This is a genomic window from Pseudomonas fluorescens (genome assembly GCF_000967965.1).
Taxonomy (GTDB): Bacteria; Pseudomonadota; Gammaproteobacteria; order Pseudomonadales; family Pseudomonadaceae; genus Aquipseudomonas; species Aquipseudomonas grandcourensis.
This window is the reverse complement of sequence record NZ_LACC01000005.1, coordinates 48,676-162,445: the sequence shown is the minus strand read 5'-3', so window position 1 is coordinate 162,445 and position 113,770 is coordinate 48,676. Positions and strand designations below refer to the sequence as shown.

The 113,770-nt window shown below is 60.5% G+C and carries 108 protein-coding genes and 2 pseudogenes (1 of these 110 cut by a window edge); 63 read left to right on the top strand and 47 right to left on the bottom strand.

Annotation, left to right across the window (positions count from 1 at the left end; all coding sequences use genetic code 11):
* The 7 genes from VC35_RS04225 to VC35_RS04195 all read left to right on the top strand — a co-directional run.
* A protein-coding gene (locus VC35_RS04225; protein WP_046037955.1) for an aldehyde dehydrogenase family protein crosses the window boundary here: on the top strand, window positions 1-1,310 show its 3' portion. The gene continues 82 nt to the left of window position 1, outside the view; 1,310 of the gene's 1,392 nt are visible here — the last part of the coding sequence; its start codon lies off the left edge, out of view; the stop codon is at window positions 1,308-1,310.
* A gap of 3 nt (window positions 1,311-1,313) precedes the next feature.
* Window positions 1,314-2,474, top strand: coding sequence for an iron-containing alcohol dehydrogenase (locus tag VC35_RS04220; RefSeq protein ID WP_046037953.1), 1,161 nt, complete (start codon window positions 1,314-1,316; stop codon window positions 2,472-2,474).
* 134 nt (window positions 2,475-2,608) lie between these two features.
* On the top strand, window positions 2,609-4,162 hold the full coding sequence (locus tag VC35_RS04215; protein ID WP_046037952.1) for an amino acid permease: 1,554 nt from the start codon (window positions 2,609-2,611) through the stop codon (window positions 4,160-4,162).
* A 250-nt stretch (window positions 4,163-4,412) separates the two neighbouring features.
* Window positions 4,413-4,703, top strand: coding sequence for a DUF7693 family protein (locus VC35_RS04210; RefSeq protein ID WP_046037951.1), 291 nt, complete (start codon window positions 4,413-4,415; stop codon window positions 4,701-4,703).
* Between the two features lie 81 nt (window positions 4,704-4,784).
* Window positions 4,785-5,357: a chorismate mutase gene (locus tag VC35_RS04205; protein ID WP_046037950.1), complete on the top strand. Its 573-nt coding sequence runs from the start codon at window positions 4,785-4,787 to the stop codon at window positions 5,355-5,357.
* A gap of 6 nt (window positions 5,358-5,363) precedes the next feature.
* Complete coding sequence (locus VC35_RS04200; protein WP_046037949.1) at window positions 5,364-6,098, top strand: SGNH/GDSL hydrolase family protein; 735 nt, start codon at window positions 5,364-5,366, stop codon at window positions 6,096-6,098.
* 2 nt (window positions 6,099-6,100) lie between these two features.
* Window positions 6,101-6,529 carry a nuclear transport factor 2 family protein gene (locus tag VC35_RS04195; protein WP_046037947.1) on the top strand — a complete coding sequence of 143 codons (429 nt, stop codon included), beginning with the start codon at window positions 6,101-6,103 and terminating at the stop codon, window positions 6,527-6,529.
* A 137-nt stretch (window positions 6,530-6,666) separates the two neighbouring features.
* Here VC35_RS04195 and VC35_RS04190 read toward each other — a convergent pair whose 3' ends face one another.
* The 4 genes from VC35_RS04190 to VC35_RS04175 are packed head-to-tail and all read right to left on the bottom strand — an operon-like array spanning window position 6,667 to window position 10,907.
* Entirely contained in the window at window positions 6,667-7,791 is a 1,125-nt protein-coding gene (locus VC35_RS04190) for an agmatine deiminase family protein (protein WP_046037944.1), read from the bottom strand.
* 48 nt (window positions 7,792-7,839) lie between these two features.
* Entirely contained in the window at window positions 7,840-8,940 is a 1,101-nt protein-coding gene (locus tag VC35_RS04185; protein ID WP_046037941.1) for an extracellular solute-binding protein, read from the bottom strand.
* Between the two features lies 1 nt (window position 8,941).
* Window positions 8,942-9,850, bottom strand: a complete 909-nt coding sequence (gene aguB, locus VC35_RS04180; protein ID WP_046037935.1) for an N-carbamoylputrescine amidase — start codon at window positions 9,848-9,850, stop codon at window positions 8,942-8,944.
* Between the two features lie 4 nt (window positions 9,851-9,854).
* Window positions 9,855-10,907: an agmatine deiminase family protein gene (locus tag VC35_RS04175; RefSeq protein WP_046037932.1), complete on the bottom strand. Its 1,053-nt coding sequence runs from the start codon at window positions 10,905-10,907 to the stop codon at window positions 9,855-9,857.
* Window positions 10,908-11,041: 134 nt separating this feature from the next.
* Here VC35_RS04175 and VC35_RS04170 point away from each other — a divergent pair, with 134 nt between their 5' ends.
* The gene (locus VC35_RS04170) at window positions 11,042-11,917 is read left to right on the top strand and encodes a LysR substrate-binding domain-containing protein (protein ID WP_046037930.1); all 876 of its coding nucleotides are present in this window, start codon (window positions 11,042-11,044) and stop codon (window positions 11,915-11,917) included.
* Here the strand turns inward: VC35_RS04170 and VC35_RS04165 are convergent, their stop codons facing one another.
* The 4 genes from VC35_RS04165 to VC35_RS04150 all read right to left on the bottom strand — a co-directional run bounded on the left by VC35_RS04165 (window position 11,918) and on the right by VC35_RS04150 (window position 14,138).
* Complete coding sequence (locus tag VC35_RS04165) at window positions 11,918-12,307, bottom strand: c-type cytochrome (RefSeq protein WP_046037928.1); 390 nt, start codon at window positions 12,305-12,307, stop codon at window positions 11,918-11,920.
* 95 nt (window positions 12,308-12,402) lie between these two features.
* Complete coding sequence (locus tag VC35_RS04160) at window positions 12,403-12,798, bottom strand: DUF1801 domain-containing protein (protein WP_046037926.1); 396 nt, start codon at window positions 12,796-12,798, stop codon at window positions 12,403-12,405.
* 274 nt (window positions 12,799-13,072) lie between these two features.
* The gene (locus VC35_RS04155; RefSeq protein ID WP_046037924.1) at window positions 13,073-13,411 is read right to left on the bottom strand and encodes a hypothetical protein; all 339 of its coding nucleotides are present in this window, start codon (window positions 13,409-13,411) and stop codon (window positions 13,073-13,075) included.
* A gap of 67 nt (window positions 13,412-13,478) precedes the next feature.
* Window positions 13,479-14,138: a hypothetical protein gene (locus tag VC35_RS04150; protein ID WP_046037922.1), complete on the bottom strand. Its 660-nt coding sequence runs from the start codon at window positions 14,136-14,138 to the stop codon at window positions 13,479-13,481.
* A gap of 230 nt (window positions 14,139-14,368) precedes the next feature.
* Here VC35_RS04150 and VC35_RS04145 point away from each other — a divergent pair, with 230 nt between their 5' ends.
* Window positions 14,369-14,674, top strand: a complete 306-nt coding sequence (locus VC35_RS04145) for an NIPSNAP family protein (protein ID WP_046037921.1) — start codon at window positions 14,369-14,371, stop codon at window positions 14,672-14,674.
* A gap of 13 nt (window positions 14,675-14,687) precedes the next feature.
* Here the strand turns inward: VC35_RS04145 and VC35_RS04140 are convergent, their stop codons facing one another.
* From VC35_RS04140 to speB, 5 genes are all read right to left on the bottom strand, one after another.
* Window positions 14,688-15,146 carry a GNAT family N-acetyltransferase gene (locus VC35_RS04140; protein ID WP_046037920.1) on the bottom strand — a complete coding sequence of 153 codons (459 nt, stop codon included), beginning with the start codon at window positions 15,144-15,146 and terminating at the stop codon, window positions 14,688-14,690.
* A gap of 199 nt (window positions 15,147-15,345) precedes the next feature.
* Window positions 15,346-17,034 carry a choline dehydrogenase gene (betA, locus tag VC35_RS04135; protein ID WP_046037980.1) on the bottom strand — a complete coding sequence of 563 codons (1,689 nt, stop codon included), beginning with the start codon at window positions 17,032-17,034 and terminating at the stop codon, window positions 15,346-15,348.
* A 17-nt stretch (window positions 17,035-17,051) separates the two neighbouring features.
* Window positions 17,052-18,626, bottom strand: coding sequence for a purine-cytosine permease family protein (locus VC35_RS04130; protein WP_046037919.1), 1,575 nt, complete (start codon window positions 18,624-18,626; stop codon window positions 17,052-17,054).
* 185 nt (window positions 18,627-18,811) lie between these two features.
* Complete coding sequence (locus tag VC35_RS04125) at window positions 18,812-20,323, bottom strand: aldehyde dehydrogenase family protein (RefSeq protein ID WP_046037918.1); 1,512 nt, start codon at window positions 20,321-20,323, stop codon at window positions 18,812-18,814.
* A 53-nt stretch (window positions 20,324-20,376) separates the two neighbouring features.
* A complete protein-coding gene (speB, locus tag VC35_RS04120; protein ID WP_046037917.1) occupies window positions 20,377-21,378 on the bottom strand; it encodes an agmatinase in 1,002 nt (333 codons plus the stop codon).
* 151 nt (window positions 21,379-21,529) lie between these two features.
* Here speB and VC35_RS04115 point away from each other — a divergent pair, with 151 nt between their 5' ends.
* The 7 genes from VC35_RS04115 (at window position 21,530) to VC35_RS04085 (ending at window position 28,725) form a co-directional block, all read left to right on the top strand.
* Entirely contained in the window at window positions 21,530-22,444 is a 915-nt protein-coding gene (locus tag VC35_RS04115; protein ID WP_046037916.1) for a LysR family transcriptional regulator, read from the top strand.
* A 69-nt stretch (window positions 22,445-22,513) separates the two neighbouring features.
* Window positions 22,514-24,022, top strand: coding sequence for a sigma-54-dependent transcriptional regulator (locus VC35_RS04110; RefSeq protein ID WP_046037915.1), 1,509 nt, complete (start codon window positions 22,514-22,516; stop codon window positions 24,020-24,022).
* Window positions 24,023-24,408: 386 nt separating this feature from the next.
* Window positions 24,409-24,792, top strand: a complete 384-nt coding sequence (gcvH, locus tag VC35_RS04105) for a glycine cleavage system protein GcvH (RefSeq protein WP_046037912.1) — start codon at window positions 24,409-24,411, stop codon at window positions 24,790-24,792.
* 40 nt (window positions 24,793-24,832) lie between these two features.
* Window positions 24,833-26,089: a serine hydroxymethyltransferase gene (gene glyA / locus VC35_RS04100; RefSeq protein ID WP_046037911.1), complete on the top strand. Its 1,257-nt coding sequence runs from the start codon at window positions 24,833-24,835 to the stop codon at window positions 26,087-26,089.
* 141 nt (window positions 26,090-26,230) lie between these two features.
* Complete coding sequence (gene lipA / locus VC35_RS04095; protein WP_046037909.1) at window positions 26,231-27,220, top strand: lipoyl synthase; 990 nt, start codon at window positions 26,231-26,233, stop codon at window positions 27,218-27,220.
* 33 nt (window positions 27,221-27,253) lie between these two features.
* Window positions 27,254-28,012 (top strand): M15 family metallopeptidase, encoded by a 759-nt coding sequence (locus VC35_RS04090; protein WP_046037906.1) that lies wholly within the window; start codon window positions 27,254-27,256, stop codon window positions 28,010-28,012.
* Entirely contained in the window at window positions 28,009-28,725 is a 717-nt protein-coding gene (locus tag VC35_RS04085; protein WP_046037904.1) for a L,D-transpeptidase family protein, read from the top strand. The genes VC35_RS04090 and VC35_RS04085 overlap by 4 nt, the downstream gene beginning before the upstream one ends.
* A gap of 137 nt (window positions 28,726-28,862) precedes the next feature.
* On the opposite strand, the gene VC35_RS04080 is transcribed toward VC35_RS04085, so the two are convergent.
* The 7 genes from VC35_RS04080 to VC35_RS04050 all read right to left on the bottom strand — a co-directional run bounded on the left by VC35_RS04080 (window position 28,863) and on the right by VC35_RS04050 (window position 38,350).
* A complete protein-coding gene (locus VC35_RS04080) occupies window positions 28,863-30,251 on the bottom strand; it encodes a purine-cytosine permease family protein (RefSeq protein ID WP_046037902.1) in 1,389 nt (462 codons plus the stop codon).
* A gap of 45 nt (window positions 30,252-30,296) precedes the next feature.
* The gene (locus VC35_RS04075) at window positions 30,297-31,037 is read right to left on the bottom strand and encodes a TorF family putative porin (RefSeq protein WP_046037901.1); all 741 of its coding nucleotides are present in this window, start codon (window positions 31,035-31,037) and stop codon (window positions 30,297-30,299) included.
* A 108-nt stretch (window positions 31,038-31,145) separates the two neighbouring features.
* A complete protein-coding gene (locus tag VC35_RS04070; protein WP_046037900.1) occupies window positions 31,146-32,885 on the bottom strand; it encodes an amidohydrolase in 1,740 nt (579 codons plus the stop codon).
* 18 nt (window positions 32,886-32,903) lie between these two features.
* Window positions 32,904-34,700, bottom strand: coding sequence for an amidohydrolase (locus VC35_RS04065; RefSeq protein ID WP_046037898.1), 1,797 nt, complete (start codon window positions 34,698-34,700; stop codon window positions 32,904-32,906).
* 201 nt (window positions 34,701-34,901) lie between these two features.
* A complete protein-coding gene (locus tag VC35_RS04060; protein WP_046037896.1) occupies window positions 34,902-35,924 on the bottom strand; it encodes a helix-turn-helix transcriptional regulator in 1,023 nt (340 codons plus the stop codon).
* Between the two features lie 87 nt (window positions 35,925-36,011).
* Window positions 36,012-36,854, bottom strand: a complete 843-nt coding sequence (locus tag VC35_RS04055) for a nitrilase family protein (RefSeq protein ID WP_046037895.1) — start codon at window positions 36,852-36,854, stop codon at window positions 36,012-36,014.
* Window positions 36,851-38,350, bottom strand: a complete 1,500-nt coding sequence (locus VC35_RS04050; RefSeq protein WP_046037893.1) for a purine-cytosine permease family protein — start codon at window positions 38,348-38,350, stop codon at window positions 36,851-36,853. The genes VC35_RS04055 and VC35_RS04050 overlap by 4 nt, the downstream gene beginning before the upstream one ends.
* A 199-nt stretch (window positions 38,351-38,549) precedes the next feature.
* Here VC35_RS04050 and VC35_RS04045 point away from each other — a divergent pair, with 199 nt between their 5' ends.
* Entirely contained in the window at window positions 38,550-39,452 is a 903-nt protein-coding gene (locus tag VC35_RS04045; RefSeq protein ID WP_046037890.1) for a LysR family transcriptional regulator, read from the top strand.
* A gap of 176 nt (window positions 39,453-39,628) precedes the next feature.
* On the opposite strand, the gene VC35_RS04040 is transcribed toward VC35_RS04045, so the two are convergent.
* Window positions 39,629-40,162, bottom strand: coding sequence for a cysteine hydrolase family protein (locus VC35_RS04040; RefSeq protein ID WP_046037889.1), 534 nt, complete (start codon window positions 40,160-40,162; stop codon window positions 39,629-39,631).
* A 69-nt stretch (window positions 40,163-40,231) separates the two neighbouring features.
* A pseudogene (locus VC35_RS04035) lies at window positions 40,232-40,510 on the bottom strand (gamma-glutamyltransferase); the annotation flags it as partial.
* Window positions 40,511-40,669: 159 nt separating this feature from the next.
* Between VC35_RS04035 and VC35_RS04030 the strand changes: the two are divergent.
* A complete protein-coding gene (locus tag VC35_RS04030) occupies window positions 40,670-41,185 on the top strand; it encodes a methylated-DNA--[protein]-cysteine S-methyltransferase (RefSeq protein ID WP_046037887.1) in 516 nt (171 codons plus the stop codon).
* On the opposite strand, the gene VC35_RS04025 is transcribed toward VC35_RS04030, so the two are convergent.
* Complete coding sequence (locus VC35_RS04025; protein WP_046037885.1) at window positions 41,182-41,787, bottom strand: NUDIX domain-containing protein; 606 nt, start codon at window positions 41,785-41,787, stop codon at window positions 41,182-41,184. The genes VC35_RS04030 and VC35_RS04025 overlap by 4 nt on opposite strands.
* A 166-nt stretch (window positions 41,788-41,953) precedes the next feature.
* Here VC35_RS04025 and VC35_RS04020 point away from each other — a divergent pair, with 166 nt between their 5' ends.
* Window positions 41,954-42,379: a GNAT family N-acetyltransferase gene (locus VC35_RS04020; protein WP_046037883.1), complete on the top strand. Its 426-nt coding sequence runs from the start codon at window positions 41,954-41,956 to the stop codon at window positions 42,377-42,379.
* Between the two features lie 130 nt (window positions 42,380-42,509).
* Here the strand turns inward: VC35_RS04020 and VC35_RS04015 are convergent, their stop codons facing one another.
* On the bottom strand, window positions 42,510-42,860 hold the full coding sequence (locus tag VC35_RS04015) for a hypothetical protein (RefSeq protein WP_046037881.1): 351 nt from the start codon (window positions 42,858-42,860) through the stop codon (window positions 42,510-42,512).
* Window positions 42,861-43,008: 148 nt separating this feature from the next.
* Between VC35_RS04015 and VC35_RS04010 the strand changes: the two genes are divergently transcribed.
* The 9 genes from VC35_RS04010 to VC35_RS03970 all read left to right on the top strand — a co-directional run bounded on the left by VC35_RS04010 (window position 43,009) and on the right by VC35_RS03970 (window position 48,022).
* On the top strand, window positions 43,009-43,257 hold the full coding sequence (locus tag VC35_RS04010) for a hypothetical protein (RefSeq protein ID WP_008015571.1): 249 nt from the start codon (window positions 43,009-43,011) through the stop codon (window positions 43,255-43,257).
* Between the two features lie 20 nt (window positions 43,258-43,277).
* Window positions 43,278-43,607 carry a DUF6388 family protein gene (locus VC35_RS04005; RefSeq protein ID WP_046037878.1) on the top strand — a complete coding sequence of 110 codons (330 nt, stop codon included), beginning with the start codon at window positions 43,278-43,280 and terminating at the stop codon, window positions 43,605-43,607.
* A 25-nt stretch (window positions 43,608-43,632) separates the two neighbouring features.
* A complete protein-coding gene (locus tag VC35_RS04000) occupies window positions 43,633-44,337 on the top strand; it encodes a YoaK family protein (RefSeq protein WP_046037877.1) in 705 nt (234 codons plus the stop codon).
* Between the two features lie 212 nt (window positions 44,338-44,549).
* The gene (gene tusD / locus VC35_RS03995) at window positions 44,550-44,942 is read left to right on the top strand and encodes a sulfurtransferase complex subunit TusD (RefSeq protein ID WP_046037979.1); all 393 of its coding nucleotides are present in this window, start codon (window positions 44,550-44,552) and stop codon (window positions 44,940-44,942) included.
* 1 nt (window position 44,943) lies between these two features.
* Entirely contained in the window at window positions 44,944-45,306 is a 363-nt protein-coding gene (gene tusC, locus VC35_RS03990) for a sulfurtransferase complex subunit TusC (protein WP_046037876.1), read from the top strand.
* Complete coding sequence (tusB, locus tag VC35_RS03985) at window positions 45,306-45,599, top strand: sulfurtransferase complex subunit TusB (protein WP_046037875.1); 294 nt, start codon at window positions 45,306-45,308, stop codon at window positions 45,597-45,599. Before tusC ends, tusB begins: the two co-directional genes overlap by 1 nt.
* Window positions 45,596-45,931, top strand: coding sequence for a TusE/DsrC/DsvC family sulfur relay protein (locus VC35_RS03980; protein WP_046037873.1), 336 nt, complete (start codon window positions 45,596-45,598; stop codon window positions 45,929-45,931). Before tusB ends, VC35_RS03980 begins: the two co-directional genes overlap by 4 nt.
* Window positions 45,928-46,929 (top strand): glycosyl transferase family protein, encoded by a 1,002-nt coding sequence (locus VC35_RS03975; RefSeq protein ID WP_046037871.1) that lies wholly within the window; start codon window positions 45,928-45,930, stop codon window positions 46,927-46,929. The genes VC35_RS03980 and VC35_RS03975 overlap by 4 nt, the downstream gene beginning before the upstream one ends.
* Before the next feature lie 91 nt (window positions 46,930-47,020).
* Complete coding sequence (locus tag VC35_RS03970; protein WP_046037870.1) at window positions 47,021-48,022, top strand: glutathione S-transferase family protein; 1,002 nt, start codon at window positions 47,021-47,023, stop codon at window positions 48,020-48,022.
* Between the two features lie 117 nt (window positions 48,023-48,139).
* Here VC35_RS03970 and cysG read toward each other — a convergent pair whose 3' ends face one another.
* The 6 genes from cysG to VC35_RS03940 all read right to left on the bottom strand — a co-directional run bounded on the left by cysG (window position 48,140) and on the right by VC35_RS03940 (window position 55,741).
* Window positions 48,140-49,534: a siroheme synthase CysG gene (cysG, locus tag VC35_RS03965; RefSeq protein ID WP_046037869.1), complete on the bottom strand. Its 1,395-nt coding sequence runs from the start codon at window positions 49,532-49,534 to the stop codon at window positions 48,140-48,142.
* Window positions 49,535-50,815: a serine--tRNA ligase gene (serS, locus tag VC35_RS03960; protein WP_046037868.1), complete on the bottom strand. Its 1,281-nt coding sequence runs from the start codon at window positions 50,813-50,815 to the stop codon at window positions 49,535-49,537. It abuts the gene before it with no gap.
* 16 nt (window positions 50,816-50,831) lie between these two features.
* The gene (crcB, locus tag VC35_RS03955; RefSeq protein WP_008049383.1) at window positions 50,832-51,206 is read right to left on the bottom strand and encodes a fluoride efflux transporter CrcB; all 375 of its coding nucleotides are present in this window, start codon (window positions 51,204-51,206) and stop codon (window positions 50,832-50,834) included.
* Window positions 51,206-52,528, bottom strand: a complete 1,323-nt coding sequence (locus tag VC35_RS03950) for a replication-associated recombination protein A (RefSeq protein WP_046037867.1) — start codon at window positions 52,526-52,528, stop codon at window positions 51,206-51,208. The genes crcB and VC35_RS03950 overlap by 1 nt, the downstream gene beginning before the upstream one ends.
* A 111-nt stretch (window positions 52,529-52,639) precedes the next feature.
* Window positions 52,640-53,263: an outer membrane lipoprotein periplasmic chaperone LolA gene (gene lolA / locus VC35_RS03945; protein WP_008049385.1), complete on the bottom strand. Its 624-nt coding sequence runs from the start codon at window positions 53,261-53,263 to the stop codon at window positions 52,640-52,642.
* 66 nt (window positions 53,264-53,329) lie between these two features.
* Window positions 53,330-55,741: a DNA translocase FtsK gene (locus VC35_RS03940; protein WP_046037865.1), complete on the bottom strand. Its 2,412-nt coding sequence runs from the start codon at window positions 55,739-55,741 to the stop codon at window positions 53,330-53,332.
* A 306-nt stretch (window positions 55,742-56,047) separates the two neighbouring features.
* Here VC35_RS03940 and trxB point away from each other — a divergent pair, with 306 nt between their 5' ends.
* From trxB to infA, 4 genes are all read left to right on the top strand, one after another.
* Complete coding sequence (gene trxB, locus VC35_RS03935; RefSeq protein ID WP_046037864.1) at window positions 56,048-57,007, top strand: thioredoxin-disulfide reductase; 960 nt, start codon at window positions 56,048-56,050, stop codon at window positions 57,005-57,007.
* Window positions 57,008-57,069: 62 nt separating this feature from the next.
* Window positions 57,070-57,750 (top strand): leucyl/phenylalanyl-tRNA--protein transferase, encoded by a 681-nt coding sequence (gene aat, locus VC35_RS03930; RefSeq protein ID WP_046037978.1) that lies wholly within the window; start codon window positions 57,070-57,072, stop codon window positions 57,748-57,750.
* A gap of 57 nt (window positions 57,751-57,807) precedes the next feature.
* The gene (locus VC35_RS03925; RefSeq protein ID WP_046037862.1) at window positions 57,808-58,515 is read left to right on the top strand and encodes an arginyltransferase; all 708 of its coding nucleotides are present in this window, start codon (window positions 57,808-57,810) and stop codon (window positions 58,513-58,515) included.
* 111 nt (window positions 58,516-58,626) lie between these two features.
* Complete coding sequence (gene infA, locus VC35_RS03920; protein ID WP_002553999.1) at window positions 58,627-58,845, top strand: translation initiation factor IF-1; 219 nt, start codon at window positions 58,627-58,629, stop codon at window positions 58,843-58,845.
* 227 nt (window positions 58,846-59,072) lie between these two features.
* Here infA and clpA read toward each other — a convergent pair whose 3' ends face one another.
* Entirely contained in the window at window positions 59,073-61,343 is a 2,271-nt protein-coding gene (gene clpA, locus VC35_RS03915; RefSeq protein WP_046037860.1) for an ATP-dependent Clp protease ATP-binding subunit ClpA, read from the bottom strand.
* Window positions 61,344-61,373: 30 nt separating this feature from the next.
* Window positions 61,374-61,736, bottom strand: coding sequence for an ATP-dependent Clp protease adapter ClpS (clpS, locus tag VC35_RS03910; protein WP_046032480.1), 363 nt, complete (start codon window positions 61,734-61,736; stop codon window positions 61,374-61,376).
* Window positions 61,737-61,960: 224 nt separating this feature from the next.
* On the opposite strand from clpS, the gene cspD reads away from it, so the two are divergent.
* Window positions 61,961-62,227, top strand: coding sequence for a cold shock domain-containing protein CspD (gene cspD / locus VC35_RS03905; RefSeq protein WP_046037858.1), 267 nt, complete (start codon window positions 61,961-61,963; stop codon window positions 62,225-62,227).
* Window positions 62,228-62,307: 80 nt separating this feature from the next.
* Here the strand turns inward: cspD and icd are convergent, their stop codons facing one another.
* On the bottom strand, window positions 62,308-63,564 hold the full coding sequence (gene icd / locus VC35_RS03900) for an NADP-dependent isocitrate dehydrogenase (protein WP_046037857.1): 1,257 nt from the start codon (window positions 63,562-63,564) through the stop codon (window positions 62,308-62,310).
* Between icd and VC35_RS29425 the strand changes: the two genes are divergently transcribed.
* The 23 genes from VC35_RS29425 (at window position 63,563) to nuoN (ending at window position 90,288) form a co-directional block, all read left to right on the top strand.
* Window positions 63,563-63,730 carry a hypothetical protein gene (locus tag VC35_RS29425; protein WP_185754733.1) on the top strand — a complete coding sequence of 56 codons (168 nt, stop codon included), beginning with the start codon at window positions 63,563-63,565 and terminating at the stop codon, window positions 63,728-63,730. The genes icd and VC35_RS29425 overlap by 2 nt on opposite strands.
* A gap of 326 nt (window positions 63,731-64,056) precedes the next feature.
* Entirely contained in the window at window positions 64,057-66,282 is a 2,226-nt protein-coding gene (locus VC35_RS03890) for an NADP-dependent isocitrate dehydrogenase (protein ID WP_046037854.1), read from the top strand.
* A gap of 198 nt (window positions 66,283-66,480) precedes the next feature.
* Window positions 66,481-66,927 carry an NUDIX hydrolase gene (locus VC35_RS03885; RefSeq protein WP_046037853.1) on the top strand — a complete coding sequence of 149 codons (447 nt, stop codon included), beginning with the start codon at window positions 66,481-66,483 and terminating at the stop codon, window positions 66,925-66,927.
* Between the two features lie 59 nt (window positions 66,928-66,986).
* Window positions 66,987-68,120: a tRNA 2-thiouridine(34) synthase MnmA gene (gene mnmA, locus VC35_RS03880; protein ID WP_046037851.1), complete on the top strand. Its 1,134-nt coding sequence runs from the start codon at window positions 66,987-66,989 to the stop codon at window positions 68,118-68,120.
* A complete protein-coding gene (gene hflD, locus VC35_RS03875; RefSeq protein ID WP_046037849.1) occupies window positions 68,117-68,740 on the top strand; it encodes a high frequency lysogenization protein HflD in 624 nt (207 codons plus the stop codon). The genes mnmA and hflD overlap by 4 nt, the downstream gene beginning before the upstream one ends.
* A gap of 124 nt (window positions 68,741-68,864) precedes the next feature.
* Window positions 68,865-70,235 carry an adenylosuccinate lyase gene (purB, locus tag VC35_RS03870; protein ID WP_046037847.1) on the top strand — a complete coding sequence of 457 codons (1,371 nt, stop codon included), beginning with the start codon at window positions 68,865-68,867 and terminating at the stop codon, window positions 70,233-70,235.
* 86 nt (window positions 70,236-70,321) lie between these two features.
* A complete protein-coding gene (locus VC35_RS03865) occupies window positions 70,322-71,491 on the top strand; it encodes a ribosomal protein uL16 3-hydroxylase (protein WP_046037846.1) in 1,170 nt (389 codons plus the stop codon).
* Window positions 71,484-71,909, top strand: coding sequence for a GNAT family N-acetyltransferase (locus VC35_RS03860; protein WP_032829897.1), 426 nt, complete (start codon window positions 71,484-71,486; stop codon window positions 71,907-71,909). Before VC35_RS03865 ends, VC35_RS03860 begins: the two co-directional genes overlap by 8 nt.
* 236 nt (window positions 71,910-72,145) lie before the next feature.
* Window positions 72,146-72,907 (top strand): secretin N-terminal domain-containing protein, encoded by a 762-nt coding sequence (locus VC35_RS03855; protein ID WP_046037845.1) that lies wholly within the window; start codon window positions 72,146-72,148, stop codon window positions 72,905-72,907.
* Window positions 72,908-73,381: 474 nt separating this feature from the next.
* Window positions 73,382-74,707 (top strand): isocitrate lyase, encoded by a 1,326-nt coding sequence (aceA, locus tag VC35_RS03850; RefSeq protein WP_007970439.1) that lies wholly within the window; start codon window positions 73,382-73,384, stop codon window positions 74,705-74,707.
* A gap of 641 nt (window positions 74,708-75,348) precedes the next feature.
* Entirely contained in the window at window positions 75,349-75,762 is a 414-nt protein-coding gene (locus VC35_RS03845) for an NADH-quinone oxidoreductase subunit A (RefSeq protein ID WP_003223812.1), read from the top strand.
* A 10-nt stretch (window positions 75,763-75,772) separates the two neighbouring features.
* A complete protein-coding gene (locus tag VC35_RS03840) occupies window positions 75,773-76,447 on the top strand; it encodes a NuoB/complex I 20 kDa subunit family protein (RefSeq protein WP_046037844.1) in 675 nt (224 codons plus the stop codon).
* 73 nt (window positions 76,448-76,520) lie between these two features.
* Window positions 76,521-78,305, top strand: coding sequence for an NADH-quinone oxidoreductase subunit C/D (nuoC, locus tag VC35_RS03835; RefSeq protein WP_007981273.1), 1,785 nt, complete (start codon window positions 76,521-76,523; stop codon window positions 78,303-78,305).
* Between the two features lie 2 nt (window positions 78,306-78,307).
* Entirely contained in the window at window positions 78,308-78,805 is a 498-nt protein-coding gene (gene nuoE, locus VC35_RS03830; RefSeq protein ID WP_046037843.1) for an NADH-quinone oxidoreductase subunit NuoE, read from the top strand.
* Window positions 78,802-80,157 carry an NADH-quinone oxidoreductase subunit NuoF gene (gene nuoF, locus VC35_RS03825; RefSeq protein ID WP_046037841.1) on the top strand — a complete coding sequence of 452 codons (1,356 nt, stop codon included), beginning with the start codon at window positions 78,802-78,804 and terminating at the stop codon, window positions 80,155-80,157. The genes nuoE and nuoF overlap by 4 nt, the downstream gene beginning before the upstream one ends.
* Window positions 80,158-80,294: 137 nt before the next feature.
* Window positions 80,295-83,009, top strand: coding sequence for an NADH-quinone oxidoreductase subunit NuoG (gene nuoG, locus VC35_RS03820; protein WP_046037840.1), 2,715 nt, complete (start codon window positions 80,295-80,297; stop codon window positions 83,007-83,009).
* Window positions 83,006-84,013 (top strand): NADH-quinone oxidoreductase subunit NuoH, encoded by a 1,008-nt coding sequence (gene nuoH / locus VC35_RS03815; RefSeq protein ID WP_046037838.1) that lies wholly within the window; start codon window positions 83,006-83,008, stop codon window positions 84,011-84,013. The genes nuoG and nuoH overlap by 4 nt, the downstream gene beginning before the upstream one ends.
* Window positions 84,014-84,025: 12 nt before the next feature.
* Window positions 84,026-84,571 (top strand): NADH-quinone oxidoreductase subunit NuoI, encoded by a 546-nt coding sequence (nuoI, locus tag VC35_RS03810; protein ID WP_185754732.1) that lies wholly within the window; start codon window positions 84,026-84,028, stop codon window positions 84,569-84,571.
* 9 nt (window positions 84,572-84,580) lie between these two features.
* Complete coding sequence (nuoJ, locus tag VC35_RS03805) at window positions 84,581-85,084, top strand: NADH-quinone oxidoreductase subunit J (protein WP_046037836.1); 504 nt, start codon at window positions 84,581-84,583, stop codon at window positions 85,082-85,084.
* A 2-nt stretch (window positions 85,085-85,086) separates the two neighbouring features.
* Complete coding sequence (gene nuoK / locus VC35_RS03800; protein ID WP_007946416.1) at window positions 85,087-85,395, top strand: NADH-quinone oxidoreductase subunit NuoK; 309 nt, start codon at window positions 85,087-85,089, stop codon at window positions 85,393-85,395.
* Window positions 85,392-87,245: an NADH-quinone oxidoreductase subunit L gene (gene nuoL, locus VC35_RS03795; protein WP_046037835.1), complete on the top strand. Its 1,854-nt coding sequence runs from the start codon at window positions 85,392-85,394 to the stop codon at window positions 87,243-87,245. Before nuoK ends, nuoL begins: the two co-directional genes overlap by 4 nt.
* A gap of 39 nt (window positions 87,246-87,284) precedes the next feature.
* Complete coding sequence (nuoM, locus tag VC35_RS03790; RefSeq protein WP_046037834.1) at window positions 87,285-88,817, top strand: NADH-quinone oxidoreductase subunit M; 1,533 nt, start codon at window positions 87,285-87,287, stop codon at window positions 88,815-88,817.
* A 7-nt stretch (window positions 88,818-88,824) separates the two neighbouring features.
* Window positions 88,825-90,288: an NADH-quinone oxidoreductase subunit NuoN gene (gene nuoN / locus VC35_RS03785; RefSeq protein ID WP_046037832.1), complete on the top strand. Its 1,464-nt coding sequence runs from the start codon at window positions 88,825-88,827 to the stop codon at window positions 90,286-90,288.
* Between the two features lie 183 nt (window positions 90,289-90,471).
* Here nuoN and VC35_RS30205 read toward each other — a convergent pair.
* Window positions 90,472-90,652 (bottom strand): annotated as a pseudogene (locus tag VC35_RS30205) (carbohydrate ABC transporter substrate-binding protein); the annotation flags it as partial.
* A 255-nt stretch (window positions 90,653-90,907) separates the two neighbouring features.
* On the opposite strand from VC35_RS30205, the gene VC35_RS03780 reads away from it, so the two are divergent.
* The 4 genes from VC35_RS03780 to VC35_RS28600 all read left to right on the top strand — a co-directional run bounded on the left by VC35_RS03780 (window position 90,908) and on the right by VC35_RS28600 (window position 93,666).
* Window positions 90,908-91,606, top strand: coding sequence for a glutamine amidotransferase (locus tag VC35_RS03780; RefSeq protein WP_046037831.1), 699 nt, complete (start codon window positions 90,908-90,910; stop codon window positions 91,604-91,606).
* A gap of 35 nt (window positions 91,607-91,641) precedes the next feature.
* Window positions 91,642-92,553 carry a diiron oxygenase gene (locus tag VC35_RS03775; protein ID WP_046037830.1) on the top strand — a complete coding sequence of 304 codons (912 nt, stop codon included), beginning with the start codon at window positions 91,642-91,644 and terminating at the stop codon, window positions 92,551-92,553.
* Between the two features lie 77 nt (window positions 92,554-92,630).
* Window positions 92,631-93,053, top strand: coding sequence for an FAD-binding oxidoreductase (locus VC35_RS28605; RefSeq protein ID WP_080925249.1), 423 nt, complete (start codon window positions 92,631-92,633; stop codon window positions 93,051-93,053).
* Window positions 93,010-93,666, top strand: a complete 657-nt coding sequence (locus VC35_RS28600; RefSeq protein WP_080925248.1) for an iron-sulfur cluster-binding domain-containing protein — start codon at window positions 93,010-93,012, stop codon at window positions 93,664-93,666. The genes VC35_RS28605 and VC35_RS28600 overlap by 44 nt, the downstream gene beginning before the upstream one ends.
* Before the next feature lie 113 nt (window positions 93,667-93,779).
* Here the strand turns inward: VC35_RS28600 and ltrA are convergent, their stop codons facing one another.
* The 7 genes from ltrA to VC35_RS03740 form a co-directional block, all read right to left on the bottom strand.
* Window positions 93,780-95,063, bottom strand: a complete 1,284-nt coding sequence (ltrA, locus tag VC35_RS03770; protein WP_223464547.1) for a group II intron reverse transcriptase/maturase — start codon at window positions 95,061-95,063, stop codon at window positions 93,780-93,782.
* A 612-nt stretch (window positions 95,064-95,675) separates the two neighbouring features.
* Window positions 95,676-97,418: an ABC transporter substrate-binding protein gene (locus VC35_RS03765; RefSeq protein WP_046037829.1), complete on the bottom strand. Its 1,743-nt coding sequence runs from the start codon at window positions 97,416-97,418 to the stop codon at window positions 95,676-95,678.
* Between the two features lie 47 nt (window positions 97,419-97,465).
* Window positions 97,466-97,738 (bottom strand): DUF2160 domain-containing protein, encoded by a 273-nt coding sequence (locus VC35_RS03760; RefSeq protein WP_032829366.1) that lies wholly within the window; start codon window positions 97,736-97,738, stop codon window positions 97,466-97,468.
* Between the two features lie 10 nt (window positions 97,739-97,748).
* Window positions 97,749-98,549 (bottom strand): carbohydrate ABC transporter permease, encoded by an 801-nt coding sequence (locus VC35_RS03755; protein WP_046037828.1) that lies wholly within the window; start codon window positions 98,547-98,549, stop codon window positions 97,749-97,751.
* 8 nt (window positions 98,550-98,557) lie between these two features.
* Window positions 98,558-99,424 (bottom strand): carbohydrate ABC transporter permease, encoded by an 867-nt coding sequence (locus tag VC35_RS03750; protein WP_008046507.1) that lies wholly within the window; start codon window positions 99,422-99,424, stop codon window positions 98,558-98,560.
* The gene (locus tag VC35_RS03745) at window positions 99,421-100,536 is read right to left on the bottom strand and encodes an ABC transporter ATP-binding protein (protein WP_046037827.1); all 1,116 of its coding nucleotides are present in this window, start codon (window positions 100,534-100,536) and stop codon (window positions 99,421-99,423) included. The genes VC35_RS03750 and VC35_RS03745 overlap by 4 nt, the downstream gene beginning before the upstream one ends.
* A complete protein-coding gene (locus VC35_RS03740) occupies window positions 100,536-101,630 on the bottom strand; it encodes an ABC transporter ATP-binding protein (protein ID WP_046037826.1) in 1,095 nt (364 codons plus the stop codon). The genes VC35_RS03745 and VC35_RS03740 overlap by 1 nt, the downstream gene beginning before the upstream one ends.
* A gap of 287 nt (window positions 101,631-101,917) precedes the next feature.
* On the opposite strand from VC35_RS03740, the gene VC35_RS03735 reads away from it, so the two are divergent.
* Complete coding sequence (locus VC35_RS03735; protein ID WP_046037824.1) at window positions 101,918-103,750, top strand: sigma-54-dependent Fis family transcriptional regulator; 1,833 nt, start codon at window positions 101,918-101,920, stop codon at window positions 103,748-103,750.
* 219 nt (window positions 103,751-103,969) lie between these two features.
* On the opposite strand, the gene cysS is transcribed toward VC35_RS03735, so the two are convergent.
* The gene (gene cysS / locus VC35_RS03730) at window positions 103,970-105,352 is read right to left on the bottom strand and encodes a cysteine--tRNA ligase (protein WP_046037823.1); all 1,383 of its coding nucleotides are present in this window, start codon (window positions 105,350-105,352) and stop codon (window positions 103,970-103,972) included.
* A 20-nt stretch (window positions 105,353-105,372) separates the two neighbouring features.
* A complete protein-coding gene (locus tag VC35_RS03725) occupies window positions 105,373-107,070 on the bottom strand; it encodes a glutamine--tRNA ligase/YqeY domain fusion protein (protein WP_046037822.1) in 1,698 nt (565 codons plus the stop codon).
* 266 nt (window positions 107,071-107,336) lie between these two features.
* Between VC35_RS03725 and VC35_RS03720 the strand changes: the two genes are divergently transcribed.
* Complete coding sequence (locus VC35_RS03720; RefSeq protein WP_046037821.1) at window positions 107,337-107,840, top strand: peptidylprolyl isomerase; 504 nt, start codon at window positions 107,337-107,339, stop codon at window positions 107,838-107,840.
* The gene (gene lpxH / locus VC35_RS03715; RefSeq protein WP_046037819.1) at window positions 107,837-108,589 is read left to right on the top strand and encodes a UDP-2,3-diacylglucosamine diphosphatase; all 753 of its coding nucleotides are present in this window, start codon (window positions 107,837-107,839) and stop codon (window positions 108,587-108,589) included. Before VC35_RS03720 ends, lpxH begins: the two co-directional genes overlap by 4 nt.
* A 123-nt stretch (window positions 108,590-108,712) precedes the next feature.
* Here the strand turns inward: lpxH and VC35_RS03710 are convergent, their stop codons facing one another.
* From VC35_RS03710 to VC35_RS03695, 4 genes are all read right to left on the bottom strand, one after another.
* A complete protein-coding gene (locus VC35_RS03710) occupies window positions 108,713-110,245 on the bottom strand; it encodes a DHA2 family efflux MFS transporter permease subunit (protein WP_046037818.1) in 1,533 nt (510 codons plus the stop codon).
* Window positions 110,246-110,309: 64 nt separating this feature from the next.
* Window positions 110,310-111,512 carry an HlyD/EmrA/EmrK family protein gene (locus tag VC35_RS03705; RefSeq protein WP_046037817.1) on the bottom strand — a complete coding sequence of 401 codons (1,203 nt, stop codon included), beginning with the start codon at window positions 111,510-111,512 and terminating at the stop codon, window positions 110,310-110,312.
* A gap of 15 nt (window positions 111,513-111,527) precedes the next feature.
* Entirely contained in the window at window positions 111,528-112,997 is a 1,470-nt protein-coding gene (locus VC35_RS03700; RefSeq protein WP_046037816.1) for an efflux transporter outer membrane subunit, read from the bottom strand.
* Window positions 112,994-113,467, bottom strand: a complete 474-nt coding sequence (locus VC35_RS03695) for a MarR family winged helix-turn-helix transcriptional regulator (RefSeq protein ID WP_046037815.1) — start codon at window positions 113,465-113,467, stop codon at window positions 112,994-112,996. Before VC35_RS03695 ends, VC35_RS03700 begins: the two co-directional genes overlap by 4 nt.
* Window positions 113,468-113,770: the final 303 nt, after the last annotated feature.

The following is a 113,770-nucleotide window of genomic DNA, read 5'->3' as shown; positions in this document are numbered from 1 at the left end:
AGCAGGCGCTGACGGCGGCTGCCAGCGCACAGGCGTCATGGCAACGCCGATCACTGAGCGAACGCGCGGCTTATTGCAGCGCCGCAGTGGACGCGATGCTGTCGATGCAGGCCGACATCGTGCCGGAACTGGCCTGGCAGATGGGCCGCCCGGTGCGTTACGGCGCCGGCGAACTGCGCGGCTTTGCCGAACGCGCCCGGCACATGATCGCTATCGCACCGCAGGCCCTGGCCGCTATAGAGCCGGAGCCCAAGGCGGGTTTTCGGCGTTTTATCAAACGCGAGCCGCTGGGCACGGTGCTGGTGGTCGCTCCGTGGAATTACCCCTATCTGACGGCGGTGAACACGATCATCCCGGCGCTGATGGCCGGCAACAGCGTGATCCTCAAGCACGCGTCGCAAACCCTGCTGGTGGGCGAGCGTTTTGCCGAGGCCATGCGTCGTGCAAAACTGCCCGAGGGGCTGTTCCAGAATCTGCTGCTCAACCATGTGTCGACTGGGGCGATCATTGCTTGCGGGCGCGTGCAGCAGGTGAACTTCACCGGTTCCGTGGAGGCTGGCAAAGTCATGGAAAACGCCGCCAGCGGACAGTTTCTCGGCATGGGCCTGGAGCTCGGCGGTAAAGACCCGGCCTACGTTCGGGCAGATGCCAATCTTGAGCATGCGGTGGAAAATCTGGTGGACGGCAGCTTCTTCAATTCCGGGCAGAGCTGTTGCGCCGTGGAACGCATCTACGTCGACCAGAAAATCTACCCGGTGTTTGTCGAGCGCTTCGCCGAACTGACCCGCCAGTATGTGCTGGGCAACCCGCTGGACGAAGCCACCACCCTCGGTCCGCTGGTGACACCGGGCGCCGCATTCTTCGTTCGTGGCCAGATCGCCGAAGCGTTGGCCCAGGGTGCGACGGCGCTGATCGATCCGCAGGCATTTCCCGCCGACGTGCCGGGCAGTGCCTACCTCGCGCCGCAGGTGCTGGTGGACGTGACCCATCAAATGTCGGTCATGCGCGACGAAAGCTTTGGCCCGGTGGTCGGCATCATGCCGGTGACCAGCGATGAAGAAGCCATCGCCTTGATGAACGACAGTGAGTTCGGGCTCAGCGCGTCCATCTGGACCCAGGACCTCGCAGCGGCCGAACGCCTGGGCAACGAGATCGCCACCGGCACCGTGTTCATGAACCGCTGCGATTACCTGGACCCGGCACTGGCCTGGACCGGCGTGAAGAACAGCGGGCGCGGCATCACCCTGTCGCCACTGGGCTACGAGCACCTGACCCGGGCCAAATCCTTTCATCTGCGTCACGAGGTGTAGACCATGAACCTGACAGGAAACTGGAACTACCCCACGAGCGTTCGTTTCGGTGTCGGGCGCATCGCCGAACTGGCCGAGGTCTGTCGCAGCCAGGGCATCCAGCGACCCTTGCTGGTGACCGACAGCGGTCTGGCGCGTGCGCCGATCACCACGGCGGCGCTGGATGCGTTGCGCGCCGCCGGCCTTGGCGTGGCGCTGTTTTGTGACCTCAAGCCCAACCCGGTCGAGGCCAACCTGGCCGGCGGGCTCGACGCCTGGCGTGCCGGCCAGCACGATGGCGTGATCGCGTTCGGCGGCGGCAGTGGCCTGGACATGGGCAAGCTGATTGCCTTCATGAGCGGCCAGACCCGCCCGGTCTGGGACTTCGAAGACATCGGCGACTACTGGACCCGCGCAGACGAAAGCCGCATCGCCCCGGTCATTGCCGTGCCGACCACGGCGGGAACCGGTTCCGAAGTCGGCCGTGCGGCGGTGATCATCGACGAGCGCACCCACACCAAACGCATCATTTTCCACCCGAAAATGATGCCGCGCGTGGTGATCAGCGACCCGGCCCTCACCGTCGGCATGCCGGCGAAAATCACCGCCGGCACCGGCATGGACGCGTTGTCCCATTGCCTGGAAGCGTACTGCGCCCCCGGTTTCCACCCCCTGGCCGATGGCATTGCCGTGGAAGGCATGCGCCTGGTGGCCAACTCACTGGTGAAGGCGGTACACACGCCATCGGACCTCGAGGCCCGCGCGCAAATGCTCGCGGCAGCGGCGATGGGCGCCACGGCATTCCAGAAAGGCCTGGGCGGGATGCATGCGCTCTCCCATCCGGTGGGTGCGCTGTACGACACCCATCACGGCATGACCAATGCCACCTTCATGCCCTATGTCCTGCAGTTCAATCGCTCGGCCATCGAGGAGCGCATCACCCGCCTGGCGGCGTACCTGCGCCTGCCCTCCCCGGGGTTCGACAGTTTCCTGGCCTTCGTCCTCAAGCTACGCAAGGACATCGGTGTGCCCCATACCCTGTTTGAACTGGGCGTGGATGACCGGCAGGCCGACCTGATCGCCGACATGGCGATTGTCGACCCCTCTGCCGGCGGCAACCCGCTGCCATTGACCCGGGACGGCGTGGCAAAGATTTTCGACGCGGCGTTTCACGGCCGTCTGTAGAGCAGTCGCCTGGCCGGCACTGCGCATGGACAGGTGTGATCCGATAGCGACAGGAGCAGTACGACAAGGGGTTGAAAGCCAGCCCATCCGGCCAGCCGGATGGTTGCGTATGAACACCTGAAGGGGCACACATCATGAACCCAGCAAGCCAGCCGGGCACCGAAACGCACGACGATGACGTCAAGGTGCTGCACAGCATGGGCTATGCCCAGCAACTCTCACGACGAATGGGGGTTTTCTCCAACTTCGCCATTTCCTTTTCGATCATCTGCATCCTCTCGGGTGGCATCAACTCCCTGGCCCAGGGCACCTCGGGTGCGGGTGGGATATCCATCGGCATCGGCTGGCCGATCGGCTGCCTGATCTCCGGGGTATTCGCCATGGCCATGGCGCAGATTTCCTCGGCCTACCCCACCGCCGGCGGCCTGTATCACTGGGGCTCGATCCTCGGTAACCGCTTCACTGGCTGGCTGACCGCGTGGTTCAACCTGCTGGGGCTGGTCACGGTGCTGGGCGCGATCAACGTCGGCACCTATTACTTCTTTTTCGGTGCCTTCGGACCGGCGCTGGGCATGGAGGACACGACCACGGTCCGGGTGATTTTCCTGGCGATCCTCACCGGCCTGCAGGCCTTGTGTAACCACTTGGGCATCGGCCTGACCGCCAAGCTCACTGACTTCTCCGGCTACCTGATCTTCGCCACGGCGCTGGCACTGACCATCGTCTGCCTGATGTCGGCACCCAGCTACGAATTCGCGCGGCTGTGGACCTTCAGCAACTATTCCGGCGAGGTGGGCGGCAGCGTCTGGCCACAGGTCTCCAACGGCTGGGTGTTCATGCTGGGCCTGCTGTTGCCGATCTACACCATCACCGGCTATGACGCCTCTGCGCATACCTCCGAGGAAACCCGCAATGCGGCCATGTCGGTGCCGCGCGGCATGGTCATGTCGGTGGTCTGGTCGTTGCTGTTCGGCTGGCTGATGCTCAGCGCGTTCGTGCTGATGCTGCCGAACATGGACGAGGCGGCCAAGCAAGGCTGGAACGTGTTTTTCTGGGCCATGAACACCCAGGTCAACCCGACCTTGAAGCTGGTGCTCTACGTGGCGATTTTCATCTCGCAGATACTCTGCGGACTGGCCACCGTCACCTCGGTTTCACGGATGATCTTCGCGTTCTCCCGGGACGGTGGCCTGCCTTGCTCAAAAGCGCTGTCCTCGGTCTCATCGACCCATCGCAGCCCGGTCGCGGCGATCTGGACCGGTGCCACCCTCGCGGTGTTGTTCGACTGGGGATCGTCGGTGATCTCGATCGGGGCAACGCCGGTCTATACGATCGTGGTGTCCTGCACGGTGATCTTCCTGTTTTTCTCCTTCGCCATTCCCATCGTGCTCGGCCTGTTTACCTTCGGGACGTCGAAGTGGCCGACCATGGGGCCGTGGAACATGGGCCGTTTCTGGTACTCGGTGTTCGCCATTCTCTCGATCCTGTCGATGATCATCATTTTCGTCATCGGCATCCAGCCACCGAACGATTGGGCGCTGTACATCACCATCGGCTTCCTGGTGCTGACGGCCATCGTCTGGTTCGGTTTTGAAGCCCGGCGCTTCCAGGGGCCGCCGGTGGGCGACATGATCGTCAAGCGCCAGGCTGAAATTGCTGCGGCGGAGGAGGCGTTGAACCGCAAATAGAGCGAGCAATGAGTAACCTGTGGCGAGGGAGCTTGTGAGATCGCCGCACCGTCCCGCTTGAGTGCGCAGCACTCACAAAAATCGGCGTTGTTGCGGACATTTTTGGGGCCGCTACGCAGCCCAGCGGGAGCAAGCTCCCTCGCCACAAGTACCGTGCAGTGCCAAGGGAACAAAATGGGGCTCGGTTCGCCGGGCTTTTTTTTATGGCGATGATTTATCCTGTGCCTCCGATTTCACCCCGGAGACACCTGTGCCCGCCCTCACCGCCCGCGAGGTTTACCAGCCGTTGCGCGATGCCGCCCAGGGCATTTGCACTTTCCAGCGAGTCGACAACGCCTGCGAGTCCGGCCATGTTCGGGTCGACATCGACGGCTGGCGACTCACACTGGAGGTCGACGCCGGCCACTTGCGCCGCTGCCTGCACGGCCAAAGCCCCGATGGCCGTGAATATGTGTTCGACAACGGGCAACGCTTCGGCACCGACCCGGTGAGTCTGCTCAGCACCTGGGAGCTGGCGCAGATTGAACGGTTGCTGGCCTGAATCCTTCGCAACCTGTCGTTCCCTGGCCGCACTTGTGATAAACAAGCCGGAGTGATTTTCGCGTCCAAGGAGGTTCTGCCCATGCCCCGTTCCCCTCGCCTGCCGCACTGGTTGGCCTGCACCCTGCTCGGCTTGTTCGCTGGCGGCGTGCAAGCGGACACGTCGCCCCCAGCGCCCGATGCCTTGCAACCCTTGCTGGCGACGATGAATGAGCGGTTGTACATCAGCGAGCTGGTGGCGCTGACCAAATGGGACAGCGGCAAACCGGTCCAGGACAACGCCCGGGAAGCGCAAGTCATCGCCAACGCGAGGAAGCAGGCGGCCCAGCACCAGATAGACCCCGACGATGTCGCCGACCTGATCGCCGCCCAGATCGAAGCCAGTAAACTGGTGCAATACGGCCGAATCGCACAATGGCAAGCGGCGCACAAGGCACCGGACACGCCACGGCCAGACCTCAACAAAGACATCCGGCCCAAGCTCGACACCCTGCAAAACCAGCTGCTCACGCAGTACGCCGCGTTCCTGCCCTACCGTAATGACCCGAACTGCCCGCAATGGCTGGCCACCGAACGCTCCGCGCTGATCAAGGATTACCTGCATGGCCAGGCGATGATTCGTGCAACCGGGGAGCTGTGTATTGCGGGGCGATAACGTCAAATGAGCCACACTGAAACCCTCGCCAAAATCCTGCTCGGCCCGGTGTTGCTGGCACAGGGACTGTACACACGGCGCTTGACGCCCAAGTTGCCGGAGGCCGAAGGCGAACGTCAGGGCGATGCCGGCAGCGGCGACGTTCTGCGCTTGTTGATTGTCGGCGACAGCGCCGCTGCAGGCGTGGGTGCGGCGACTCAAGGTGAAGCCCTCAGCGGTCGGCTGGTGGAGCGCTTGGCCGATGATTACCAGGTGTCGTGGAAACTCTGGGCGCGCACGGGTCTGGATTCCCAAGGGTTGCTGGAGCTGCTCGAACAGCACGCCCCCGAGCCGTTCGATGTGGCGCTGTTGTCGATTGGCGTCAACGATGTCACCAGTTCACTCACCCTGGATCAGTGGCTCGCTCGGCAACAGCGTTTGATGGCGCTGTTGTGCGACAAGTTTGCGGTGAGACAGATCGTGGTGTCGCCGCTTCCGCCGATGCATTTGTTCCCCGCGCTGCCGCAACCCTTGCGCTGGTTCCTGGGTTTCAGGGCGCGGCGTTTCAACGCACATCTGGCGGATCTGGCCGCACGCCTGGATCAATGTACGATGCTGACTACCCCACTGGCGCCCGAACCGGGCTTGATGGCCAGCGATGGTTTTCATCCGGGGCCGATGCTCTACCGCCAGTGGGCCGACGATGCCGCCAGGGTTATCGACCAACGCTTTCGCACCACAACAATAAAAAACAGGAGTTGAAGATGTCCGAGCTGAACCTGAACCACAACGTCGCAGCGGCCCTGAAGCAGTGGCACGGGATGATCGGCAACCGCGACTTGAGCGGCTTGCCCGAACTGCTCGATCCGCAGGCGGTGTTCCGTTCGCCGATGGCGCACACGCCGTATCCGGGGGCGCCGGTGGTGTCGATGATCCTCAACACGGTCATGAACGTGTTCGAGGATTTGGCCTATCACCGCGAGTTGGCGACGGCGGATGGCTTGAACGTGATTCTCGAATTCAGCGCCAGGGTCGGCGGGAAAGAGCTGAAGGGCATCGACATGATCCGCTTCAATGAACAGGGCAAGATTGTCGAGTTTGAAGTGATGGTGCGGCCGCTGAGTGGCTTGCAGGCGTTGGGTGAGGAAATGGGGCGGCGGTTGGGGGCTTATCTGAAGGCCAGCAAGGCCTGACTTATCCGACTCACCAAAAATCCCTGTGGGAGTGAGCCTGCTCGCGATGGCGGAGTGTCAGTCAATATGTTGTTCACTGACCCACCGCTATCGCGATCATGCTCGCTCCTACAGGTTTTGTGTACAGCCTGAAAACTTCACACCATCGGCTGGTGACTGGTCACGCAGTGAATCCCGCCACCGCCCGCGGAGATCGCGTCGATGTCGAGTTGCACCACCTTGCGCTGCGGGTAGAGCTCGGACAGCAGGTCGAAGGCTTTGGCATCGGCTTCTTCGTCGCCGAATTGCGCAGCGATGATCGCGCCGTTGATCACGAAGTAGTTGATGTAGCCGGCGGCGAAGTCCTGATTGTCTTTGTTGAACTGGCTGTTGCGCGGGTTGAGCGGCGGCGACACGGTATGCACCTGCAACTTGCGGCCATCGGCATCCGTGGCGTTTTCCAGGATGTCCAGGTGGGCGCGAGTGACCTTGTAGTCATAGGACTCGGGGTCGTTGTCGAGGTTGGCGATGACCACGCCGGGCTTGACGAAGCGCGCATAGAAGTCGACGTGGGCGTCGGTGATGTCCTTGCCCTTGATGCCCGGCAGCCAGATGATTTTGCGCAGACCCAGGCGTTCTTTCAGTTCTGCCTCGACGTCGGCCTTGCTCCAGTCGGGATTGCGATTGCGGTTGATCCAGCTGCTTTCGGTCATGATCCCGGTGCCGTGGCCGTCCACTTCGATGCCACCGCCCTCGCCCACCAGTTCGCTGCGCAGGTAATCGGCCTTGGCGTTTTCGGCGACCAGGGCGGCCAGTTGCGCATCGTCCTCATGCTGCTGTTTGTTGCCCCAGCCGTTGAAGTTGAAGTCCACGGCACCAAGGCCGCCGCTCCCGTCGACGACAAAATTGGCGCCGATGTCGCGCATCCAGATGTCATCCAGTTCGGTGATCACGAAGGTGGTGTTGTGGCTGCCGCATTTGGCTTCGGCCAGGCGCCGTTCGCTCTGGCGACAGAACACGGTGACCGGCTCGAATTCGGCAATGCTGCGGGCGATCCGGCCAAGGGCGTCTTGCACGTGGGGCGTGAAGTCCTCCCAGATCGCGGCCTGTGCGCCGAAGGCGATGAAAGCCCGTTGGTGTTTGTCTCCTTCATCGGGCATGTACCACTTGCCCTTGCCGGCCGCTCGCACCGGCAGGCCGGCAAAGCCCAATCCCATGGACACCACCGCGCCCAGCCCGGCGGCGACCGATACCTGCTTGATGAATGTTCGACGTGTCGGCATGTGTTTTCCTGAAATCGAGGTTTGGCCGGCCCTCGGGCCGGCCGGTAATCATTTGACTGTAGCGGTCTTGAACTTGGTCCAGGTGCGCATGCGTGCCCGCATGTCGGCCTGGGGAATGTCCTTGCCGGGAATCAGCCGTGCGTAGGTGGCTTCATCAAGATAGATGTCCGGATTGTTGCGCATCGCGGCATCGACATCCGGGCGAGCCTTGGCGTTGGAGGTCGGGTAGCCGGTGAAGTTGCTGATGGCCGCCATGTTCTGCGGGCGCATCACGAAATTGATGAATGCGTAGGCGTACTCCGGGTGCCGGGCGTCGACGGGAATGGCCATGGTATCCATCCACACCGTGGTGCCTTCGAGGGGAATGCGGTAGTGGAAGGTGGTTTTCTTGCCGGCGCTGTCCGACGCGCGCTGCGCCTGGGTCATGTCGCCGCTGTAGCCCAGGGACACGCACAGGTTGCCGTTGACCAGGTCGGTCACCGGTTGCGACTGGAACTTGCGAATGTACGGCCGCAGCTTCATCAGCAAGTCACTGGCCGCCGCCAGGTCCGCCGGTTTGGCGCTGCGCGGGTCGCGGCCGAGGTAGTTGAGCACCACCGCCAGCACTTCGTCCGGCGAGTCGATCATCGAGATGCCGCAGTCGGCGAACTTCGCCGCCAGTTCCGGCTTGAACAGCATGTCCAGGCTATTGACCGGCGCGTCCGGCGCACGCTGGGCGATCTGCTCGGCGTTGTAGGTCAGGCCGATGGTGCCCCAGGTGTACGGGACCGTGGCCTGGCTCGAATGCTCATAGTGCGAGCGCAATTTCTGCAACCCCGGCTCGACGTCGCTCAGGGCGGTGATTCTGGACTGATCCAGCGGTTGCAGGCTGCCGGCGCGCATCAGGCGTTCGGCCACGGTGTCGCCGGGGAAGATCAGGTCGTAGCCGCTGCCACCGGCGAGCATTTTCGCCTCCAGGGTTTCACTGCCGTCCATGACGTCGTAGATCACCTTGATCCCGGTTTCGGCGGTGAACTTGCTCAGGGTGTCCTCGGCGAAATAATCGGCCCAGTTGTACAGCCGCAGGGTTTTCTCCTCGGCGTGCAGCGCAGGCACCGCACAGCCCAGCGCCAGCCCCATGGCCAGGCACAGCTTGTTGATCGTGTTCATGTCACACCCCTTGGGTTGCCCAGCGTGAGTGAATCTGACGACCGTCCTGGGTCAACAAGGCGCCGTACATGTCCGGACGGCGATCGCGGTAAATGCCCCAGGTCAGGCGGTCTTCGCGCATGGCCGCTAGGTCCAGGCTGTGGACCAGCACGCCGGTAGTGTCACGGTCGGCTTCGGCGAACAATTTGCCCTTGTGGTTGCAGATGAACGACGAGCCGTAGAAGTTCATTTGCAGGGTCGGGTCGGTGGTCGCCGCTTCCCGGCCGACACGGTTGGCCGCCACCACCGGCAGCAGGTTGGCGGCAGCGTGACCGCGCATGGTCATCTGCCAGTGATCCCGGGAATCGAGGGTGGCACAGCCCGGTTCGGAGCCGATGGCAGTCGGGAACAGCAGCACTTCGGCGCCCATCAAGGCCAGGCAGCGGGCGGTTTCCGGGAACCACTGGTCCCAGCAGATGCCCAGGCCGATGCGCCCGAACGCGGTGTCCCAAACCCGGAACCCACTGTCGCCGGGGCTGAAGTATTCCTTCTCCTGATAGCCGATGGCGTTGGGGATGTGGGTCTTGCGGTACACGCCCAACAGGCGCCCGTCGGCGTCGGCCACGCTCAGTGAGTTGAAGTAGGCGTTGCCGGCTTTCTCGTACCAGCTCAGCGGCAGCACCACGCCCAACTCTTTGGCCAATGCGGCAAAGCGCTGGAGCACGTGGCTGTCGCGATACTCCTCGGCCAGCGCCAGGTGTTTGTGGTGTTGCTCGATGCAGAAGTACGGCGTGGCGAACAGCTCCTGCAACAGGATCACTTGCGCGCCCTTGGCCGCAGCTTCGCGAACCAGTTGCTCGGCCTGGTCTAGGTTGTGTTTCAGGTCCCAGGTGCAGGGCATCTGGGTGGTAGCGATGGTCAGCAGTGTCATGGCATCAACCCCGCACCGGCCAGGCCGGCTGTTGCTGGGTGATGCAATGCACACCGCCGCCGCCATGGGCCAGATGGTTGATCCGCACCGGCACCACTTCGCGTCCGGGGAATGCCTGCGCCAGCACTTGGGCAGCGACCTTGTCGGCATCGATGCCGTAGGCCGGCATGATGATCGCGCCGTTGGCGATGTAGAAGTTGGTGTAGGAGGCGCAAAACACTTCGGCCTCGGTGTCCACTGCATCGGAAGCTTCATAGAGTTCGATCAGTTCGAACTTGCGGCCCTGGACATCGGTGGCCAGTTCGAGAGCGCGACGGTTTTCCCGTGCGACTGCGGCGTACACAGAGCTTTGGTCATGGGTGGCGTCCACCAGCAACACGCCGGGACGGGCAAAGGCGCACACGCCGTCGACGTGGCCGTCGGTCATATCGCCGGTCACGTAGTCCGGATCGCCCGGCAGCCAGATGGTTTTCTTCACGCCCAGAAGGCGGGTGAAAATCTCTTCGATCTCGGCCTTGCTCACGCCCGGGTTGCGGTTGGGGTTGAGCAATACCGATTCAGTGGTGATCAGCGTGCCCTCGCCGTCCACGTGAATCGCGCCGCCCTCGTTGCTCAGTGCCGTGCCGAAACACTCCAGCCCCAGATGGTTGAGCGCACGGCGGGCCAGGCTTTCGTCCAGATCGTGGGCCGACTTGCCGCCCCACGCATTGAAGCGCCAGCTAACACCGGCCAGACCTTGCTGCGGGTGGCAGACGAAGCTCGGACCGGAGTCGCGGCACCAGCTGTCGTTGACCGCCAGTTCGATCAACTCGATGTTCGGCCCGCACAAGGCCTTGGCGCTGGCGACGGCGGAAGGATCGACCACCAGTTTCACCGGCTCGAAGCGGGCGATGGCGTTGGCCACCCGGGCGAAGTCTTCTTGAACCTGTGGCAGTGTCACCCGCCAGCCTGACTCCCACAGGGTCTTGTTGTGCGGCCAGACCATCCAGGTGGCGGCGTGGTTGACCCACTCGGCCGGCATCGTCCATCCGCTGTTTTGAATTACGTTCTGCTGCATGACAAGCACCTCTGAGTTAAGTCATTGTGTTCAATGAAAACGGCCTTGGCGGTCTTTGCATGCATGCTACGGCTGGTAAAACGGGCAAACAAACGATGGATTTTGCCGACAACTGATTAGAGGAACTTATCGATATGCTCAAACACTGGCCACCCCTGAGCACCCTGCGCGGCTTCGAAGCCGCCGCCCGGCTGGGCAGCTTTCACAAGGCCGCCGATGAGTTGCACCTCACCCAATCGGCGATCAGCCAGCAGATCCGCAGCCTTGAGGCCTACCTGGAACAGCCGCTGTTCCATCGCAGCGGGCGCAGCGTCAGCCTGACCGATGCCGGGCACGATCTGCTGAGCACCACCCAGGCGTTGTTACAGCAATTGGCGGTGGGCATTCGCCGGTTGGGGCAATATCAGAAACCCAATCAACTGGTGCTCAACACCACCCCGGCGTTTGCCCGGCACTGGTTGTTGCCGCGCTTGGCGGATTTCCGTCGCCAGCATCCGCAGGTCGATCTGTGGATTTTCAGCACCGATGAAGTGCCGGACATGGCCAGCCAGACCATCGACCTGGCGGTGCGCGACGACATCGGTTCCCAGGCCGAATGCAGTTTCAGGGTACTGCACGCCGACCGCCTCTACCCGGCCTGCCACCCGAGCCTGCTGGCAGTGCCCGTGGAACAGCGCACCACTTTGCATGGCGAACGGGAAATGGACTGGAGCCACTGGGCGGTGGAATCGGGCATTGATGTGGGGCAGATGGATCAGGGGCTGAATTTTTCCGATCCGGGTTTGCTGCTGGACGCGGCCTGCACCGGGCTGGGCATTGCGCTGGTGAGCCAGTTGCTGAGTCGGCAGGCGCGGGCCACCGGGCTGTTGCAGCCAATGGTGGAGCAAACCATCCGCGGCCCGAACTGGGCGCTGCTGACCCACCGTGACAGCGAGAACATTGCAATGGCGCGGGCCTTCACCCAGTGGCTGGTCGACAATCTGGCGGCCGAGCAGCAGCCCTCGGCCTGATCATTGCGCCGGGAAGGTTTGCAGGTAAGCCAGCAGGTCTTCGATTTTTTCCGGATCGCTGAGGCCCCAGAAAATCATGCGGGTGCCGGGGACGACTTTCTTCGGCGCTTCGAGGTAGGCGATCAGGGTTTCGCGGTCCCAGACCAGGTTGGCGGATTTCATCGCGTCGGAATACACGTAGTCCGTGGTGACGGCGGAGTGGCGACCGATCACGCCATTGAGTTGCGGGCCGAAGGATGCGCGGGCCGACTCGCCGATCTGATGGCAGCCGCTGCAGAGGCGCTTGTACACTTTCTCCCCGGCCTGGACATCGCCCGCCGCAAAGGCAGGCGCGCTGAACAGGCCTGCGGTGAGTAGCGAAGCGAAGGTCAGTGCGGCGATTTTTTTCATGTTCCGTTTCCTGTCTGCGAGTGCTCGCTATTGGAACATGACGGCTGAGGATATCCAAAACGGTCAGGTGGGCACCGTCCCCTGCGGTAGCGAGCTTACTTCTTGCTGCGCGAGGTATTGAGCTCAATGGCCGCCTGAATCAACGCCGTCAGCGCCGCTTCATCGATCTGCTCACCCTCGCGGAGATCGATGGCACGCCGGGTATTGCCTTCAAGGCTTGCGTTGAACAGCTTCGACGGATCGTCCAGCGAAGCGCCCTTGGCGAAGGTCAACTTCACCACTTGCTTGTAGGTCTCGCCGGTGCAAATGATGCCGGCATGGGACCACACCGGCACGCCCCGCCACTTCCACTCTTCGATCACTTCGGGGTTGGCCTGGTGGATGACCTTGCGGACGTGGGCCAGGGTTTCGCCGCGCCAGTCGGCCAGTTCCCGGATTCGTTCGTCGATCAGCGCCGAGGCTTCGTTTGTTTCAACCTTGTCCGTTTTCATCACCGTTTCGACCCTCATCATGATGGTTGTGACCGATGAGGGTAGACGGTGTTCGAAGGTTTTCAGGAATCGTTGACTGACGGCGCCTGGGGCACAGGGCGCTTGCTCCCGCGCCACAGTTAATCACTCGCAGCAGGATTTTTGGCATCCTGATGAATGTCCATCAAGTTGTCATCGAATCGTCATGAACCGGGCGTCATACTCAGGCCATCCAATGCGTGCTTTAACTTTCTGCTGCCCCTCCCGGCAGCTTTTTTTTTGCCTGGAATTACCCTTACAAACACTCCTGCGCCGCACGCTCGAACGTCGATGGCACGAAGGTCGACGCCAGCAGTTTGCGCTCGTACAGGAACACCTTGCCGCCGTTCGAGGCTTTATAGGTTTCCAGCACATTGTCCGCCGACACTTTGCTCGGGATGACGATGCGGTAGCTGCGCTGGGTCTGCGACACCGTTGGGTTGAGCGCATCGTGCTGTAACTTCGGCACCACGCAATGGGTGTACTCCTCGGGCGACTTGCTGGTGTGCAAGGTCATGGTCGGATTGTTCGGCGTGGCACAACCGGCCAGCAGCAGCGAGGCGAAGGCCAGGATTGGGGCAAAAACAGTGCGCATGAATCAGGTCCTGAAAAGAAATCTACGATGGATCGGCTTGCCCGCCGCTCAATGGGCGTTGGGCTGATTAATTTGTTGTTGCGGTCAATCCGGCGGTTACCAGCGCCTTCAGCGACGCATCGAACTGTTTCAGCGCGGTCAGTTGCAGGTCGCGTTGCTGTTCGATTTGCGCGGCGATCTCGGGTGCGGCCTTGTCATGCACCCACACCGACGGCAGTTGTTTTTCCACCGCGCCTTCGGCCTTGCCGATGTACTGCAGGTTGGCGTCGTAGAACCGCGCGGCGAATCGCGCCTCGACCCGGTCGTTACGCTGGGTCAGCAACTGGTTGTGGGTATCGAGCATCACCACCACGTCCGGGTGGGCCTGTACCAGCGCATCGAGGTTGTCGTAGACCGTCACCGACAGAAAGGTGTGGTGCAGCGAGCTCATCAGCCAATCGATGGCCAGGTCCGGATCGGAGCTGTTGACGAATGCCTGGCGAATCCGCGCATCGAGTGCGTTCTTCGCACCGTTGACGGCCACCGAGTGGTATTGCTTGAGGTATTGCAGGTTTTCCAGGGTGTTTTCGCTGTACAGCACCCCGAGCGTCTGCCCGTATTGCAACCCGACCTGGCCAGCGGTGATGGGCGGCAGATGGCAGCGTGCATCTTCGGCAAAGGCCGGAGCGGTGGATGCAACGCTGCCCAGCAACAGGGCAATCGCAGCCAGTCGGGTCAAGATTTTCATCGCGCAGGTTCCTTGAGCAGCGTGTTCAATGCAGGCAATTTTCCGCCTTTGCGCAAAAAACAGAACTTGCGATTCTTGATGGTGACTATTGACTGAACCAATAGTGTGGCGGCGCCAGCGCCTGCCTCTGGCGCAAACTTACCGATCAAAGTCGAACAAGCGGCTGTGCCGGGCGCCCACGGTTGATTACAGTGGCGACTGCCCTCAAAACCTGATCAAGGAACGAAACAATGGTGACCTGCTACCTGAAATACGTGCTCGATCCCTATCAGCTCGACGCTTTCGAGCACTACGGCAAGTTGTGGATTCCCCTGGTGGAAAAATTCGGCGGCCAGCACCACGGCTACTTTTTGCCATCGGAGGGCGCCAACAACATCGCTCTGGCGCTGTTCACCTTCCCCAGCCTGGCGGAGTACGAACATTACCGGCAGCAGTCGATGAACGATCCAGAGTGCATCGCCGCGTTCAAGTACGCCGAGGAAAAGAAATTCATCCTCAGCTACGAGCGTTCGTTCATGCGGCCGGTGCTTGGCTGACTGGATCGCTGAGTCAGTCTTTTTTCAGATCCAGGCAATAGGTGAAGTAACCGGGGTCGCGCACCCAGCCCAGGGATTCATACAGGCGTTGGGCGGTGAGGTTGTCGGTGGCGGTTTCCAGGGTCATGCCTTTGCCGCCGGCCAGCTTCGCAAAATCCCGGGCGGTGTTCATCAGCAGTGTGCCCACGCCTTTGCCCCGGGCGGCGGGCGTGGTGAACAGATCACCGAGCAGCCAGGTGCGATGGGCATCGATCGAGGAAAAGGTAGGGAACAGCTGGACGAAGCCGAGGTTTTCGCCGTCGGTGTCCTGGGCAAGAAATATCACCGATTCACCCCGGGCGAGTCGCTCGGCGATGAAGGCGCGCGATTGCGCAAGATTCGACGTCTGCTTGTAGAACATCCGGTAGGCGTCAAACAAGGGGGCGATCTGGTCGATGTGCGATGCGTCGGCGCGCAGGGCCTGAATAGCCATGAGGGTGCTCCATTGCGGTCTCAAGGAATTACAGACTAGCAATGGCAGCTGAACAGCGACGCACTATTTTCCTGAAAGCACCGCCGTCCCCTGTAGGAGCGAGCCTGCTCGCGATGAGGCCATCAGATTCAACAGTGAAGTTGACTGACAGACCGCTATCGCGAGCAGGCTCGCTCCTACATTGGATCGCGGGTTGCGGTCAAACGCGCACGTTACGCCCTGGCAGCGAAGTACGCTGGCTGCTCTCCCAGCCTTCGACCAACCCAACCGGCACATCCGCTGACGGCAACATCTGTGCGCCACGCACCAGATCGGACGCCCGTTCGGCGAGCATGATGGTCGGAGCATTCAGGTTGCCGTTCGGCTCGGTCGGGAACACCGACGAATCGATCACCCGCAGACCGGCGATGCCGCGCACGCGCAATTCGGAATCGACCACCGCCATGTCGTCCTCGCCCATGCGGCACGAACCGCACGGATGGTAGGTGCTTTCCAGGTTGTCGCGCACGAAGGCGTCGAGGTCTTCATCGCTGGTCACCTGAGCGCCCGGGGCGATTTCGCCGTCGCGGAAGCGGTCCATGGCTTTCTGGCCGATGATCTCGCGGGTCAGGCGAATGCAGCGGCGGAAGCCTTCGCGGTCCTCTTCCCGCTCCAGATAGTTGAAGCGAATTTCCGGATGCTCGTACGGATCGGCCGAGCGAACCCGCACATAGCCGCGGCTTTTCGGTTTGTTCGGCCCGGTCAGCACCATGAAGCCGTGGCCCTTGATCGGCTTGTTGCCGTCGTAGCGCATCGCCGCCGGCAGGAAGTGGAACTGGATGTCCGGCCAGCGCAGGCCCTTCTCGGAGCGGATAAATCCACCGGCCTCGAAGTGGTTGGTGGCGCCCAGGCCGTCCTTGAACAGCAGCCAGCGCAGACCGATCATCAGCTTGCTCAGCGGGTCCATCTTGTTGTTGAGGGTCACCGGTTCCTTGCAACCGAACTGGATGTATACCTCGGCGTGATCCTGCAGGTTCTCCCCTACTCCCGGCAGGTCGTGGCGTACGCCGATCCCGGCCTTGCGCAGGACGTCCGCCGGGCCAATGCCCGAGCGTTGCAACAGGTGCGGCGAGCCGATCGGCCCGGACGAGATCAGCACTTCGCGGTTGCAAAACACCTGGTGGGTCTGACCACCGTGGTCATACATGACCCCCACCGCACGCTTGCCTTCGAGAATGATCTGACGGGTCATCGCATGGGTGACCACCGTCAGGTTCGGACGGCCCATGGCCGGGCGCAGATAGGCGTTGGCGGTGGAGCAGCGCACGCCGTTCTTCACGGTCATGTGCATGGCACCGAAACCTTCCTGCATGTAGCCGTTGCAGTCTTCGGTCTTGATGTAGCCCGCCTCCGCGCCGGCTTCGACCCACGCACCGTACAGCGGGTTTTTCATGTGGTTGCCGTTGGTGGTGTGCAGCGGCCCGGTTTGCCCGCGATAGCTGTCACCGCCCGACTCGTAGCTCTCGGCACGCTTGAAGTACGGCAGGCAGTTGCGATAGCCCCAGCCTTCGGCACCCAGGGATTCCCACTCGTCAAAGTCCAGCGCGTGGCCACGGATGTACACCAGGCCGTTGATCGACGACGAACCGCCCAGCACCTTGCCCCGTGGGCAGTGAATGCGTCGGCCGTTGAGGTGGGTCTCCGGCTCGGTCTCATAGCGCCAGTTGTACTTCTTGGTGTTCATCGGGATCGAGAATGCGCTCGGCATCTGGATCACTACGCTCTTGTCACTGCCGCCGAATTCCAGGACCAGCACCGAGGTGGCCGGGTCTTCGCTCAGGCGGTTGGCCAACACACAACCTGCCGAGCCTGCGCCAATGATGATGTAGTCGTATTTTTGCGTAGCCATTTTTTGCGTGGTCATGACTATCTCCCGACCGTCGATTCAGTGAAAACCGGCAGTGGCTGCTGTTTGTGGGTCAGCGTGTCGCCGGTGGTGTATTGCGGGGAGTTTTTCTCGATCTGCTGGATCACTGCTTCCTCGCGTTTCAGATCGATCGAGCGGCTCAGCCAGTAGTACGCCAGGCCCGATACGATCAGCCCGACCAGCCAGGCGATGTCGATGCTGCCCAGCGCCTTGGCGAGCGGGCCGACATACACTTCGCGCTGTTCAACGCCGTCGTAGATGTAGAAGAACGGGATCATCGAGATAAAGCCGATGGCATAGGCGGCGATGCCGCGCAGGCCCCAGCTGCCGTAGATGTTGCCGTGGGGCATGAAGAAGTGCGGGATGGCGTAGCGGCCCTTGCGCACAAAGAAGTAGTCGGTGAGGTTGACCGAGGTCCAGGGCACCAGGAAGTACAGCATCACCACCAGGTAGATCCCCAGCACCGACAGGCCTTTGCCGGAACTCTGGATGCTCAGGGCTACGCCCAGTTGCAGCAGGATCACGAAGCCGATGGCCAGGATGCGTGCCCTGCGGGTTGGTTCGATGTGCTTGATCGAATCGACGCAGGTCAGCGTGGTCAGCTTGGCGCTGTAGATGTTCATCGCGATCACCGGCAGGAACGCCAGGATGGTGACCACCACCACCGCCGTGCCCACCAGCGGCGACACGGTGTTGCCGACTTGCCCGAGGGCCACCAGCACGTCAGTGGAGTGCAGGTGATCGGCCAGCCAGCCACCCACGGAAATCATCCACGCACCGGACAACGAAGCCCCGAGGAACACCACGGCGATCAGCTTGCCGCTGGAGGTATTTTTCGGCAGGTAGCGCGAGTAGTCCGACACGTAAGGGGCGTAGGCGATGTTGTAACTGGCCGCCGCCGCAAACTGCGCGATGAAACCGGTCCAGTTGAAACCCAGCGGCTCACGGGCCACTTCGCCTTCCGCGAGTGCCGGCAGCACCGCATCCGGCACCCAGCCCATCACCACCGCCAAGGTCACCAGGCCATACAGCGGCAACGACAGGTACAGCGCCCATTTGAAGCTGCGGTGCATCCAGTCATGGCCGAGAATCGCCAGCACCGCCGCCGGTATGGTCACCGCCACTGCGATCACTGCGGGGTTGAACCCGAACAGCGTGTGCAGCCCCTGCATCATCAGTACCAGGTTGACGATGTTGAAGCCGGCGAACACGAACAGCGTCGCCAGCAACACCAGGATTACCCCGCGATAACCGAACTGCGCACGGGACTGGATCATCTGCGGCAGGCCAAGGTGCGGGCCCTGGGAGCCGTGAAACGCCATGAACAGTGTGCCGAACATGATGCCCAGCGTGCCGGCCAGCGTGGTCCAGAGCGCGGTCAGGCCGACGCTTGGGCCAACGAAGCCGATGGTCATGGTGAAGAAGGTGAAATTGCCGAGGAACCAGAACGGGCCCTGACTGGCCAGCTTGTCAGTGCGCTCGTTCTCGGGGATGAAGTCAATCGAATGCCCCTCGACGACGGATTTTTCGTCGAGGCTGGACACGCTCGGGGCGGACTTGGCGTTAGTGTTCATGATGGACTCTTATTGTTGGAAGATCATGACGAGATAACCGCGTTCTTTCGGGTGAACGACTCCCCTGTGGCCCTGAAAATGGGACTGCTGCGCAGTCCAGCGGGAGCAAGCTCCCTCGCCACAGGTTCAGTGTTGCCCGTGCCTACCTGGCGTTGTTGCAGATGCCTTTTGATTGTGGGGGCGCGTCAGCCCGGCAGCGTGATCCACACCGCCTTGGTTTCGAGCAGGTAGTCGAGCTGCTCGGCGCCCAGGTCCTTGCCGAATCCGGACTGCTTGTAGCCACCGAACGGCATCGACGGATCGAGGGTGCCGTGGGCGTTGACGTAGACCGAGCCTGCTTTCAAGCGTGGAATCAGGCTGTGCACCTTGCCCAGGTCGTTGGAATACAGTGCCGCCGCCAGGCCGAAGGGCGAATCGTTGGCCAGGGCCAGCGCTTCTTCCTCGTCGTCGAACGGTGTGGTGACCAGCACCGGGCCGAAGATCTCTTCCTGGACAATGCGCATGTCGTTGCGGCAATTGGCGAAGATGGTCGGCTCGACGAAGAAGCCTGGGCCATCGACCGGTTGGCCGCCGTAGACCAGTTCGGCGCCTTCGGCCTTGCCGGTTTCGATGTACTCGGTCACGCGCTGCTTTTGCAGGGCCGAAACCAGCGGGCCGATGAAGCAATCAGGATCCAGGCCCGGGGCGATTTTCAGGGTGCGTGTGTAGGCAATCAGTTCGCGCAGGAACTCGTCGTAGACACTCCTATGAATATAGGCCCGTGTACCGGCGTCGCATACCTGCCCGGAGTTGAAAAACACGCCGTTGGCGACCGCTTGGGCGGCGGCCGGGATGTCGGCGTCGGCGCAGACGATGACCGGTGATTTGCCACCGAGTTCCAGGGTCAGGCGCTTCATGTCATTCAGCGCTGCGCGGCCGACAGTCTGGCCGACCGGGGTCGAACCGGTGAAGGTCAGTTTGTCGATGCCCGGGTGGGTGGCCATGGCCGCACCGACCACGCTGCCGCGCCCGGTGACGATGTTGATCACGCCGTCGGGAATACCTGCTTCCTGCACCAGTTCAGCAAAACGCAGGGCCGACAACGAAGTCAGTTCGGCAGGCTTGACCACCACGGTGCAACCGGTCGCCAGCGCCGCGCCGAGCTTCCAGGCCATGGTTTGCAGCGGGAAGTTCCACGGCACGATGGCGCCAACTACGCCCACCGCTTCCTTGCGGGTATAGGCCAGGTAGTTGCCCGGCAGCGAAGGTTCGACGGTACGCCCGTGCAGTTTGGTAGCCCAGCCGGCGAAGTAACGCAGGGTATCCACGGTGCCCTGGATGTCCACGTCCTTGGCGAAGGCAACCGATTTGCCCATGTCGATGGATTCGATTTCCGCCAGTTCAGCAGCGTTCTGCTCGATCAGGTCGGCCAGGCGCTGCATCATGCGCTCGCGTTCGGCCGGTTTGGCCTGGCGCCAGGCGCCGCCGTCGAACTGCGCGCGGGCGGCTTGCACGGCGCGGTCCAGGTCATCGGTGGTGCCCATGGGAATGCGGGTGATCAGGCCTTCGGTCGAAGGTTCGATCACATCGGAAGTCTGGCCGTCGCTGGCTTCGACCCAGGCGCCGCCGATGAACATTTTCTGGACCTTGCTGAGGAAGGTCTGGGTGGCTTCGCTGACGCCGAATTTTTGCAGGTAACTTTTGACGATCGTGTCCATTTTTGTTCTCTCTGCCCGGCAGTCAGAGCCTGCCGGGTCACTGGTTTCGATGATCAGGCTGATGCGGCTTCGCTCTCGGCGGCTGCCCGCACCTTGCCACGCTCGTGGAAGATGAAACCGATGCTGTTGAGCAACAGTTGCGCGGCCAGGATCGAGGTCATGCCGGTCGGGTCGTAGACCGGTGCCACTTCCACCAGGTCCATGCCGACGATGTTGCCTTTGCTGCGCTTGGCCAGGGCCTGGATGATTTCCAGCACTTCGTAGTAGAGGAAGCCGCCGTGGCTCGGGGTGCCGGTGCCGGGGGCGATGGACGGGTCGAAACCGTCGATGTCGATGGTGATGTAGTAGTTGATGTCCTGCGGGATCAGCGCCAGCACACCCTCGACGCCAAGGCGACGCACGTCACGCACTGAGAGGATTTTCGAGCCGGCTTCATGGGCCGCTTCATAGTCGTCGCGGTTGGACGACGACACGTTGCGGATGCCCATCTGGGTCATGCCGACAATGTGGTTCATTTCCGAGGCGCGGCGCAGCGGGTTGCCGTGGCCGTAGCGAACACCGTGGCGTTCGTCGACGAAATCCAGGTGCGCATCGAAGTGAATGATGTGGATCGGGCCGCGGCCTTCGAAGGCCTTGATCACTGGCGCGTGCACTGAGTGGTCGCCGCCGAGCACCACCGGCATCACGCCGGCGTCGAGGATCTTGCGCACGGCGTATTCGGTGTTCTTGTTGCTGGTGACCATGTCGGTGTGGACGATGTCGGCATCACCGACGTCGACCATGCGCACGTCCGATGCGGTGAGGTACATCACGTCATCTTCGTGATCGTAGGCGCCAGCGTGGCCGAAGGAAAACAGCGTCGATGCTTCGCGAATCCCGCGTGGTCCGAAGCGTGCGCCGGAGCGCCACTGGGTGCCCATGTCGTTGGGCACGCCGAGCACCGCGACGTCGGCATCCAGTGCATCCCAATCGGTGCACACCGGGGATTTGCCAAAGGTGCAATGACCTACGAATGGCAGGTTCAGGCGACCGGATTCATAACCGTTGTTCGACATTTCTAGCCTCTCCACTTCTTGTTATCGGCTTGGCGGACTGCAAGGCGACCGCCGTTGGAAAGACTATGGGCGCAGGTTTTCGTGGAAAAAATGCTAAACATCAGATACTCATATCGGTATTGCCGATGCATCCCCATGCCGGAGGTCAAAGATGATCCAGCTGCACGATGTCGACCTGAAACTGCTCAGGGTGTTTGCCACGATTGTCCGCTGCGGCGGCTTTTCCGCTGCGCAGGCGGCGCTCAATGCCGGGCAGTCGACCATCAGCGAACAGATGACCCACCTGGAAACCCGTCTCGGGGTCAAACTCTGCCAGCGCGGGCGCAGCGGCTTTCGCCTGACCGAACAAGGGGTGGCCATTCATGAAGCCACCCAGCGCCTGCTGTCGGCGGTGGAAAACTTCTGCATGGACGCCGACGTGCTCAAGCAGCACATCAGCGGCAAGCTCAACCTGGGGATCATCGACACCACGATCACCGACCCCGACTCACCGATTCCGCGCACCACCCAGCGCTTCGTTTCACGGGGCCATGACGTGCACCTGAACGTGTACGTCGGCACCCCGGCGGAACTCGAAGAACGGGTGCTCGACGGTCGCCTGCACCTGGCCATCGGGCACTTTCCGATCCATGTGCCGGGGTTGCTGCAATCACCGCTGTACCAGGAAGCCCTGGGTTTGTATTGCGGCCGGCGTCACCCCTTGTTCGGCAGCCACGCCGAAGGTGAGGAACTGCTCGAAGAAGTCGCTGCCGGGCGCATCGTCGTGCGCGGCTACATGCAGCAATACGACCTCGAACACCTGGGCGTGAGCAAGGCGGCCGCCACCGTGGACAACATCGAAGCCACCGCGATCCTGATCATTTCCGGCGCCTACCTGGGTTTTCTGCCTGAGCACTTCGCCGCCCAGTGGGTCAAGAGCGGCGAGATGCACCAGTTGGCCCCAGGGAGTCTGCGTTTGAAATCGCCATTCGACGTGATCACCCGACGCGGCGCGGCACCGCCACCGATCCTCCAGGCGTTCCTCGAGGACTTGGCCGCCAGCGCCCGTAAAACCGGCAAGCCGTGATGTGACACTCGCCAAATTCAAATTTTGCCGGGCATACTGATTTGAGTTCGCCAACCTTGCAGGCCCGTCATGCGCATCCACGTCACCTTCATCGACCGCGTCGGCATCACCCAGGAAGTGCTGGCCCTGCTCGGTGGACGCAGTTTCAACCTGGACGCCGTGGAGATGGTGCCGCCGAACGTCTACATCGATGCGCCGACCCTCGGCGCCGAGGTGCTGGAGGAGTTGCGCGAGGCGCTTTTCGGCGTGCACGGCGTGCAAGCGGTGACCATGGTCGACATCCTTCCGGGGCAACGCCGGCGCCTGCAACTGGACGCGTTGCTGGCAGCCAGTTCCGACCCGGTGCTGGCGGTGGATGACCGCGGTCATGTGCTGCTGGCCAACCCGGCGCTGATCGCCCTCTGCGGCCGCGAACCGGCCGGTGAGTCCCTGACCGCGCTGTTCGACGATGCCGATTTGCAGCGCACCTTGATCGCTCAGCATTTCCGCCTGCCAATGCACGAGGTCAGCCTCGGCGGCCAGACCTTGCTGCTCGACGCGATGCCGATCACCGACGCCGGCGCCCTGCTCACCCTGTATCAACCGAACCGCATTGGCGAACGCCTCTCGGCGCTGCACCATGACCATGCCGAAGGTTTCGATGCGCTGCTCGGCGAATCGCCGCCGATCCGTGCGCTCAAGGCCCGCGCCCAACGGGTGGCGGCCCTCGATGCGCCGTTGCTGATCCAGGGTGAAACCGGCACCGGCAAGGAACTGGTGGCCCGCGCCTGCCATGCCATCAGCCCACGGCACGATGCGCCGTTTCTGGCCCTGAACTGCGCAGCACTGCCGGAGAGCCTCGCCGAAAGCGAACTGTTCGGCTACGCCCCCGGTGCCTTCACCGGCGCGCAACGGGGCGGCAAGCTCGGCCTGCTGGAACTGGCCGATCAGGGCACGGTGTTTCTCGATGAGGTGGGGGAAATGTCGCCCTACCTGCAAGCCAAGTTGCTGCGGTTTTTGAGCGATGGCTGCTTCCGCCGGGTCGGTGGCGACAAAGAGGTCCGGGTCAATGTGCGGGTGCTCAGCGCGACCCACCGCGACCTGGAAAAAATGGTCGCCGAAGGGCGTTTTCGCGAAGACCTGTTCTACCGCCTCAACGTGCTCAACCTGCAAGTGCCGCCGCTGCGCGAGCGTGGTCATGACATCCTGCTGATGGCCAATCACTTCATGCAACAGGCCTGCGCGCAGATCCAGCGACCGCCGTGTCGTTTGGCACCGAGCACCTTCAGCGCCCTGCTCGGCAACCGCTGGCCGGGCAACGTGCGGCAACTGCAAAACGTGATCTTTCGCGCGGCGGCGATCTGCGAAAACCCGCTGGTGGACATCGACGACCTTGACATCGCCCGCACGGCGGTAGAGCGGCAGAACGACGGCGAAGTCGGCAGCCTGGAAGAGGCGGTTGGCGACTTTGAGAAGAACCTGCTGGAACAGCTTTATCGCAGCTATCCGTCCAGCCGGTTGCTGGCGGCGCGGTTGCAGACGTCCCATAGCGCCATCGCGATTCGCTTGCGCAAGTATGGGATTCCCGCCAAGCCCTGAGTGATCTGTCGGAACACATTCCCCTGTAGGAGCGAGCCTGCTCGCGATAGCGGCCTGACAGTCAACATACATTTCGACTGACACGCCCTCATCGCGAGCAGGCTCACTCCTACAGTGGACTGTGTTGCATCTGCACTTTTCGTCTGCAAATCGATACAGCGTAGCGAAATCAAGACAAAACCTTTCCCACCCGCAATTACGGCGTCTGCGCCCACTGCCCTGCTTGTCTGTATTGATTTCAATACGAATGGAATCTCTCGCACTTAATAAAATCACTTCAAGCCATTGATTTAAAACAAATAAAAAACATTGGCACCGCCCTTGCTATCACTCCTGCAACCCCGCTCGTCGTCCCGCCACGAGCCTTAAAACAATAAGGAGTTGATATGAGCCAATTGCGTTTTACCGTCGATCACGAATGGTTACGCCTTGAGAGCAATGGCCTGGTCACCGTCGGCATCACCGCGTTTGCCCAGCAGGCGTTGGGGGATGTGGTGTTCGTTCAGGTGCCTGAACTGGGCGCCTTCGATGCAGGCGCTGAAGTGTCGGTGCTGGAATCGGTGAAGGCCGCCAGCAGTATCGGCATGCCGCTGGACGGTGAAGTGGTCGAGATCAACACGACGCTGGAGAGCACCCCGGAACTGGTCAACGAAGACCCATTGGGTGAAGGCTGGTTCTTTCGCTTCAAACCGGTCGATGCCCTGGCGTTGAGCGATCTACTGGATCAAGACGCCTATGAACGCCTGACCGCAGAACACGCCGACGCTTGAAGCCCCTGGGCATTTCCCGAATTCGCAAAAGGACCACACCATGTTCAGCAAGCACGACCAGATCAAAGGCTACGACGACGAACTGCTGTCGGCGATGAACGCCGAGGATGCGCGGCAGGAACACCATATCGAACTGATTGCCTCGGAAAACTACACCAGTCAGCGGGTGATGGAGGCACAAGGCAGCGGCCTGACCAACAAGTACGCCGAAGGCTATCCGGGCAAGCGTTACTACGGCGGCTGCGAGCACGTCGATGTGGTCGAGCAACTGGCCATCGATCGCGCCAAACAGCTGTTCGGCGCCGATTACGCCAACGTCCAGCCGCACTCCGGCAGCCAGGCCAACGCCGCGGTTTATCTGGCCCTGCTGCAAGCCGGCGACACCGTGCTGGGCATGAGCCTGGCCCACGGCGGTCACCTGACCCACGGCGCCAAGGTGAGTTTTTCCGGCAAGCTCTACAACGCGGTGCAGTATGGCATCGACACCAAGACCGGTCTGATCGATTACGACGAAGTCGAGCGCCTGGCGGTCGAGCACAAGCCGAAGATGATCATCGCCGGGTTCTCGGCCTATTCGAAGACCCTGGACTTCCCGCGCTTCCGTCAGATCGCGGACAAGGTCGGCGCGTATTTCTTCGTCGACATGGCCCACGTCGCCGGGCTGGTGGCGACCGGTCTGTACCCCAATCCCCTGCCCTACGCCGACGTGGTCACCACCACCACCCACAAGACCCTGCGCGGCCCGCGCGGCGGTTTGATTCTGGCCAAGGCCAATGCGGAACTGGAGAAGAAGCTCAACGCCGCGGTTTTCCCCGGCGGTCAGGGCGGCCCGCTGATGCACGTGATCGCCGCCAAGGCCGTGTGCTTCAAGGAAGCGCTGGAACCAGGCTTCAAGACTTATCAGGCACAAGTGATCCGCAACGCCCAGGCCATGGCGCAGGTGTTTATAGAGCGCGGTTATGACGTAGTGTCCGGCGGCACCGACAACCACCTGTTCCTGGTCAGCCTGATCCGCCAGGGCCTGACCGGCAAGGACGCCGACGCCGCCCTCGGTCGCGCCGGCATCACCGTGAACAAGAACGCAGTGCCCAACGATCCGCAATCGCCGTTCGTGACCTCAGGGCTGCGCATTGGTACGCCGGCGATCACCAGCCGTGGCTTCAAGGAAGCGCAAAGCATTGCCCTGGCCGGCTGGATCTGCGACATCCTCGATCACTTGGGCGATGCCGATATCGAGGCCAATGTCGCCCGGCAGGCGGCCGCCCTGTGCGCCGACTTCCCGGTCTACCGCGACTGAGCACACAACACAAAAGCCCTGTAGGAGCGAGCCTGCTCGCGATAGCGGTGGATCAGTCGCTATTCATATTGACTGATACGACGCTATCGCGAGCAGGCTCACTCCTACAGGTTCTGCTCCCTGCTGCACAAGGAAAGCATCATGAATGCCATTGTCGAATCGACCGGCAAGAGCCCGGCCAAAGTAGAAATCGGCACCAAACTGCGCGGAGCGGAAAAGGTCGCGCGGATTCCGGTGAAGATCATTCCCACGGATGAGTTCCCGCGCAAACCGGACTGGATTCGTGTGCGCATGCCGATCTCTCCCGAGGTCGACCGGATCAAGCAGCTGCTGCGCAAGCACAAACTGCACAGCGTCTGTGAAGAAGCCTCGTGCCCGAACCTCGGTGAGTGTTTTTCCGGCGGTACGGCGACTTTCATGATCATGGGCGACATCTGCACCCGTCGCTGTCCGTTCTGCGATGTCGGCCATGGCCGGCCCAAGCCGCTGGACGTCAATGAACCGATGAACCTGGCCGTGGCCATCGCCGAGCTGCGCCTGAAGTACGTGGTGATCACCTCGGTGGACCGCGACGATTTGCGCGACGGCGGCGCCCAACACTTTGTCGATTGCCTGCGGGAAATCCGCAAGCTGTCCCCCGACATTCAACTGGAAACCCTGGTGCCGGATTATCGCGGACGCATGGACGTGGCCCTGGCGATCACCGCCAATGAGCCCCCGGATGTGTTCAACCACAACCTGGAAACCGTGCCGCGTCTGTACAAGGCAGCGCGGCCGGGGTCGGACTTCGAGTGGTCGCTGGACCTGCTGCAGAAATTCAAGCAAGCGGTGCCCCATGTGCCGACCAAATCCGGCTTGATGCTGGGCCTTGGCGAAACCGACGAGGAAGTCATCGAGGTCATGCAGCGCATGCGCGAGCACGACATCGACATGCTGACCCTCGGCCAATACCTGCAACCCTCGCGCAGTCACTTGCCGGTGCAGCGCTTCGTGCACCCGGACACCTTTGCCTGGTTCGCCGAGGAAGGCACGCGCATGGGCTTCAAGAACGTGGCGTCCGGGCCGCTGGTGCGTTCGTCCTATCACGCGGATCAACAACTTCATGGAGGTACGGACGGTTTCAAGCCATGATGGAATGACTGGTCATGCATGGAGCCTTTTCCGATGTCGCGTTCACCCTGTCTGTTGTTGCTGTGCCTGAGCCTTGCCACGCCGTGCATGGCCGACGAGTCGAAACCCGGGCACATGGTGTATGTGCGCAGCGTCGACCCGGGCATCGAGCAGGACATCCGCTACGCCAGCGCGCACAACTTCACCGGGCACCCGCTCGACGGCTACCAGGCGGCGGAGTGCCTGCTGTCGGAGGACGCTGCGAAGGCGTTAGCCCGAGTGCAACGCTCACTGAAAGCCGAAGGCTACGGCTTGAAAGTATTCGACTGCTATCGACCCAAGCGTGCGGTGGCGGACATGGGCCGCTTCGCCACCGAACCTGGCGACCCGCTGAAGACCGAGTTCTATCCACGGGTCGACAAGCAGGACTTCTGGCGCCTGGGTTATGTGGCCCGGGTGTCCAATCATTCCCGGGGCAACACAGTCGACCTGACGATGACCGGTCCCGACGCCCTGCCTGCCGACACCTGGACGCCTTCTGCCACGCCAGTGGATTGCACCGCCCCTTATGGCAAGCGCTGGCACGACGGCGCCCTCGACATGGGTACCGGCTTTGACTGCTTCGATGAGCGGGCGCACACCGACTCGACGCTGATCAACGCCACGGCCAAAGCCAATCGCCAGCGCCTGACCAGTGCCATGGCCAAGGAAGGCTTTGTGGGTTATTCGGCTGAGTGGTGGCACTTCACGTACAGCGGGAATCCGCCGAAGCCGGACGTCATGGACTTTCCCATCACGCCGCTTGCACCATGAACATTCTGCTCAAGGCCCTGTTGGTGGCGTTGTTTCCGCTGGCCGCAATGGCCCAGGGACTCGACGGCAGCGACCAACTGATCGTGGTCACCAGTAAAAGCTGGGATGACATCCAGGGTACTGCCCAGCGCTTTGAACGGCATGGGCAGACTTTCCAGAAGTTTGAAGCACCCTTTGCAGTGGTGCTCGGCAAGAACGGCATGGGTTGGGGCAAGGGGCTGCTCGATATCGGGCAACCTGAAGGACCGGTCAAACAGGAAGGCGATGGCAAGGCACCGGCAGGAATGTTCAAGCTGAGCACGGCGTTTGGCTACGCGCCTGCGGCCGAAACCCGCCTGCCTTATCTACCGTTGACGCCGACCATCGAATGCGTGGATGACAGCCAATCGACTCGCTACAACGAACTGGTCGACGGAGCGGTCGTCGAAAAGGACTGGAACAGCTCCGAACGGATGCGCCGCTCGGATGAGTTGTACCGCCAAGGCATCGTCATCCAGCACAACATTCCGGCCTTTCCTGCTGCCGGTTCATGCATTTTCTTCCACATCTGGCGTGGCCCCACGGCGCAGACCCGTGGCTGTACGGCCATGGACCCGGCGGATATCGCGCGGTTGTTCGATTGGCTGGACCCGGGCAAATCCCCGGTGCTGGTGCAATTGCCTGAAGCGCAGTACGAACGGTTGCGTGAGCGTTGGAAACTGCCGAAGCGCTAACTGGTAAACGCTGAACCTGTGGCGAGGGAGCTTGCTCCCGTTGGGGCGCGAAGCGGCCCTAAAAGATGGGCCTGCTGCGCAGTCCAGCGGGAGCAAGCTCCCTCGCCACAAAAGCTCCCTCGCCATAAGTGCGGGTATTAACCCCGCTCAACCACCACTCCACTCATCGACGGCTTGGCCAGCGCGTAATAGATCACACCCGGCACCAGCAGCCCGACGATCCAGGAAATATCCACGCCGCCCAGTAGCGCAACCATCGGCCCGGAGTAGAAATGGGTGTCGACAAAAGGCAGCTGGATCAACACGCCGATCACATACACGCTGATCCCCAGCACGTTCCAGCGACCATAGCGCCCGTTCGGGTCGGACAACGCAGGAATGTCGTAACGCTCCTTGTTGATGAAGTAGTAATCCACCAGGTTGATCGCGCTCCACGGGGTGAAGAACGTCAGCAAAAACAGGATGAAGTACTTGAACGAGTTGAGGAACGAGTACTGCCCCAACAAAGCCAGCGCGGTGGACGCCGCGACGATCAGCAGCACAAACAGCATGCGCTGGCGGGCGGTGATTTCCAGGCGACGACGAAAGCCACTGATGATGGTGGCGATGCACATGAAACTGCCGTAGGCGTTGAGGGTGGACACCGTGACCTTGCCGAACACAATGCTCAGGTACAGCAAGGACGCGATCACACCGCTACTGCCCAGGCCGACAATCGTCGCCACTTCGTGCCCACGGAAATTGGCCCCGGCCAGTGCGGCGGCGAACACCCCCAGCACCATCGAAGTCTGAGCCCCCAGCACTGTGCCGAGGCCCACGGCGGTGAAGGTTTTCCACGATGAAGTCTTGCTCGGCAGGTAGCGTGAGTAGTCCGCCACGTAGGGGCCGAAGGCGATCTGCCAGGATGCCGAGAGCGAAACCGCCAGCAGGAAAGTACCCCAGGCAAAATGACGATTGTCGAGCAGCAGGCCGATGTCGTTGAGGGTCATCAACCGGGTGAACAGGTAGGCGAAGGCGATGATGCCCAGCACGCTGGCCACCCGCCCGACCAGGTGAATCACCCGATACCCGAAGATCGTCAGGAACGCGATGCACGCCGCGAAAATCAGGATGCCGGTGCTGTCGCTGACACTGATCAACTGCGCGATCGCCTGCCCCGACAGCACCGCGCCGGTGGCGCTGAAACCCAGATACATCAGGCACACCAAAACAATCGGGATCGCCGCGCCATACACCCCGAACTGCACGCGGCTGGAGATCATCTGCGGCAAGCCGAGCTTCGGCCCTTGCGCCGCGTGCAGCGCCACCACGGCACCGCCGAGCACTTGCCCGATCAGCAAGCCGATCAGCGACCAGAACACATCGCCGCCCAGCACCACGGCCAGGGCGCCGGTGACGATGGCGGTGATTTGCAGGTTGGCGCCGAGCCACAGGGTGAACTGGCTGTAGAGACTGCCGTGTCGCTCAGCCTCGGGAATGAAATCGATCGAGCGGGTCTCGACCAAGGGACTGCGTTGCGCACTCATGACGGTGTTTCCTTTGAGGAGCTGTTTTTATCGTCGGGGTTGAACCTAGAAGGTCTTGGTGGCACTTGCAACGACCGTGGCCGAGCACAGGTCGTCATAGCCATACCAGCCACTGCATTCACTCTTCGTCAGGTCGGTGTCGACATAGCTCAGGCCCCAGGTCACGCCAACAAAACCACGGGTCAACTTGGCCTCCCACTCGTAGTAGGCCTCGCGGTTGTCGCCGTTGGAGGACCAGAAAGCCGGGTCTTTCACGTCGTTGCGTCCCACGCGCAACTCCAGGCCGACTTCGGCCGGCAGCGTGAACTTGTAGCCGACGTAAGTGTAGAGCGTGTCCTGGTCTTCGCCGAAAACGTTCGGCGTGTCCTTGGAGTAATTGGCACCCAGCTTCACGCCGTACAGGTCGAGGACGGCGTAGATTTCGCTCAGGTTGAATTCGGAATTTTTCGGGTAGTCGTACTTGATGTAGCCCAGATCCAGGCTGATCGCGTCCGTCGCCTGCCAGTAGTAACCGGCGTAGTACTCACGCTCCTGCCGGGTGTCGAAGCCGCCGCCGAAATCCACGTTGGAGGTCCAGGCGCCGATGTACAGGCCGCTGCTGTGCAGCAGCGTTGCGCCGCCCTGTACCGCCGGATCGCCCAAGGTTTGCGAGATGCCCCGGGAACGGTAGTCGCTGACGACGCCCAGGGTCATATCCAGGCTGAAATCATCGTTGAGGGCCAGGGCCTGGCTGGTCAGGGGGGCCAGTGCGAGTGCTGCGAGGGTCAATGCTGAAAGTGCGTTCATACAGTTCTCTTGTTGTTATGGCGTACGGGGAATTTCAGGCATGGCGATGCCAGGCCCCTCGCGCTACGAGGGGCTGGCAGTTTTTTGCGGGTGCTGGGTGTTCGCAGGTCAGGACGCGGGGGCGTAGACCTGCTTGCCGGCGAAGAAGGTGTTCAGGACTTTGGTTTCGAACAGGTCGTCATCGCTGACCTTGAACACATCACGGTCGAGGATGATCAGGTCGGCCTGCTTGCCCGGTGCCAGCGAACCGATCTGCTGCTCCAGGCGCAGGGTTTTCGCCGCGTTGATGGTGTAGGCGTAGAACATGGTCTGGCGGTCGATGCTTTCCTTGGCATTGAGTACGCCCAACGGACCTTTGCGCGTGCTGGCCTGGGCAATGGCGTTGAACGGGTTGGCGCTCGACACCGGCCAGTCGCTGCCACCGGCAATCGTCGCGCCGGCGTTATGCAGGGACCGCGCGGGATACTGGTAACCGTAGGCAAAGGCGCTGATGTAAGGCTTGACCAGTTCGACGGTGTAGGACTCGCCGGTGGCCCACAGCAGTTGCATCGAAGCGATCACGCCCAGTTCTTTGAAGCGTGGAAACTCCTTGGGGTTGACCAGTTGCAGGTGCGCGATGCTGTGGGGCACCGGCGTCGGGCTGAGCTTGCGCGCATACGCCACGCCATTGAGCGCTTCACGCACCGCGCGGTCGCCGACGGCGTGCATGTGCACGATCCAGCCGCGTTTTTCCGCCGCCACCACCAGTTCGCCGAAGTGCGCCGGGTCGGTCAGCAACTGACCATTTTTATGGCTGTTCTTGAACGGCACGATGACCGCTGCGGTTTGCCCCGGGAATTCGAGAATGCCGTCGACAAACACCTTGATGCCGGGGAACGTCAGGTTAGGCACGCCCTCGAACTGCTTCATCACCGTGGCGATCACTTCCAGGTCGGCGGGTTTGCTCTTCGGATTGGTGACCATCAGCGCGGCGACGTGGGCACTGAGCTCGCCGTTCTGCGCCAGCTCCTTGTACAGCGGCAGCACGCCGACACTTTCCGCGGTGGCATGGAAATCGAACAGCGAATCTTCGCTGCCGCCGTTCGCCGCCGCGTCCATCCAGGCGGTGACGCCGAACTGATTGTTGATCTTCACCGCCTCGCGAGCGGCCTTGAGCATGGCCTCCGGGGTGGGCGCCGGAATACCGTTGCGCACCACGTCCCAGCGGGATTCGGCAAAGTAGCCGTTAGGGGTGAAGTCCGCTTCATGGCCGATGTAGCCGCGTTCTTTCTCCGGCAGACTCTTGACCAGTGCCGCGTCGATGTTCAAGCGCTTGAGCATCGCGTTGTTGGCCCAACCGGTGTGACCGTCGATGCCACTGAAGACAATGGGCTGATCGGCCCAGCGCCCCTGGTTGAACACCTTGCCCAGTTCACGGCTCTTCTCCCAGTAGGCCGAACTGACCCCGGCCACGCTGATCACATCGCCGGAGCGGGCACGTCCGGCCTTGTCTTCTTCGATCAACCATTGCTCCAGCTCCGGCAACGGTTTGACCTCGTCCAGCAGGTTGGCCTTCATGCTGTCGAAAGCGCCCGTGACCGGGTGGCTGTGGGTGTCGATCATGCCCGGCATCAACACTTTGCCCGCCAGGTCGATGCGCTGGGTCTTGGCATCGGCCAGAGCGTTGATTTCGGCATCGCTGCCCACTTTCAGAATCTTGCCGTCTTGCACCGCAACAGCCTGCACCAGTGCCTGGCCGGGTTCGGCGGTAAAGACCTTGCCGTTGAACAACACCAGGTCGGCGGCGGCCATGGCCTGCACCGACGACAAGGCCAGCGCGGCGGCCAACAGGTTTGGAATCAATCGCATCGGAACGCTCTCTAGTTTTTATGGGGCGGTTCGGGAAGTAACCGCTTGGGAAACCACGTGTGGCGCAAGCCCTTGGAACGGCGCCTTGGCCCACACGACCTTGCCGCCGACCAGCGTCAGCAGCACGTCATTGCGGCCCAGTTCCTCCTCGGGCACCTGCATGAAGTTCTTGTCGAGCACGATCAGGTCAGCGAACTTGCCGACTTCGACCGAGCCCAGCACCGCGTCCAGCTTCAGCTGTTCGGCGGAATTGAGGGTGATGCTGCGCAGCACTTCGGCTCGGGACAGCGCCGGATCGGCATTGAGTCGCCCGGCATACTTCGGCCCATAGCTGTGCGGATTGGTGGGGTCGCCGGAACGGGTGACACCGACTTTCAGCGCGAGGAACTCATCCAGCGGATCGACCGGCCAATCGCTGCCAAACGCCACTCGACCGCCGGCATGGGCGATGCTGCCCGAGGGTTCCATGCGCGCAAATCGCGCGGCGCCAAGGTGATCACTGGTGCCGTCGACCGTGGACGGTGCCTGCTGCGCCCACTGGAACGACATGGTGGCCGTGACGTCCAGTGCCTTGAAGCGCGAATAGTCGGCAGGGTCGACTGACTCGGCGTGCGCGATGGCCGGGCGGAAGTCTTGACCGGGCAGTTCCTTGCGCACGTAGGCGACGCTGTCCAGTGCATCGCGCACCGCGCGCTCGCCGGTGGCGTGCAGGTGCGGATCGAGACCGGCCTTGACCGCTTGCAGCAACAACGGATTGAGCACTTGCGACGGGAAGTACAGTTCGCCCAGGTTCTTGCCCGGCGTCCACTTCGGCGCCTTGTCGGTGCCGCTGTTGTGCAGGTACGGGGTCAACATGGCGCCGGTGTCCGCCGGGGCATTGATGATGCCGTCCATGAACAGTTTGACGTGGCGCATGTTCACGCCCGGCGCGGCATGCACTTCGCCCTGGTCGTAGGTACTGGCCAGGGCCTTGGCCTCGGCGATGGTTTTCACCGGGTCGGCGGCAGCGGCGGCCGGGTCCAGCTTGATCGCCAGCAAGGCCCGGGCGGTCAGTTCGCCGGACTTTTGCAGGCTGGTGAAGGCTTTGCCGTTTTCCGGGCCGGACAGCGCATCGAAGAAACTGGTGATGCCTTGCTGGCGCATGGCGTCGAGGGCTGCACGGACCTGATTGAGTTTTTCCGCGTCGGTGGCAGGCGGCACCACGGCGGCCAACGATTCGGCGGCGCCGTCTTCACAGATGCCGTTCGGGTTGCCGGCGCTGTCGCGTCGGTATTTGCCATCTTCAGGGTCGGCGGTTTTCTTGTTGATGCCAGCCAGTTCCAGGCCGCGAGAGTTGGTCAGCACGGTGTGGAAGTCGGTGGAGCGCACCTGGATCGGACGCTTGGTCTTGAGCGCGTCCAGGGTCGACTTGTCGGCGTCGCCGTCGAGCCCGGTCATGCCCATGCGGTCCCAGCTACCGACTTCCAGCCACACGTCCGGACCCTTGTCCTTGTCGGCATCGAGGCAGGCCTGGATGCTCGCCTGAAACTGCGCGCGGGTCATGGTCTGGTATTTCAGGTCGCACAAGGTCATGGCGCGACCGCCATCCCCCGGGTGCATGTGCGCATCGACGAAGCCCGGCATCAGCATGCGCCCGGCCAGGTCGATCAGTTGTGTTTGCTTGCCGATGTAGCCGTCGACCCCGGCATCGCTGCCGACATAGACGATCTTGCCGCCCGAAATGGCAATGGCCTGCTGCACGGAACTCTTGCCATCGACGGTGTAGACGTAGCCATTGCGCATGACCGTGTCAGCGGGTGTCGCCGCCAATGCCATGCCGGAAAATGCCGTCGTCGCCGCGACGGCGACAAAAAGCCTGGAAAGTCTCAAATGCCTCACCCCTGTTCTTATTGTTTTGAAGCGGCCCGAAGCGACTGTGCCAGCCCCTGATAGACAGGGCCTACCCTATAGGGCGCAGCGTTCGAATGGACCTCTGCAAATGAGGAGGGGTAAGGCAAATAATTGAAACGGCTGGGATTAATCCCGGCGCACGGACTCCGCCAGCGCACCCGGCGAACGCAGGGCCGAACCCAGTTCCACCTTGCTTTTCACACCCAGCTGCAAGTAGCAGTTACGCAAATAGGTGCGCACGGTCGCGGGGCTCAGGGCGAGCATCTTGGCGATTTCCTTGTAGGAATGGCCGGCGGCGAACAGCATCGCTGCCGTACGTTCCCGTGGCGCCAGGCCGTCCCCGCCCGACGGCGCTTCCAGGGACAGGATGACGTGTCCGGCGTTGGGGCTCAGGGTCAGGGCGCAGCGGCCCAGGCGGATCACGCAGGGTGCCTTCGACAGTTGCGCGATCACCTCGCCCGGCAGCATTGAACCGCTCCAGCCGGGTAGTTCCCGTTGAATGGCGGCGCACAACCTGGCGCCCACATACAGCAGGCTGCCGTCCAAGCGCGCGACGCCAAAATCACTCGCGCCGTTTTCGCTATCGAAGCGAATCATGTCCTGCACCTGGAACCGCCAAAGCTGGAACAGGTGATCGCAGAATGCCGAAAACAGCTCGGCTTCGTTCTCCTCGAACGCCTGTTCATCCAGGCCACGGTAGAGGCAGACGAAAAACATCAAGCCGCTTTCGGGCAGCTCATAGGTGATGCTCATCAAGTGGTAGAGGTCATAGCGCCGGGCGAAATCGTTGACCGCCTCGCACGGGTCGTTGAAACCGTTGTCGCGCACCACCTCACCGGGACGATTGAGCGTGGCGTGGGAGAACTGATCGTTTGCCGCCACCGGATGCCATTCGGCGGCAAAGGATTCGGGGAGATTGATGCTGCCGTGCATCCAGCTCTGGGGGGGAACATCAGGGCCTGGTGTCGACATCTCGCCCCACCAGGCAGACGCGAAGGGCACCAGTTGACCGAATGCCTGCAGGCCATCGGCGATGAATCGCGACGCCCCGCTCTCCCGCGCCAGCCGGCCAAGGTGCAATACGCAATGATTGAACGCCTTGAGTGTGATCTTCGCTGCGTCACCGTCGACTCTATTTCCCTCCTCCATCATTGCGATCCCGTTCACTGCATGGCCTTTGGTTTCGACGATGCCATAGGCCCGTGACGGGCGTCCAGCACGCAATGACATCAACGGTTACAAAGTGCTGTGCAGCCCGTACAACTGCGGCCTGCGGTCCTGATGCAGGTCGTTACGGGCGCTGATGCGCTTGTTGCGCGCCTCGGTGAGATTCAGCGTCGCCAGCAACATCTGCTCGCCGCCCTGCTCCGCCGGCCCGGCCAACGGGTAACCATCGGCATCGACTATGACCGAACCCTGGACCCAGCCGACCCCGCGCTCATGGCCATAGCGATCACAGGCGGCGATGAACATGCGGTTGACCGAGGCATTGGCCTGCACCCGCAGCACTTCGGCCGGGCGCTCGGTCTGCGGCCGCGGGCCGTCGGGCCAGTTGACCGGTGCACACAGCAGATCGGCCCCCGCCAGCGCCGGAAGACGCACCCACTCGGGGAATTCCAGGTCGTAGCAGATCAGCATGCCGAGCCGCCCATGCACCGTTTCGACCACCGGCGGTGGCGCATCGCCGGCTGTGAAGATGTCCTTCTCGGCATCCCACAGATGCGCCTTGCGGTACACCGCGCGCAGGCCATTGGCGTCGATCATCGCCGCGCTGTTGGCCAGTTCATCACCGGGCAGGCGCTCGCAGAATCCGCCGACGATCACCAGATTCAGCTCACGGGCCAGGGCCTGCCACAGTTGCAAGGTCGGACCGTCAACGGTTTCCGCCAGCGACAGCGCCTCAAAGCGGTCGGCAAACAGATAGCCGCTCTGCACCAGTTCCGGCAACACCACGACCTGCGCGCCTTGAAAGGCTGCCTGGCGAATCGCGCGTTCGGTGAGCGTGCGGTTGTGCGCCAGATCGCCGATTTTCGGTGCCAGTTGGCAACAGGCGACCACGGTATTCTTTACGCTGCTCAACGCCCTGCCTCCGCAGATGAATGGGTCATGGCGACGATGTCGCTCTCGCTGAGCGCATCGATCACCCGGCGTTCGGCGGCCAGATCAATCGAGCGGCTGAGCAGGTAGTAGGTCAGCCCCGACACCACCAGGCCCACCAGCCAGGCGATGTCCACGCCTTCCAGCACTCGCGCCAGCGGGCCGACGAAGACCTCTTTGCCGGCGGCGGCATCGTAGATGTAGAAGAACGGCACCATGGCGGCGAAGCCGATCAGGTACGAGACGATGCCGCGAAATTGCCAGGCGCCGTAGATGCCGTTTGGCGTGAAGAAATGCGGGATCGCGTAGCGGCCCTTGCGCACGAAGAAGTAGTCCACCAGGTTGACGGCGGTCCACGGCACGAGGAAGTACAGCAACAGCACCAGGAAGGTGTTCAGCAGCGCGATGCCGTCACCTTTGATCGACAGCACGCAGGTCAACAGAATGACGCTGATCACACTGATCGACAGCACACGGGCCCGGGGTGTCGGGGTGATTTTCCTGATCGAGTCGACACCGGTCAGCAGCGTCAGCATGGCGCTGTAGGTGTTGAGGGCGATGATCGGCAGGAAGCCCGCCACCGAGACGATCACCAGCAGATTGCCCAGCCCCGGCACCATCGAGGAGCCGACCTGATTCAACGCCACCAGCGCATCCGCCGCTTTCAGCTCCTGCGCCAGCCAGGCACCGAGGCCGATCATCCAACTGCCGGACAACGAGGCGCCGATGAACACCGCCGCGATCAGTTTCGCCCGGCTGGTGTTTTTCGGCAGGTAACGGGAATAGTCAGACACGTAGGGTGCATAGGAGATGTTGTAGCTCGCGCCGATGGCGAACAGCGTGGCGAAGGCCACCCAGTTGAAGCCCAGGTCGGTCGCCGGCGTGACGCCTTCCTGACCCGCACCAAACATCAGGGCGATGGTCACCAGTGCGTACAGCGGCAAGGTCGCCAGCAAGGCCCACTTGAAGGCCTTGTGCATCAGGTCGTGGCCGTAGATCGACAACAGCGCGCCAATCAGCACCACGGCCACGGCGACGAGGGTCGGGTTAATGCCGAACACATGCTCCAGGCCATTCATGATCAGCGAGATGTTCACCACGTTGAAACCGACGAATACAAACATCGTCGCCATCAACGCCAGGATCACCCCGCGATAGCCGAACTGGGCGCGGGACTGGATCATCTGCGGCAGGCCCATTTCCGGGCCCTGGGAGCCGTGGAACGCCATGAAAATGGTGCCGAACATAATGCCCAGGGCACCGGCCAGCATGGTCCACAGCGCCGACAAGCCGAGGCTCGGGCCGACAAAACCGATGGAAATGGTGAAGAAGTGGAAGTTGCCGAGGAACCAGAATGGCCCCTGACTGCTGAGTTTGGCGTGGCGTTCGTTTTCCGGGATGTAGTCGATGGAGTGACCTTCGATGGCCAACCCGCCGCTCGCCTCGGCGGCGTGCGCAGACACTGGGGAACCTGACATACGATTGTTCCTATGCTGTTGTTTGTTGTTTTTGTGGGTACAGCGCTCGCTACGACGTCCAGTTCAGGTGAAACTCCAGAAAAAGCTGACGATGACGCTGGTTTCACGGCAATGTAGGGCGTGAGTTCGGGCAATAAAATATCGCAGGCACACTGTTCACATAGATCAGTATCTATGTAAGCGAGAATCGGGAGCCCCCATGCTGGGAACTGTAACGGAGCTGGATCTGCGCCTGATCCGGGTATTTCTGACCGTCGTCGAAGCGGGCGGCATCTCGGCGGCGCAAACCGCCCTCAATACCACGCAACCCACGATCAGCGCGCAGTTGGCGACGCTGGAAGCGCGGGTCGGTTTCCGCTTGTGCGAACGCGGGCGCGGCGGGTTTTCAGTGACGCCCAAAGGCACTCAATTCATCGAGGCGGCCCGACGTTTGCTGGCTGCAGCCGAAGGTTTTCGAGTCGAGGTGCAGCACATCAACCGAAAAGTCTCGGGCAGCATCAACATCGGCCTGCTGGGGCAAATCGACCCGGTGGCGAACAAAAAAATCGGCCAGGCCATTGCCCGTTTGCGGGCGCGGCATGAGGGGCTGTACTTCCACTTCACCGAACTGTCGTCGTCGCTGCTGGAAGAAAAAATCATCAACGGCCATATCGACCTGGCCATCGGTTACTTCTGGCATCGCTTGCCCAGCATCGATTATTTCCCGTTGTTCCCGGAAACCCAGATTGCCTACTGCGCGCCCTCGCACCCGCTGTTCGGCAAGGTCGGCGCGCTGACCCGGGAAGATGTCAGCGGGTTCGACTGGGTCTGGCCGAGCCATCCCCTGCCGGAAATGCCGGCCCCCACGTCCATCGAACGCCTGACCGTGCTCACCGACAGCATGGACGGCGCAGCCCTGCTGATCCTGTCCGGCCAGCACCTGGGGTTTCTGCCCCAGCACTACGCCACCCGCCATGAACAGCTGGGGCAGTTACACCCGCTGAACCCGGAGCTGTTGCGCTATGAGGTCAGCTTTCACGCGGCGGTGCGGCATTCGGCGCGGCAGCGGGATCTGGTGAGTGCGTTCCTCAATGAGCTGATCGAGATTTTCGGAGCGGTGTAGGTCCTGTGGGAGCAGGCTCGGTCCCACAAGGTTGGGGGTGTACGCAAAATCTGCCAGCAACCGGATTACTGTGGGAGTGAGCCTGCTCGCGATAGCGGTGGGTCAGTCAACATCAATGTTGGCTGTAACGACGTCATCGCGAGCAGGCTCACTCCTACAGGGGGGATGTGGTGGTATTAGAAGTGGATGTCCTTGGCCGGTATCACATCGATCCGCGCCACGGAACCGGTCAGGTGCGCCAGGTCCTTGTTGTGCTCGGTGATGATGTCTTCGGCGGTCAGGTTGCCGTTGTCGACGGTGGAATGCGCGTCGCCTGCCAGCACCACGTCGTAGCCCAGTTTCAGGGCCTGGCGCACGGTGGCGTTGACGCAATAGTCGGTCTGCAGGCCGCAGATGACCAGCCGCTCGAAGTCCTCCTTCGGCAACAGTTTTTGCAGATTGGTCTGGTAGAACGAATCCGGGGTGGTCTTGCGCACGCGGTGGTCCTTGGGCGAAGTTTCCAGCCCTTCGGCCAGTTGCCAGCCGGCAGCGTCATGCGCCAGCGGGCTGCCAGCTTCTTCATGCTGGATCAGCACCACAGGAACTTCGGCCTTGCGGGCCCGGGCCGAGAGATCGTTGATCGTATCGATAACCCGTCCGATCTCGAAACACTCGTATTCACCGGAGCACAATGCCTGCTGAACGTCGATGATTAACAGTGCAGTGGTCATGATTTCCTTCCTTGTGATGTCGAGGGGTCAGGGGACGAACATAAGCCCGTCCCCCTCCAGACACAACCCTCAATAACCCAGCGACAACCCGGTGTTACGCCGTGGGTCGTTCGCCCCGTAGTAACGGTTCTTGCCTACCGGTTTGCCACCCAGGGATGGCGCGCCGACCAGGATCGCTGCCAGATGGTTGGCATCCTGGGGACCGGCGAACGTGTGGCCCCAGCTTTCGAGGATTTTCACCGTGTCCGGACTGGTGGTGAAGGCTTCCAGGTTGGTTTCCTCCGGCAGCCACTGCTGGTGGAAACGCGGTGCATCCACCGTTTCCTGGATGTTCATGCCGTAGTCGATTTGGCAAAAGGTTCGTACTTCATGAGTCAGTCTCTTCTTGTTATTTCGTAGGGAAACGCCTCAAAAGCCGTAGCCAAGTATGGTCGGGATTACGTATTGCGCCTCCCCGTCGAGGCAGTATCCTTAACGCCCGTTCAGCAATTTTGTGCGAGCCCTGGCATGACCTATACCTGCACCACCGTGGCTTCACCCGTGGGCCAGTTGAAGCTGGTCGCGAACGGTTCACGACTGGCGGCCATCCTCTGGGAAAACGACAAACCCGGCCGGGTGCGCCTGGGGCCGATGAGCGAAGCGCCGGACAACCCGATTCTGGTGCGCACGGCTGCGCAGTTGCGCGAATATTTTTCCGGCACCCGCGATCGCTTCGAACTGGAACTGGATTTTGCCGGCACGCAATTCCAGAGGAAGGTCTGGGCGGCGCTGCTGACCATCCCGTTCGGCGAGACCCGCAGCTACAGCCAGATCGCCGAACAGATCGGCAACCCGGCGGCGGTCAGGGCGGTGGGTGCGGCGAATGGCAAGAACCCGATTTCGATTGTCGCGCCCTGTCATCGGGTGATTGGCGCGTCGGGCAAGCTCACCGGGTTTGCCGGGGGGCTTGAGGCGAAGGAATTGTTGCTCACACTTGAAGGTGGTGAGTGGTCAGGGGCGAGCCGTATGGATAACCTGTTTTAACGGAACACAGCTTTTGTGGCGAAGAGGTTTTTCATCGCCGCATACTGCAACAGCATGATGGTCTTGGCGTCGCAGATTTCGCCGCGGTAAAACGCTTCGAGCGCGTCCTCGAACGCCCACTCCAGCACTTCCAGTTCCTCGGTTTCTGCCTCCAGCCCACCACCGTCGCTGACTTTCGACTTCGCGTCGTATTCGGCAATGAAGAAGTGCAGTTTTTCCGTCACCGAACCGGGGCTCATGTACGCCTCGAACACCTTCTGCACATGGTGCACGCGGTAACCCGTCTCTTCCTCCGCTTCATCGCGGATGCGGTCTTCAGGCGCCGCGCCTTCCAGCAGCCCCGCCGCCACTTCGATCAACAGCCCGTCGTGACCGTTGACGAACACCGGCAGGCGAAATTGCCGGGTCAGTACCACGGTTTGCTTTTCGCGGTTGTACAGCAGAATCGCCGCGCCATTGCCACGGTCGTAGACCTCCCGGACCTGGCGTTGCCACTCGCCATTGTTACGTTGGTAATCGAAGGTGATTTTCTTGAGCAGGTACCAGTCGTGGGACAACACCTGAGACTCAAGGATGTTGACCCGCTCGGCGGTGTTCGACATGACAACGCGTCCTGTTATTTGTCTGAGGGTCCACATCTTAAGTGAAAACGAACAGCACTTGCCCCCTCAAGCAAGCTGCGCGTTGGCGCCGGTTCAACTTTTGCGGGGATGGAACAATCGCTGCGACCGGGATAGGCTGCGGCTTCAATGCCATAAGGATATAGCCATGAACCTGCGTATCGAACGCAAGAACAACCCCAGCACCGAAGAACGCGAGGCGATCCTCGTGCCGTTACGCGCCTACAACGCCTCAAAGTCTGCGAGCCCGCCACCGGAACATATCGCGTTGCTGATACGCGACGACAACGACGAAATCGTCGGCGGCGTTTACGCCCGGTTGTTTTATCAGTGGTTGTTCATAGACTTGCTGGCGGTACCGGAACAAGCCCGGGGACAAGGCATGGGCACCCGGTTGATGCAGATGGCCGAAGACCTGGCGCGGGAAAAGGAATGCGTCGGTCTGTGGCTGGAAACCTTTGAATTCCAGGCGCCTGGGTTCTACAAGAAATGCGGCTACAGCGAGATCGGGCACATTGCCGATTACCCGCCGGGCCACAAGCACTTCTTCTTCCAGAAGCGCCTGAATTACTGACCAACACACAAAACCACTGTAGGAGCGAGCCTGCTCGCGATGGCGGACTGTCATTCAACATTGATGTCGACTGACTTACCGCTATCGCGAGCAGGCTCGCTCCTACAGGGGTATGCAATAAACCTTCAAATCACAGGCAAGTCGCCAACGCCGCCAACCGGCGCTTGGCCACGAAATCGTCCTTCTGCGCGTAGTAGCTCAGCACCGTGCCCGAGGCATCGGTGGTCACGTCGACGAAGGACTCCGCCGAACGGGTGTAAACGGTCGTGCCACCCTTCTCCCCCGGTTGCAGATAGGCAGCGGCATCGACACCGAACACGGCCTCGTCCTGCCAGGAAAACTGCACGCACTGGGCGACGTCTTTTACCGGTTTTTCCGAGTTCAGGGTCTTGTACGGGGCCTTGGTGCGGGCGTCGTTCATCGCCGAGCCGGCGCATCCCGCCAGCAACGTCACGGCCAGCGCCACCATCAGAATTCGCATTGCATTCACTCATCAGGAAAAAGCGGACTTTATCACCCCGGCAGCCCGTATCGTTCTGCTTTACTGCATTTATACCGCGACAGCGCGCAACGATTCGCGCACCCTGTCGCGCCAATAACGCTGCATCGCACCCCTGACTGGATACCTGATGACACCTAATGCCGAGTTCTACAAACCGAGCACTGAATATGCCGACAAGCTGATCAGCCAGATCGGTCAGACGCCTTCCTGGATTGCCAAGCGAATCGGCGTCACCGACAAGCGGATTCGCTACATCCTCGACGGCGAAAGGACCGTCAAAGGCGAAACCACGCCGATCCAGATGACCTACACCGAACAGTTTGCCCTCGAATGCCTGGCGGCAGCGGCCAAGGCCAGCAAGAAGCAATCTTCGTAATCCGTTCTCAAGGAGCGACCATGGCGGCAACCGAACTGCAGCATGAGCAAGCACTCAAGAAGTTTCTCGATGCGCGCCCCGAGTTGCGCGAAGAACTCGACCATCTCAACCCGCTGTTGGCTCAGGCGAAGGGTGAAACGGCGGCTCAGTATCGCGAGGAACGGCTGCACGAAGCGTTTGAAGCTGAAGCAGAACGCCAGCACTTGTTCGCCTGGGAACTGACGTTGCAGTTAACCACCACCACACCCCAGGACTACCAAGCGCAGCGCCTGGAAGTGCACCGGGAAGTGGCGGAAATGGCCGGCATGGACTGGCTGGAATATTGTGAGTTGAATGGGATAAAACCCTAAGCACTGTTCAGGGATACTTTCGCCGATGCTGCCCAACACCGCCAGGACCCACGCCAGCCCCGGTCACTTGCACACGCAGAAATGGCGCGGGCGCATAGGCCTGAGTCTGGTGGCCATGCTCTCGGTACTCGCCGGCATGACCGACGCCATCGGTTTCATGGCCAGCGGCGACTTCGTCTCGTTCATGAGCGGCAATACCACCCGGATGGCGGTCGCCATCAGTGCTGGCGACCTTGGGTTGACCCTGCGCCTGGTGATCCTCGTCGCCACCTTCATTGTCGGTAACGCGCTGGGCATTATCGTCAGCCGCCTAGGCAGACGCCGGGCCCTGCCCTTGTTGCTGTGCATTACCGCCCTGCTGTGCGCCGCCGCAGCCTGGCCTTATGACGAGCAACTGCCGGCCCTGCTGGCGGCGATCATTGCAATGGGCATGCTCAACGCTGCGGTGGAAGAAGTGAACGGCCTGCCGGTTGGCCTGACTTACGTCACCGGTGCCCTGTCGCGCTTCGGCCGCGGGCTGGGCCGCTGGATGCTCGGCGAGCGCCGTAACGGCTGGCGTGTGCAACTGATCCCCTGGACCGGCATGTTCGCCGGCGCGGTACTCGGTGCCGTGCTGGAACACCACCTGGGGCTCAAGGCGTTGTTTGCCAGTGGCCTGCTGGCTGCCGGGCTTGGGGTGTTGTCGTTGAGGATCCCGCGGCGCTGGCAGTTGGGGTATATGCCGCGCTGAGTCTGGTGTTGGCTGTGAGGCCGTCATCGTCGGATCGCCGCCCGGACCAAGCCCGCTCCCACAGTGATCTGTGCAATGCCAAAGATTACGCCATGACCACAAAACCTGTGGGAGCGGGCTTGCCCGCGAAGAGGCCCGCACAGACAACATCACTTTAGCCGCCCCGCCGATAAAGCTTTATCATGGCCGCAGTTTCGCTGATCGAGTCCGTCATGAAGTTCGCTATCGCCGTGTTTTCCGCCGCCCATGCGCCCTCCTCGCGCCGCGCCCTGCTGTTCGCCCAGGCCGCGCTGGCCGGCGGGCACGAGATTGTCCGGCTGTTTTTCTACCAGGACGGCGTCTACAACGCGTCCGCCAGTGTGATCACGCCCCAGGATGAACTGGACTTGCCCAAGCAATGGCGGGCATTCGTCAGTGACCATCAGCTTGATGGCGTGGTGTGCATCGCCGCCGCCCTGCGTCGTGGCGTGTTGAATGAAGAAGAAGCCAAGCGCTATCAGCGCGAGGCGGTAGCCGTCGGTGCGCCATGGGAATTGTCCGGCCTCGGTCAATTGCATGACGCGGCGCAGGATGCCGACCGTCTGATCTGTTTCGGAGGCGCATGACATGGCCAAATCCATATTGATCATCAGCCGCCAGTCGCCATGGTCCGGCCCGGGCGCGCGGGAAGCGCTGGATATCGTGTTGGCCGGCGGCGCCTTCGATCTGCCGATCGGCCTGTTGTTTCTCGATGACGGCGTGTTTCAGCTTTCCGCCGGTCAGAACGCCAAGACCCTGCAACAGAAAGACCTGAGCGCCAACCTGCAAGCCCTGCCGATGTTCGGTGTCGAGGAACTGTTTGCCTGCGGCGACAGCATCGCCCAGCGCGGCCTGGACCCGAGCGGCCTGTCGCTGGAAGAAGCCCAGGTGTTGGCCGCCCACGAAATCACCGCCCTCATTGACCGCTACGATCAGGTGATCACCCTCTGATGTCGACTTTGCACGTGTTGTCTCATTCCCCGTTCGGCGATGAACGCCTGACCAGTTGCCTGCGCGTGATCGGCGCCAGCGACGGGTTGCTGTTGTCCGGTGATGCGGCCTATGCGCTGCAGCCAGGCACTGCGCCGTTCATAGCGTTCAGCGCACTTGGCCTGAAGCTGTTCGTCCTGGCCGAAGACGCCCAGGCCCGTGCGCTTGCGGTTCCAGACTGGGCCAAAGCCATCGATTACCCGGCCTTCGTCGAACTGTCGATTCACTACGACAAGGTCAACAGTTGGCTATGAATGCATTGACGGTCGGCGCCCGCGCCATCGAGCTGGACAAGGACGGTTTCCTGGTCGAACTGAGTGACTGGTCCGCCGATGTGGCCAGTGCCCTGGCGGCTGCCGAAGACATCGAGTTGACGCCCGAACACTGGGAAGTCCTCGAACTGCTGCGCAGTTTCTACGCCGAGTTCCAGCTGTCACCGGCCACCCGCCCGTTGATCAAGTACACCGCCCTGAAACTCGGCCCGGAAAAAGGCAACAGCCTGCACCTGAACCGACTGTTCAAAGGCACTCCCGCCAAACTCGCCGCGAAACTGGCGGGCCTGCCCAAACCGACGAATTGCTTATGACCGATTACCCAGCACTGACACTCGAAACGCCCGCCGAGCATCCGTTCGCCCAGTTCGTGCGGATCCTCGGCAAAGGCAAGCGCGGCGCCCGTGACCTGACCCGGGTCGAGGCCCGCGAGGCCATGGGCATGGTGTTCGATGAAAAGGTCGAAGAAACCCAACTCGGCGCATTCCTGATGTTGTTGCGGCACAAGGAAGAAAGCGCGGAAGAGATGGCGGGCTTCACCGAGGCCTTGCGTGAGCGTCTGAATCCTCCGGCGCTGGCGGTGGATCTGGATTGGCCGACCTATGCAGGCAAGAAACGCCATCTACCGTGGTATCTGCTGGCAGCCAAGTGCCTGGCGCAAAACGGCGTGCGGATTTTCATGCACGGTGGCGGCGCCCACACGGCCGGTCGCTTGTACAGCGAGCAACTGCTGGGTGAATTGAACATCCCGCTGTGCCGAAACTGGCAACAGGTGGGTTCGGCGCTGGATAACGGCGGCCTGGCCTTCATGCCATTGATGGACTGGGCGCCACAGCTGCAACGCATGATTGACCTGCGCAACACCCTGGGCCTGCGTTCGCCCATCCACTCGCTGGCGCGGATTCTCAATCCGCTGGGCGCCCGTTGCGGTCTGCAGAGCATTTTCCACCCGGGTTATCAGGCGGTGCATCGCGATGCCAGCGGCCTGCTGGGTGACACCGCCATCGTGATCAAGGGCGATGGCGGCGAAATCGAGATCAACCCGGACGCCGACAGCCACCTGTACGGCACCACCGGCGGCGTTAGTTGGGATGAGGAATGGCCGCAGTTGTCGGCGCAGCGTCACGTCAAACCTGCCTCGCTTGATCCTGAACATTTGAAAGCGGTCTGGCGTGGCGATGTGGTCGACAGCTACCCGCAAATGGCCCTGATCTCGACCATGGCCCTGGCCCTGCGTGGCCTGGGACAGAGCCGCGAACAGGCCTTCGAAACCGCTGAAAAATACTGGGCTGCGCGGGACAAATCGATTTAATCGATCATTTTCGCCCGATCTTTGCGCTTTTTGTTCGAACTCATCGGAATAGACTCAACTCCATCGATTATGGGTTTCGGGAGTCTTGAACATGGGTTTGTTAGTTGATGGCCGCTGGCAGGACAAGTGGTACGAAAGCAGCAAGGACGGCGCGTTCCAGCGTGAACAGGCGCAGCGTCGCAACTGGTTGACCGCTGACGGCAAGCCGGGACCGACCGGCGTCGGCGGTTTTGCGGCCGAGCCCGGGCGCTATCACCTGTACGTGTCCCTGGCCTGTCCGTGGGCTCATCGCACGCTGATCCTGCGCAAACTCAAAGGCCTCGAAAACCTGATCGACGTTTCGGTGGTCAGTTGGTTGATGCTGGAAAACGGCTGGACCTTCGACCAGAGCCTCGGTTCGACCGGCGACAAGCTCGATCACTTCGACTTCATGCACCAGCGCTACACCGCCGACACTGCCGACTACACCGGCCGCGTCACCGTACCGGTGCTGTGGGACAAACAGCAAAAGCGCATCGTCAACAATGAATCATCGGAAATCATCCGCATGTTCAATGGCGCCTTCGACGACCTGACCGGCAATGACCTGGACTTCTACCCGGCGCCGCTGCGCGGTGAGATCGATGCGCTGAACGAGCGGATTTACCCGGCGGTCAACAATGGCGTGTACCGCGCAGGGTTTGCCACCTCGCAACAGGCTTATGAACAAGCCTTCGATGAGGTGTTTGCCGAACTGGACCACCTGGAGCTGCTGTTGGGCGCCAACCGCTATCTGGCTGGCGAGTACCTGACCGAAGCGGACATCCGCCTGTTCACCACGCTGATTCGCTTCGATGCGGTGTACTACGGGCACTTCAAGTGCAACTTGCGGCGGATTGCCGATTATCCGAACCTGTCGAACTGGTTGCGGGAAATTTATCAGTGGCCGGGGATCGCCGAGACGGTGGACTTCACCCACATCAAGAACCACTACTACGCCAGCCACCGCACCATCAACCCGACGGGTGTAGTGCCGAAAGGGCCGGAGCAGGACTTCACCGCGCCCCATGATCGGGAGCGGTTGAGCGGGAAAGGGGTTTGGCGCAGAGCTTGAGATTTGTACAGGTTTTGAAGGCCCCATCGCGAGCAGGCTCGCTCCTACAGTGGACTTGTGTCGTTTACACATCCCCTGTAGGAGCGAGCCTGCTCGCGATTGAGGTCGACGCGGTACTCAGACGTCTGATTGAGCCCCTTCAAACCACGCCAGCTTCTCGCGCAGTTGCACCACTTCACCGACGATCACCAATGTCGGCGCATGCACTTCATGCTCCGCCACCAGCCGTGGCAGGTCCGCCAGGGTGCCGGTAAACACCCGCTGGTTGACCGTGGTGCCCTGCTGAATCAACGCCGCCGGGGTATCGGCGGCGCGACCATGCTTGATCAACTGCTCGCAGATGATCGGCAAGCCCACCAGCCCCATGTAGAACACCAGGGTTTGTGCCGGGGCCACCAGGTCGGCCCATGGCAAATCGCTGGAGCCGTCCTTGAGGTGGCCGGTGATGAAACGCACCGACTGCGCATAATCGCGGTGAGTCAGCGGAATCCCGGCATAGGCCGCGCAACCGCTGGCCGCCGTGATACCCGGCACGACCTGGAACGGGATGCCATGGGCCGCCAGTTCTTCGATCTCCTCACCACCACGACCGAAGATGAACGGATCACCGCCCTTCAATCGCACCACACGCTTGCCTTGCTTGGCCAGGTCCACCAATTGCTGGTTGATCTGATCCTGCGGCACTGCGTGATCGGCACGGCGCTTGCCAACGTAAATGCGCTCGGCGTCGCGACGGCACAGTTCGAGAATCGCCGGTGCGACCAAACGGTCGTACAGCACCACGTCGGCTTGCTGCATCAGACGCAATGCCTTGAATGTCAGCAGGTCCGGGTCACCCGGCCCTGCGCCCACCAGATAGACCTCACCGGTCGCCACTGGCGCTTCGCCATCGATTTTCGCCTGGAGCAACCGCTCGGCTTCACCGCCCTGCCCGGCCAGTTGCCGATCGGCAATCGGGCCCTGAAAAACATCTTCCCAGAACGCCCGACGCTGCTGCACATCCGGAAACAGGCCTTTGACCTGATGACGGAATCGCGCCGCCAGCCCGGCCAGGTGACCGTAGGTGGAAGGAATCCAGGTTTCGATCTTGGCGCGGATCAAACGCGCCAGCACCGGCGCATCGCCGCCGCTGGACACTGCAATGATCAACGGAGAACGGTCGACGATGGCCGGGAAGATCACGCTGCACAGGGCTGGCGCGTCCACCACGTTGACTGGTACGCAACGCCGATGGGCATCGGCGGAGACTTGTGCGTTCAGCGCTTCGTCGTCGGTGGCGGCAATGATCAGCCCGCAACCGTCCAGATCCGTCTCGGCGTAACCACGTAGCAGGCACTCGCCTCCGCTGCCGGCAACCAGTTCGCGCAGTTGCGCTTCGATTTCAGGTGCAACCACCCGCAGCAGCGCACCGGCATCGGCCAGCAGGCGGGATTTGCGCAAGGCAATCTCCCCCCCGCCGACGACCAACACACGACTGCCGCGAAGGTTGTGAAACAGCGGCAGATAGTTCATTTAGCCGATAACCTCAAGGCCACCCATGTACGGCTTGAGGACTTCAGGTACACGGATCGAACCGTCGGCCTGCTGATAGTTCTCAAGCACCGCCACCAGCGTACGACCGACCGCCAGGCCGGAGCCGTTCAGGGTGTGTACCAGTTCCGGCTTGCCGGTTTCCGGGTTGCGGAAACGCGCTTGCATGCGACGGGCCTGGAAGTCGCCGCAGTTGGAGCACGACGAGATTTCGCGGTACTTGTCCTGGCTCGGGATCCACACTTCCAGGTCGTAGGTCTTGACCGCGCTGAAGCCCATGTCGCCGGTGCACAGCGCCAGGGTGCGGTAAGGCAGTTCCAGCAGTTGCAGGACTTTCTCGGCGTTGGCGGTCAGGCCTTCCAGCGCTTCCATCGACTGCGACGGCTCGACGATCTGCACCATTTCAACCTTGTCGAACTGGTGCTGGCGGATCATGCCGCGGGTGTCGCGGCCCGACGCGCCAGCTTCACTGCGGAAGCATGGGGTATGGGCGACGAACTTGATCGGCAGCAGTTTCGAGTCGACGATTTCACCAGCGACGATGTTAGTCAGCGACACTTCGGCGGTCGGGATCAGGTACAGGTCGGCTTCGCCTTCGCGGGCGATCTTGAACAGGTCTTCTTCGAACTTCGGCAGTTGGCCGGTGCCTTGCAGCGCCGGGGCCTGGACCAGATAAGGCGTGTAGGCCTCTTCGTAGCCGTGCTCGGTAACGTGCAGGTTGATCATGAACTGCGCCAGGGCGCGGTGCAGACGGGCGATCGGGCCGCGCAGCAGGGCGAAACGGGCACCGGACAGTTTGGCGGCGGTTTCGAAGTCCAGCCAGCCGAACTTCTCGCCCAGGGCCACGTGGTCCTGAACCGGGAAATCGAAGGCCGTCGGGGTGCCCCAGCGGCGCACTTCGACGTTGCCGTCTTCGTCTTCGCCGACCGGTACCGATTCGTGCGGCAGGTTGGGGATACCCAGCAGGATCGAGTCCAGATCGGTCTGGATCGCGTCCAGTTCGACTTTACCGGCGCTCAATTCGCCCGCCATGCGCTCGACGTCCGCCATCAGCGGCGCGATGTCTTCGCCGCGCTGCTTGGCCTGACCGATGGATTTGGAGCGCGCATTACGTTCAGCCTGCAGTGCTTCGGTGCGGGTCTGGACGGTCTTGCGCTGTTCTTCCAGCGCTTCGATGCGCGCAACATCCAGGGTATAGCCACGGGATGCCAGGCGGTCCGCTACGTCCTGAAGGTTGCTACGTAACAGTTTGGAATCGAGCATGTCGGTTTCTCGTTTATCAAAGTTTGGTCAAGGACAGGCCGGCCCAGGTGGCAAGCAGCCCGCCGAATACGCTGAGCGCTGCATAGCCCAGGGCCAGCGGCACTTGCCCGCTTTCCAGCAGGCGCACCGTATCCAGTGAAAAGGATGAAAAAGTCGTCAGCCCCCCGAGGAAGCCAACCATCAACCCGGCACGCACCTCGATGGGCACCTCCGGGCGTATCAAAAACAGACCGTATAGAACGCCGATCAGCAAACAGCCCACGATATTAACGGCCAGCGTCGCGGTATAGAAGTGCCGCGGCCAATTCGCGTTGATCCAGTTGCCGGTGGCGAAGCGCAACAGAGTGCCGGCCATCCCGCCGACGGAAACCGCAACGATCAAGGGAAGCACTATTTTCTCCGCTGCCTTGGGCTTAAACGGTCGAGTTTTGCCAGGTGATTGAGTTTTTCGCCGATCTTCAATTCCAGGCCTCGGGGCACGGGTTGATAGAACGGGATCGGGTCGAGTGCTTCCGGGAAATAGTCTTCGCCAGCAGCATAGGCGTCCGGCTCATCGTGGGCATAACGATACTCATCGCCATAACCCAGCTGCTTCATAAGCTTGGTCGGCGCGTTGCGCAGGTGCAGCGGCACTTCCAGCGAACCGTGCTCGGCGGCGGCGCGCAATGCAGTCTTGAAGCCCATGTACACCGCGTTGCTTTTCGGCGCGCAGGCCAGATAGGTGATGGCCTGGGCCACCGCCAGCTCGCCTTCGGGGCTGCCGAGGCGCTCCTGCACCTCCCAGGCCGCCAGGCACAGGCTCAGGGCGCGCGGATCGGCATTGCCGATGTCTTCGCTGGCCATGCGCACCACGCGCCGGGCCAGGTACAAGGGGTCGCAACCGCCGTCGATCATCCGCGCAAACCAGTACAGCGCGCCGTCGGGATTGGAGCCGCGCACCGATTTATGCAGCGCGGAGATCTGGTCGTAGAACGCTTCGCCGCCCTTGTCGAACCGCCGGCGGGTATCGCCGAGCAGGCTTTGCAGGAGCTCGGTGCCGATCTCGCTGTTGTCTTCCGCCAGGTCCGAAGCGTTTTCCAGCAGGTTGAGCAGGCGCCGACCATCGCCATCGGCGGCCGACAGCAGCATCTGGAAGCCTTCGTCGCTGAGGGTCAGGTTGCGTTTGCCCAGGCCACGCTCTTCAGTCAGCGCGCGGTGCACCAGTTTGCGCAGGGCCGCTTCGTCGAGGCTTTTGAGCACATAGACCCGCGCCCGGGAGAGCAAGGCGTTGTTGAGCTCGAACGAGGGGTTTTCCGTGGTCGCACCGATGAAAATCAGCGTGCCGTCTTCGACATAGGGCAGGAACGCATCCTGCTGGGATTTGTTGAAGCGATGCACTTCGTCGACGAACAGGATGGTGCGGCGACCGTACTGCGCGGCCTGCTGCTTGGCGATTTCCACCGACTGGCGGATCTCCTTGACCCCGGCCAGCACCGCCGAGACCGTTTCGAAGTGCGCATCCGATACTTCCGCGAGCAACCGCGCCAGGGTGGTTTTGCCCACGCCCGGCGGCCCCCAGAAAATCATCGAATGCAGGGCACCCTGCTCCAGCGCTTCGCGCAGGGGCTTGCCGCGAGCGAGCACGTGTTCCTGGCCGACGTACTCGTCCAGATTGGCTGCACGCAGGCGGGCGGCCAAGGGCTGAGAGATCGGGGCGCTGCGAAACAGATCCATGACGTACGTTTAAAACCTCGGGTTATCACACAGTTTCAAGCCTGGCGAGCATCCTGTGGCGAGGGGGCTTGCCCCCTCGCCACAAAAGCCCGCGCCCACAGATCCGGCGTTTTACTCTTGAATCACATCCGCACCCTTGGGGATGTCGAACTTGAACTTCGACGCCGGGATCGGCTCGTTGGCCTTCACCCCGGTGAACAGGATATTGGTGCGCTGGCCAACGCTGTCGATCAGTTGCATATCGTTGACCAAGCCATTGCGGAACGACAGGCGCAGGCTGTCGAACAGGGTGTCCTTGGTTTTCGGCTTCAGGGTGAAGTCGATCACGCCGCCGGCTTCCTTGGCACTGATATCGAAGCTCTGGCTGATCTTGGACACGTCACCGGACAACAGCAAGGCCGGGGTCTGGGTCAGGCGCTGGTCGAGGTTCTTGATGGTGGCCTGTTCCAGGTCCGGGTCCCACAGGGTGACTTTCTTGCCATCGGAGATCATGGTCTGTTCGGCCGGCGCATCGGTGTGCCAGTAGAACAGGCCCGGACGCTGCAGCGACATCTCGCCAGCGGTTTCCTGCAACTGGGTGCCGGTGCCATCAAGGGTCAGTTGCGAGAAACGTGCAGTCAGGGTCTGGGATTTTTCCAGCAGTTGGGTCAGGCGTGCCACGTCCTTGTCATCGGCGTTAGCCTGGAGCGTGGTCAAGGCCAGTACCGGCAGCAACAGCATGCGGATCAGACGCATGGGAGTCCTCATAACATTCGTGGGAGTGCGGGCGGCGCCGAAGGCACCACCCTTTTCATACTCGGGTCAGTCGCGCACCGGGCCCGGGGCCAGGACTTCACGCGAACCGTTGGTGTTCATGGACGTCACGACCCCGGCCATTTCCATGGCTTCGATCATGCGCGCGGCGCGGTTGTAGCCGATCTTCAGCTTGCGCTGTACCGCGGAAATGGAGGCGCGACGGCTTTCCAGCACGAACTGCACGGCTTCGTCGTACAGCGCGTCGGCCTCGGGATCGTCACCGTCGCCACCACCGCTGCTGCCTTCGAAGCCACTGCCCGCCTCTTCGACGCCATTGAGGATGTCGTCGTTGTATTCCGGCGCGCCCCGCAGCTTCCAGGCTTCCACCACGCGGTGAACCTCTTCGTCGGACACGAAAGCACCGTGAACACGAATCGGCAGGCTGGTGCCCGGCGGCATGTAGAGCATGTCACCGTGACCCAGCAGTTGTTCGGCACCGCCCTGGTCGATGATGGTCCGCGAGTCGATCTTGCTCGATACCTGGAACGCCATGCGGGTCGGGATGTTGGCCTTGATCAAACCAGTGATCACATCCACCGACGGACGCTGGGTCGCCAGGATCAAGTGAATACCGGCCGCACGAGCCTTTTGCGCGATACGGGCGATCAGTTCCTCAACCTTCTTGCCGACGATCATCATCATGTCGGCGAATTCGTCGACCACTACCACAATGGTCGGCAGTTTTTGCAGCAGCGGCGCTTCGTCGTGAATGCTTTCGCGCTTGTACAGCGGGTCGCTCAACGGCTCGCCGGCATCCTGGGCTTCCTTGACCTTGGCGTTGAAGCCCGACAGGTTTCGCACACCCATCTTGGCCATCAGCTTGTAGCGCCGTTCCATCTCGGCAACGCTCCAGCGCAGGGCGTTGGCGGCGTCCTTCATGTCGGTGACCACCGGGCACAGCAGGTGCGGAATGCCTTCGTAGATCGACAGCTCAAGCATTTTCGGGTCGATCATGATCAGCTTGGCGTCTTCCGGGCCAGACTTGAACAGGATCGACAGGATCATCGCGTTCACACCCACCGACTTACCGGAACCAGTCGTACCGGCCACCAGCAAGTGCGGCATTTTCGCAAGGTCAGTGATGACCGGCTTGCCGCCGATGTCGTGGCCCAGGGCCAGAGTGACCGGCGACTTGAAGTTATCGTACTCGGGGGTCGACAACACCTCGGAGAAACGCACGATCTGCCGGTCTTCGTTGGGAATCTCGATACCGACCGTGGTCTTGCCCGGAATCACTTCCACCACGCGCACGCTGGTCACGGCCAGGGAGCGGGCAAGGTCTTTGGCCAGGTTGGAAATACGGCTGACCTTGACCCCGGCCGCCGGCTGGATCTCGTAACGGGTGATCACCGGGCCCGGGTGAATCGAATCCACCGTGACTTCGACGCCGAATTCCTTGAGCTTGATTTCCAGCAAGTGGCCAACCGCAGCCAGGGATTCAGGCGAATAATTGAGCTGTTTCTTTTCCGCCGGGTCGAGAATCGAAATAGGCGGCAACGTGCCTTCCACGGCGCTGTCGACGAACAGCGGCGCCTGCTTCTCTTTCTCGACGCGTTTGCTCGGCGCGGCGGGCTTTGGCGGCGCGGGTGCAATCACCGGCGGCACCTGCTTCTCACGCTCGGACATGTGCTTGCTCAGGGCTTGCTCGCGCTCGATCAGACGTTCCTTGACCTTGGCCTGCTCGCGCTTGTCGGTGACGGTCGGCGCGACCACTTCATCCATACGGTCGTCGACTTCACGCAACTGGGCAACCAGCTGTTTGCGCTCGGTACGGGCCGCCCACCAGCGATTGGCCGCGCCCTGGAACAGTTCGAACAGGTCGAGGGTGATCTTGCCGGTGATGTCCATCACCTTGAACCACGACAGGTCGCTAAACACGGTCAGGCCGAACAGGAACAAGGCAATGAACAACAGCGTACTGCCCTGGATATTCAGGGCGTTCCTGGCCAGTTCGCCGAGGCTTTCCCCCAACGCACCGCCCGCACCGGCCGGCAGACCGGTCGCGGCATGGAAATGGATATGGGCCAGAGCGGCGCCCGACAGCACCAGGAACACCAGGCCGATCAGGCGCCAGGAGAACAGCCAGCCGCTCCACTGCCACGGTTCGTGACGCTGGCGGAAGATCTGGTACGCCTTGACGGCCAGCAGCAACGGGAAGATGTAGGCGAAGTAACCCAGCACCATGAACAGGATATCGGCGCTGTAGGAGCCCGCTGGCCCGCCGAAGTTCTGCACGTCGTCGATCTTGCTGTTATGACTCCAGCCCGGATCGTCCTTGCCGTAAGTCAACAAGGCCATCATCAGGAACAGGCACAAGGCACCGATGGCGATCAGCGCACCTTCCTTGAGTCGGTAGTGCAAGTGCTGGCGCCAGAGCGGTACGACGGCTGGTTTAGGTGCTGCGGTGGATTTCTTCAAAACGCTTCTTTTCCTGCGCCTATGGCGCGTCCATCTGATGAATGTCTATAAAAACTGCGAAAAAACCGCCCAATCCAGGCAGGTAAAAAAGTTAACACGCGTTACCGGGACTACTTTTAACACTGCGCCCCGGTTTTTATAAACATGGCGCGCACTGAATATATGTAACACGCAGGGCATTGTACGGGTTTGTACGCACGACGCCATGCTTGAGACCCTTGGGTGTAGCATAGTCAAAAGCATATGACATGCTGTTCAATTTGAGCATGCATTCTCTTTTGTGACAAAGGCTTATGAGGTGTTTTTATGAGCGAAGCGAAGCATTCACGCCTGATTATCCTGGGCTCCGGCCCCGCCGGTTACAGCGCGGCCGTGTATGCAGCCCGCGCCAACCTCAAGCCCGTTGTCATTACCGGCATACAGGCAGGTGGCCAGCTCACCACCACCGTCGAAGTGGATAACTGGCCAGGGGACGTTGAAGGCCTGACCGGACCAGTGCTGATGGATCGCATGCAAAAACACGCCGAACGCTTTGCCACCGAGATCGTTTACGACCACATCCATACTGCCAAGTTGCAACAACGGCCGTTCGAGCTGATTGGCGATGGCGGAACCTACACCTGCGACGCACTGATCATTGCCACCGGCGCCAGCGCGCAATACCTGGGCCTGCCGTCGGAAGAAGCGTTTGCCGGCAAAGGGGTGTCGGCGTGCGCGACCTGTGATGGATTTTTCTATCGCAATCAGGTGGTTGCGGTGGTCGGCGGCGGCAATACGGCGGTCGAGGAAGCCTTGTACCTGTCGAACATCGCCAAGGAAGTGCACCTGATCCATCGGCGCGACAAGCTGCGCTCGGAGAAGATCCTCCAGGACAAACTCTTCGAAAAAGCCGCCAACGGCAACGTCCGCCTGCACTGGAACCAGAACCTGGACGAAGTGCTCGGCGATGCCAGCGGCGTGACCGGCGCTCGCCTGCGCGACAGCCACACTGGCGAAACGAAGGAGCTGCCGCTGGCCGGGGTGTTTATCGCCATCGGCCATAAACCCAACACCGACCTGTTCACAGGCCAACTGGAAATGCGCGATGGGTATCTGCTGGTCAAGGGTGGCAGCGAAGGCGATGCCACCGCTACGGCGATTGCAGGGGTGTTTGCCGCCGGCGATGTGGCTGACCACGTTTATCGCCAGGCCGTTACGTCTGCCGGGGCCGGTTGCATGGCGGCGCTGGACGCTGAAAAATACCTCGACGACATTCCTGCCGTTTAAAGGCAAACTTTATGGCGGGCCAAAACCCGCCACTGCCCTCCCCTTCTGCAAGCCCGGATGCCATGCTGACTTGGTTACAACGCAACTCCTTGCATTTCCCACCGCTGGAAAAGGCCATGCGCGACCCCAACGGGCTTCTGGCTGCCGGTGGTGACCTGTCCGCCGATCGGCTGATCTCGGCTTATCGCCACGGCTGTTTTCCATGGTTTTCCGAAGGCCAGCCGATCCTCTGGTGGTCTCCGGACCCGCGCACGGTTCTGTTTCCCGACGAGTTGCACGTCTCGCGCAGCCTGAACAAACTACTGCGCCAGCAACGCTATCAGGTGACCTTTGACCAGGACTTTGCGGCGGTCATCCGCGCCTGCGCCGCACCCCGGGATTACGCTGATGGCACCTGGATCACCGAAGCCATGCAGAACGCCTACATCGAGTTGCACAGGCGTGGCCACGCGCACTCGGTGGAAGTGTGGGACGGGGACGAGCTCGTGGGTGGGCTCTACGGCCTGGCGATGGGCCAGCTGTTTTTCGGCGAGTCCATGTTCAGCCTCGCTGACAACGCCTCGAAATTCGGCTTTGCCACACTGGTCCGACATCTGAAAGACTCGGGTTTTGTACTGATCGATTGCCAGATGCCCACCGATCACCTGCACAGTCTCGGAGCCCGGGCGATACCCCGCCGTGAATTTGCTGACTATCTTGCCCATCATCTGGACCTGCCCAATCGCGCTAGCTGGGTTTGCTGAGCGACATTTGCGCGCGTGGCTTACACTTATTCAAAAGCATTATCCCGAGGGTTGATCATGACCGAGTTGGCGCGTTTGAAGTTCTATGCCACTCAGCCGCACTCTTGCAGTTATCTGCCCGATGAGCAGGCCACAACCCTGTTCCTCGACCCTAGCCAGCCCATGGATGTGCATGTCTATGCAGACCTGTCGGAGATGGGGTTTCGTCGCAGTGGCGATCATCTCTACCGGCCGCATTGCCAGAATTGCAATGCCTGCGTTCCGGCGCGCATTCCCGTGGGGCAGTTCACGCCCAACCGACAACAGAAACGCATCTTCAAGCGCAACGTGGATTTGCAGGTGCGTCCGGCCAGGCCCGGCTTCAACGAAGAGTACTTCGATCTTTACCAGCGCTATATCGAACAGCGTCACGCCGACGGCGACATGTACCCGCCGAGTCGCGACCAGTTTTCGACATTCCTGGTGCGGGACCTGCCGTTTTCAAGATTTTATGAATTTCGCCTGAACGGCCAGCTACTGGCCGTCGCCGTGACCGATTTACTGCCGAACGGTCTTTCGGCGGTCTACACCTTCTACGAGCCGGCCGAAGAGCGCCGCAGCCTTGGGCGCTATGCGATCCTGTGGCAAATCGCCGAGGCCAGGCGGCTGGGGCTGGACGCGGTCTACCTCGGCTACTGGATCAAAAACTGCAAAAAAATGAACTACAAGACTCAATATCGCCCTATTGAGTTGCTGATTAATCAGCGCTGGGTGGTTCTAAACTAGAGCCGCCCCTAAACCCCTTGGCTTAAACCCCACTTTTCGGGCACAATGCACGCCGCTTTTGCCTGGCGCAGTTGCACCGGGCCATTCATTGGACACCGAGGGCTTTACTGCATGTCGAAAGAAGACAGCTTCGAAATGGAAGGCACTGTCGTCGACACCCTGCCCAACACCATGTTTCGTGTGGAGTTGGAAAATGGGCACGTCGTAACCGCGCACATCTCCGGCAAGATGCGCAAGAACTACATCCGTATTCTTACCGGCGACAAAGTGCGCGTAGAGCTGACTCCCTATGACTTGAGCAAAGGGCGCATCACTTACCGCGCCCGTTAATCAAGTCAATACAAGACGCCCGGCTCATGCCGGGCGTTTTTGTTTGTCTGCGATTTGATGCCCCCCTCCTATAGGAGTGAGCCTGCTCGCGATAGCGTCATGCCAGGCAACATTAACGTCACTGACACACCGCCATCGCGAGCAGGCTCGCTCCTACGGGGGATCGCGGTGATTTGATAGACAACAAAAAGGCGCCTCTCGGCGCCTTTTTGTTTTGCCTCTGAACGTCAGGCCATCTCGGCCGTGGTCTCGAACTCGAAGGTCAGCTCGCCGTCCTTGATGTCGATGTGCACTACACCGCCATGTTCGGCCAGTTCGCCAAAGAGAATCTCCTCCGCCAGCGGACGCTTGATCTTATCCTGGATCAGGCGAGCCATTGGGCGAGCACCCATCGCCGCGTCGTAGCCACCTTCGGCCAGCCAGTTGCGGGCTGCATCGGTGACTTCCAGCAACACACGCTTGTCTTCCAGCTGCGCCTGAAGCTCGGTAAGGAACTTGTCCACCACGCTCTTGATGACCTCATGACTGAGGCGACCAAACTGGATGATGGTGTCCAGACGGTTGCGGAATTCCGGCGTGAAGCTCTTCTTGATCACTTCCATCGCATCGGACGAGTGATCCTGATAGGTGAAACCGATCGAAGCGCGGGCTGCGGTCTCGGCACCGGCGTTGGTCGTCATGATGACGATCACGTTACGGAAATCCGCCTTGCGCCCGTTGTTATCGGTCAACGTACCGTGGTCCATCACCTGCAGCAGCAGGTTGAAGACTTCCGGATGCGCCTTCTCGATCTCGTCGAGCAACAGCACGCAGTGAGGCTGCTTGGTGATGGCTTCGGTGAGCAAACCGCCCTGATCGAACCCGACATAGCCTGGAGGTGCACCGATCAGACGCGATACGGTGTGGCGCTCCATGTACTCGGACATGTCGAAACGAATCAGCTCGACACCCAGGGCCTTGGCCAACTGACGCGCCGCTTCGGTTTTACCGACACCGGTAGGCCCTGCGAACAGGAACGAACCGACAGGCTTGTCAGGGGACTTGAGGCCGGCACGGGACAGCTTGATCGCGGTTGCCAGCGAGTCAATCGCGGCATCCTGACCGAACACGGTCAACTTCAGGTCACGCTCGAGGTTACGCAGCAGCTCCTTGTCGGAACTGGTGACGTGTTTTGGCGGAATCCGCGCGATTTTCGCGACGATGTCCTCGACTTGCGGCACTTCGATGCGCTTCACACGCTTCTCGACCGGTTGCAGGCGCTGGTAGGCACCCGCTTCGTCGATGACGTCGATGGCCTTGTCCGGCATATGACGGTCATTGATGTAACGCGAGGCCAGTTCGGCAGCCGCGCGCAGGGCTTCATCACTGTATTCGATGTTGTGGTGGCTTTCGAAACGCCCCTTCAGGCCGCGCAGAATGCCGATGGTGTCTTCCACCGAAGGTTCCGACACATCGACCTTCTGGAAGCGCCGGGCCAAAGCACGGTCCTTCTCGAAGATGCCGCGGAATTCCTGGAAGGTGGTCGAACCGATGCAACGGATATCACCCGAGGACAGCAGCGGCTTGAGCAGGTTCGAGGCATCCATGACGCCACCGGACGCGGCACCCGCACCAATGATGGTGTGGATCTCGTCGATGAACAGGATCGCCTGCGGACGCTTTTTCAGCTCATTGAGCAACGCCTTGAAGCGCTTCTCGAAATCGCCACGGTATTTGGTACCGGCCAGCAAGGCACCCAGGTCGAGGGAGTAAACCACGCTGCTGGCCAGCAGGTCCGGCACCTGGTTGTCGACAATGCGCTTGGCCAGGCCTTCGGCAATCGCGGTTTTACCCACGCCCGCCTCGCCCACCAGCAGCGGATTGTTCTTGCGGCGACGCGCCAGGATCTGCGCGACGCGCTCGACTTCCAGCTCACGACCTACCAACGGATCGATACGACCCTGACGCGCCAGTTCGTTGAGATTGCTGGCATAAGCATCCAGGGGATTGCCTGAAGAAGAAGACTCACCGCCCTCGTCGTCCTGCATATCTTGCTCACCTTCAGAGTGATCGCCATGCCCCGGCACTTTGGAAATGCCATGGGCGATGTAGTTGACGACATCTATACGGGCAACGCTCTGCTGTTTCAGCAGGAACACCGCCTGACTCTCTTGCTCACTGAAGATCGCGACCAGCACGTTGGCGCCAGTCACTTCGCGTTTGCCCGAGCTCTGTACGTGAAACACAGCACGTTGCAGTACACGCTGGAAGCCCAGGGTTGGCTGGGTTTCGCGATCCTCGTCATGCACGGGGATCAATGGCGTGGTGGAGTCGATGAACTCCTGCAGGTCATGCTTGAGTTTGTCGAGGTTTGCGCCGCACGCACGCAGAACGGTGGCGGCAGCCTCATTGTCCAATAGGGCCAGCAAGAGGTGTTCGACGGTCATGAACTCATGACGCTTCGAACGAGCTTCCTTGAAGGCAAGATTGAGGGTGACTTCGAGCTCGCGGTTTAACATAGCTTCACCTCATACCCAAGTGGTCGGCGATTAACCGTCCTTCTCGATTTCACAGAGTAGCGGATGCTGGCTTTCCCTGGCGTACTGGTTGACCTGCATGGCCTTAGTCTCAGCGATGTCGCGGGTAAACACTCCACATACTGCCCGCCCTTCTGTATGGACGGCCAGCATGACCTTGGTCGCCAGCTCGCGATTCAGGTTAAAAAACACCTCGAGCACTTCGACGACGAAATCCATCGGTGTGTAGTCATCATTGAACAAAACCACCTTGTACATCGGCGGCGCCTGTAGTGCAGGCTTTGCCTCCTGAACAGCAATGCCTGCGGAATCGTCGTCGTGTGAATCAGGGCGATCCTGATTGAATGTTAGTCGAATCTGGCTGATTGCATGCATGGAAAGAAAGGTTCGTCAGTTGTTCAAATACAGTGGTGGGGGCGGCTATCAGCGATTTCAACTCCGACTACCGGGTCAGCTTGACTATCGGCAAAAGGGTGTTACAACCAATAGAGCCCACAGTGGGTAAAAAAGGTCCGCGGAGTCAATCTTATTTACAGATTCGACTGCGGATGTACGGAATGATACTCCAGTGATGGAGTCTGTTGCAGAGGGAGTTGGGTATGTCAGGCGGCAAGGTCAGCGGCAAGGTCAAATGGTTCAACAATGCCAAGGGTTACGGTTTCATCATTGAGGACGGCAAGACAGAAGATCTGTTTGCCCACTACTCCGCCATCCAGATGGAAGGTTATAGAACCCTGAAAGCCGGGCAAGCTGTCGTATTCGACATCATCCAGGGCCCCAAAGGCCTACACGCGATCAACATCGGCAACCCGGTGGACGCCTCGAAAGCGACGGCATCCGCCCCGCAACAGACCGTTACCGTGTAAGCCCACACCGTCATCCCGCCATAAAAAAACCGCCTGACTCAAATACTTGAATCAGGCGGTTTTTGTGTGCCTGCGTTTTCTTACATGTGCGAGATCAGCGCATCGCCGAAGCCGGAAGACGACACCAGCTTGGCGCCTTCCATCAGGCGCTCGAAGTCATAGGTCACGGTCTTGGCGGAAATCGCGCCGTTGGTGCCCTTGATGATCAGGTCGGCCGCTTCGGTCCAGCCCATGTGGCGCAGCATCATTTCAGCGGACAGGATCAGCGAACCGGGGTTGACCTGGTCCTTGCCGGCGTACTTCGGTGCAGTACCGTGGGTGGCTTCGAACATGGCTACGGTGTCGGACAGGTTGGCGCCCGGCGCGATACCGATACCGCCCACTTCCGCCGCCAGGGCGTCGGAGAGGTAGTCGCCGTTCAGGTTCAGGGTCGCGATCACATCGTACTCGGCCGGGCGCAGCAGGATCTGCTGGAGCATGGCGTCCGCGATGGCATCCTTGACGATGACATTCTTGCCGGTTTTCGGGTTCTTGAACTGCATCCACGGACCGCCGTCGAGCAGGGTCGCGCCGAACTCTTCAGCCGCCACTTCGTAGGCCCATTCCTTGAAGGCACCTTCGGTGAACTTCATGATGTTGCCTTTGTGCACGATGGTCAGCGAATCACGATCGTTGTCGACCACATATTGCAGGGCCTTGCGCGCCAGACGCTTGGTGCCCTGCAGGGACACCGGCTTGATGCCGATACCGCAATTCTCGTCGAAACGGATCTTGGTGACGCCCATTTCTTCTTTCAGGAACTTGATGACCTTGGTGGCTTCCGGCGTGCCGGCCTTCCACTCGATGCCCGCGTAGATGTCTTCGGAGTTCTCGCGGAAGATGGTCATGTCGACATCGCCTGGCTTCTTGACCGGGCTAGGCACGCCTTCGAACCAGCGCACCGGGCGCAGGCAGACGTAAAGGTCGAGTTGCTGACGCAGGGCCACGTTCAGGGAACGGATGCCGCCACCGACCGGAGTGGTCAGCGGGCCCTTGATGGAAACCACGTAATCCTTGACCGCGTCCAGGGTTTCCTGAGGCAGCCAGGTGTCCTGATCGTAAACCTGAGTCGCTTTTTCCCCGGCGTACACTTCCATCCAGGAAATCTTGCGCTCGCCACCGTAAGCCTTCTTAACAGCAGCATCGACAACCTTGATCATGACCGGGCTGATGTCGACACCAATGCCGTCGCCTTCGATGAAGGGGATGATCGGGTTATTAGGAACATTGAGAGAATGGTCTGCATTGACGGTGATTTTGTCGCCGACGGCTGGAACCTGAATCTTCTTGTAACCCATGCTGAACTCCATTGATTGGATTGAACATCTGGCTTGGTTCGAGCGTAACCCAGTTGAATCGGCGCGCAAACCCTATGTTCCATCCATCTGCCGCAAAGCCTTGCAACTCGTGCGCTACAAGCCTGAAAGCAAAGGGAAAAGCGCCAAAACCAAGCACGACGAATGACTCTACGCCCGACTTGCCCCTGCGACCTTTAGACCAATGGACGACATTCGTTGCGCATGAACCATCGGCAGATTGCCAGCTACCTATGTATAATGCCGCCGCTGACCACAGGGTCACGACGGTTGAAGTGCTCTACGACGAGACTTTCCGCCTGGCAGGCCGACCTGTTATCGCAGTCCGGCCACTTGACGCCCTACTGATGCACCCAACATCACAGCAACGAAACCTCGATATTCGGCTCATGGATGACTTTGAACGAACGCGCTTACCCGGCGCCCTCGAGTTTCTGCGCACGCTTTAGCAAAGAAGAGAGAGTTAATCCGAATATGCCCACCCGCTCGAAGATCATCTATACCTTCACCGACGAAGCTCCTGCCCTCGCCACCTATTCACTGTTGCCTATCGTAGAGGCGTTCACCGCCTCGGCTGATATCGCCGTTGAAACCCGCGATATCTCTCTTGCAGGGCGCATCCTGGCCAGCTTCCCCGAGCAACTGGGTGACAAAGCCGTAGCCGACCACCTCGCCGAACTGGGCGCCCTGGCCGTTACGCCTGAAGCCAACATCATCAAATTGCCGAACATCAGCGCTTCGGTTCCGCAACTGCAAGCCGCGATCAAAGAGCTGCAAGCTCAAGGCTTCGCACTGCCGGACTACCCTGAGACTGTCACCAGCGACGCCGACAAAGAAGCCAAGGCGCGCTACGACAAGATCAAGGGCAGCGCCGTAAACCCGGTCCTGCGTGAAGGCAACTCCGACCGCCGCGCGCCGTTGTCGGTCAAGAACTACGCACGCAAGCACCCGCACAAAATGGGCGCCTGGGCCAAGGACTCCAAGTCCCACATCGCGCACATGAGCACCGGCGATTTCTACGGCAGCGAAAAAGCCGCCCTGATCGACGCCGCTGACGCCGTGAAAATCGAACTGATCGCTCAAGACGGCACCGCTACCGTCCTGAAAGAAAAGACCAGCGTACAAGCCGGTGAGATCCTCGATTGCGCGGTACTGAGCAAAAACGCCCTGCGCAGCTTCATCGCGGCCGAAATCGAAGACGCCAAGGCACAAGGCGTGCTGCTGTCGGTTCACCTGAAAGCCACCATGATGAAGGTCTCCGACCCGATCATGTTCGGCCAGATCGTTGCCGAGTTCTATAAAGACGCACTGGCCAAGCACGCTGACGTGCTGGCACAGATCGGCTTCAACCTGAACAACGGCATCGGCGACCTGTACGCTCGCATCAAGGCTTTGCCTGCCGAGCAGCAAGCGCAGATCGAAGCTGACATCCAGGCGGTCTACGCCGTTCGCCCTTCCCTGGCGATGGTCAACTCCGACAAAGGCATCACCAACCTGCACGTGCCGAGCGACGTGATCGTCGACGCCTCGATGCCGGCAATGATCCGCGACTCCGGCAAGATGTGGGGCACCGACGGCCAGCTGCACGACACCAAGGCCGTGATCCCGGATCGCTGCTACGCCACCATCTACCAGGCTGTGATTGAAGATTGCAAAGCCAACGGTGCGTTCGATCCGACCACCATGGGCAGCGTGCCGAACGTTGGCCTGATGGCGAAGAAAGCCGAAGAGTACGGCTCCCACGACAAGACTTTCCAGATCAAGGCTGACGGCGTTGTTCGCGTCACCGACAGCAAGGGCAACCTGCTGATGGAACAGGCTGTCGAGGCCGGCGACATCTTCCGCATGTGCCAGGCCAAAGACGCGCCGATCCAGGACTGGGTCAAACTGGCCGTCAACCGTGCTCGCGCAAGCGCTACTCCAGCGATTTTCTGGCTGGACCCGATGCGCGCCCACGACGGCGTAGTGATCGAGAAAGTTCAGGCTTACCTGAAAGATCACGACACTGCCGGCCTGGACATCCAGATCATGGCGCCGGTCGACGCGATGAAGTACACCCTGCAGCGCACCCGCGATGGCAAGGACACCATTTCGGTGACCGGCAACGTACTGCGCGACTACCTGACCGACCTGTTCCCGATCATGGAGCTGGGCACCAGCGCCAAGATGCTGTCGATCGTACCGCTGATGAACGGCGGTGGCCTGTTCGAAACCGGCGCCGGCGGTTCGGCTCCGAAGCACGTTCAGCAGTTGCTGGAAGAAAACTTCCTGCGCTGGGATTCGCTGGGTGAATTCCTGGCCCTGGCCGCGTCCCTGGAACACCTGGGCGTGACCTACAACAATCCAAAGGCGCTGGTTCTGGCCAAGACCCTGGACCAGGCCACCGGCCAGTTCCTGGACAACAACAAGTCGCCATCGCGCAAAGTCGGCAACATCGACAACCGCGGCAGCCACTTCTACCTGGCGCTGTACTGGGCTCAAGCCCTGGCTGCCCAGACCGAAGACGCTGCACTGCAAGCGCAGTTCGCGACCCTGGCCAAGACCCTGACCGAGAACGAGGCGACCATCGTTGCCGAACTCAACGCCGTTCAGGGCAAGCCGGTGGACATCGGCGGTTACTACCATGCCGACGCCGAGCTGATCAGCAAGGCCATGCGCCCAAGCGCAACCTTCAACGCGGCAGTTGCTGCGCTGGTTTAAGGTTGTAAGGGAACATCACAAACCCCGGCCCTGTGCCGGGGTTTGTGTTTTCAGAATTCACACAAATCCATTGTAGGAGTGAGCCTGCTCGCGATAGCGTCATGTCAGCCAATATTGATGTCACTGACATACCGCCATCGCGAGCAGGCTCACTCCTACATTGGACTGCGTTTCAACTTTGGAATTTGAGGACATCTCATGGACTGGAAACCCCACATCACCGTCGCCACCATCGTCGAAGACAACGGCCGTTTCCTGATGGTCGAAGAGCACAAGGCCGGCCGCAACGTGCTCAACCAGCCCGCCGGTCATCTGGACCCGAATGAAACCCTGACCGAAGCCGCCGTGCGCGAAACCCTCGAGGAAACCGGCTGGGACGTCGAACCGACCGGCGTTCTGGGCATTTACCTCTACACCGCCCCGAGCAACGGCGTGACCTACCAGCGGGTCTGCTTCATCGCCAAACCACTGAAACACCACCCGGATTATCAACTGGATGACGGCATCGTCGGCGCCAAGTGGTTGACCCGCGAGGAATTAATCGAGCAGCGCGACAACTGGCGCAGCGAGCTGATCATCCGCTGCATCGACGACTATCTGGCAGGCATTCACTTCGGCCTCGAATTGATCCGTCCTTCTCTTTAGCCATGCAGGCTCCAGCCTGATAGAATCGCGTCCTTTTTCAAGACACTCATTGAATCCCTATGCGTGATCCAGCCCCTTCTGACACACAAAAGAAGCGCGTCATTGTCGGCATGTCCGGCGGCGTGGACTCTTCCGTTTCCGCCCTCCTGCTGATCGAGCAGGGTTATGAGGTGGAAGGCCTGTTCATGAAGAACTGGGAAGAAGACGATGGAACGGAATACTGCACCGCCATGGATGACCTGGCGGACGCCCAGGCCGTGTGCGACAAGATTGGCATCAAGCTGCACACCGCCAACTTCGCCGCCGAGTACTGGGACAACGTGTTCGAGCATTTCCTGGCCGAATACAAGGCCGGACGTACGCCGAACCCGGACATCCTGTGCAACCGCGAAATCAAGTTCAAGGCGTTCCTCGACTACGCCATGGTGCTCGGCGCCGACCTGATCGCAACCGGCCACTACGTGCGTCGCCGCGACATCGATGGCCGCACCGAACTGCTCAAGGGCCTGGACCCGAACAAGGACCAGAGCTACTTCCTGCACGCTGTCGGCGGCGAACAGATCGCCAAGACCCTGTTCCCGGTCGGCGAGCTGGAAAAACCGCAAGTGCGCGCCATTGCCGAGAAATACGAACTGGCGACCGCGAAGAAAAAGGACTCCACCGGAATCTGCTTTATCGGCGAGCGCCGCTTCAGCGACTTCCTCAAGCAGTACCTGCCGGCGCAACCGGGCGAGATCAAGACCACCGAAGGTGAAATCATCGGCCGCCACCACGGCCTGATGTACCACACCATCGGTCAGCGCCAGGGCCTGGGCATTGGCGGCCTGAAAGACGCCAGCGATGAGCCGTGGTACGTGCTGATCAAGGACCTGGAACACAACGAGCTGATCGTTGGCCAGGGCAATGATCACCCGTGGCTGTTCTCCCGCGCCCTGATCGCCTCGGACATCTACTGGGTCAACCCGGTCGATCTGAGCCAGCCACGCAAGCTGACCGCCAAGGTTCGTTATCGCCAGAGCGACCAACCGTGCACCCTGGAAAAAACCGCCACCGGTTATCGCGCGACCTTCGATGACCCGCAACGCGCGGTCACTCCAGGCCAGTCAGTGGTGTTCTACGACGGTGAAATCTGCCTCGGCGGCGGCGTGATTGAAGTAGCCGAGCCGTGGACGAGCAAGGGCCAGGCCCTATGAACCCGATTCAGGAGCAATTGACAGCACTGGGCGGCGTGTTTCTCGCCGCGGTGCTGGTGGACAGGATCGCCAAGACCGGCCAGACCAACGAAGCCGGCCTGACCTGCATGCTCGGCAGCCTGCTGATCCGCGACCCCAAGGACACCCTGGAAGTCTATGGCGGCGACGACATCAACCTGCGTGAAGGCTACCGTGCGCTGATCGGCGCCCTCGAACGCGACCCAAGTGCCCTGCAGCGCGAGCCGTTGCGTTATGCCCTGGCCATGCTCGGCCTTGAGCGACAGCTGGCCAAGCGCAACGACATGCTCGACGTGATTGGCAAACGCCTGCCGCAGATTCAGTCCCAGGTCGAACACTTCGGCCCGGCCCACGAAAACGTGATCGCCGCCTGCGGCGCGCTGTATCAGGACACCCTGAGCACCCTGCGCCAACGCATCCAGGTACACGGTGACATGCGCAACCTGCAACAACCGAGCAACGCTTCGAAAATCCGCGCCCTGCTGCTGGCCGGCATTCGTTCGGCGCGCCTTTGGCGGCAATTGGGCGGTCATCGCTGGCAGCTGGTGATCAGCCGCCGCAAATTGCTCAAAGAGCTTTACCCCTTGATGCGTAACGAATAACCCGCATCAACAGAACAGAACTCAGCAATACGCGTAATACGCCGGTCAGTTGGCGACGGACCGGCGGATTTTTTCATGTATGATACGCGCCCCATTTCGTTGCCCGACTGTCCGAGAACACCCCATGCAGCTTTCTTCGCTCACTGCGGTTTCCCCTGTTGACGGCCGCTACGCCGGCAAAACCCAGGCCCTGCGCCCAATTTTCAGCGAGTACGGCCTGATCCGTGCCCGCGTTCTGGTTGAAGTGCGCTGGCTCCAGCGCCTGGCCGCTCACCCTGCCATCAGTGAAGTGCCGGCGTTCTCCGCCGAAGCCAACGCTGTGCTCAACACCCTGGCGGAAAACTTTTCTCTGGAGCACGCCGAGCGCGTCAAAGAGATCGAGCGCACCACCAACCACGACGTCAAGGCCATCGAATACCTGCTCAAAGAGCAAGCGGCCAAGCTGCCGGAACTGGCCAAGGTCAGCGAGTTCATCCACTTTGCCTGCACCAGCGAGGACATCAACAACCTGTCCCACGCCCTGATGCTGCGCGAAGGCCGTGATGACGTGATGCTGCCGCTGATGCGCCAGACCGCCAACGCCATCCGCGAACTGGCGATCCGTTTCGCCGACGTGCCGATGCTGTCGCGCACCCACGGTCAACCGGCCTCGCCGACCACCCTGGGCAAAGAACTGGCGAACGTGGTTTACCGTCTTGAGCGCCAGATCACCCAAGTCGCTGCCGTTCCGCTGCTGGGCAAGATCAACGGCGCCGTCGGCAACTACAACGCTCACCTGTCGGCCTACCCTGAGATCGACTGGGAAGCCAACGCCCGCGCCTTCATCGAAGACGAACTGGGCCTGGGCTTCAACCCTTACACCACGCAGATTGAACCGCACGACTACATCGCCGAGCTGTTCGACGCGATCGCCCGCTTCAACACCATCCTGATCGACTTCGACCGCGACATCTGGGGCTATATCTCCCTGGGTTATTTCAAACAGCGCACCATCGCTGGCGAAATCGGTTCGTCGACCATGCCGCACAAGGTCAACCCAATCGACTTCGAAAACTCCGAAGGCAACCTGGGTATCGCCAACGCACTGTTCCAGCACCTGGCGAGCAAACTGCCAATCTCCCGCTGGCAGCGCGACCTGACCGACTCCACCGTACTGCGCAACCTCGGTGTCGGCTTCGCCCACAGCGTGATCGCGTACGAAGCCAGCCTCAAGGGCATCAGCAAGCTTGAGCTCAACGAGCAGAAGATTGCCGCTGACCTGGACGCGTGCTGGGAAGTATTGGCCGAGCCGATCCAGACAGTGATGCGTCGCTACAACATCGAAAACCCGTACGAAAAGCTGAAAGAACTGACCCGCGGCAAGGGCATCAGCCCGCAAGCGCTGCAGACTTTCATCGACGGCCTGGACATGCCAGCCGCCGCCAAGGCCGAGCTGAAATTGCTCACCCCGGCCAACTACATCGGCAACGCTGTAGAACAAGCCAAGCGCATCTGATCGACCGCTAGACCCTTTTAAGACGCCCGGCCGCGCCGGGCGTTTTTATTCCCGTCTGAAAAGTGCATTTTTTCAATAGGTTACACATGAATCCTGATATTCCTCTTCAACTTCTGGGCGGCATCACGGCACGGGAATTCCTGCGCGACTACTGGCAGAAAAAGCCGCTGTTGATCCGTCAGGCGATTCCTGATTTCGAAAGCCCGATCGACGCCGACGAACTGGCCGGCCTGGCGCTGGAAGAAGAAGTCGAATCGCGACTGATCATCGAGAATGGCGAGCGTCCGTGGGAACTGCGTCGCGGCCCGTTCGCCGAAGATGAATTCAGCAAGCTGCCTGAAACTGACTGGACCCTGCTGGTTCAAGCCGTGGATCAGTTCGTCCCGGAAGTCAGCGAACTGCTGGAAAATTTCCGCTTTCTGCCGAGCTGGCGCATCGACGACGTGATGATCAGCTACGCCGCGCCGGGTGGCAGCGTTGGTCCGCACTTCGACAACTACGACGTGTTCCTGCTGCAAGGCCACGGCAAGCGCAACTGGAAGATCGGCCAGATGTGCAACACCGAGAGCCCGATGCTGGCCCACGCCGACCTGCGCATCCTCTCCGAATTCGAAGCCACCGATGAATGGGTGCTGGAACCGGGCGACATGCTCTACCTGCCACCGCGCCTGGCCCATTGCGGCGTTGCCGTTGATGAATGCATGACCTACTCGGTCGGCTTCCGCGCACCGAGCGCTGCTGAAGTGCTGACCCACTTCACTGACTTCCTCAGCCAGTTCCTGTCGGACGAAGAACGCTACACCGACGCCGACGCCTTGCCGACTGCCGATCCTCACCAGATCCAGCGCGACGCACTCGACCGCCTCAAAGGCCTGCTGGCCGAACACATGAGCGACGAGCGCCTGCTGCTGACCTGGTTCGGCCAGTTCATGACCGAGCCACGCTACCCGGAACTGGTGGTGGGCCCGGAAGAGGTTGAAGAAGAGGACTTCATGTCCGCCCTGGAGCAAGGCGCGATCCTGGTTCGCAACCCGAGCGCACGCCTGGCGTGGTCTGAAGTCGATGACGACCTGCTGCTGTTCGCCAGCGGCCAGAGCCGTTACCTGCCAGGCAAGCTGCGCGAACTGCTGAAGATGATCTGCGCCGCCGACTCGCTGCACACCGACAACCTTGGCGACTGGCTGAGCGACGAAGACGGTCGCGGCCTGCTGTGCGAACTGGTCAAGCAAGGAAGCCTGGGGTTTGCCGATGAATAAGATTCACGTACGTGTCGCAGACTGGCAGAAGGACAACGCCGAGATCCGGCGCATTCGTGAGACGGTGTTCGTCGCCGAGCAATCCGTTCCGCCAGAACTGGAATGGGACGCCGATGACATTGATGCAGTGCATTTCCTCGCTTACGAAGGCGACTTTCCGATCGGCACCGCCCGCCTGCTGCCCGATGGGCACGTCGGCCGGGTGTCGGTACTCAAGGACTGGCGCGGCCTGAAAGTCGGCGATGCACTGATGCAAGCGGTCATCGGTGAAGCCGAAGAGCGCGGACTCAAGCAGCAGATGCTCAGCGCCCAGGTACAAGCCACGGCGTTCTATGAGCGCCTGGGCTTTCACATGGTCAGTGAGGAGTTCCTGGAAGCCGGGATTCCGCATGTGGACATGGTTCGCCATTCCGCTTGAGACCCTGTGGCGAGGGGGCTTGCCCCCGTTGGGTCGCGAAGCGGCCCTAAATTATTGGGGCTGCTGCGCAGCCCAGCGGGAGCAAGCCCCCTCGCCACAAAAGCTGCATGTAAACACCACAAAACGCCCCGCTATCTTCGGATGCCGGGGCGTTTTGCTGCCTACGATTCAACTAGCGCCACTCCAGGCCGACAAACTGGCACTATCATCAATTCAAGTTGGCGGAGATAACGGATATGTCCCTACGCACCCTGCTCAGCACCCTGCTGGTGGCCTGCAGTTTTTCGGTCATGGCAGCCACCGAAATCGTGCCCCTGAACTACCGCACCAGCGCCGACCTGCTGCCGGTGGCGCAAGATTTCATCGGCAAGGACGGACAGGTCAGCACCTACGGCAATCAACTCATCGTCAACGCCGATCAGCGCAAGATCGACGAACTTAAAGCCCTTCTTTCGCAACTCGACACCGCACCCAAGCGCCTGCTGATCACCGTCGATACCAGCGACAACAACTTCCAGGGTGACCAGAGTTATTCGGTGAACGGCGCCAAGCCAAGCCAGACCCGCATCATCAACTACAGCACCGATAGCCGCGACGGCGGTATTCAGCAAGTGCAGGCCAGCGAAGGCGCACCGGCACTGATCCAGGTCGGCCAGAGCGTGCCGATTACCAGCAGCCAGACTGATACCTACGGCGGTTACAGCAGCGAGACCCAATACCGCAACGTCACCCAGGGTTTCTATGTCACGGCAAACGTCACCGGCGACATCGTTCACCTGTCGATCAGCACCAACCGTGACCGCATGAGCCAGGAACGTCCCGATGTAGTGAACGTACAAAGCACCGACACAACCGTCACCGGCCACCTCGGTGAGTGGATCCTGCTGGCCGGGGTCAACGGCCAGACCCAGGCCGACAAACAGGGCCAGACCCGCAGCTACTCGACCCAGAGCCGCAACGACATGACATTGCGGGTGAAAGTCGACACCTTGGACTAAAGCACCAAAAACTGACTGACGAGTCGTATTAGACCAAAGATGTAGTGCCTTAAAAAAAGCACTACAAAACGTTTGACGAGCCAAAAAAGCAAAGGCATGATGGCCTCGCTCCCGCTAATCAGAGGCCCTGGCAAGGGCCTTCGAGGCGATGTTCGCACCTACCCCCGCGAACCGCTTCGTGTCTGTACCGCCCACAAGGTGTGTTTGACGAGGTTGTCGACTGGAACGAAGTTGTCCCGAGGGACGGAAGCGTAATAGGTAACCCGGCACCACACTGATGTTCGCACCAAGGCCCACGACGCCCGAATGCGCCCGCAGTTCGCCTTTACCTGCTCACTTCCCCTCGAGCCGATCGTTCATCCCGTCGCCCTCCCCGCCAAATCCGACTTGACCGCTTAAGCTTCTGGTCAGCGAGCGCAGGAATTTTCCACCGCAGAACAACTTTTCATAAAGACGCGACGAGGTTTATCTCCCATGGCACTGACACGCGAACAGCAAATTGCAGCCCTCGAAAAAGACTGGGCTGAAAACCCGCGCTGGAAAGGCGTGACACGCACTTACTCCGCTGCTGACGTCGTCCGTCTGCGTGGCTCGGTTCAACCTGAGCACACCTTTGCAAAAATGGGCGCCGAGAAGCTGTGGAACCTGGTTACCCAGGGTGCCAAGCCAGCCTTCCGTCCTGAGAAAGATTTCGTCAACTGCATGGGCGCCCTGACCGGCGGCCAGGCTGTACAACAAGTCAAGGCCGGCATCCAGGCGATCTACCTGTCGGGCTGGCAAGTGGCTGCGGACAACAACTCCGCCGAATCGATGTACCCGGACCAGTCGCTGTACCCGGTGGACTCGGTTCCAACCGTGGTCAAGCGCATCAACAACTCGTTCCGTCGTGCCGACCAGATCCAGTGGAAAGCCGGCAAGAACCCGGGCGACGCTGGCTACATCGACTACTTCGCGCCGATCGTGGCTGACGCTGAAGCCGGTTTCGGCGGCGTACTGAACGCTTACGAGCTGATGAAGAGCATGATCGAAGCAGGCGCCGCCGGCGTTCACTTCGAAGACCAGCTGGCTTCCGTGAAGAAATGCGGCCACATGGGCGGCAAGGTACTGGTTCCTACCCAGGAAGCCGTACAGAAGCTGACCGCTGCTCGCCTGGCTGCTGACGTTGCCGGTACTCCGACCATCATCCTGGCCCGTACCGACGCTAACGCCGCTGACCTGCTGACGTCCGACTGCGACCCGTACGACCAGCCATTCGTGACTGGCGAACGTACCCAGGAAGGCTTCTACAAAGTGCGCGCCGGTCTGGACCAGGCCATCGCTCGCGGCCTGGCCTACGCTCCTTACGCCGACCTGATCTGGTGCGAAACCGCCAAGCCGGACCTGGACGAGGCTCGTCGCTTCGCTGAAGCGATCAAGAAGGAATACCCGGACCAACTGCTGTCGTACAACTGCTCGCCTTCCTTCAACTGGAAGAAAAACCTGGACGACGCGACCATCGCCAAGTTCCAGCGCGAACTGTCCGCCATGGGCTACAAGCACCAGTTCATCACCCTGGCCGGCATTCACAACATGTGGCACAGCATGTTCAACCTGGCGCACGACTACGCCCGCAACGACATGACTGCCTACGTGAAGCTGCAAGAGCAGGAATTCGCTGACGCCGCCAAGGGTTACACCTTCGTGGCCCACCAGCAGGAAGTGGGCACCGGCTACTTCGACGACATGACCACCGTGATCCAGGGTGGCTCGTCCTCGGTAACCGCGCTGACCGGTTCGACTGAAGAAGAACAGTTCCACTGATCTGCTTCACCTGAGACATCAGCCGCTGCGGGCCGAATAGAAAGCTAACCGCAGCGCTGCACATCTGACGCCCCGACTGGTTCGGGGCGTTTTTTTGCCTGGGATTCAACAAACACTGCAAAACCCCTTGTAGGAGCGAGCCTGCTCGCGATGAGGCCGACACATCCAGCAGAGATGTCACCTGACAGACCGCTATCGCGAGCAGGCTCGCTCCTACAGGGGATGGTGGTGATCCGGAAAAACATTGATCCAGAGCGCCATCTCTGTCAGAAAAATCCGCCAAAACACGCCCCGCCGCTACTTGCTGTAACGCCCATATAAGACAACTTCCCGAGTATCCGAAGGACAAGCAGTTTAAAAAACACGCCAAACAATATTGATTATCATTTAGTAACAACTATGTTCGTTACATTCCCTACAAAACATAATTGACGAAATGCCGGCTAATGCCCAAGGCGCAAGGCCTGCGGGGTTTTTGAAGCGCGCTATGTCCTTATTCCTATAATAAATTTCGCTATAGGAATTTTACTTGCCGGGTGTTTAGCCATAAAATCAGCGGGATTGATTGCTGCGACATATCGTCACTGCTTTTGTTTCTTTTCAAGCTCAGAGACCCTTGCTCTCTGTTAAGGATTACCAGCATGCCCGAAGCGACAGGACTCATGGCCCACAACTGGGGCTTTGCCATTTTCCTTCTAGGCGTCGTCGGCCTCTGTGCCTTCATGCTGGGCGTCTCCAGCCTCCTTGGGTCAAAAGCCTGGGGCCGCAGCAAAAACGAACCGTTCGAGTCCGGCATGCTACCTACAGGTGGCGCCCGCTTGCGGCTCTCAGCCAAATTCTATCTGGTCGCGATGCTCTTCGTGATCTTCGATATCGAAGCCCTCTTTCTCTTTGCATGGTCTGTGTCCGTCCGCGAAAGCGGCTGGACCGGATTCGTCGAAGCTCTCGTTTTCATAGCAATTCTGTTGGCAGGCCTTGTCTACCTATTCCGAGTGGGCGCCCTTGACTGGGCTCCGGAAGCTCGGCGCAAGCGGCAAGCGAAGCTGAAACAATGAGGCTTTGGCAATGCAATACAATCTCACCAGGATCGACCCCGATGCTCCTAACGAGCAGTATCCGATTGGCCAGCGGGAAACCGTTTCCGATCCGTTAGAAGATCAAGTCCACAAAAACATTTTCATGGGCAAGCTAGAAGACGTGCTTAACGGCACGATCAACTGGGGGCGCAAGAACTCCCTGTGGCCGTATAACTTCGGTCTTTCGTGCTGCTACGTGGAAATGACCACCGCCTTCACGGCGCCCCACGACATCGCGCGCTTTGGCGCCGAGGTTATCCGGGCATCGCCGCGGCAGGCGGATTTCATGGTTATCGCCGGTACCTGCTTCATCAAGATGGCGCCGATCATTCAGCGTCTCTACGAGCAAATGCTCGAGCCTAAATGGGTCATCTCCATGGGTTCGTGCGCCAACTCCGGTGGCATGTACGACATCTACTCCGTCGTTCAAGGGGTGGACAAGTTCCTGCCCGTGGACGTCTACGTGCCTGGCTGCCCGCCCCGTCCTGAAGCTTTCCTGCAAGGCTTGATGCTGTTGCAGGAGTCGATTGGACAGGAGCGTCGCCCGCTTTCCTGGGTCGTCGGCGATCAAGGCGTCTATCGCGCCGAGATGCCTTCCGAGAAGGAAAAGCGCCGCGAACAGCGAATCGCAGTCACCAACCTGCGCAGCCCCGACGAAGTCTGATCCAGATCTGCTTCTTAAAAAGAACGAGAACCTGGCTTCATTCTTTACGTTGACCGAAAGCGATAAAATAACCATGACTACAGGCAGTGCTCTGTACATCCCGCCTTACAAGGCAGACGACCAGGATGTGGTCGTCGAACTGAACAACCGTTTTGGCCCGGAGGCGTTCACCGCCCAGCCAACCCGCACCGGCATGCCGGTGCTTTGGGTTGCCCGTGCCAAACTCGTCGAAGTCCTGACTTTCCTGCGTAACCTGCCCAAGCCGTACGTCATGCTCTATGACCTGCACGGCGTGGACGAGCGTCTGCGTACCAAGCGTCAAGGGCTGCCGAACGGCGTCGACTTCTCCGTGTTCTATCACTTGATGTCGATCGAACGTAATAGTGACGTAATGATCAAGGTCGCCTTGTCCGAGAGCGACCTCAGCCTGCCGACCGTCACCAGCATCTGGCCGAACGCCAACTGGTACGAGCGTGAAGTCTGGGACATGTTCGGCATCGACTTCAAAGGCCACCCTCACCTGTCGCGCATCATGATGCCGCCGACCTGGGAAGGTCACCCGCTGCGCAAGGACTTCCCGGCCCGCGCCACCGAGTTCGACCCGTTCACCCTGAACCTGGCCAAGCAGCAGCTCGAGGAAGAGTCCGCGCGCTTCAAGCCGGAAGACTGGGGCATGAAGCGTTCCGGCCCGAACGAGGACTACATGTTCCTCAACCTCGGCCCGAACCACCCGTCCGCGCACGGTGCGTTCCGCATCATCCTGCAGCTGGACGGTGAAGAAATCGTCGACTGCGTACCGGACGTCGGTTACCACCACCGTGGTGCCGAGAAGATGGCCGAGCGTCAGTCCTGGCACAGCTTCATCCCGTACACCGACCGTATCGACTACCTCGGCGGCGTGATGAACAACCTGCCGTACGTGCTCTCGGTCGAGAAGCTGGCCGGCATCAAGGTGCCGGAGAAGGTCGACGTCATCCGCATCATGATGGCCGAGTTCTTCCGGATCACCAGCCACCTGCTGTTCCTGGGTACCTACATCCAGGACGTCGGCGCCATGACCCCGGTGTTCTTCACCTTCACCGACCGCCAGCGCGCCTACACGGTGATCGAAGCCATTACCGGTTTCCGTCTGCACCCGGCCTGGTACCGCATCGGTGGAGTCGCCCACGACCTGCCGCGGGGCTGGGAAAAACTGGTTAAAGACTTCGTCGAGTGGATGCCAAAGCGTCTGGACGAATACCAGAAAGCCGCACTGGACAACAGCATCCTGCGTGGCCGGACCATCGGCGTCGCCGACTACAACACCAAAGAGGCCCTGGAATGGGGCGTCACCGGTGCCGGCCTGCGTTCGACCGGTTGCGATTTCGACCTGCGTAAAGCGCGTCCGTACTCGGGCTACGAGAACTTCGAATTCGAAGTGCCGCTGGCCGCCAATGGCGATGCCTACGACCGCTGCATCGTGCGTGTCGAGGAGATGCGCCAGAGCATCAGGATCATCGACCAGTGCCTGCGCAACATGCCGGAAGGCCCGTACAAGGCGGATCACCCGCTGACCACGCCGCCTCCGAAAGAGCGCACGCTGCAGCACATCGAAACCTTGATCACGCACTTCCTGCAGGTTTCGTGGGGCCCGGTCATGCCAGCCAACGAATCCTTCCAGATGATCGAAGCGACCAAGGGCATCAACAGTTATTACCTGACGAGCGATGGCGGCACCATGAGCTACCGCACCCGGATTCGCACCCCAAGCTTCCCGCACCTGCAGCAGATCCCTTCGGTGATCAAAGGCAGCATGGTCGCGGACTTGATTGCGTACCTGGGTAGTATCGATTTCGTTATGGCCGACGTGGACCGCTAAGCATGAACAGCACGCTTATCCAGACAGACCGTTTCACCTTGAGTGAAACCGAGCGCTCGGCCATCGAGCACGAGTTGCATCACTACGAAGACCCGCGCGCGGCGTCGATCGAAGCCCTGAAGATCGTCCAGAAGGAACGTGGCTGGGTGCCGGACGGCGCTCTGTACGCCATCGGCGAGATCCTCGGCATCCCGGCCAGCGACGTTGAAGGCGTGGCGACTTTCTATAGCCAGATCTTCCGTCAGCCGGTCGGTCGTCACATCATTCGCGTCTGCGACAGCATGGTCTGCTACATCGGCGGCCACGAGTCCGTGGTCAGCGAAATCCAGAGCAAGCTGGGCATCGGCCTGGGTCAGACCACCGCCGACGGTCGTTTCACCCTGCTGCCGGTCTGCTGCCTCGGCAACTGCGACAAGGCGCCGGCGTTGATGATCGACGACGACACTTTCGGTGATGTGCAGCCAGCAGGCGTTGCCAATTTGCTCGAGGGCTACGTATGACCCTGACTTCTTTCGGTCCGGCCAACCTCATCAAGCGTTCGGCCGAGACTCACCCGCTGACCTGGCGCCTGCGTGACGACGGCGAAGCCGTATGGCTCGACGAGTACCAGGCCAAGAACGGTTACGCCGCTGCGCGCAAGGCCTTCGCCGACATGGCTCAGGACGACATCGTCCAGACCGTGAAAGACTCCGGCCTCAAGGGTCGCGGCGGTGCTGGCTTCCCCACTGGTGTTAAGTGGGGCCTGATGCCAAAGGACGAATCCATCAACATCCGCTACCTGCTGTGCAACGCGGATGAAATGGAGCCCAACACCTGGAAAGACCGCATGCTGATGGAGCAACTGCCCCATCTGCTGATCGAAGGCATGCTGATCAGTGCCCGCGCGCTGAAAACCTACCGTGGCTACATCTTCCTGCGTGGCGAGTACACCACCGCCGCCAAGCACTTGAACCGTGCCGTGGAAGAAGCCAAGGCAGCCGGCCTGCTGGGCAAGAACATCCTGGGCTCGGGTTTTGATTTCGAGCTGTTCGTCCACACCGGCGCCGGGCGTTACATCTGCGGTGAAGAAACCGCGCTGATCAACTCCCTCGAAGGCCGCCGCGCCAACCCGCGCTCCAAGCCGCCCTTCCCTGCCGCCGTTGGCGTATGGGGCAAGCCGACTTGCGTGAACAACGTCGAGACCCTGTGCAACGTGCCGGCGATCATTGCTGACGGCGTGGACTGGTACAAATCGTTGGCCCGCGAAGGCAGCGAAGACATGGGCACCAAGCTCATGGGCTTCTCCGGCAAGGTCAAGAACCCTGGCCTGTGGGAACTGCCGTTCGGCGTTACCGGTCGCGAGCTGTTCGAAGACTACGCCGGCGGCATGCGCGACGGTTACAAGCTCAAGTGCTGGCAGCCTGGCGGCGCCGGTACCGGCTTCCTGTTGCCGGAACACCTGGACGCACAAATGTACGCCGGCGGCATCGCCAAAGTGGGCACCCGCATGGGTACCGGCCTGGCCATGGCGGTGGACGACAGCGTCAACATGGTGTCCCTGCTGCGCAACATGGAGCAGTTCTTCGCTCGCGAGTCCTGTGGCTTCTGCACCCCGTGCCGCGATGGCTTGCCATGGAGCGTCAAGCTCCTGATGGCCATCGAGAACGGCGAAGGCCAGACAGGCGACATCGAGACCCTGCTGGGTCTGGTCGGCTTCCTCGGCCCTGGCAAGACCTTCTGTGCTCACGCACCGGGCGCCGTGGAGCCGTTGGGCAGCGCAATCAAATACTTCCGTCCAGAGTTCGAAGCCGGTATCGCGCCTGTCAGCGCCGCCGTCCCGCCTCTGGCAAGGCCGATCGTAGTCGGCGCGTAAACGCTTAAAAAAGGCGAAGGGTCCGTGCCCTTCGCTTTTCGTGTGATGACGCCGTAAGCGGCTGTGTTGATTCACGCGGATAACAAGATTCCATTAGCCACGCCCGCTGACACCGGGCCAACGAAGAACTTTGAACCATGGCCACTATCCACGTAGACGGCAAAGAGCTCGAAGTCGATGGGGCAGACAACCTGTTACAGGCATGTCTGTCGCTAGGCCTCGATATCCCTTATTTCTGCTGGCACCCTGCCCTTGGCAGCGTTGGCGCTTGCCGCCAGTGCGCGGTCAAGCAGTACACCGACGAGAACGACACCCGTGGTCGTATCGTCATGTCCTGCATGACCCCTGCCACCGACGGCACCTGGATCTCCATCGAAGATGAAGAATCCAAGGCCTTCCGCGCCAGTGTTGTTGAATGGTTGATGACCAACCACCCTCACGACTGCCCGGTCTGTGAAGAAGGCGGTCACTGCCACCTGCAAGACATGACGGTAATGACCGGCCACAACGAGCGCCGTTACCGCTTCACCAAGCGTACCCACCAGAACCAGCAACTGGGCCCGTTCATTTCCCACGAGATGAACCGCTGCATCGCTTGCTACCGCTGCGTGCGCTTCTATAAAGACTACGCTGGCGGCACCGACCTGGGTGTGTTCGGCGCCCACGACAACGTGTACTTCGGTCGCGTTGAAGACGGCACCCTGGAAAGCGAGTTCTCCGGCAACCTCACCGAGGTCTGCCCGACCGGTGTGTTCACCGACAAGACTCACTCCGAACGCTACAACCGCAAGTGGGACATGCAGTTCTCGCCGAGCATCTGCCATGGCTGCTCCAGCGGTTGCAATATCTCCCCGGGCGAGCGTTACGGCGAACTGCGTCGCATCGAAAACCGTTTCAACGGTTCGGTGAACCAGTACTTCCTGTGCGACCGTGGCCGTTTCGGCTACGGCTACGTCAACCGCGAAGACCGCCCGCGTCAGCCATTGCTGGCCAACGGCACCAAACTGAGCCTCGACGAAGCACTGGATAAAGCCGCCGACCTGCTGCGCGGCCGCAACATCGTCGGTATCGGTTCGCCACGTGCCAGCCTCGAAAGCAACTACGCGTTGCGCGAACTGGTGGGCGCCGAGCACTTCTACTCCGGTATCGAAGCTGCCGAGCTGGAGCGCATTCGCCTGGTCCTGCAAGTGCTTAAAGACAGCCCGCTGCCAGTGCCGAACATGCGTGACATCGAAGACCACGACGCCGTGTTCGTCCTCGGTGAAGACCTGACCCAGACTGCTGCGCGCATGGCCCTGTCCCTGCGTCAATCGGTCAAGGGCAAGGCCGAAGACATGGCCGACGCCATGCGCGTCCAGCCTTGGCTCGACGCCGCGGTGAAGAACATCGGTCAGCACGCGCTGAACCCGCTGTTCATCGCAAGCCTGGCTGAAACCAAGCTCGACGACATCGCCGAAGAGTGCGTTCACGCCGCTCCAGACGACCTGGCCCGCATCGGTTTCGCCGTGGCTCACGCCCTCGACGCCAGCGCACCAGCCGTTGAAGGCCTGGACGCTGAAGCCCTCGAACTGGCCAAGCGCATCGCCGATGCCCTGCTCGCCGCCAAGCGCCCACTGATCATCGCCGGTACTTCCCTGGGCTCCAAAGCCCTGATCGAAGCCGCCGCGAACATCGCCAAGGCTCTGAAGCTGCGCGAGAAGAACGGTTCCATCAGCCTGATCGTGCCAGAGGCCAACAGCCTCGGCCTGGCCATGCTCGGTGGCGAATCGGTCGACGCCGCGCTGCAAGCGGTGATCGACGGTAAGGCCGACGCCATCGTCGTGCTGGAAAACGATCTGTACACCCGTACCGACAAGGCCCGTGTCGATGCTGCCCTGACCGCCGCCAAAGTGCTGATCGTCGCCGACCATCAGAAGACTGCCACCAGCGATCGCGCGCAGCTGGTCCTGCCAGCCGCCAGCTTCGCTGAAGGCGACGGCACCCTGGTCAGCCAGGAAGGCCGCGCCCAGCGCTTCTTCCAGGTTTTCGATCCGAAGTACATGGACGCGAGCATCCTGGTTCACGAAGGCTGGCGCTGGCTGCATGCCCTGCGCGCAACCCTGTTGAACCAGCCGATTGACTGGACCCAACTGGACCACGCCACCGCCGCCGTCGCTTCCAGCACCTCGATCCTGAACCGCATCGTCGATGCCGCACCGTCCGCCGCGTTCCGCATCAAGGGCATGAAACTGGCCCGTGAACCGCTGCGTTACTCCGGTCGTACCGCCATGCGCGCCGACATCAGCGTGCACGAACCGCGTACCCCGCAGGACAAGGACACCGCGTTCGCCTTCTCGATGGAAGGTTACTCGGGCTCGGCCGAACCGCGTCAGCAAGTGCCATTCGCCTGGTCTCCGGGCTGGAACTCGCCGCAAGCCTGGAACAAGTTCCAGGACGAAGTCGGTGGTCACATCCGCGCTGGCGACCCGGGCACCCGCCTGATCGAAAGCGCCGGTGACTCGCTGAACTGGTTCGCCAGCGTTCCGCGCGCGTTCAACCCTGCTCCAGGTACCTGGCAGGTTGTGCCGTTCTTCCACCTGTTCGGCAGCGAAGAGAACTCTTCGAAAGCCGCTCCGGTTCAGGAACGCATTCCGGCTGCTTATGTTGCTCTGGCCAAGTCCGAAGCCGACCGCCTGGGTGTCAACGACGGCGCCATGCTGAGCTTGAACGTCGCTGGTCAGACCCTGCGTCTGCCGCTGCGCATCAATGAAGAGCTGGGCGCTGGTCTGGTGGCACTGCCTGCGGGCATCGCCGGCATTCCGCCAGCGATCGCAGGCTTTTCCGTTGACGGTCTGCAGGAGGCAGCTCAATGACCTTGTTCACTCCTGAAGTGATCGACATCATCATCGCGGTCCTCAAGGCCGTGGTGATTCTGCTCGCCGTAGTGGTTTGCGGCGCCCTGCTGAGCTGGGTCGAGCGTCGTCTGCTCGCCCTCTGGCAGGACCGTTACGGTCCGAACCGAGTCGGTCCGTTCGGCGCGTTCCAGATCGCGGCCGACATGATCAAGATGTTCTTCAAGGAAGACTGGACCCCGCCGTTCGCCGACAAAGTGATCTTCACTTTGGCGCCGGTCGTGGCCATGAGCGCCTTGCTGATTGCCTTTGCAATCATCCCGATCACCCCGACATGGGGTGTCGCGGACATCAACATCGGCATCCTGTTCTTCTTCGCCATGGCGGGTCTGTCGGTCTACGCGGTGCTGTTCGCCGGCTGGTCGAGCAACAACAAGTTCGCCCTGTTGGGCAGCTTGCGGGCCTCGGCACAAACCGTGTCGTACGAAGTGTTCATGGGCCTGTCGCTGATGGGCATCGTGATCCAGGTCGGCTCGTTCAACATGCGCGACATCGTTGAATATCAAGCGCAGAACCTGTGGTTCGTCATTCCGCAGATCTTCGGTTTCCTGACCTTCTTCATCGCTGGCGTCGCCGTGACTCACCGTCACCCGTTCGACCAGCCGGAAGCGGAGCAGGAACTGGCCGACGGTTACCACATTGAATACGCCGGCATGAAATGGGGCATGTTCTTCGTCGGCGAGTACATCGGCATCGTGTTGATTTCGGCGCTGCTGGTGACCTTGTTCTTCGGTGGCTGGCACGGTCCGTTTGGCATCCTGCCGCAGATCCCGTTCATCTGGTTCGCGTTGAAAACCGCGTTCTTCATCATGTTCTTCATCCTGCTGCGCGCCTCGATTCCGCGCCCACGGTATGACCAAGTGATGGATTTCAGCTGGAAGTTCTGCCTGCCGCTGACCCTCGTCAACATGCTGGTGACCGCTGCGATCGTGTTGCTCAACACGCCCGCCGTCGCGGCTCAGTGAGGATAGAGAATCATGAAGTACATTTTTGACATCGTGCATGGCTTCTACACCCAGCTTCGTAGCCTGGTGATGATCTTCAGCCACGCCTTCCGCAAGCGTGACACGCTGCAGTACCCGGAAGAACCGGTCTACCTGCCGCCGCGCTACCGTGGACGTATCGTCCTGACCCGCGACCCCGACGGCGAAGAGCGTTGTGTAGCGTGCAACCTGTGCGCCGTGGCGTGCCCGGTCGGTTGCATCTCGCTGCAGAAAGCTGAAACCGAAGACGGTCGCTGGTACCCGGACTTCTTCCGCATCAACTTCTCGCGCTGCATTTTCTGCGGCCTCTGCGAGGAAGCCTGCCCGACCACCGCGATCCAGCTGACGCCGGATTTCGAAATGGCCGAGTTCAAACGTCAGGACCTGGTTTACGAGAAAGAAGATCTGCTGATCTCCGGCCCCGGCAAAAACCCTGATTACAACTTCTATCGTGTTGCAGGTATGGCGATTGCCGGGAAGCCCAAAGGCTCCGCGCAGAATGAAGCCCAGCCGATCAACGTGAAGAGCTTGCTGCCTTAAGGAAGAAAGATGGAATTCGCTTTCTATTTCGCATCGGGTATCGCTGTGGTGTCCACGCTTCGCGTGATCACCAATACCAACCCTGTGCACGCCCTGCTCTACCTGATCATTTCGCTGATCGCCGTGGCCATGACGTTCTTCGCCCTCGGCGCACCGTTTGCCGGTGTTCTGGAAGTGATCGCCTACGCTGGCGCCATCATGGTGCTGTTCGTGTTCGTGGTGATGATGCTGAACCTGGGGCCCGCCTCGGCTCAGCAAGAGCGCGCCTGGCTCAAACCCGGCATTTGGGGCGGCCCGGTCCTCCTCGCCGCGCTGCTGCTGGTGGAACTGCTGTACGTGCTGTTCTCCCACCAGACCGGTGAAGCCATCGGCCACACCACCGTAGACGCCAAGGCCGTGGGCATCAGCCTGTTCGGTCCTTACCTGCTGGTGGTCGAACTCGCCTCGATGCTGCTGCTCGCTGCAGCCGTCACGGCGTTCCACTTGGGCCGCAACGAAGCCAAGGAGCAATGACGATGCCTGCTATCCCCATGGAGCATGGTCTGGCGGTTGCCGGCATCCTGTTCTGCCTCGGTCTGGTTGGCCTGATGGTCCGCCGCAACATTCTCTTCGTGCTGATGAGCCTGGAGGTCATGATGAATGCCTCCGCCCTGGCGTTCATCGTTGCCGGTAGCCGCTGGGCGCAGCCGGATGGACAAATCATGTTCATCCTGGTGATCAGCCTGGCAGCCGCCGAGGCCAGTATTGGCCTGGCGATCCTGCTGCAACTGTATCGCCGCTTCCACACGCTCGATATCGACGCTGCCAGTGAGATGCGCGGATGAACCTTCTCTATCTGACTTTCCTGTTCCCCCTGATCGGTTTTGTGCTGCTGGCGTTCTCCCGGGGACGCCTCTCGGAAAACCTTTCGGCGCTGATCGGCGTCGGCTCCATTGGCCTGTCGGCGATTGTCGCGGCCTATGTGATCTGGCAGTTCAACGTCGCCCCGCCGGAAGGCGGTCACTACACCCTGGTGTTGTGGCAATGGATGGCGGTGGAAGGCTTCACGCCGAACTTCGCCCTGTACCTGGATGGTCTGTCCGTGACCATGCTCGGTGTGGTCGTCGGCGTCGGCTTCCTGATCCACCTGTTCGCCTCCTGGTACATGCGCGGTGAAGACGGCTACTCGCGCTTCTTCGCCTACACCAACCTGTTTATCGCCAGTATGCTGTTCCTGGTCCTGGCCGATAACCTGCTGTTCGTGTACTTCGGCTGGGAAGGCGTGGGCCTGTGCTCGTACCTGTTGATCGGTTTCTACTACAGCAATCGCAACAACGGTAACGCCGCACTCAAGGCCTTCATCGTGACCCGTATCGGTGACGTGTTCATGGCCATCGGCTTGTTCATTCTGTTTGCCCAACTGGGCACGCTGAACGTCCAGGAACTGCTGGTGCTGGCGCCGCAAAAGTTCCAGTCCGGCGACTTCTGGATGGTCCTGGCCACCCTGATGCTGCTGGGCGGCGCTGTCGGTAAATCCGCGCAACTGCCGCTGCAAACCTGGCTGGCGGATGCGATGGCCGGTCCTACCCCGGTTTCGGCACTGATCCACGCCGCAACCATGGTGACCGCTGGCGTCTACCTGATTGCCCGTACCCACGGCCTGTTCACCCTGGCGCCGGAAATCCTGCATCTAGTAGGAGTCGTCGGTGGCGTGACCCTGGTCCTGGCTGGTTTTGCAGCCCTGGTTCAGACCGACATCAAGCGTATCCTCGCCTACTCGACCATGAGCCAGATCGGCTACATGTTCCTGGCCCTGGGCGTCGGTGCCTGGGATGGCGCGATCTTCCACCTGATGACCCACGCCTTCTTCAAGGCCCTGTTGTTCCTTGCGTCCGGCTCGGTGATCGTTGCCTGCCACCACGAGCAGAACATCTTCAAGATGGGCGGCCTGTGGAAGAAACTGCCACTGGCCTACGCCAGCTTCATCGTCGGCGGCGCGGCCCTGGCGGCCCTGCCTCTGGTAACCGCAGGCTTCTACTCCAAGGACGAAATCCTCTGGGAAGCGTTCGCCAGCGGCAACAACGGTCTGCTCTACGCAGGTCTGGTCGGCGCGTTCATGACTTCGCTGTACACCTTCCGCCTGATCTTCATCGCGTTCCACGGTGAAGCGAAGACCGAAGCCCACGCCGGTCACGGCATTGCCCACTGGCTGCCACTGTCGGTGCTGATTGTATTGTCCACCGCCATCGGCGCGATGATCGTTCCACCGCTGCACGGCGTGCTGCCGGAAAGCGTCGGCCATGCCGGCGGCGAAGCCAAGCACAGCCTGGAAATCGCCTCGGGCGCCATCGCCCTGGCCGGTATCCTGCTGGCTGCGCTGCTGTTCCTCGGCAAGCGTCGCTTCGTCACCGCCGTCGCCAACAGCGGCATCGGCCGTTTCCTCTCGGCCTGGTGGTTCGCCGCCTGGGGCTTCGACTGGATCTACGACAAACTGTTCGTCAAGCCGTACCTGGCGATCAGCCACATCCTGCGCAAAGACCCGCTCGACCAGACCATCGGTCTGATCCCGCGCATGGCCAAAGGCGGTCACACCGCCCTGAGCCGTACCGAGACCGGTCAACTGCGTTGGTACGCCGCCTCGATGGCTGCTGGTGCCGTGCTGGTCATTGGCGCCGTCGTGCTGGTAGCGGTCTGATATGAACCTTGCGAATTTGCGAAAGGAAACGAACCCGTCATGATTCTGCCTTGGCTAATCCTGATCCCCTTCATCGGCGGCCTGCTGTGCTGGATGGGTGAGCGCTTCGGCGCCACCCTCCCCCGCTGGATTGCGCTGATCACCATGTCCCTGCTGCTCTCCCTCGGCCTCTGGCTGTGGGCCAACGGTGACTATTCATTTGCTCCGGCGCCTGGCGCCGATCCGACCTGGGCGCTTGAGTTCAAGCACGTCTGGATCCAGCGCTTCGGCATCAACGTGCATCTGGCCCTCGACGGCCTGTCGCTGTTGATGATCCTGCTGACCGGCCTGCTGGGTGTGCTCTCGGTACTCTGCTCGTGGAAAGAGATCCAGCGTCACGTGGGCTTCTTCCACCTGAACCTGATGTGGATCCTGGGCGGTGTCGTCGGCGTGTTCCTGGCCCTCGACCTGTTCATGTTCTTCTTCTTCTGGGAAATGATGCTGGTGCCGATGTACTTCCTCATCGCGCTCTGGGGTCACAGTTCTTCGGACGGCAAGAAAACCCGGATCTACGCGGCGACCAAGTTCTTCATCTTCACTCAGGCTTCCGGCCTGATCATGCTGGTGGCGATCCTGGGCCTGGTATTGGTCAACTTCAACGACACCGGCGTGATTACCTTCAACTACGCCGACCTGTTGAAGACCAAGATGTCGATGACCACCGAGTACATCCTGATGCTCGGCTTCTTCATCGCCTTCGCGGTCAAGCTGCCGGTCGTACCGTTCCACTCCTGGTTGCCTGATGCTCACGCCCAGGCACCGACCGCAGGTTCCGTCGACCTCGCTGGTATCTTGCTGAAAACCGCTGCCTACGGCCTGCTGCGTTTCGCCCTGCCGCTGTTCCCGAATGCCTCGGCCGAGTTCGCGCCGTTTGCGATGACCCTGGGTCTGATCGGGATCTTCTACGGTGCGTTCCTGGCGTTCGCGCAAACCGACATCAAGCGTCTGATCGCCTTCTCGTCCGTTTCCCACATGGGCTTCGTACTGATCGGCATCTACTCCGGCAGCCAACTGGCGCTGCAGGGCGCGGTGATGCAGATGCTGGCCCACGGTCTGTCGGCGGCGGCACTCTTTATCCTCTCCGGTCAGTTGTACGAGCGTACCCACACCCGCGACATGCGTGAAATGGGTGGCCTGTGGTCGAAGATCGCTTACCTGCCAGCCTTAAGCCTGTTCTTCGCAGCAGCTTCCCTGGGCTTGCCGGCGACCGGTAACTTTGTCGGTGAGTTCCTGATTCTGATCGGCACCTTCGCCAGCGCTCCTTGGGTCACCGTGATCGCGACGTCCGGCCTGGTGTTCGGTTCGGTGTACTCGCTGATCATGGTCCACCGTGCCTTCTTCGGCCCGTCGAAATCGGACGCGGTGCTGCATGGCATGGACGGTCGCGAACTGATCATGGTGGTCGGTCTGGCTGCACTGCTGATTTACATCGGCGTGTACCCGCAGCCGTTCCTCGATACCTCTGCCGCTACGATGCATGGCGTGCAGCAGTGGCTCGGCACCGCCTTCACTCAACTCGCTTCGGCCCGGTAAGAGCGCTATGGAATTCACGACTCAACACTTTATCGCGCTAGCGCCGTTGTTGATCACCAGCGCCACGATCATCGTGGTGATGCTGGCGATCGCCTGGCGCCGCAACCACTCCCAGACCTTCCTGCTGTCGGTGGCGGGTCTGAACCTGGCACTGCTGTCGATCCTGCCTGCCCTGAAAGTCGCGCCCCTGGCCGTGACCCCATTGCTGCAGATCGACAGCTTCGCCTGCCTGTACATGGCGCTGATCCTGGTCGCCACCCTCGCCTGTGTAACCCTCGCCCACGCCTACCTCGGCGATGGCGGCACGGGTTACCCGGGCAACCGTGAAGAACTGTACCTGCTGATCCTGATGGCCGCCGCCGGTGGCCTGGTGCTGGTCAGCGCGCAGCACCTGGCCGGGTTGTTCGTCGGCCTGGAACTGCTCTCGGTACCGGTCTACGGTCTGGTGGCCTATGCCTTCTTCAACAAGCGTTCGCTGGAAGCCGGCATCAAGTACATGGTGCTGTCGGCGGCAGGTTCCGCGTTCCTGTTGTTCGGTATGGCCCTGCTCTACGCTGACGCCGGTTCCCTGAGCTTCGTCGGCATCGGCCAAGCGCTGGCGGCTACTGGTCTGCCAAGCTCGCTGGCTCAATTGGGCCTGGGCATGATGCTGATCGGCCTGGCGTTCAAGCTGTCGCTGGTACCCTTCCACCTCTGGACTCCAGACGTCTACGAAGGTGCTCCGGCACCGGTTGCAGCGTTCCTGGCTACCGCTTCCAAAGTGGCTGTGTTCGCGGTGATGGTGCGTCTGTTCCAGATCTCGCCAGCGGCGAGCAGCGGCGTGCTGAGCAACGTGCTGACCATCATCGCTATCGCGTCGATCCTGTTCGGTAACCTGCTGGCCCTGACCCAGAGCAACCTCAAGCGTCTGCTGGGTTACTCGTCCATCGCCCACTTCGGCTACCTGCTGATCGCCCTGGTGGCGAGCAAGGGTCTGGCCGTGGAAGCCATCGGCGTGTACCTGGTCACCTACGTGATCACCAGCCTCGGTGCTTTCGGCGTGATCACCCTGATGTCCTCGCCGTACAAAGGCCGTGACGCAGATGCCCTGTACGAATACCGCGGCCTGTTCTGGCGCCGTCCGTACCTGACCGCCGTCCTGACCGTGATGATGCTGTCCCTGGCCGGTATCCCGCTGACCGCGGGCTTCATCGGCAAGTTCTACATCATCGCCACCGGCGTCGAGTCCCATCAGTGGTGGCTGGTCGGCTCCCTGGTACTGGGCAGCGCCATCGGCGTGTTCTACTACCTGCGTGTGATGGTCACCCTGTTCCTGATCGAGCCAAACCTGCGTCGCGTCGACGCCCAGCTGCACTGGGAACAACGTGCAGGCGGCGTGATGCTGCTGGCGATTGCCGTACTGGCGTTCTTCCTCGGCCTGTATCCGCAACCGCTGCTGAACCTGGTTCAACAGTCGGGCCTGGCGGGTTGATCGCTTGAGCGACACTTGGTAGAAAACGGAAACGGCACCTTCGGGTGCCGTTTTTTGTGGCGAGCTGGCTCGCTCCCACAGTGGACCTTCTCCCTCCTCCGGCCGTTGCTGAACCTGGCTTTGTGATCCGCGCACTCGAACCCGTCGGCGCGGAACCAGTACAGGTTGGCGAACAGCCGGTCTGATCTCGCTGAAGACTTTGGCCAGCACCTTGGACTCGTACCCTGGGATGGCGATGGTTTTCTGCTCATCCCGCTAAACGGCTCAGCGGCCGTGATGAAACTTTTCAGCACTTCGAGTTGCTGGTCGGCTATCGGTGTGGACTATTTGAGTGACTGCCGATCCATTTCTTCGCTGTGACTTCTTAGGTATCAACCCAGGCCCTCAACGCCCTCAACGCGAATGCCAGTCACATCTACTTAACCTTAATTTCAATCTTCCATCGTCCCGGATACCGTTTTCCCTTAGAACCACACACGCATAGGGCATTTAACTCAATGCACGGAAGAACTAGAAATATATAAAAACATGAATAGATATTTCTTACATTTGCAATTCGACAACACCTTAGAGGCAAGCTTAATTTACCGATCAGACCAACAACACAAAACGGCCAATAATGAAAAACGCATTAGTCATTCAACACCTGCACTTTGAAGACCTGGGCACAATTGAGCAACTACTGCTTCAACGAAACTACAACACCCAAATAATTGATGCTACTTCCGATGCACTTCACAGTGTTGACTCGGTAAAACCCGACCTGATGATTATTCTTGGTGGACCGATAGGTGCCTTTGATGAGAAAAAATTCCCATTTATAGAAAGCGAAATTGCGCTCATCAACAAACGTTTGCAAAGCAACAAAAAGACCTTGGGGGTATGCCTCGGCGCCCAGCTTATAGCGAGGATATTGGGAGCTTCAGTTTATCCAATGGGGCAACTGGAAATTGGCTTTTCCCCCCTCCGATTGAATGAACACGCACTCCACTCATGCCTTGAACCCTTGAATGACATACCTGTCTTGCACTGGCATGGAGACAAGTTTGACATCCCCAAAGGCGCTGCGCATTTAGCCAGCAGCGAACTCTGCGCCAACCAGGCATTTAGTGTCGGCAACAACATATTGGCTCTTCAGTTTCACCTGGAAATTGACTCTGACCGTATCGAGCAATGGTTGGTAGGCCATGCAGCCGAACTTAATACTGCATCCATTGACCCTCGTGATCTGCGCCAACAAGCATCCTTGCATGGAAGTCGTTTAAAAACAATTTCCCAAAAAGTAATTTCGAACTGGCTTGACCTGCCTGAAAAATAATACCCCAGGACTGACACTCAAAAAGGTAACCTACCGTGAACACACAAGTAACTCATACTTACTCGGTTGCGCAGATGCTCGAAAAACTTTCCGTGCTATGGAGCACGCGGGCCGCGGTAAACAACAAACAACCTCCTTTCTCGGAACTGGCGTTCGACCCCGGTAAAAATGACTTCTGCGAGAGCCTGCTTCCGTTCAGAAATCATCCAGCATGGATCGAAGCCTCCCACGAAATTAAATCCACATGCCTGTCTTATGCATGGATAATCTACAATCTCAAAACAATTTACATCGAGTGCGACATCGTTACGCCTGCGTGCGAGGACATAATAAAAACTCCGCCAAGTGCTACCAGGAATCGCGCATTACTTCAGGAGTCCATTTCTGAAGCACTGCTTGATGAGGCGCTGCACACCAAAATGTCAGTTACCGCGTGCAACTACATTTATCACCATCGAGACCTCGCTTACCTGAATTTCACCGACTTCAATCTGATCAAGTGGAAGAACTGGGTTCTTTCATCCTGCTCTGCGGAATGGGAGCGCAGGCTTACTCGATTCGGGATCGCTTGCGCAAGTGAAACACTCATAACGGACTACCTAAAAACTTTGGCGGAAGATGGCTCCGTTCAAAGCATTTGCCACCAGGTCACCAAAACTCATGCGATGGATGAATGGAGCCATTCCAGTGTGTTCAGCTATGTAGCTGCAGATCTTATAACAACATTGTCAAACAGCGAAAAAGCGCATTTGAAAGCGGTCATAAAAAAAACCGTATCAATGTTTGCCAACAATGAAATGAACGCGTGGGAAATGGCATTTTCACATGCTCGTCTGCCTCGCTATTCAGACATCATCCAGGACACCGATTCGCTAGGCGAAGTCAAAGTTTATACTGACTCAGTCGATAATCTGTTGAGCAGAATAGGTCTCAACGAAATAAATTGACGGGACATCCAACTTCGTCTGAAAACCCAGAACCCATCAAAAAACGCAATCAACTCTTTATCATGTAGGGGGAAACCATGGAACGGTTTACGTTCTTGAGTTGCGAGAAAATATCCGATATCGCAACCAACACAAAGACCTACCTGCTACGCGTACCCGGCGCCATCACAAACGATGATTTTAAACCGGGGCGCTTTATTGTGATCAATCACCCCGACCAAAGTGGCACCTCACAGAAACGCAACTATTCGATCACAGCGCTGAAGGAAAACAACCTCATTGAAATAGCGGTAAAAAGTACCGGCAACAACGGCGTTTCGGACAACCTGCATTCCAACATAAATTCAGGATCACTACTTTGCTTGTCTAACGTTGGCGGAAATATCACATCAGATTGCATTTCGGCTTATCGCCATGTATTGATGTTGGCCGGAGGTATCGGCATCACTCTGCCGATTGCACTTATTCGTTGTTTGGCCAAACTCAAAAAAAAACGGTGAGCCAACTCCAAAAGTAACGCTCCTGGTTAGTTCACCCACTATTGGCAGCATCCCTTTCCTTGCGGAACTCCTTGCTCTAAAGCTTGGATCAAACTGGTTTGATGTTCGTTTCTTTATTACCAAAGAGACAGTTAACACTCACTCGCATCACTTTTTTGGCGGACGCCTGAGTAAACGGGTCTTACTGGAATTACCCCCCGCAGACGCAGCAGTTATTTGTGGCAGCCATAACTTTGTCATTACCCAGCAGGCACTCGTCTCGGAGTTCAACTACAACATCCCTTTTTATATTGAGGCGTTTAGCAGTCCGGAACGCCCAGTACCGGAACCAGATCGCATCTCACAGACCACTGTATGCGCACGCTCAAATCAATTGGACTATCACTTCGAAATCAATGCTGAAACAACGCTGCTTGATGCATTGGAAGCCAACCAAGTGCCCATCCGCAGTCAGTGTCGATCGGGTATCTGCGGCAGTTGCAGAATCAAGGTAGTTTCCGGGTCATGTAAAAGAGCACCTGATTTTTCGCTCAGCACCGAGGAGCGGCAGTCGGGTTATGCTCTGGCCTGCTGCTCTTACGCCGAGGGTGATCGGCTCACAATTGAGGTCTAGTCCCTTACTTGGCAGGGCCGCGCAACAACGATAGTACTGACAATCGAGTAGGAGGCGGTTTCACAACCGCCGTCCTCTCACACCACCGTACGTACGGTTCCGTATACGGCGGTTCAGGCTATACGATTAAGCCGGTTTATCGTATCCAGTATTGAGACCAGCCCGAGTCGATCCCATAGCTTCTTCGGTAGCGTCTGATTCATATGTGACGCTCCCGAGTTCCACCATGGGCCTCGGCCATTGACCGCCGATTTCCACGCCCGCGCCTCGTCGATTCCCAAACGTATCAGGTTGCGCGCCCTCGTAGAGGGCCGCTTCCATTGACGCCATATGACGCAACGAAGTTTGTGACGCACCCAGCCATCAAGCTCCTCAAGTGGCCGCTTGCTCTGACTCAGCTTGAAGTAGCCAGCCCAACCACGCAGCACGGGAGTCATTTGCTCAACGATATATCTCATTGAGCGGCCCCGTATCCGACGCAAGAGTTCCCTGAGTCGGTCGCGCAGGCGGTGCAGGCTTATGCTCGCTACCCTCAGCTTCGGCTGTTTATGCCAGCTCATCCCATAACCCAAGTAATCACAGGCCCAAGGCCGTGCCACGCGGCTCTTTTCCCGATTCAGTGTCAGTTTCAGACGCTGAGTCAGGAAGCGCTCAACACTGGCCATGACCCGTTCGCCTGCACGATAACTGCGCACATAAATGTTCGCATCGTCGGCATAGCGCACGAAGCGATGGCCCCGCCGTTCCAGTTCGCGGTCGAGTTCGTTGAGCAGGATGTTCGACAGCAACGGCGAGAGCGGGCCGCCTTGCGGCGTCCCCTCCTGCCGTCGGCTGGCGATCCCGCCCGACATCACACCCGCTTCGAGGTACCGGCGGATCACTCTGAGCGCTCGCTTATCCACAACCTGACGCTCTATATGAGCCATCAACACGTCGTGGTTGACTCGATCAAAGAACTTCTCCAGATCGAGCTCCACGCACCAGCGGTAACCCGCCGCCACATGGGCGCGAGCTGTTTCGATGGCTTGGTGGGAGCTTCTGCCCGGACGAAAGCCGTAGCTGTAGTCCGAGAACAAGGGGTCGAAGATCGGCGTGAGCTGTTGCAGCAGAGCCTGTTGGATCAGGCGATCCACGACGCTGGGGATACCCAGCTGACGGGTTCCGCCTTTGGGTTTGGGGATGTCGATGGCGCGTACACCTTGAGATGGTACTCGCCGGCCAGCAACCGAGCCTTGAGGGTCGGCCAATACTGTTTCACGTAGCCGGCCAATTCGTCGACCGTCATGCCATCGGCACCCGGCGCACCCTTGTTGCTGACCACGCTTTGATACGCACGCTTGAGGTTGGCGGGTGCAAGCACCCGCTCCATCAGCATGTCCGGCTCCGCGTTCGTCCACGCCACAGACGCCGCCGATGTCTGCGCACTGACAACCGCAAGCCCAGGATTCTGTCCAGGACTTGGGGTTACAGTTCTCTTGTGGAGAAATTTCTGCATTTCGGTATTCAACGAGACTCTGGCGCCTACTGGCGGCATAACCTGTTCGGCCCTTGGTGACGGAGTTACTCGTCACTTACTACGGCTTCGGCTGACTTCTGCACGTTCATCCCGTCGCCTCTCGACGCTCGGTAGCACACTGGCAAACATGCAGATCTCCCAGGGTAATTCGCGCGACCTTCCTGCTTATGCCTGTCGGATTTACGTCGTAGCATTCCGTGCAAGTATTGGGCTTTAGTGAGCATTGCCACCTGACCCCGCTACGCCGCCTGATCCGCTTCCTGTTCGTCAGGCCAGCATTTTGCCTCGGGCTTCCTTCAGATTCGCAGTCACCCGCGACACCCTTGCCTCTGGCTAACACTTCCCCTTGCCGGGTGTGTAGAGGACTTTCACCTCCAAGTCACCAGCATGGCCACCACAGCCAAACTGATTGCGCTTACGCGCAACGCGCCATGCCTGGCGCACAACAAAAACGGCACCTTTCGGTGCCGTTAGCGTTTCACATTACAGACGATTATTTACGCGCCGCCTCCCAAGACTTCAGCAGTTCGTTATAGCTCACGGTCTCGCCCTTAGGCTTCTCGTTCGCCAGTTTCGGCTTCGGTGCGCCCGGCTGATCAAACCAGTATTGCGCGTCGCGTTCCGGGTTCATTTTCGGCGCGCAGGTGGCTTGCGCCTTCGAGCGTTCCAGACGGCTCATGATTGCGTCCTGATCCTTGGCCAGGCCGTCCAGTGCCTCTTGCGGGGTTTTCTCGCCGCTGGCGGCTTCGGCGATGTGGCTCCACCACAACTGCGCCAGGCGAGGATAATCCGGCACGTTGGTCCCGGTCGGGGTCCATTGCACGCGGGCCGGGCTGCGGTAGAACTCCACCAGGCCACCGAGTTTCGGCGCCAGGTCGGTCATGGCCTGCGAGTTGATGTCAGACTCGCGGATCGGGGTCAGGCCGACGATGGTTTTCTTCAACGACACGGTTTTCGAAGTCACGAACTGCGCATACAGCCAGGCCGCGAGTTTCTGTTTCTCAGGCGTGGATTTCATGAAGGTCCAGGAACCCACGTCCTGATAGCCCAGCTTCATGCCCTCTTCCCAGTACGGTCCGCGCGGCGACGGCGCCATGCGCCATTTCGGCGTGCCGTCGGCGTTCATCACCGCCAGCCCCGGTTTGGTCATGTCGGCGGTGAACGCGGTGTACCAGAAGATCTGCTGGGCGATGTTGCCCTGGGACGGTACGGGGCCGGATTCGGAGAAGGTCATGCCCGCCGCTTCCGGTGGCGCGTACTTCTTCATCCAGTCCACATACTTGGTGGTGGCGAACACCGCCGCCGGGCCGTTGGTGTCGCCGCCGCGGGTCACGCTGGAACCCACCGGATGGCAATCCTCGACGCGGATGCCCCACTCGTCCACCGGCAAACCGTTGGGCAGCCCCTTGTCGCCACCACCGGCCATGGAGAACCAGGCATCGGTGAAGCGCCAGCCCAGGGACGGGTCTTTCTTGCCGTAGTCCATGTGCCCGTAGACGCGCTTGCCGTCGATTTCCTTGACGTCTTCGCTGAAGAATTTGGCGATGTCTTCATAGGCCGACCAGTTCACCGGTACGCCCAACTCGTAGCCGTACTTTTCCTTGAACTTGGCCTTCAGGTCCGCACGCTCGAACCAGTCGGCGCGGAACCAGTACAGGTTGGCGAACTGCTGGTCGGGCAATTGATAGATCTTGCCGTCCGGCGCGGTGGTGAAGGAGATGCCGATGAAGTCCTTGATGTCGAGGGTTGGCGAAGTGAAGTTCTTGCCCTCGTTGGCCATCAGGTCGGTGATCGATTCGGTCTTGCCGTAGCGGAAGTGCGTACCGATCAGGTCCGAGTCGTTGACCCAGCCGTCATAGATGTTCTTGTCCGATTGCATCTGGGTCTGCAGCTTTTCCACCACGTCGCCTTCCTGCAGCAGGTCGTGGGTCAGCTTGATCCCGGTGATATCGGTGAAGGCCTTGGCCAGTACCTTGGATTCGTACTCGTGGGTGGCGATGGTTTCCGACACCACTTTGATGCTCATCCCGCGAAACGGCTCAGCCGCCTTGATGAACCACTTCAGCTCTTCGAGTTGCTGATCGGCCGTCAGGGTGGATGGCTTGAATTCACTGCCGATCCATTTCTTCGCCGCGTCTTCATAGGCATCGGCCCAGGCAGACGCGCTCAAACCGCTGAGTGCCAGCATGGCTGCCAATGAAATGCTATGTCGCAGCTTATTGTTTTTGTCGAACATAGAGACCTCCTGTTTAAGTTTCGGAGCAACATTGCCGAGCGATTCGACTAGCCCCAACGCATCACAGCCAACAGCCACACCAGGGACATCGCGAAGGCGACCCAGATGCTCCAGTCGGTGACGCCGATTACCAGCAAATGCAGGTAGGCGCTGCCGAGAAGACCGATGAACAAGCGATCGCCACGGGTGGTGGCAATCGGTAGAAAACCTCGCCGAAGCACGCTCGGCGAACGCAATTCCCAGGTGGTCATGCCCACCAGGATCAAGCCGATGACACCAAAAAATGCCGCCGTGGGGACGGTCCAACTCATCCATTCCATCATCAGTTCCTCATACCCGGCCCAGGGCAAAGCCCTTGGCCACGTGGTTGCGAACAAACCAGATCACCAGCATCCCCGGCAGGATGGTCAACACCCCCGCCGCCGCCAGCACGCCCCAGTCGATACCGGATGCCGAGACAGTGCGGGTCATCACCGCTGCGATCGGCTTGGCGTTCACCGAAGTGAGGGTTCGCGCCAGCAGCAGTTCGACCCAGGAAAACATGAAGCAGAAGAACGCCGTGACACCGATGCCGGAGCCGATCAGCGGGATGAAAATCTTCACGAAGAACTTGGGAAAGCTGTAGCCATCGATGTAGGCGGTTTCGTCGATTTCCTTGGGCACGCCGGACATGAAGCCTTCGAGAATCCACACCGCCAGCGGCACGTTGAACAGGCAGTGGGCCAGGGCCACGGCGATGTGGGTATCGAACAAGCCGATCGAGGAATACAACTGGAAGAACGGCAACAGGAACACCGCCGGTGGCGCCATGCGGTTGGTCAGCAGCCAGAAGAACAGGTGCTTGTCGCCGAGGAAGCGATAACGCGAAAACGCATAGGCCGCCGGCAGCGCCACGCTCAGGGAAATCACCGTGTTCAGGCTCACGTAGTACAGCGAGTTGAGGTAACCGGTGTACCAGCTCGGGTCGGTGAAGATCACCTTGTAGTTGTGGAAGGTGAAATCCTGGGGAAACAACGTCAGGCCGCCGAGGATTTCGCTGTTGCTCTTGAACGACATGTTCAGCAGCCAGTAGATCGGCACCAGCAGGAACAGGATGTAGAGCAGCAGTGGAACAAGCTTTCTCTTGCTCATGGCGGGCCTCAGCGGTTGGCGTCGGAGTGAGTCATGGCGGTGTAGAACAGCCAGGACACCAACAGGATGATCAGGAAGTACACCAGCGAAAATGCCGCCGCCGGCCCCAGGTCGAACTGCCCGATCGCCATTTGCGTCAGGGTCTGGCTCAAGAAAGTCGTGGAATTGCCCGGACCGCCGCCCGTGAGCACGAACGGCTCGGTGTAGATCATGAAGCTGTCCATGAAGCGCAGCATCACGGCGATCAGCAGCACACTCTTGAGCTTGGGCAACTGGATATGCCGGAACACCGCCCAGGCCGAAGCACGGTCGATCCGCGCCGCCTGGTAATACACATCCGGAATCGCCCGCAATCCGGAGAAGCACAGCAGCGCCACCAGCGAGGTCCAGTGCCAGACATCCATCACCAGCACGGTGACCCAGGCGTCCATGGTGTTCGCCGCATAGTTGTAGCTGATGCCCATGGCCTTGAGGCTCGCCCCCAGTAGACCGATGTCGGCGCGGCCGAAGATCTGCCAGATGGTGCCGACCACGTTCCACGGGATCAGCAACGGAATCGCCAGGATGATCAGCACCACCGACGACCAGCGGCCCTTGGTCGGCATGGTCAGGGCAATCGCAATCCCCAGGGGGATTTCGATCAGCAGCACGCAGGCCGAGTAGATGAACTGGCGCAGCAACGAGTCGTGCAGGCGTGGATCGAGCAGCACCTGCTTGTACCAGTCAGCGCCGACGAAGTAGCGGCTGGACTGGTCGAAGATGTCCTGCACCGAATAGTTGACCACGGTCATCATCGGGATCACCGCACTGAACGCCACCAGCAGGAACACCGGCAGCACCAGCCACCAGGCCTTGTTGTTCTGCACCTTGTTCATGGCTGCGCCTCCTGGTTGGCATTGGCTTCGAGCAGGAATTCATCGGCGTAGACCATCAGCCACTGCGCCGGAAAACTGATGTAGGCCGTGCCTTGTGGCACCGGTTTGTCTTCGGCCAGGCGCACTTTCAGCGGCGCGCCATCGAGGTCGAGGCTCATGATCTTGTAGGTGCCCAGGTCTTCGACGTGTACGACCTTTGCCCGCAGCGCCTCATCAAAGGCTTCGTCCCACACATGGACGAACTCCGGACGAATGCCGACCTTCAGGGTTTTCCACTCCGATTCAGCAATACGCTGCTGCATCGCCTCCGACAGCGGCAGATGAGTCGAGGCGAAACCGACACCGCCCGGTTGCGGCTGCACCTCGATCAGGTTCATCCCGGGGCTGCCGATGAAGTAGCCGACAAAGGTGTGGCTCGGGCGCTCGAACAATTCCCTTGGCGTGCCGAACTGCACGATCTGCCCGCCGTACATCACCGCAATCTTGTCGGCGAAGGTCGAGGCCTCCAGCTGATCGTGGGTGACGTAGACCATGGTGATGTTGAACTGCTCGTGGATCTGCTTGAGCTTGCGCCGCAGTTTCCACTTCAGGTGCGGGTCGATCACGGTCAGCGGCTCGTCGAAGAGGATCGCCGACACGTCGTCGCGCACCAGCCCGCGGCCCATGGAGACTTTCTGTTTTTCGTCGGCGGTGAGGTTGCGCGCCTTTTTGCTCAGCAGGTTCTGCAGGTCAAGGACTTCGGCGATTTCCTGCACCTTGCTATGGACCCGGGCCTCGGCCATGCCCTGATTGCGCAGCGGGAAGGCCAGGTTATCGAACACCGTCATGGTGTCGTAGACCACCGGAAACTGGAAAACCTGGGCGATGTTGCGCTTTTCCGGGGTCAGATTGTTGACCGCTTTGCCGTCGAACAGCACATGGCCCTGGGACGGGCTGAGCAGCCCGGAAATGATGTTGAGCAAGGTTGATTTGCCGCAGCCCGAAGGACCGAGCAAGGCATAGGCGCCGCCCTGCTCCCAGATGTGGTCCATCTCGCGGATCGCGTAGTCCTCAGGTCCCACCGGGGTCTTGGTGTAGCTGTGAGCGAGGTTCTGCAAACGGATTTCGGCCATCAGGCAACCCTCGTGACACGCCGGCCAGGCGCCTGGACCAGCCGCCCCTGCGTATCGAACACAAACAGTTTATGGGTCGGGATGTAGATGCGGATCGGCGCATCGACGTCGTATTCGTGGACACCCGGCAAGTGCAGCACCAGCAGGAAGTGCTCGTTGCGCACGTGCAGGAAGGTTTCCGAGCCGCTGATTTCCGCGACTTCGACAGTCACCGCCAATTCGAGGTCATCGTCGTTGCTCGGCACCAGCGAGATATGGCTGGGCCGCACGCCGAAACGGAACTCGCCCTCGCCCACCGGGCGCAGATCGACGTTCAGCGGGAAGTGCACGAAGTTGGCGAAACTCACCTCGTTGCCGGCAATGCGTCCCGGCATCAGGTTGATCGGCGGCTCGGAGAACAGCTCCGCCGCCAGCACCGTTTGCGGCTGGTGATAGACCGAGGCGGACTGGCCGCTCTGGATCACCCGGCCTTCATGAAGAATGGTGGTGGTGCCGCCCAGGGCCAGGGCCTCGTTGGGCTCGGTGGTGGCATAGATCGCGATGGTGTGGCGCGCCTTGAACAGCTCGCGCATTTCCTGGCGCAGTTCTTCGCGCAACTTGTAGTCGAGGTTGACCAGCGGCTCATCGAACAGGATCAGTTCGGCGTCCTTGACCAGCGCCCGGGCCATGGCCGTGCGTTGTTGCTGACCGCCGGAAAGCTCCAGCGGATAGCGCTTGAGAAACTTCTCGATGCGCAGCATCTTCGCGGTTTCCAGCACCTTGCTCTGGATCACTTCGCTGGATACACCGGCCTGGCGCAGCGGCGAGGCGATGTTGTCGAACACCGTCATGGTCGGATAGTTGATGAACTGCTGATAGACCATCGACACATTGCGCAAGCGCACGGGGCGTTGGGTGACGTCGACGCCGTTCATCAGGACGCGGCCGCTGTCGGGCTTGTCCAGACCGGCCATCAGGCGCATCAGGCTGGTCTTGCCGGACAAGGTGCGCCCCAGCAAAACGTTGAAGGAACCGGGTTCAAAACTCAGGTTGGCATCGTCGATCCAGGTCTGGCCCTCGACGGTGCGGCTGACGTGTTCCAAGGTGAGTGACATGGCTCGGCCTTTTTATTATTGGAGTCAAGCGACCGGAGCTCTAAAGCGACATCCGTGCCAAAAATATCAAGCTGTTGATTCAGCTAGAAATTCCCGAACAAGACGGCAAAAACGCGTTCGTTGCTGAACACAAATGAACAATCGGAAATGAACAATTGAACAGTTCACCCATTGACAGTGAACAATAGTGAACAACACTCTACGGACTGTTCACGGCCCTCGTAGGATCTGCCGGGATCGGCACTACCCCATAACAACAATAAAAGCTTGTTCAGAGATCGACTGCCATGGCCGCACCCGCATCGCCGTTGCCCCACGACGCCATCATCCAGGACTCCTGGTCCCGTTGCCGCGCGTTCGGCCTCAGTCACCAGAGCCCGCCGGCATTCGACCAACTGCCGGCCGCGGGCATCGCGCAACTGCTGGAGAGCCAGCATTCACTGGTGCAAACCACCCATCAGGAAGTGCTGCCCTATTACGAGAACATTCTGAGCAACTCCAATTGCCTGATCATGCTCGCCGACCACCAGGGCCAGGTGCTTACGTCGTGGGGCACCCAGCGCTTTATCGAACCGAAACTGGCCCGGGGTTTCAGCGCTGGCGCCAGCTGGATGGAGCGCTGCACCGGCACCAACGCCATTGGCACCGCCCTGGCCTGTGAACAAGCGGTGCACATCGAGCACGATGAACACTATCTCAAGGCCAACCGCTTCATGACCGGTTCCGCAGCGCCGATTTTCGATGCCGAACGCAAAGTCATCGCGGTGCTGGACGTGTCCAGCGACAGCTACCTGCCGCCCTCCCACACCCTGGGCATGGTCAAGATGATGAGCCAGACCGTGGAAAACCGGCTGATCCTCAACCTGTTCCATGGCCAGCATTTCCAGCTGACGTTCAACACCGGGCTGAACAACCTCGACAGCCAATGGGCGGGGTTGCTGATATTCGATGAGACCGGACAGGTGTTGTCGGCCAATCGCCGGGCCGACAATCTGCTGGGCATCAGCCTGTCGCGGGTCAGTGTCGAAAGCCTGTTCAAGGTCTCGCTGCTGGAGTTGCTCAACCAGCCCGACGGCCTGCCCTTCGCCCTGCAAACCTCGGGACGCAACCGCTTCCAGTGTCTGTTGAAGCGGCCGAAACAGGCATCAATTCAACCTCGAGTGTTCACCGAGCCGGTTGTAGCTGCACCCGCGGCCATCAGCCTCAACTCCCTGCATTTCGGCGACAGTCGCGTGGAAAAGGCCGTGCGTCAGGCCGAGCGCTTGCTGGAAAAAGACATTCCCTTACTGATTCACGGTGAAACCGGGGTCGGCAAGGAAGTGTTCGTCAAGGCCCTGCACCAAGCCAGCTCACGCAGCAAACAAGCGTTCATCGCCGTCAACTGTGCAGCGATTCCCGCCGAACTGGTGGAATCCGAGTTGTTCGGTTATGAGAAAGGCGCGTTCACCGGCGCCAACCAGAAAGGCAGCATCGGGCTGATCCGCAAGGCTGACAAAGGCACGCTGTTCCTCGATGAAATCGGTGACATGCCGCTGCCGACCCAGGCGCGCCTGTTGCGGGTTTTGCAGGAGCGTTGCGTGCAGCCGGTGGGCAGCAGCGAATTGTTCCCTGTGGACCTGCGCATCATTTCCGCGACCAATCGCTCGTTGCGCGAACAGGTACAACTTGGGCGCTTTCGTGAGGACCTGTACTACCGCATCGGCGGCCTGACCCTGGAACTGCCGCCGTTAAGAGAACGCAGCGATAAAGAGGCGCTGTTCAAACGCCTGTGGGAACAACACCGCGAACCAAGCCAATGGGCTGGGCTGAGCCGCGAGGTGTTGGAGCTGTTCGACCGCCACCCGTGGCCGGGGAATTTGCGCCAGGTCAGCAGTGTGATGCAGGTGGCACTGGCGATGGCCGAGGAACAGCCGATAAGGCCGGAACATTTGCCGGATGATTTTTTTGTCGACCTGGAAATGGAGCCGGTCGATACGCCGGAACCGTTGGCCGTGGATCTGAATGATGCCGAGGATTTGAACCGGCAGTTGCAGGCGGCAGGGGGGAATATTTCGTATCTGGCGCGCAGGCTTGGGGTAAGCCGTAATACCCTCTACAAGCGATTGCGTCAGACTGAATGACGAGTGAATCGCACCGATAGCATTCGGCTTGAGACCATCGCGAGCAGGCTCGCTCCTACAGGGGGATCTATGTTGCTCACAAAACTCAAACCTGGCGAAAATCCAATGTAGGAGCGAGCCTGCTCGCGATGGCGTCAGCTCAGGCACCTCAAAAACAACAGCCATCCCATAAACAAAAACCCGCACTTGGCGGGTTTTGTTTTACAGCGGATCAAGCAATCAGTCAGCCAGACGCCAGGTCGTGCCGCCCTTGCCGTCTTCCAGCACCACGCCCATGGCGGTGAGCTGGTCGCGGATGCGGTCGGATTCGGCCCAGTCCTTGCCGGCACGTGCCGCCAGACGCGCTGCAATCAGCGCCTCGACTTCGGCTGCATCCACACGCCCTTCGGCGCCGGCCTGCAGGAAGTCATCGGCTTCCAGTTGCAACACACCCAGCACGCTGGCCAGTTCTTTCAAACGGGCTGCCAGACCGGCCGCTGCGTTCAGATCGCTCTCGCGCAGGCGGTTGATCTCGCGGACCATCTCGAACAGCACCGCGCAGGCTTCCGGCGTGCCGAAGTCGTCGTTCATCACCTGGGTGAAACGCTCGACGAAGGCTTCGCCGCCCGCAGGCGCCACGTTCGGCAGGCCTTTCAACGCATGGTAGAAACGCTCCAGGGCACCTTTGGCGTCCTTGAGGTTGTCTTCCGAGTAGTTGATGGCGCTGCGGTAGTGGCTCGACACCAGCAGGTAACGCACGACTTCCGGGTGGTACTTGTCGAGCACGTCGCGAATGGTGAAGAAGTTGTTCAAGGACTTGGACATCTTCTCGCCATTGATACGGATCATGCCGCAATGCATCCACGCGTTGGCGTAGGTCTTGCCGGTGGCCGCTTCGCTCTGGGCGATTTCGTTTTCGTGGTGCGGGAACTCAAGGTCGCTGCCGCCGCCATGAATGTCGAAGGTCTCGCCCAGGCAGCAGGTGGACATCACCGAGCATTCGATGTGCCAGCCCGGACGCCCGGCGCCCCACGGCGACTCCCAGCTCGGCTCGCCCGGCTTGGCGGCTTTCCACAGTACGAAGTCCAGCGGGTCCTGCTTGGACTCGTCGACTTCGATCCGCGCGCCGATGCGCAGGTCTTCGATCTTCTTGCGCGACAGCTTGCCGTAGCCCATGAACTTGCCGACGCGGTAGTACACGTCGCCATTGCCCGGGGCGTAGGCGTAGCCCTTGTCGATCAGGGTCTGGATCATCGCGTGCATGCCCGGGATGTGATCCGTGGCGCGCGGCTCCATGTCCGGCTTCTTGATGTTCAGGCGCGCTTCATCTTCGTGCATCGCCGCGATCATGCGCTCGGTCAACGCTTCAAACGACTCGCCGTTCTCGCGGGCACGGTTGATGATCTTGTCGTCGATGTCGGTGATGTTGCGCACGTAGGTCAGGTCGTAGCCGCTGAAGCGCAACCAGCGCGTCACCAGGTCGAACGCGACCATGCTGCGGCCGTGGCCCAGGTGGCAGTAGTCGTACACGGTCATGCCGCACACGTACATGCGCACCTTGTTGCCATCGAGCGGCTTGAAGACTTCTTTGCTCTTGGTGAGCGTGTTGTAGATCGTAAGCACGTTAATTCCTTGACGCTAAATCACTGGCCCCACGAATCACGCAGGGTCACGGTACGATTGAATACCGGCTGACCTGGTTTCGAGTCCTTGAGATCGGCGACGAAGTAACCTTCGCGCTCGAACTGGAAACGGTCTTCCGGCTGTGCATTGCCCAGCGAAGGCTCGGCACGACAACCGGTGAGTACCTGCAGCGAATCAGGGTTGATGTTGTCCAGGAAACTGGCGCTGTCTTCGGCCTTCTCAGGGTTGGCCGAACGGAACAGACGATCGTACAGACGCACTTCGCACTCGACGCTGGCGGCTGCCGGCACCCAGTGCACCACGCCTTTGACCTTGCGGCCTTCAGGGTTCTTGCCCAGGGTGTCCGGATCGTACGAGCAGCGCAGTTCGACGATGTTGCCATCGGCGTCCTTGATCGCTTCGTCGGCGCGGATCACGTAGCTGCCACGCAGACGCACTTCACCGGCCGGTTCCAGGCGCTTGTAGCCCTTCGGCGGCTCTTCCATGAAGTCATCACGGTCGATGTAGATTTCCCGGGCGAACGGCAACGCGCGCATGCCCATGTCTTCTTTCGGGTGGCACGGCAGTTCGAGGTTCTCGACCTGGCCTTCCGGGTAGTTGGTGATCACGACTTTCAGCGGACGCAGCACGCACATGGCGCGCGGGGCGCTGTGGTCGAGGTCGTCACGAATGCTGAATTCGAGCATGCCGAAGTCGACCACGCCGTCGGAACGGTTGGTGCCGATCATTTCGCAGAAGTTGCGGATCGATTTCGGCGTGTAGCCACGGCGGCGGAAACCCGACAGCGTGGACATGCGCGGGTCGTCCCAGCCGTTGACGTGCTTTTCATCGACCAGTTGCTTGAGTTTGCGCTTGCTGGTGATCGTGTAGTTCAGGTTCAGGCGGCTGAACTCGTACTGGCGCGGGTTGGCCGGCACTGGCAAGTGCTCGAGGAACCACTCGTACAGCGGACGGTGGCTTTCGAACTCCAGGGTGCAGATCGAATGGGTGATGCCTTCGATGGCGTCCGACTGACCGTGGGTGAAGTCGTAGTTCGGGTAGATGCACCACTTGTCACCGGTCTGGTGGTGGTGAGCGTGACGAATGCGATACATGATCGGGTCGCGCAGGTTCATGTTCGGCGAGGCCATGTCGATCTTGGCCCGCAGCACCCGTGCGCCGTCCTTGAACTCGCCGGCTTTCATGCGGGCGAACAGGTCCAGGTTCTCTTCGACGCTGCGGTCGCGGAACGGGCTGTTCTTGCCCGGCTCGGTCAGGCTGCCACGGTATTCCTTGGCTTGCTCAGGGGTCAGGTCGTCGACGTAGGCATTGCCGGATTTGATCAGTTCCACTGCCCAGTCATGCAACTGGTCGAAATACTGCGAGGCGTAGCGCACTTCACCGGACCATTCGAAGCCCAGCCATTTGACGTCGCTTTCGATCGCGTCGATGTATTCCTGGTCTTCCTTGGCCGGGTTGGTGTCGTCGAAACGCAGGTGCGTGACGCCGCCGAACTCCTGGGCCAGGCCGAAGTTCACGCAGATCGCTTTGGCGTGGCCGATGTGCAGGTAGCCGTTGGGTTCAGGCGGGAAACGGGTGACGATCTGCGTGTGCTTGCCCGAGTCCAGGTCTGCCTGGATGATCGGCCGCAGGAAGTTGACCGGCACGGCAGGGCCGGTCTTGGCATTCGAGGTAGGGTCGACAGTGGGCTTGCTCATAGGATCCTTGAACGTACAAGTGCGTGGCCGTAATGAAGGCCGGACAAAACAAAGCCGCTATCATAGCCGATGCCGTCAAGTACCTGACAGAGCGCACTCTGTAAACCGTCGCATTTAATAGGCCGTAAATGAAAAAACAGCCTCGAAATTCGCGTCTGGCACGCTAAACTGCGCACCTTGGCCAAAAAGGCTGAACCGGTGGCGGGACGCGATGCTCCAACACCACGAATTCCTTAGATATGCTTCATCTCAAAAGAGTACCGATCATGACCCAAGTCAAACTGACGACCAACCATGGCGACATCGTCCTCGAACTGAACGCCGACAAAGCCCCGATCACCGTGGCCAACTTCGTCGAGTACGTTAAAGCCGGTCACTACGAAAACACCGTTTTCCACCGTGTCATCGGTAACTTCATGATCCAGGGCGGCGGTTTCGAACCAGGCATGAAAGAAAAGAAAGACAAGCGCCCAAGCATCCAGAACGAAGCTGACAACGGTCTTTCCAACGACAAGTACACCGTCGCCATGGCCCGCACCATGGAGCCGCATTCGGCTTCCGCACAGTTCTTCATCAACGTGGCCGACAACAGCTTCCTGAACCACAGCGGCAAGAACGTTCAGGGCTGGGGCTACGCGGTATTCGGTAAAGTGACCGCAGGCACCGACGTTGTCGACAAGATCAAAGGCGTGGCCACCACCTCCAAGTCCGGCCACCAGGACGTACCAGCAGACGACGTGATCATCGAGAAAGCCGAGATCATTGAGTGATACTGCTGATTTCAGATTTACATCTGATCGATGCGCGCCCGGACATTACCCGGGCGTTTCTGGATTTGCTCGCCGGACGCGCCCGCTCGGCGAGTGCGTTGTACATTCTGGGCGACTTCTTCGAGGTGTGGATTGGCGACGACGCCATGACACCCTTCCAGCGCTCTATCTGCCAGGCCCTGCGCGAGTTAAGCGACAGCGGCACGGCCATTTTTCTGATGCACGGCAATCGCGACTTCATGCTCGGCAAGGCGTTCTGCAAAGAAGCCGGCTGTACCCTGCTGAAGGATCCGAGTGTCGTGCAGCTCAACGGCGAGCCGGTGCTGCTGATGCACGGCGACAGCCTGTGCACCCGCGACGAAGCCTATATGAAGCTGCGTCGCTATCTGCGCAACCCGATCACCCTGTTCATCCTGCGGCATCTGCCGCTGCGCACCCGGCACAAGCTGGCGCGCAAACTGCGCAGTGAAAGCCGTGCGCAAACGCGGATGAAGGCCAATGACATTGTCGATGTTACGCCTGAGGAGATTCCGCGGATCATGCAGGCATTCGGCGTGAAGACCTTGATCCACGGGCACACCCACCGTCCCGCGATTCACAAGTTGCAGCTTGGCGAGCAAGCAGCCAGGCGCATTGTGCTGGGGGATTGGGACCGTCAAGGGTGGGCGTTGCAGGTGGATGAGCAAGGGTTTGCGCTGGCGCCGTTTGATTTCACTCCGCCACCGCAACTCGCTGCACCCGCGAACTAACTACCGAACACAAAACCCTGTAGGAGCGAGCCTGCTCGCGATAGCGGATTCAAATTCAACATTTCTGTTGACTGATCCACCGCTATCGCGAGCAGGCTCGCTCCTACAGGGGTACTGCGGTGCTTAGTGTCCCGCGGAAGCCGCAGGCCCAGCCTTCGCCGTAAACGGCGGCTTGGCCAGCCACACGATCAATATCAGCCCGATGAACATCCACCCCAGCAAGGTAAAGTAGTCCACCGTGGACATTATGTACGCCTGGCTGATCACCATCTGGTCCAGTTGCGTATAGGCCTTGGCCCCTGCCCCGCCCAGGTTGGTCAGTGCTTCGCGGGTCGCCGGATCGAAGGGGGTGATGCTTTCGGTCAGGTAGGCGTGATGCTGGTCCGCCCGACGAAACCAGATCCAGGTGGTCAACGACGCCGCGAAACTGCCGCCCAGGGTCCGCAAGAATGTCGCCAGCCCCGAACCGTCGGCAATCTGGCTCGGTGGCAGATCCGACAGCAAAATGGTCAAGGTCGGCATGAAGAACAGCGCCACGCCGATCCCCATGAACAGTTGCACCATGGCGATGTGCTGGAAGTCCACTTCATTGGTGAAGCCTGCGCGCATGAAACAGCTCAGGCCGATGGCCAGGAACGCCCCGCCCGCCAGCAGGCGCATGTCGAATTTCGGCGCGTATTTGCCGACAAACGGCGCCAACAGCACCGGCAGGATCCCCAGCGGGGCCACGGCAAAACCGGCCCAGGTCGCGGTGTAGCCCAGCCGCGTTTGCAGCCACTGCGGCAGGATCAGGTTGATCCCGAAGAACCCGGCATAGCCCAGGATCAGCACGATGGTGCCGTAGCGGAAGTTGCGATGGGCGAACAGGCGCAGGTTGACCACCGGGTGTTCGTCGGTCATTTCCCAGATCACGAAGAACGCCAGGGCCACCACCGAAATCACCGAGCCGATCACGATGAAGCTGGATTCGAACCAGTCGGCATCGTTGCCCTTGTCGAGCACGATCTGCAAAGCCCCGACGCCAATGATCAGCGCGATCAGACCGACGTAATCCATCGGCTGGCGGCTGGTGACCACCGGGCGCTTTTTCATCTGCTGGGTCACCACCCATGCCGCGAACAGACCGATCGGCACATTGATGAAGAAAATCCACGGCCAACTGTAGCTGTCGGTGATCCAGCCGCCGAGGATCGGCCCGGCAATCGGCGCGACCACCGTGACCATCGCCAACAGCGCCAGCGCCAGCCCCCGTTTCGCCGGGGGGTAAACCGCAATCAGCAGGGTCTGGGTCATCGGGTACAGCGGCCCGGCCACTACCCCTTGCAGCACCCGGAAGCCCACCAGTTCAGGCATCGAGGTGGAAACACCGCACAGGAACGAGGCCAGCACGAACAGCAGCGTCGCCCAGACAAACAGCTTCACCTCGCCGAAACGCCGACTGAGCCAGCCGGTCAGCGGCAAGGCGATGGCGTTGCTCACGGCGAACGAGGTGATGACCCAGGTGCCCTGCTCCGAACTCACGCCGAGGTTGCCGGAGATCGTCGGCAACGCCACGTTGGCAATGGTGGTGTCGAGCACTTGCATGAAGGTCGCCAGCGACAGGCCGATGGTGCTGAGCAGCAGGCTGGGTGGCGTGAAAGACGCGTTATTGCTCATCGCGAATCCTTTGAAACAGGTCTGGCGCTGCGCCGGTTGCCGGCGCAGCTGACGGATTGGCGAATCAGCGTTGCGCGGTCTTGCTGACCGCGGCGCTGTTGTCGTGGATCAACTGGGTGATCATCGCGTCGGCCTCGGTCAACTGACGGTCGTATACGTTGGTGCTGAACGAAGCCTTCTGCGGTGGCTGTTGCGCCAGCACCGGCCCGCTCTGGTCGTGCAGGTCCACATCGACCATGGTCGACAGGCCGACCCGCAGCGGATGTTTGGCCAGTTCTTCGGCGTTGACGTGGACTCGCACCGGCACGCGCTGCACGATCTTGATCCAGTTGCCGGTGGCGTTCTGCGCCGGCAGCAAGGCAAATGCGCTGCCGGTCCCGGCACCGAGGCTGTCGATGGTGCCGCTGTATTTCACGCTGCTGCCGTACAGGTCAGTCTCGATCTCCACCGGTTGGCCGATGCGCATGTCACGCAGCTGGGTTTCCTTGAAATTGGCGTCGATCCACAGCTGATCCAGCGGAATCACCGCCATCAACGCGGTACCCGGTTGTACGCGCTGACCAAGTTGTACAGAACGCTTGGCCACATAACCGGTCACCGGCGCAATCAGCGTGCTGCGCGAGTTGTTCAAGTACGCCTGACGCAATTGCGCGGCGGCGGCCATCACGTCCGGGTGCGATGAAACCACGGTGTCATCGACCAGCGCACTGGTGGTCTTGAGCTTTTGTTCGGCGTTGGCCAGGGCGTTTTGCGCCGAGGTCAGGTCGTCGCGGGCGTGGGACAGCTCTTCCTGGGAAATCGCCCCGCCGGCGGCGAGGTTCTTGCGGCGGCTGAAGTTGTCCTGGGCCTTTTGCACTTCGGCTTTCTGGGCGTTGACCTGGGCCTTCATGCCGTCCACATCGCTGTACAAGCCACGCACCTGACGCACGGTCCGCGCCAGATTGGCCTGGGCGTTTTGCAGTCCGATTTCGGCGTCGTTCGGGTCGAAGTTCACCAGCACCTGGCCTTCATGGACCAGATCGCCGTCATCGGCGCCGATGCTGACCACGGTGCCCGTGACCAGCGGGGTGATTTCCACCACGTTGCCGTTCACATAGGCATCGTCGGTGCTTTCGCTCCAGCGCCCATAGAACTCGTGATAGGCCCAGACGCCCGCGCCACCGAGCACGACGGCGGCAGCCAGGACCAGCAGCATGAACTTGCGCTTGCCCGAATTGGGGTTGCCCTGGGTGTTTTCAGGAGGTTGAGTTGTATCGGCAGTGGCCATGACAAGTACCTTGAATTAGTGGGTCAGCGTGGCTGGCGTGGCGTTGGCCGAGGCGATGGCCTCAGGCTGGTAACCGCCGCCCAGCGCCTGCATCAGTTGGATCGACAGGTCAATCTGCTCGGCATTCAGGTTGGCCAGCTGACGCTGGGCCTGGAGCAATTGCTGCTCGATGCTGAGCACGTCCAGGTAGTTGCCGATGCCGGAACCGTAACGCTGGACCACGGTGTTGTAGGAATCCTGGGCGATGTCGGTGGCGTGCTGCTGGGCAGCGATCTGCCGGCCGATATCACGCAACTGGTTGATGCTGTCACTGACATCCCCCAGCGCCTTCACCAGGCTTTTGTTGTACTGCGCCACGGCGAGGTCGTAATCGGCGTCGCGGGAATCGAGGTCGGCGCGCAAGCGGCCACCGTCGAAGATCGGCACAGAGATCGTCGGTGCAATGTTGAAGAAGCGGCTGGCCGAACCAAACATCGCATCGCCCAACAAGGATTCGGCGCCGGCAGCGGCGCTGAGGTTCAGGTTGGGATAGAACCGGGTCTTGCCGGCGTCGATGCTTTTGCTCGCCGCTTCGACCCGCCAGCGCGCGGCCACCAGGTCCGGGCGACGCCCGAGCAGTTCGGCCGGCAGCACCGAAGGTAGCGCTACCGCACCCGGCTGAAGAATGTTTGGACGGGTAATTTCATTGCCGCGGTCCGGTCCTTTGCCGAGCAGAACGGCCAGGGCGATTTTCGCGCTGTTCAAGCGTTTTTCGGCGTCGATCAGGTTGGCCTGGGAAGTGGCTTCCAGGCTTTCGGTCTGCTGGAACTGGTACTGGCTGTCGATCCCGGCAGTCAGGCGTCGCTGACTCAGGTCGAGCATTTGCCGGGTGCGTTTGAGGTCTTCGTTGGACAGGTCGTAGACGATATGCGCCTGGCCGAGATCGCTATAGGCCCGGGCGACATCGGCGGCCAGGGTCAGTTGCGCTGCCTGCTGGTCGACTTCGGCGGCGCGGGCCTGGCCGAGGGCCGCTTCCCAGGCATCGCGCTGACCACCCCAGAGATCGAAGTTGTAATTGAAACTGCTGCTGATGTTACGCACGGTGGCGTACGTGTCGCCCTGCCCGCGCGGGTCCTGGTCCCGGGCCAGGCGCGAGCGGCTGACACCGGCGCTGGCATCCAGGGTCGGCATCCGCTCGGCGTCGGCGGCGGAAGCGGCAGCGCTGGCCTGATGGGCACGGGCGTCGGCGATCTGCATGTCCGGGCTATCGCGCAGGGCCTCGCGGATCAGGCCGTCGAGTTGCGGATCGCCGAGGCTTTTCCACCAGTCGCTTTTCGGCCAGGCGGCGGGGGACAAAGTCACACCGCTGAGGGATTGCCCGGCCTTGAGGGTCTTCGCGTCGAGGCTGACACCTTCGGTTTTCAGGCCGCTGTAACTGGCGCAACCGGCGACGCTCATGGCCAATAGCACCAGGCTCAAGCCGGTACGCAAGGGGTTACTGCTCATTTGTCACCTACCCGCAGCAGGGTGATCGCGTCACCGGCTGCCACCAAAATTTTCTTCAGGATCAGCTCCAGGGTTTTCAGTTCTTCTGGAGTGATGGCACCGGCCAGTTCATTCATGGCTTCGGCGCCGATGTGCGGCAGGCGGTCGGCCAGCTTCTGACCTTCTTCGGTCAGTACCAACTGCACCTGACGGCGATCCGCCTCGGAGCGTTGGCGGGCAAGGAAACCCTTCTGTTCCAGACGGTCGAGCATGCGCGTCATCGAGCCGCTGTCCAGGGACAGGTGCCGGCACAGCTCGCCCGGCGAATCGACGCCGAACTGGGCAATGATGATCAACACCTTGAACTGCGCGGCGGTGATGCCGTGGGGTTCCATGTGGGTGTCGATAATCCGGTCCTTGAGCAACGCGGCGCGCCCGAGCAACAGGCCGAGATGGCAATTCTGGAAATCTTCCGGAGAGAAATGTTTCATCTGACCACCAATTAGCTGCCTAGGCAGTGAATGTATGTCGAGATGTTACTGCCTAGGCAGCGAATGTCAATGCAATAGTTAGGAGGCTTGGTAAATAGTTGACCAGTGGTGTCGGGTTTTGTGGTCATAGACGGATGTCACCGCTTTTCTGACCTTATTGTTGATGGTGTACATATCCATTGCTGCGGTAACGGCGGCCTATGGTTCCGCCCTTACGGCGGGTTACTTGGAAGAGCCCCAAGTAACCAAGGGCTCTTGCCCCTGACGTTCGGTGCCTCGCCAAGGCTCGGCATGCCCTCGCTC

What these genes read in the sequence shown, in the direction of transcription:
- VC35_RS04220 (WP_046037953.1), top strand. Translation starts at nt 1,314, where the DNA reads ATGAACCTGACAGGAAACTGGAACTACCCCACGAGCGTTCGTTTCGGT.
- VC35_RS04215 (WP_046037952.1), top strand. Translation starts at nt 2,609, where the DNA reads ATGAACCCAGCAAGCCAGCCGGGCACCGAAACGCACGACGATGACGTC.
- VC35_RS04205 (WP_046037950.1), top strand. Translation starts at nt 4,785, where the DNA reads ATGCCCCGTTCCCCTCGCCTGCCGCACTGGTTGGCCTGCACCCTGCTC.
- VC35_RS04200 (WP_046037949.1), top strand. Translation starts at nt 5,364, where the DNA reads ATGAGCCACACTGAAACCCTCGCCAAAATCCTGCTCGGCCCGGTGTTG.
- VC35_RS04195 (WP_046037947.1), top strand. Translation starts at nt 6,101, where the DNA reads ATGTCCGAGCTGAACCTGAACCACAACGTCGCAGCGGCCCTGAAGCAG.
- VC35_RS04190 (WP_046037944.1), bottom strand. Translation starts at nt 7,791, where the DNA reads ATGCCGACACGTCGAACATTCATCAAGCAGGTATCGGTCGCCGCCGGG.
- VC35_RS04185 (WP_046037941.1), bottom strand. Translation starts at nt 8,940, where the DNA reads ATGAACACGATCAACAAGCTGTGCCTGGCCATGGGGCTGGCGCTGGGC.
- aguB (WP_046037935.1), bottom strand. Translation starts at nt 9,850, where the DNA reads ATGACACTGCTGACCATCGCTACCACCCAGATGCCCTGCACCTGGGAC.
- VC35_RS04175 (WP_046037932.1), bottom strand. Translation starts at nt 10,907, where the DNA reads ATGCAGCAGAACGTAATTCAAAACAGCGGATGGACGATGCCGGCCGAG.
- VC35_RS04170 (WP_046037930.1), top strand. Translation starts at nt 11,042, where the DNA reads ATGCTCAAACACTGGCCACCCCTGAGCACCCTGCGCGGCTTCGAAGCC.
- VC35_RS04165 (WP_046037928.1), bottom strand. Translation starts at nt 12,307, where the DNA reads ATGAAAAAAATCGCCGCACTGACCTTCGCTTCGCTACTCACCGCAGGC.
- VC35_RS04160 (WP_046037926.1), bottom strand. Translation starts at nt 12,798, where the DNA reads ATGAAAACGGACAAGGTTGAAACAAACGAAGCCTCGGCGCTGATCGAC.
- VC35_RS04155 (WP_046037924.1), bottom strand. Translation starts at nt 13,411, where the DNA reads ATGCGCACTGTTTTTGCCCCAATCCTGGCCTTCGCCTCGCTGCTGCTG.
- VC35_RS04150 (WP_046037922.1), bottom strand. Translation starts at nt 14,138, where the DNA reads ATGAAAATCTTGACCCGACTGGCTGCGATTGCCCTGTTGCTGGGCAGC.
- VC35_RS04145 (WP_046037921.1), top strand. Translation starts at nt 14,369, where the DNA reads ATGGTGACCTGCTACCTGAAATACGTGCTCGATCCCTATCAGCTCGAC.
- VC35_RS04140 (WP_046037920.1), bottom strand. Translation starts at nt 15,146, where the DNA reads ATGGCTATTCAGGCCCTGCGCGCCGACGCATCGCACATCGACCAGATC.
- betA (WP_046037980.1), bottom strand. Translation starts at nt 17,034, where the DNA reads ATGGCTACGCAAAAATACGACTACATCATCATTGGCGCAGGCTCGGCA.
- VC35_RS04130 (WP_046037919.1), bottom strand. Translation starts at nt 18,626, where the DNA reads ATGAACACTAACGCCAAGTCCGCCCCGAGCGTGTCCAGCCTCGACGAA.
- VC35_RS04125 (WP_046037918.1), bottom strand. Translation starts at nt 20,323, where the DNA reads ATGGACACGATCGTCAAAAGTTACCTGCAAAAATTCGGCGTCAGCGAA.
- speB (WP_046037917.1), bottom strand. Translation starts at nt 21,378, where the DNA reads ATGTCGAACAACGGTTATGAATCCGGTCGCCTGAACCTGCCATTCGTA.
- VC35_RS04115 (WP_046037916.1), top strand. Translation starts at nt 21,530, where the DNA reads ATGATCCAGCTGCACGATGTCGACCTGAAACTGCTCAGGGTGTTTGCC.
- VC35_RS04110 (WP_046037915.1), top strand. Translation starts at nt 22,514, where the DNA reads ATGCGCATCCACGTCACCTTCATCGACCGCGTCGGCATCACCCAGGAA.
- gcvH (WP_046037912.1), top strand. Translation starts at nt 24,409, where the DNA reads ATGAGCCAATTGCGTTTTACCGTCGATCACGAATGGTTACGCCTTGAG.
- glyA (WP_046037911.1), top strand. Translation starts at nt 24,833, where the DNA reads ATGTTCAGCAAGCACGACCAGATCAAAGGCTACGACGACGAACTGCTG.
- lipA (WP_046037909.1), top strand. Translation starts at nt 26,231, where the DNA reads ATGAATGCCATTGTCGAATCGACCGGCAAGAGCCCGGCCAAAGTAGAA.
- VC35_RS04090 (WP_046037906.1), top strand. Translation starts at nt 27,254, where the DNA reads ATGTCGCGTTCACCCTGTCTGTTGTTGCTGTGCCTGAGCCTTGCCACG.
- VC35_RS04085 (WP_046037904.1), top strand. Translation starts at nt 28,009, where the DNA reads ATGAACATTCTGCTCAAGGCCCTGTTGGTGGCGTTGTTTCCGCTGGCC.
- VC35_RS04080 (WP_046037902.1), bottom strand. Translation starts at nt 30,251, where the DNA reads ATGAGTGCGCAACGCAGTCCCTTGGTCGAGACCCGCTCGATCGATTTC.
- VC35_RS04075 (WP_046037901.1), bottom strand. Translation starts at nt 31,037, where the DNA reads ATGAACGCACTTTCAGCATTGACCCTCGCAGCACTCGCACTGGCCCCC.
- VC35_RS04070 (WP_046037900.1), bottom strand. Translation starts at nt 32,885, where the DNA reads ATGCGATTGATTCCAAACCTGTTGGCCGCCGCGCTGGCCTTGTCGTCG.
- VC35_RS04065 (WP_046037898.1), bottom strand. Translation starts at nt 34,700, where the DNA reads ATGGCATTGGCGGCGACACCCGCTGACACGGTCATGCGCAATGGCTAC.
- VC35_RS04060 (WP_046037896.1), bottom strand. Translation starts at nt 35,924, where the DNA reads ATGGAGGAGGGAAATAGAGTCGACGGTGACGCAGCGAAGATCACACTC.
- VC35_RS04050 (WP_046037893.1), bottom strand. Translation starts at nt 38,350, where the DNA reads ATGTCAGGTTCCCCAGTGTCTGCGCACGCCGCCGAGGCGAGCGGCGGG.
- VC35_RS04045 (WP_046037890.1), top strand. Translation starts at nt 38,550, where the DNA reads ATGCTGGGAACTGTAACGGAGCTGGATCTGCGCCTGATCCGGGTATTT.
- VC35_RS04040 (WP_046037889.1), bottom strand. Translation starts at nt 40,162, where the DNA reads ATGACCACTGCACTGTTAATCATCGACGTTCAGCAGGCATTGTGCTCC.
- VC35_RS04030 (WP_046037887.1), top strand. Translation starts at nt 40,670, where the DNA reads ATGACCTATACCTGCACCACCGTGGCTTCACCCGTGGGCCAGTTGAAG.
- VC35_RS04025 (WP_046037885.1), bottom strand. Translation starts at nt 41,787, where the DNA reads ATGTCGAACACCGCCGAGCGGGTCAACATCCTTGAGTCTCAGGTGTTG.
- VC35_RS04020 (WP_046037883.1), top strand. Translation starts at nt 41,954, where the DNA reads ATGAACCTGCGTATCGAACGCAAGAACAACCCCAGCACCGAAGAACGC.
- VC35_RS04015 (WP_046037881.1), bottom strand. Translation starts at nt 42,860, where the DNA reads ATGCGAATTCTGATGGTGGCGCTGGCCGTGACGTTGCTGGCGGGATGC.
- VC35_RS04010 (WP_008015571.1), top strand. Translation starts at nt 43,009, where the DNA reads ATGACACCTAATGCCGAGTTCTACAAACCGAGCACTGAATATGCCGAC.
- VC35_RS04005 (WP_046037878.1), top strand. Translation starts at nt 43,278, where the DNA reads ATGGCGGCAACCGAACTGCAGCATGAGCAAGCACTCAAGAAGTTTCTC.
- VC35_RS04000 (WP_046037877.1), top strand. Translation starts at nt 43,633, where the DNA reads ATGCTGCCCAACACCGCCAGGACCCACGCCAGCCCCGGTCACTTGCAC.
- tusD (WP_046037979.1), top strand. Translation starts at nt 44,550, where the DNA reads ATGAAGTTCGCTATCGCCGTGTTTTCCGCCGCCCATGCGCCCTCCTCG.
- tusC (WP_046037876.1), top strand. Translation starts at nt 44,944, where the DNA reads ATGGCCAAATCCATATTGATCATCAGCCGCCAGTCGCCATGGTCCGGC.
- tusB (WP_046037875.1), top strand. Translation starts at nt 45,306, where the DNA reads ATGTCGACTTTGCACGTGTTGTCTCATTCCCCGTTCGGCGATGAACGC.
- VC35_RS03980 (WP_046037873.1), top strand. Translation starts at nt 45,596, where the DNA reads ATGAATGCATTGACGGTCGGCGCCCGCGCCATCGAGCTGGACAAGGAC.
- VC35_RS03975 (WP_046037871.1), top strand. Translation starts at nt 45,928, where the DNA reads ATGACCGATTACCCAGCACTGACACTCGAAACGCCCGCCGAGCATCCG.
- VC35_RS03970 (WP_046037870.1), top strand. Translation starts at nt 47,021, where the DNA reads ATGGGTTTGTTAGTTGATGGCCGCTGGCAGGACAAGTGGTACGAAAGC.
- cysG (WP_046037869.1), bottom strand. Translation starts at nt 49,534, where the DNA reads ATGAACTATCTGCCGCTGTTTCACAACCTTCGCGGCAGTCGTGTGTTG.
- serS (WP_046037868.1), bottom strand. Translation starts at nt 50,815, where the DNA reads ATGCTCGATTCCAAACTGTTACGTAGCAACCTTCAGGACGTAGCGGAC.
- VC35_RS03950 (WP_046037867.1), bottom strand. Translation starts at nt 52,528, where the DNA reads ATGGATCTGTTTCGCAGCGCCCCGATCTCTCAGCCCTTGGCCGCCCGC.
- lolA (WP_008049385.1), bottom strand. Translation starts at nt 53,263, where the DNA reads ATGCGTCTGATCCGCATGCTGTTGCTGCCGGTACTGGCCTTGACCACG.
- trxB (WP_046037864.1), top strand. Translation starts at nt 56,048, where the DNA reads ATGAGCGAAGCGAAGCATTCACGCCTGATTATCCTGGGCTCCGGCCCC.
- aat (WP_046037978.1), top strand. Translation starts at nt 57,070, where the DNA reads ATGCTGACTTGGTTACAACGCAACTCCTTGCATTTCCCACCGCTGGAA.
- VC35_RS03925 (WP_046037862.1), top strand. Translation starts at nt 57,808, where the DNA reads ATGACCGAGTTGGCGCGTTTGAAGTTCTATGCCACTCAGCCGCACTCT.
- infA (WP_002553999.1), top strand. Translation starts at nt 58,627, where the DNA reads ATGTCGAAAGAAGACAGCTTCGAAATGGAAGGCACTGTCGTCGACACC.
- clpA (WP_046037860.1), bottom strand. Translation starts at nt 61,343, where the DNA reads ATGTTAAACCGCGAGCTCGAAGTCACCCTCAATCTTGCCTTCAAGGAA.
- clpS (WP_046032480.1), bottom strand. Translation starts at nt 61,736, where the DNA reads ATGCATGCAATCAGCCAGATTCGACTAACATTCAATCAGGATCGCCCT.
- cspD (WP_046037858.1), top strand. Translation starts at nt 61,961, where the DNA reads ATGTCAGGCGGCAAGGTCAGCGGCAAGGTCAAATGGTTCAACAATGCC.
- VC35_RS29425 (WP_185754733.1), top strand. Translation starts at nt 63,563, where the DNA reads ATGCTGAACTCCATTGATTGGATTGAACATCTGGCTTGGTTCGAGCGT.
- icd (WP_046037857.1), bottom strand. Translation starts at nt 63,564, where the DNA reads ATGGGTTACAAGAAGATTCAGGTTCCAGCCGTCGGCGACAAAATCACC.
- VC35_RS03890 (WP_046037854.1), top strand. Translation starts at nt 64,057, where the DNA reads ATGCCCACCCGCTCGAAGATCATCTATACCTTCACCGACGAAGCTCCT.
- VC35_RS03885 (WP_046037853.1), top strand. Translation starts at nt 66,481, where the DNA reads ATGGACTGGAAACCCCACATCACCGTCGCCACCATCGTCGAAGACAAC.
- mnmA (WP_046037851.1), top strand. Translation starts at nt 66,987, where the DNA reads ATGCGTGATCCAGCCCCTTCTGACACACAAAAGAAGCGCGTCATTGTC.
- hflD (WP_046037849.1), top strand. Translation starts at nt 68,117, where the DNA reads ATGAACCCGATTCAGGAGCAATTGACAGCACTGGGCGGCGTGTTTCTC.
- purB (WP_046037847.1), top strand. Translation starts at nt 68,865, where the DNA reads ATGCAGCTTTCTTCGCTCACTGCGGTTTCCCCTGTTGACGGCCGCTAC.
- VC35_RS03865 (WP_046037846.1), top strand. Translation starts at nt 70,322, where the DNA reads ATGAATCCTGATATTCCTCTTCAACTTCTGGGCGGCATCACGGCACGG.
- VC35_RS03860 (WP_032829897.1), top strand. Translation starts at nt 71,484, where the DNA reads ATGAATAAGATTCACGTACGTGTCGCAGACTGGCAGAAGGACAACGCC.
- VC35_RS03855 (WP_046037845.1), top strand. Translation starts at nt 72,146, where the DNA reads ATGTCCCTACGCACCCTGCTCAGCACCCTGCTGGTGGCCTGCAGTTTT.
- aceA (WP_007970439.1), top strand. Translation starts at nt 73,382, where the DNA reads ATGGCACTGACACGCGAACAGCAAATTGCAGCCCTCGAAAAAGACTGG.
- VC35_RS03845 (WP_003223812.1), top strand. Translation starts at nt 75,349, where the DNA reads ATGCCCGAAGCGACAGGACTCATGGCCCACAACTGGGGCTTTGCCATT.
- VC35_RS03840 (WP_046037844.1), top strand. Translation starts at nt 75,773, where the DNA reads ATGCAATACAATCTCACCAGGATCGACCCCGATGCTCCTAACGAGCAG.
- nuoC (WP_007981273.1), top strand. Translation starts at nt 76,521, where the DNA reads ATGACTACAGGCAGTGCTCTGTACATCCCGCCTTACAAGGCAGACGAC.
- nuoE (WP_046037843.1), top strand. Translation starts at nt 78,308, where the DNA reads ATGAACAGCACGCTTATCCAGACAGACCGTTTCACCTTGAGTGAAACC.
- nuoF (WP_046037841.1), top strand. Translation starts at nt 78,802, where the DNA reads ATGACCCTGACTTCTTTCGGTCCGGCCAACCTCATCAAGCGTTCGGCC.
- nuoG (WP_046037840.1), top strand. Translation starts at nt 80,295, where the DNA reads ATGGCCACTATCCACGTAGACGGCAAAGAGCTCGAAGTCGATGGGGCA.
- nuoH (WP_046037838.1), top strand. Translation starts at nt 83,006, where the DNA reads ATGACCTTGTTCACTCCTGAAGTGATCGACATCATCATCGCGGTCCTC.
- nuoI (WP_185754732.1), top strand. Translation starts at nt 84,026, where the DNA reads ATGAAGTACATTTTTGACATCGTGCATGGCTTCTACACCCAGCTTCGT.
- nuoJ (WP_046037836.1), top strand. Translation starts at nt 84,581, where the DNA reads ATGGAATTCGCTTTCTATTTCGCATCGGGTATCGCTGTGGTGTCCACG.
- nuoK (WP_007946416.1), top strand. Translation starts at nt 85,087, where the DNA reads ATGCCTGCTATCCCCATGGAGCATGGTCTGGCGGTTGCCGGCATCCTG.
- nuoL (WP_046037835.1), top strand. Translation starts at nt 85,392, where the DNA reads ATGAACCTTCTCTATCTGACTTTCCTGTTCCCCCTGATCGGTTTTGTG.
- nuoM (WP_046037834.1), top strand. Translation starts at nt 87,285, where the DNA reads ATGATTCTGCCTTGGCTAATCCTGATCCCCTTCATCGGCGGCCTGCTG.
- nuoN (WP_046037832.1), top strand. Translation starts at nt 88,825, where the DNA reads ATGGAATTCACGACTCAACACTTTATCGCGCTAGCGCCGTTGTTGATC.
- VC35_RS03780 (WP_046037831.1), top strand. Translation starts at nt 90,908, where the DNA reads ATGAAAAACGCATTAGTCATTCAACACCTGCACTTTGAAGACCTGGGC.
- VC35_RS28605 (WP_080925249.1), top strand. Translation starts at nt 92,631, where the DNA reads ATGGAACGGTTTACGTTCTTGAGTTGCGAGAAAATATCCGATATCGCA.
- VC35_RS03765 (WP_046037829.1), bottom strand. Translation starts at nt 97,418, where the DNA reads ATGTTCGACAAAAACAATAAGCTGCGACATAGCATTTCATTGGCAGCC.
- VC35_RS03760 (WP_032829366.1), bottom strand. Translation starts at nt 97,738, where the DNA reads ATGGAATGGATGAGTTGGACCGTCCCCACGGCGGCATTTTTTGGTGTC.
- VC35_RS03755 (WP_046037828.1), bottom strand. Translation starts at nt 98,549, where the DNA reads ATGAGCAAGAGAAAGCTTGTTCCACTGCTGCTCTACATCCTGTTCCTG.
- VC35_RS03750 (WP_008046507.1), bottom strand. Translation starts at nt 99,424, where the DNA reads ATGAACAAGGTGCAGAACAACAAGGCCTGGTGGCTGGTGCTGCCGGTG.
- VC35_RS03745 (WP_046037827.1), bottom strand. Translation starts at nt 100,536, where the DNA reads ATGGCCGAAATCCGTTTGCAGAACCTCGCTCACAGCTACACCAAGACC.
- VC35_RS03740 (WP_046037826.1), bottom strand. Translation starts at nt 101,630, where the DNA reads ATGTCACTCACCTTGGAACACGTCAGCCGCACCGTCGAGGGCCAGACC.
- VC35_RS03735 (WP_046037824.1), top strand. Translation starts at nt 101,918, where the DNA reads ATGGCCGCACCCGCATCGCCGTTGCCCCACGACGCCATCATCCAGGAC.
- VC35_RS03725 (WP_046037822.1), bottom strand. Translation starts at nt 107,070, where the DNA reads ATGAGCAAGCCCACTGTCGACCCTACCTCGAATGCCAAGACCGGCCCT.
- VC35_RS03720 (WP_046037821.1), top strand. Translation starts at nt 107,337, where the DNA reads ATGACCCAAGTCAAACTGACGACCAACCATGGCGACATCGTCCTCGAA.
- VC35_RS03710 (WP_046037818.1), bottom strand. Translation starts at nt 110,245, where the DNA reads ATGAGCAATAACGCGTCTTTCACGCCACCCAGCCTGCTGCTCAGCACC.
- VC35_RS03705 (WP_046037817.1), bottom strand. Translation starts at nt 111,512, where the DNA reads ATGGCCACTGCCGATACAACTCAACCTCCTGAAAACACCCAGGGCAAC.
- VC35_RS03700 (WP_046037816.1), bottom strand. Translation starts at nt 112,997, where the DNA reads ATGAGCAGTAACCCCTTGCGTACCGGCTTGAGCCTGGTGCTATTGGCC.
- VC35_RS03695 (WP_046037815.1), bottom strand. Translation starts at nt 113,467, where the DNA reads ATGAAACATTTCTCTCCGGAAGATTTCCAGAATTGCCATCTCGGCCTG.